We start from the raw sequence: 115343 nt of genomic DNA on the forward strand, positions 1-115343 counted from the left end.
ACGCAGACGCCTGCCTTGATTCTGTCGGCGCTGGGCGAGGTCGATGACAGGGTCAAGGGCCTGCGCGCCGGTGGCGATGACTATCTGCCCAAGCCCTATGCCTTCTCCGAGCTCCTGGCCCGTGTCGAGGTCCTGTCGCGCCGGCGTCCCGGCAAGGGTGAGGAAACGGTCTATCGGGTCGGCGATCTCGAGCTCGACCGCCTGTCGCATGTGGTCAAGCGGGCAGGGGAGGAGATCGACCTCCAGCCCCGCGAATTCCGGCTGCTCGAATATCTGATGAAGAATGCCGGCCAGGTGGTGACGCGTACCATGCTGCTCGAGCACGTCTGGGACTATCACTTCGATCCCGGCACCAATGTCATCGACGTCCACGTGTCGCGCCTGCGCTCCAAGCTCGACAAGGGCTTCGAGAAGCCATTGCTGCACACCATTCGCGGGGCGGGCTACATGATCCGCGACAGCGCGAAATAAGCGGTCCCGACAGAGTTTTACCTTGTGAGCATGAGGAATACTGCATCGGGGGCGGAATCGGAAAGACTGGCCGTGACCGGACTGCGGAAACTCATCCGAACCACGGCCTTCAAGCTGATGGCCGCCTATCTGCTGGTGTTCACGCTGTTCGCGGCTTCGCTGCTCGGCTATTTCTTCTGGAATGCCCAGCGTCTTCTCGGCTCGCAGATCAGCAACTCCATCAATGCCGAGATCAACAGCCTCAGCGACGAATATGCCCAGGGTGGCGTGATGCTGCTGGCCTCGACCATCGAGGCCCGCACCCGCCGGCCGGGGTCGCTGCTCTATCTGCTCACCACGCCGCAGGGCGAAGCGCTCGTCGGTAATGTCAGCGAACTGCCCGATGGCGTGCTCGACAAGCCGGGCCTCAGCAATATTCCCTATCGCCGTGATGATGGCGGCAAGGCCGGCCCGCGCACGGCGCTGGTGCGGGTTTTTGCCTTGCAGGACGGCTATAAGCTGCTGGTCGGCGTCGATCTCGACGAGCAGAGCCGCGTGCGCGCGATCATGTTCAACGCGGCGCTGTGGTCGGTCGGCTTGATCATGTTGCTTGGCGTGGCCGGCGGCTGGTTCGTGGCGCGGCGCGTGCTGCATCGCCTCGACGATATCAATGCCACCAGCCGCTCCATCATCGACGGGGACCTCACCCGCCGCCTCAAGGTTGCGGGGACGGATGACGAGTTCGACAGGCTGGCCTCGACGACCAATGCCATGCTGGATCGCATCCAGGAGCTGATGGCGGGCCTCAAGGAGGTCTCCGACAACATCGCCCATGATCTCAAGACCCCGCTGACGCGCCTGCGCAATCATGCTGAGGAGGCGTTGCGAACGGCGAAGGACGAGGATGCCTATCGCGCCGCTCTCGATCGCACCATCGAGGAGTCGGACGGGTTGATCGGCACCTTCAACGCTCTCCTGATGATCGCGCGGGCAGAGGGCGGCCGTATCGACGGGGCGCTCAGCGAGTTCGATGTCGCCGAGGCCGTGCATGCGGTGGCGGAGCTCTACGAACCCGTTGCCGAGGAGAGCGGCGCCAGGATCGTGGTGGCGGCGCAATCGCCCTTGGCGCTGCGCGGCAACCGCGAGCTCGTCAGCCAGGCGCTGGCCAACCTTATCGACAATGCCCTCAAATACAGCCCCAAGGAGGAGGGTGGTGCGGCCGGCGACGTGACGATTGCGGCCGAGAAGCGCGAGGGGCGCGTCATTCTCAGCGTGGCCGACCATGGCGCCGGTATTCCGCAGGCCGACCGGCAGAGGGTGCTGGAACGCTTCGTCCGGCTGGAATCGAGCCGCACGCGCCCGGGCTCCGGCCTTGGCCTGGCGCTCGTCTCCGCCATGGTGAAGCTGCATGGTGGTACGATTCGCCTGGAAGACAACCAGCCGGGTTTGCGCGTGGTGCTGGAATTACCCGACAAGCCCGCCGAGGAGCCTGCGCTGTCCAAGCTCGCCTTGCGCCGCCCCGGCCTGCGCGTTCGTTCCTGAACCGGACAGCCGCCCGAGAACAGGCTACGTCGTAATGATGGCATTCGAAGCCAGCCATTTGCGCATGCGAATTGTTTGAACCAATGCTATCGCCAAGGAACGACAAGAAGAGCGTGAAAGCAGGGTGAGGCGGCGGCATGATTCCCATTGAAGACAAACGTCGTGTCAAATCCCGCTTCGCCGATCTGGCGGAAGTGCTGGATCCGGCCGCACAACCGACCGTTGCAGCGGCGCTGGAGGGCGGACAGGGCCACGCCGTGCTGGCCGGGCTTGCCACCGCCTCACCCTTCCTGTGGAGGCTGGCCCTGGCCGATCCCGCCCGCCTGGAGCGCATCCTGGCAGGAGCGCCAGGGGCGGTGCTCGAAGAGGCGATCGTGCGGGCCAAGGCCCAATGCACTGCCGCGGCCGATATCGCCGAGGCCATGCGGGCACTACGCCTGCTCAAGCAGGAAGCGGCCTTGCTGATCGGCATCGCCGATCTCGGCTGCGTCTGGCGGCTTGCCGAGGTTACGGCCGCCCTGACGCGCGTGGCCGACGAAAGTGCGACCCTGGCCTTGCGTTTCCTGCTGCGGGAGGCGGCCGCAGCGGGCCGTTTCCTGCCGATCGACCCTGAAAATCCCGACCGGGATTGCGGCCTGGTGGCATTGGCGATGGGCAAGCAGGGAGCGTTCGAGCTCAATTATTCGTCCGATATCGACCTTATCGTCCTCTACGATCCGGAAACGGCGCCCTTGCGCGAAGGGCTGGAGCCGGCACCTTTCTTCGTGCGGCTGACGCAGGGGCTGGTCAAATTGTTGTCCGAGCGCACGGCCGACGACTATGTCTTCCGGGTCGACCTGCGTCTGCGCCCCGATCCCGGCGCTACCGCGATCGCGATCTCGCTTCCCGCGGCCTATGGCTATTATGAAAGCGTCGGGCAGAACTGGGAACGAGCCGCGATGATCAAGGCGCGGCCTTGCGCCGGCGATATCGCGCTGGGCGAGCGTTTCCTCGCCGGGCTGGTGCCCTTCATCTGGCGCCGTCATCTCGACTATGCCGCCATCGCGGACGTCCATGCCATGAAGCGGCAGATTCATGCCCATAAGGGCCATGAGGCCATCGCCGTCGCCGGACACAATCTCAAGCTCGGGCGCGGCGGCATCCGCGAGATCGAGTTCTTCGTGCAGACCCAGCAATTGATCGCCGGTGGCCGCAATCCCGATCTGCGCGGGCGCGGTACCGTGGCCATGCTCGCCGCCCTGCAGGAGGCCAACTGGATCACGCCGGAGGCGCGCGATGAATTGACCGAAGCCTATGATTTCCTGCGCGGGCTGGAGCATCGCCTACAGATGATGGCGGACGAGCAGACCCATAGCCTGCCGGCGGAGAAGCAGGCTCTCCTGGAGTTTGCGCGCTTTGCCGGTTACGCAGATGTGGAGGCCCTGTCCAGGGCGCTGATCGCCCGACTGGAGACCGTGCAGCAGCATTATGCCCGCCTGTTCGAGGCCTCGGCTCCGCTCGCCAGCGACGTCGGCAGCCTGGTCTTTACCGGCAAGGAGAACGATCCGGAGACCCTGAAGACCTTGGAGCGCCTGGGCTATGCCTCGCCTTCTCAGGTGGCGGAGATGATACGCGGCTGGCATCATGGACGCTACCCCGCCATGCGCTCGGCCAAGGCACGCGAGGATCTCACCGAACTCACGCCTGCTCTATTGCAGGCGCTGGCCAAGGAGGGGCGTCCCGACAAGGCCCTGTTCGTGTTCGACGGGCTGCTCGCCCGCATGCCCTCGGGCTACCAGCTCTTTTCAATCCTGCGCAACAACGCCAAGCTCTTCTCCGTGCTCGCACGCGTGCTCGGTGTAGCGCCACGCCTGGCCGAGGTGCTGGTGCGGCGGCCTCATGCACTTGACGGCCTGCTCGACCATGGCGCCGAGGGCGGCGATGCCCAGGCCTGGATCGATTCGCGCCTCGCCGGCGCACTCGCGACGGGTGAGAGCTATGAGGACAAGCTCGACCTGGTGCGTATCTTCGTGCGCGAGCGCATTTTCGTGCTCGGAGCTCGCCTGTTGTCCGGGGAACTCGATCCCTTGCTGGTCGGCGAGCAGATCACGGCCCTGGCGCAGGCCGTGATCAGGGCCTTGCTCGATCTCGTCATCGCCGAGCTGAGGCAAGCCCATGGCAGTCCGCCCGGTGCCCGCGTCGGGATCCTCGCCATGGGCAAGTTCGGCGGGCGGGAACTGACCTCTTCCTCCGATCTCGATCTGATCGTGATCTACGACCATGATCCGGATGCCATCGAAACGGATGGACCCCGTGCGATCGCGCCGTCCGTCTGGTTCGCTCGGCTGACGCAAAGGTTGATCGCCGCCCTCTCGGCCCCGACAGGGGAGGGTACGGCCTTTTCCGTCGACATGCGGCTGCGCCCCTCCGGACAGAAGGGGCCGGTGGCCATCCATATCGACGGGTTCAGGGAATATCAGCTCAAGGAAGCCTGGACCTGGGAGCATATGGCGATGACGCGGGCACGCATCGTCGCGGGTGACGCCGAATTCGGGCGACTGATCGAGGAGACCATCGCCGGGATCCTCGCCGTCGAACGCGAGCCGCGCAAAATTCTCAAGGACGTCGCTGACATGCGGGCCCTGCTCGAAAGCGAGAAGGGTGGGCGCGGGCCTTGGGATCTCAAGAATTCCCGGGGCGGGCTGATTGATATCGAATTCATCGCCCAGACCCTGCAACTGCTGCACGCGGCCGAGCATCCGGCCATGCTCGATGCCAATACCGGCGGGGCTCTCGACAAGGCCCTGGAAGCCGGCGTGCTGGCCAAGACGGCGCATAGGCGTCTCATCGAGGCCTGGCGGCTCTACACCGCACTCTCCCAGGTGATCCGCTTTTGCGTCGGCGGCAATCTCGATCCCGACAAGACATCCGAAACGGGCAAGATCCTGCTCAGCCGCGTGTCCGCATGCAGTGATTTCGACGAATTGAACGCCGTCATCGGCGTGACGCAGACGCGGGTGCGGGACATTTTCAAGCAGGTCGTCGGCGGGAAGTAGGCCCGCGCGGCGATGCGGCCCATTCGTCCCCGGCACCCCTTCGAGCGGGCTCGATTTTGCCGCTCGGACGTGGAAGAATGGTGCCGATCTTCGCTTCCCGACGGGAGGCTTCATTGGGAGATTTCTGCCAATGAGTGACACCGACCTTCGCCCTCGCAACAAGACCAGAACCAGGACCCAGCGGCCGCGGCTGCACAAGGTCATCCTGGTCAATGACGACTACACGCCCCGGGACTTCGTGGTGGCCGTGCTCAAGGCCGAATTCCGCATGAACGAGTCACAGGCCTACCGCGTTATGCTTACCGCCCATCAAAGAGGCGTCTGCGTGGTGGCCGTGTTCGCGCGCGACATTGCCGAGACGAAGGCGACCCGGGCCACGGATATGGCGCGCAGCCAGGGCTATCCCCTGTTATTCACGACGGAGCCGGAAGAATGAATACGCCCCGCACCACACAGTCCTACGATGCCGAGATCGCGATCATCCGCGAGAACATCCGTCAATTGATGGAGCAGGCGGCGGCATCTTCCGGGGCCGCGAACGAGGACCTCCTGGCCGATCGCATCGCGGCCCAGGAGGCGCGGTTGGCGGCGCTGCAGCAGCAGATGGATGGGGGGCGTGGAGCCGATGAAGGAGGCAAGAGCCGAACCTGATCTCCTCGCCAGGCCGAAGCGGCGGGTTCCATCGCGCGGCGGTGTCAGTGCAGCAGCGCTGCCGATGCCGCCCGTCTCGGTGCGGACCGCATCAGGACTGGCGTGGTCGGTTGAACCGGCGAACGCGTGGCTTCGACCGGCAGCACCACCATGACGACGGTGCCGACGCCCACCGCGGAGCGGATGCGGATCGAGCCGCCATGCAGCTCCGCCAGGGATTTGGCGATGGAAAGGCCGAGGCCCGATCCCTTGTGCGTCTTGGTGAACTGGGTCTGGACCTGCTCGAAGGGGCGGCCGAGCTTGCCGATCGCTTCCGCCGGAATGCCGATGCCCGAATCCTCGACATAGAGGGCGACCTGGTTGCCGTGCCGGCGGATGCGAACGCCGATCCTGCCACCTTCCGGCGTGAACTTGATGGCGTTGGACAGAAGATTGTTCATGATCAGGCGCAGGGCGCGGCGATCGGCCTGCAGGTTCACGCCACTGCTCCAGGAAGGGTGGAGGCTGAGCCTCTTGGCGTCCGTCTCCGGCCGGAGCGAGCGCAGGAGGTCCCCGAGCAGGCGGTCGACCGCCACGAGCTCGCGCTGCAGCGTGACCTCGCCCGCCTCGATCTTCGACATTTCAAGGATGTCGTCCACGAAGTTCAGGAGATAGCGCCCGCTGTCGTTGATGTCCTTGCAATAGCCGACATAGCGAGGCTGGCCGAGCGCACCGAAAGTGCCGTTCTCCATCAATTCGGAGAAGCCGATGATGGCGTTGAGCGGGGTGCGCAGCTCATGGCTCATATTGGCGAGGAATTCCGACTTGGCCCGGTTGGCGGACTCGGCCTTGATCTTTTCCTCGGCATATTTTTCAGCCAGCTCGGCCAATTCCTGGGTCTGGCGCTCGAGCACCTGCCGGGAGCGCTTGAGGTCGGCGATCATGCCGATCAGGCTGCGCTCGCTGTCCATCAGCCGGGTCTGCTGTTCCTTTAGCGAGGTGATGTCGGTACCGACGGAGACATAGCCGCCATCCTTGGTGCGTCGCTCGTTGATGGTGAGCCAGCGACCGTCCTGGAGCTGGGCCTCGAAGGTGCGTGCGCCCCGCTCGATCGGAGCGTTGGGGGACATGTTGGTGCGCACCACCGGTTGGGAGCCGGCCTCGACGATGGCGCTGTAATGGGTGCCGGGACGGACCAGGCCGTCCGGCAGATTGTGCAGGGCCTGGAACTTGGAATTGCAGATGACCAGCCGGTTGCCGGCGTCCCACAGGACGAAGGCTTCCGAGATGGTCTCGACGGCGTCGCGCAGGCGCAGATCCGCCCGCTTTGTGTGCTCGGCGAAGCGCCGCTCCTCGGTTTCGTCGACGACGATGCCGATCAACCGCTTGTTGCCCTGCGGGCCATAGACCAGCTCGCCGCGCACGCGCACGAAAATCCATTCGCCATTGGCGCAACGCATGCGGAAGCGCCGGTCGATCGCGAGTGGCGGGTCTTTGGCCAGCAGCTCGGCGGAAAGGGTGCGCAAGCCGCCATCGTCGATATGAATGAGCCGATCGATGTCGCTATGAACCAGAAGATCATCCTGCGGCTCATAGCCGAGCAGGTGGAACATCGAATCCGACCAGAACACCCGCCCGGCTTCGAGGTCCCAGTCCCACAGGCCGGAGCGCCCGCGGCTGAGCGCGGTTTCCAGCCGGTTGCGGACGTTGTTGTAGATGTCGTCGGCCCGGCGTGCGCGGGAGGCCTGCCAGTAATAGGCAAAGCCGAGGATCAGCAGCACGCCGCCGGTGGTTGTGGTGAAGACGAGCAGGCGGCCGCTCAGCGCATACCAGCCCTCCAGGATGTCGTCGATCGGCTTGGCGGCGACGATGCGCAGGCTTTCGCTGGTGCCGATGGAAGCGAGCATGGCGGTGCCGCCGACCGTGACGGTCAACTGGCCGCTTACGCGGTCGCCGATCGCGCCGATCAGGCCGGCGGCATCGCCATTATCGTTGAGCAGGCGACCCTGCGGCGTGATCACCGCAAGCAGGGTGTGCTCGGGCGCCGTGATCGCGGCCCGGGTCGGCACCCGCCCGCTCTGGGCGACAATCGCGCTCAATTGCGCCGCTGCGGCCGAGACGATGAGGTCGAGGTTGCGCCCGGCATCCTGCATGGCCTGCTGGCGGCTGTCCCGGGCCTGGATGAAGGCGGCGAGGGCGATGACGGCAAGAAAGGCGATGATCAGCACAGGCACGGCCTTGCGCAGGATCGGTTCGAGCCCGATCAGTCGCCGATAGGTTGGGCAGACCAGTGTCTTGGCAAGGCCCCGGATGCCCGGCGCGCGCAAAGACGCATGTGTCGCGTTTGCACGCGCCATTGCTTAGCCCTTCCAGCCTTATCTGAGAATTTGCGATAGGGCAGGTGGTCATCACCGCCCCCGAATCGATAAGGCTATAAGAATCAACCTTCACGTGATTTGTCTAGAGTCGCCGTGAACACTTTTTTAATTATTTGTGTCCGTTTGCGGCCGAAAAGCGAAGAATTCGCGCCCGATTCAAGACAAAATCTTGATACTTCGGCTACATCTATGGGGCTGAAAACTCGCCACCACAAGATGTGGTGGGATGCGGCTGCTTTCCGTCAGATGCAGCCTATGAATGCTTCCCTAGAGGCACCAGTACTCTCGATTGCAACGGACAGCCGTAGCCGAGCTGACCGCATAGTTTCAATGATTGCTTCATGCAAGCGATCTTTGCGCGATGTCAGCAACGTCGCGGGATAATCCCGGGCGCCTTGCGATGTCGCGCAATGTTGCCGCCGCCAAGGTACGCCTGCCCTGTTCGAGGGAACGCCAGGTCTTGAACGCGACCAGGAGCCGGGCTGCCAATTGCGGGTTCTTCGGGTCGATGGCCAGGATGATGTCGGCAACGAAGCGATAGCCTTCTCCGTCGGGACGATTGAACTGCGTCTGGTTGGCGGAACAGAACGTGCCGATCAAGGCCCTGACCCGGTTGGGGTTTTGCAGGGAGAAAGCGGGATCGCGCATGAGTTCCTTGACGCGGTCCAGCGTGGCTTCGAGCGGCAGCATCGCCTGCACGCCCATCCATTTGTCGATGACCAAGGGATCGCTGTCGTAGCGCTCGCGGAAATTGTGCAGGGCGCGTTCGCCGGCCGGCGTGGCGGACAAGGCCAGCGTAGCCAGCGCCGCCATTTCGTCGGTCATGTTGTCGGCCTTGTCGAACTGCGCCACGGCGGCGGCGAGCGCCTGGGAGGTGCCGCCAGCACAGACCAAATCGAGTGCGCCGTTGCGCAGGGAACGTCGCCCTGCATCGGCGGCCTGGGGTGAGTAAGGGCCCGCTACTGTCATGTTCTCTATGGTGCGCAGCAATTCGGCCTGCAGTTCCCGGGCCAGGGTCTGCCGCAGGATCAAACGGGCCTGATAGACCGCCTGGGGATCCACGTCATTGCCGATCTCGCGGGCGATGTCGGTCTCGCTGGGCAGAGCGAGGGAGAGCGCGGTGAAGGCGGGATCGGTGGTCCCCCCGGCAAGGAGGCCACGGACAGCCGCGATGAAGCGCGGATCGACCGGTGTCGCCGGGTCCTTCACCAGCCGCAGCAGCAGTTTGAGCGCGTAGCTCTGGGAGGCCTGCCAGCGATTGAAGGGGTCGCTGTCGGCCTTGAGCAGGGTCAGCAGGGCTTCCTCGTCGAGTGCGACCGTGAGCTTGACCGGTGCCGAGAAGCCGCGCAGCAGCGAGAGGACGGGAGCCTGGCGCACATTGCCGAACACGTAATTGCGCTCGGATTCGGCCAGAGCCACCAGACCGTCGAAAGGCTTGCCGTCGAGCGTGACGGGAAGATCGCCTTCCGCACCGACCAGGCCGAGGCGGATCGGGAACAGCATTGGCTGCTTGTTGGGCTGGCCCGGCGTCGGCGGCAGGATCTGCTTCAGGCTGAGGTGGTAGGTGCCGGCCTCCTCGTTCCACCGCCCCTCGGCGCGGATCTCCGGCGTGCCCGACTGCTTGTACCAGAGCATGAACTGGCCGAGGTCGCGCCGGCTTGCCTCGGCGAAGCAGGTCAGGAAATCCTCGATGGTGACCGCTTCCCCGTCATGGCGCTGGAAATAGAGTTCCATACCCGCGGCGAAGGCCTCGTCGCCGATCAGGGTTTTGAGCATGCGCACGACCTCGGCGCCCTTCTCATAGACCGTGGCGGTGTAGAAGTTATTGATCTCGTTGTAGATTTCAGGTCGGACGGGATGGGCGAGCGGTCCGCCGTCCTCGGAGAATTGCTGGCTGCGCAGGAGCTTGACGTCATTGATGCGCTTGACGGGGCGCGAGCGCTGGTCGGACGAGAATTCCTGGTCGCGGAAGACCGTCAGGCCCTCCTTCAGGCAGAGCTGGAACCAGTCGCGGCAGGTGATGCGGTTGCCGGTCCAGTTGTGGAAATATTCATGCGCGATGATCGCCTCGACGGCGGCGAAGTCGCTGTCCGTGGCCGTCTGGGGCAGGGCCAGCACATATTTGTCGTTGAAGATGTTGAGGCCCTTGTTCTCCATGGCGCCCATGTTGAAATCGGACACGGCGACGATCATGAAGATGTCGAGATCATATTCGCGGCCAAAGGCTTCCTCGTCCCAGCGCATCGAGCGCTTGAGGGCGTCCATCGCATAGGCGCAGCGATCTTCCTTGCCGTGCTCGACATAGATCTCCAGACGCACCTGCCGCCCCGAGCGAGTGGTGAAGCTGTCGGCCACCATGGCGAGATCGCCCGCAACCATGGCGAAGAGGTAGGAGGGCTTGGGGAAGGGATCCTGCCAGACGGCATAGTGGCGGCCGTCGGCCAGGGATCCGTGCTCGATCCGGTTGCCGTTGGCGAGCAGCACCGGCGCCTCCTGGAACGAAGCCTCGATCCTCGTGGTGTAGACCGACAATACGTCCGGCCTGTCGAGGAAATACGTGATGCGCCGGAAGCCTTCGGCCTCGCATTGAGTGCAATAGGCCGAGTTGGAGCGGTAGAGCCCCATCAGTTGCGTGTTGGCCGACGGATCAAGCCGTGTCTCGATCGCCAGCGTGAAGGGCTCGGCGGGCGGCTGGTGCAGGCTGAAACCATTGGGCGAGACCGAATAGGCTTCCGATGGCAGCGATACGCCGTCGAGCCAGGCCTCGACGAAGACGAGGCTGTCGCCGTGGAGCTTCAGGGCCTCCTGGTCCGCACTGTGGGGATTGCGCCGTAGAGTGAGGGTGGAAACGATGCGGGTCTGCGTCCGTTCGAGCCGGATGTCGAGATGCACCGTGTCGATCAGGAAGGCGGGGACCCGGTAGTCGGCGAGGCGAACGGGTTCCAGGGCAGCTTCGGTCATAGGGGCTTCATTCCGGCAGGGACAATCTGAAACGTCTGGTGCCTGCCATCATGGCGGATGTCCGGCCCGCGCCGCAACCCGGGCATTTTCCAATGGCGCGATATGATCCCTCGCGTTGCCGGCTCAATGCCGTACCGGCATATTCTCTCGTTCGCAGGATCGATCGACTTTTCTCGAAATTGCCCTAACCGACCAGTGCCAGGATGGCCTTTGCCAGGTCCGGAGCGCGATGACGCAATGGACCCTGGAGCCGGCCATAGAGGGTGAAGATCGCAGGTTGGGCAACGATGCCCAGCGCCATCGCGGTCAGGAGGTCGGCGTCGTGGTCGCGGATCTCCCGCCTTTGCATGGCCCCTGCAAAAATCGAGCGCACAGCCTCCACCACGTTCTTGCCGGCGTCGTCGGGAACCTCGGCCAGGTGGGCGTGCTGGGAGAGCAGCAGGAAGGTGAACAGGGCCCGGTCTTCGTCGAAGAGATCGCAGAAGACTTCGACGATCCGGGTGATCTTGGTATCGAATTCGGCATGGGCCTGGTCCGCCGCCAGGATGTCACCGGCAAGCCTGGCATAGCCGTCGAGGAAGAGGGAGCGCGACAGGGCATCCTTGGACGGGAAGTGGCGGTAGAGGGCAGCCTCCGCCACGCCGACCGCACCGGCGATGTCGCGGATCGATGTCCCTGCCACGCCTTTCCGGGCGAACAGGCGCAAGGCCTCCGTCACGATCTTGGCACGGGTCTTGGATCCGTCACGCATGATTCCCGCCCGTTTCGTCGTGGGCAGCCTGGGCCGGAGGCGGTGCTTCCGCCTCGCCTGCCTTTTCGGCGGGCGGCCGGGGCTCGCCGGCAGGGCGCCCCGGTGCGGCGAGCGGGGCAGGCGGCGGGCGATGGGCTTCCGGTTCGGCGCCATTGCCCTGCGCAGGCGCAGAGGGCTTGGACGGATCGGGCAAGCCCGGCAGCGGGGCTGGTGGGCTGGCCTTGGCGTCGGCAGCGCCGGCATTGGCCTGACGCTCCTTCAGCATCTTGTTGAGGCCGACATAGTCGGTCTTGCCGGTGCCCATCACCGGCATGGCGTCGATGATCATGATCTCGGAAGGGATCATCAGCTCGGCAGCATGCTTGTAGCGCAGATGCGCGATCACGTCGGCGCGGTTGGCCTGCTTGTGCGGCGTGATCAGCACCAGGCGCTCGCCCTTGCGCGGGTCGGGGGTGGCAAGCACGGCGACCGGGCTTTCCGGCCAGAGGTCGGCAAGCATGGACTCGACCGCGGCGAGCGACACCATCTCGCCGCCGATCTTGGCGAAGCGCTTGGCCCGGCCCTTGATGGCGATGAAGCCCTGCGGATCGATGGTGACGATGTCGCCGGTATCATACCAGCCTTCCTCGGGCGCGGTGATCTCGCCGGGATGATCGGCCTTGAGATAACCCAGCATCACATTGGGGCCGCGCACGTGCAGGCGCCCGCCTTCCTCGATGCCGGGAATGTCCTCCAGCCGCGTCTCCATATCCGGCAGCGCCCGGCCGACGGTGCCGTTCTTGTTGAACATCGGCGTGTTCAGCGCCAGCACCGGCGAGGTCTCGGTGACGCCGTAACCTTCCAGGATGCGCAGGCCGAACTTCTCGTTATAGGCCCGCCGCGTCTCCACCTTCACCGGCTCGGCCCCGGCCACGACATAGCGCAGCGAGCGGAAGTCGTAGGGATTGGCCATCTTGGCATAGCCGGCAAGGAAGGTGTCGGTACCGAACAAAGCGGTGGCATTGGTGCCGTAGATCAGTTCGGGAATGATGCGGTAGTGCAGCGGCGTCGGGTAGAGGTAGAGCCTGACGCCGTTGACCAGCGGCAGGATCATGCCGCCGGTCAGGCCGAAGGAATGGAACACCGGCAGCACGTTGAAGACGATGTCGCCGGGGCCGAAATCGATGCGGGCACCGACCTGCGAGATATTGGCGAGGATGTTGCGGTGCGACAGCACCACGCCCTTCGGTGCCCCTTCCGAGCCCGAGGTGAACAGGACTGCCGCCGGGGAGTCCGGCGCAGGCTTGGCATGGGCGCGCCCGGCTCCGAGCAGGCCCCTCAGCTTGTCGGCGGTACCGACCTCGGCGCGCACATCCTCCAGCCAGACGAAGCGGACATGGGCCTCCATCGCCGCCACGACATCGCCGAGCCGGCCTTTTTCGACGAAGGCACGGGATGACAGTACCGTCTTCACCTGCGCGGTCTCGCAGGCCGAGATCAGGTTGGCCTGGCCGGCCGAGAAGTTCAGCATGGCCGGGATGCGGCCTGTCGACTGCAGGGCGAAGAAGGTGACGGCGACGGCATTGGCGTTGGGCAGGAGCACGCCGACATGCTCGCCCGGAGCCGTGAAGTCCGTGAATTTGCGCCCGAGTACGCTGATGCCGATCAAGAGGCGCTTATAGGTGAGGGTGCCGCTGACCGGATCCTCCAGCACCACGCGCTTGCGGCCATATTTGTCGGCGGCCGCGACCAGGGCACGGAAGAGATCGGTGTCGACGGAACTCGTCTTGTAAATGAGATCGGACATCACGTCGTAGAGGGCGGCGCCGGCGGCCTGGCGGCGCTTCTTGCCGCGCAGATCCTCGTCGATGGTGAGGCGCGTCGGTTCGGTGAAGGTCACGGTCACCTTTGGGAACCAGCGGCGTGAAACCTTGTTGGCGTCGAGCCTGGTGAAGGGCGTCCGCTCCAGGCCGTCGATGCGCATCGGCACGATGTCCGCATGCGACTTGTCGGCGATCAGGCCGGCGCCGTCATAGACCTTCATCAGCGCGCCAGTGACGGTGAGGCGCCCCTCGGGGAAGATCACCAGGGTCTCGCCGGCCTTCACCGCATTGATCAGCCCGCGCGTCGCCATCGGCTTGGTGGGGTCGAGCGGATAGGCGCGGCAGATCTTGAGGAAGGGCTTGACCCACCATGCCTTGGCGATGGTGTGGTCGATGGCGAACACCGGATCCTTGTCGAGCAGGGCCAGGACCAGGCCGGCATCGAGGAAGCTGACATGGTTGATCGCGATGATGCGATGGGGCGTGGGCGTCTCCAGGTTCTCGATGCCCTTGACCTCGAGGCGGTAGAGCAGCCGGTAGAGCAGCAGGATGAAGTCACGGAACCGGCTCATCGGCAGCACATAGAGCAGCACAACGCCGGCGATGATGTCGAGGATGGCGATGCCGAGCAGGGCGATCGGGGTGGTGAGGCCCAATTGGCCCTGCAGCAGGGAGAGGCCGCCAGCGCCGACCGTCATGAACAGGGCCGTGATGACATTGCCGCCGGCGATGACGCGGGCGCGTTCGTCCTTGGGGGCCCAATGCTGGACCGCCGCATAGATCGGCACGATGAACAGGCCCGCAGCCAACGCCACCAGCACGAGCGCGATGGTCATGTGTAGGCCGGTGCCGGTGGCGAGATAATCAAGGAAGTAGAGCGGCGTTTCCGAGCGCTCGGTACCGAAGGCGATCCAGGCCACGTCGAGGCAGAACAGCCCCATCAGGATACAGCCGATCGGCGAGAGCAGCACGATGATCCGTCCCGTGGCCAGGCGTGCGGCCAGGATCGAACCGATGGCGATGCCGATCGAGAAGGCGGTGGTGAACCAGGTATTGAGCGTGCCGTCGCCGCCGATCACGCTGTGGGCGAGGGAGGGGGTCAGCGAGAGGATGACGATGCCGCTCATCCAGAACCAGGCCACCGCCAGCGAGCCGATCAGGAGCTTGCGGTCGGAGGCTACCAGTTGCACGAGCTGGTAGCTCGAGCGGATGATGTTCCAGTCGATCTTGAGATCCGGTGCTGCTTCACCCGTGGGTGGAATGAGGCGGGCAAACCACCAGCAGGCCACGGCGACCGCCACCATGATGGCGGCCACGATCCAACTGGGCAGATGGGGGGCGACGAAGCCGGCCCCGATGATGCCGATCAGGATCGACAGGAAGGTGCCCGCCTCGATGAGACCGTTACCGGCGGGCAGTTCTTCAGGCGCCAGATGATCCGGCAGGATGCCGTATTTCACTGGCGTGAACAGCGTGCCCATGATGCCGAGCGTGAGCATGCTGACCAAGAGGATCGGCATGGAATGCAGGGCAAAGCCGACCGCGGCGACGACGACGATGGCGATTTCAGCCAGTTTGATCTGCCGGGCGACCCGGGCCTTGTCGTAGCGGTCGGCCAATTGCCCCGCCAGGCCCGACAGCAGCAGGCCGGGCAGCACGATCAAGGCACCGGCGATCGAGACCATGCTGTCGCCGCCTTCCATCGCAGCGGTTTCGGCAATGCCGTAGACCGCCAGGATGGTCAGGGCCTGCTTGATGAAATTGTCGTTGAAGGCGCTGAAGAACTGGCTCCAGAACAGGGGCCAGAAGCGGCGGGCGGACATCAGCGATGCGAGCATCGGTGTGGTTCCTGGATGGGCGCGTACCGGGCGCGGGAGAATCGCATTTTAAGTTAGCGTTCGTTCGCTAACTTAAAATGTATGGTAAACGGCGTCAAGGAGGGGAGGGCTGGCTCATGTCCGGCCTGTGCGCCGCCGCACAGTGGCGTGAACCACCGGTCTCGAGCCGTCATCCTAGCCTTCGCGCCTGACGACTTCCAGGAAGACTTCGCCATAGCGCTCCAGCTTGGCCTGCCCGACGCCGGGCAGTGCCAGAAATTCGGACAGGCTGGCGGGGCGTTCGCTCGCCATGGCGCGTAGTGTGGTGTCGGCGAAGATCATGTAGGGCGGTACGCTCTGTTCGCGCGCGAGCCGGCTGCGTTCGGCGCGCAAAGCGGTGAACAGGGCGCCGTCGCGTTCCGACATCTCGATCTCGCCGTGCCGGGCGCGTTTGGCCTCGGTACTCTTGCGCGGCCGGTCGCGGCGGAAGATGATCTGCCGTTCGCCCTTGAACACGGCCCGCGTTTCCTCGGCCAGGATCAGGGCGCCATGGGCTTCATGGTCGACATTGACCAGGCCGGCCGCCGTGAGTTGGCGCAGCACCGATTGCCAGGTGCGGGCCTCGATATCCTTGCCGGCCCCGAAGACGGGCTGGTTGTCGTGGCCGAAACGCTGGACCTTCTCGGTGACCTTGCCGGTGAGCACGTCGATGATATGGGCGGCGCCGAACATCTGACCGGTGCGGTAGATCGCGGCCATCGCCTTGACCGCGGCATCGGTGCCGTCCCAGCTCTCGACCGGCGAAAGGCAAGTATCGCAATTGCCGCAGCGGCCGGGATGGATCTCGCCGAAATGGGCGAGGATGGCCTTGCGCCGGCACTCCGCGGTTTCGCAGATGCCGAGCAGGGCGTTGAGCTTGCCGAGTTCGACCCGCTTTACCGTCTCAGGCGCATTGCCCTCCTGGATCATGCGGCGGCGCTGCACCACATCGGCCATGCCGTAGCTCATCCAGGCATCCGAGGGCAGGCCGTCGCGCCCGGCTCGGCCCGTCTCCTGGTAATAGGCTTCCACCGAAGCGGGAATGTCGAGATGGGCTACATAGCGTACGTCCGGCTTGTCGATGCCCATGCCGAAGGCGACGGTGGCAACCAGGCAGAGGCCCTCTTCCTCCAGGAAGGCGTCCTGATTGGCGCTGCGTGTCGCCGCTTCCAGGCCGGCATGATAGGGCAAGGCGCGGATGCCCTGTTCGTTCAGCCACTGCGCCGTCTCCTCCACTTTGGCACGCGACAGGCAATAGACGATGCCGCTATTGCCCTTGTGCCCGGCCAGGAAGGCGAGCAATTGCCGGCGGGCATTGTCGCGCTCGACGATGGCGTAGCTGATATTGGGCCGGTCGAAGCTGGTGGCGAAGACTTCGGCCGCGTTGAGGCCGAGCCGCTCGATGATGTCGGCGCGGGTGACCGGATCGGCCGTAGCGGTGAGCGCGATGCGCGGGACGCCCGGGAAGGAAGCGGCGAGGCTGCCGAGTTCGCGATATTCGGGCCGGAAGTCATGGCCCCACTGGCTGACGCAATGGGCTTCGTCGATGGCGAAGAGCGCGATGTCGGCATCGGCGATCAGGGCCTGGAAGCCTTGCGTTGCCACGCGTTCGGGGGCGACATAAAGCAGGTCGAGCTTGCCGTCCATCAGGGAGCGGCGGACCTTGTAGGCCTCCTCGCGCGACAGGGAGGAATTGAGCGCCGCCGCGCTCACGCCAGCCTGCTTGAGCGCCTCGACCTGGTCGCGCATCAGGGCGATCAGGGGCGAGACGACGATGCCGACGCCGCGCCGGCATAGGGCCGGGATCTGGTAGCACAGCGACTTGCCCGCTCCGGTCGGGAACAGCACCACCGCATCGCCACCCCCGGTGACATGGCGCACCACCGCCTCCTGCTGGCCGCGAAAGGCGGCGTAGCCGAATACGCTATTGAGAACGGCGAGAGGATCTCGGGGAGATGAGAGGGTCATGCCTGCAGGATGCGCCTTCGGTGCCTGATTCCATTCCGGGGAGATGGAGGAGGCTTACCCGACACAGGTCGTGATTCGAAAATCTCTCGCGTTGAATTCCTCCGCCGGCAGGCAATTCCAGTGGAATAATCCCGCTTGCCAGGGCCGCTTCCACTTCTCCGCCAGGATGCCGGCTGCTCCTGCGATGGCATTGGAGGACCTGCTTGCGATCCATAAAGTTATGTTATAACGTTTCATTCAAGTGGAGGCTCAATCGAGCGCCTACGGCATCGACATGCCCGTTTTCGCAATGGATCAAGGAATTCCGACATCATGCAGCCCCTGCCGCAGACCCCCGTCACTGTCCTCACCGGCTATCTCGGGGCAGGCAAGACCACGCTTCTCAACCGGATCCTGACCGAGAGCCATGGCAGGAAATATGCCGTCATCGTCAATGAGTTCGGTGAAGTCGGCATCGACAACGATCTCGTCGTCGATACCGACGAGGAAATCTTCGAGATGAACAATGGCTGCATCTGCTGCACGGTGCGCGGCGATCTGATCCGCATCATCGAGGGCCTGATGCGCCGGCGCGACCGCTTCGATGCCATCCTGATCGAGACGACCGGGCTGGCCGATCCCGCGCCGGTCGCCCAGACCTTCTTCGTCGACGATGACGTGCGCGCCAGGGTCCGGCTCGATTCGATCGTCACCGTGGTCGACGCCCGGCATTTGCTCGGCGAAATCGAGACCGCGCATGAGGCCCAGGAGCAGCTCGCCTTCGCCGATACGATCCTGCTCAACAAGATTGATCTGGTCACGGCGGAGGAACTCGACCGGGTGGTGAAGCGGATCCGTCGCATCAATCCCACAGCCACCCTCCACCAGACCCGCCGTTGCGACATCGCGCTCGACAAGGTGCTCGGCCGCGGCGCCTTTGACCTCGACCGCATCCTCGAAGCCGAGCCCGATTTCCTCGAGGGCTTCCACGAGCACGAGCATGACGATCATGTCGGCAGCTTCGCCCTGGTGTCCCGCGAGCCGCTCGACCCCGGCAGGTTCATGCCCTGGCTCGACATGATCGTGCAGCAATTCGGCACCGACATGCTGCGCATGAAGGGGATTGTCGCCTTTGACGGCGATCCCCAGCGCTTCGTTGTCCAGAGCGTGCACATGCTGCTCGAAGGCGACCATCAGCGCCCCTGGAAGCCCGAGGAGGAGCGCCGGAGCCGCCTGGTCTTCATCGGCCGCAATCTGCCCAGGGACGTGATTGAACAGGGGTTCCTGGCCTGCCGCGTACAGGCGGCGACAGACGCGGGCTGAAGCAGGAAGGCAGCGCCCGGCATCGGCCGATGCATGCTTTGCATATTCGCTTGACCGCGCTGGCGACACCCCGGTAACTGTGGCGTTGACGGTTCCCGTCGGATGCAAGTCCGTCGGGAGTAATAGGGAACACGGTTCGGCTTCCTTAAAAGCCCATGCCGTGGCTGCCCCCGCAACTGTAGGCGGATTGCCGAGCATCCTCCTGGCGCGAAAGGCGCCATGCCACTGTGGGTCTCCCATGGGAAGGCAGATGCAAGGTCGACGTCCGCGAGCCAGGAAACCTGCCGTCATCTCGATCAATCCCATGTCACGGGCGGGGATGCCCGGAACAGGAGACATTGTGACCTATCTTCCCGCACGTCCGGGCTGTCGCCCGCCTGTTCCCTCCGCTTCGCGTCGTCGAACCCTCTGCCACGCCCTGGCCTGAGGCCGTTTACCCGTCTTCGGCCGCGCCGAAGACGGTCATTTCCATCGCGAACGAGAGAACATCATGACCTTTTCAAGGAATAAGGCCCGCTGGTTCGGCTTTGCCGTCGCGCTTGCCGCCGGCTTCAGCCTGACGCCGGGTATCGATCCGGCGGCGGCGCAGGCAACGAAATATCCCCTCAAGCTCGCCAATTGCGGCCGCACCGTCACCTTCGATCATGCGCCGCGCCGCGTCGTTTCCGTGGGGCAGAGCAGCACGGAGGTCCTCTATCTGCTCGGTCTTGCCGACAAGGTGGCCGGGACGGCGGTCTGGTTCGGCCCCGTACTGCCCGGATACGAGGAGGCCAATGCCAAGATTCCGCGCCTGGCCGACAATGATCCGAGCTTCGAAAGCGTGATCGGCAAGAAGCCGGAGCTCGTGACGGCCCAGTTCCAATGGCATGTCGGGCCCAGCGGCATCGTCGGCAAGCCAGAGCAGTTCGAGGAACTGGGTATCCAGACCTATGTTTCGCCCGCCGATTGCGTCGGCAAGGACAATTCCGGCGGTGGCGACGGCACGCGCGGTACCCTCTTCACCATGGATCTGGTCTATCAGGAGATCAGGGAACTCGCCGAGATCTTCGACGTGCAGGAGCGCGGGGCGAAGGTCGTCGCGGACCTCAAGGCACGCGAGGAAGCCGCCCGCCGCAAGATCGCTGCCGGCGACGGCAAGGTCTCCGCTGCCTTCTGGTTCTCGAGCGCCAAGGTCGATGTCGATCCGTACATGGCCGGCAAGAACAGCGTGCCGGGCTATATCATGTCCGTGCTCGGTGTCCGGAACGTCGTGGAGAGCGAGGAGGAGTGGCCGAGCGTCGGCTGGGAGACCATCGCCAAGGCCGACCCCACCATCATCGTCGCCGGCCGGATGGATCGTCGCCGCTATCCGGCCGACGACATCGCCGTCAAGCTCAATTTCCTCAAGACCGATCCGGTGGTGAGCCTGATGCCGGCGGTCAAGCAGGGCCATGTCGTGGAAATGGACGTCCAGGCCATGCAGCCGAGCGTACGCGTCGTCGACGGCATCGAGATGCTCGCCGATGCCGTCCAGCGTTTTGGCCTGAAGCGCTGAGATGAATCGCCCCGTCACACGATTGCTGGCGATCGGGCTGCTGGCCCTGGCCGTGCTCGTCCTGGCGCTCTGGCTGGGCGCCGCCATCGGCGAGACGGCCATTCCGATGGACGTGGTGGCCAAGACGGCGGCCAACCGTCTGTGGGGCGCCGGCTACGCCCTCGATCGCATTGATGAAGGCATCGTGTGGAACTACAGGCTGAGCCGCGCGGTCGTCGCGGCCTGCTGCGGCGCGGCCCTGGCGCTGTCGGGCGTCGTGCTGCAGTCCCTGCTGCGCAATGTCCTGGCCGATCCCTATGTGCTCGGCATCTCGGCCGGCGCCTCGACGGGCGCGGTCGGGGTCGCCATTCTCGGCATCGGTGCAGGATTTCTAAGCATGCCGCTCGGTGCTTTTCTGGGCGCGTTGGTGGCCTTCGGTTTCGTCGCCCTGCTGGCAATGCGCTCGGGCCGCGGCACCGGCGCGGTGATCCTGGCCGGCGTCGCCGGGTCCCAGCTCTTCAACGCCCTGACCTCCTTCATCGTCACCAAGGCGGCCAATGCCGAACAGGCGCGGGGCATCATGTTCTGGCTGCTCGGCAATCTTTCGGGGGTGCGCTGGCCGGATGTCTGGCTTGCCCTGCCGGTCACGGCCATGGGGCTGCTGGTCTGCCTCTGGCATGCGCGCGCGCTCGATGCCTTCACCTTCGGCACGGAGTCGGCAGCATCCCTCGGCATCTCCGTCCGGCGTGCCTATGTCGTACTCGTCGGCATCGCGGCGATGATGACGGCAGTAATGGTCAGCATCGTCGGATCGATCGGCTTCGTCGGCCTGGTGATTCCCCATGCGGCGCGAATGGTGGTCGGCGTGCGCCATGGGCGCCTGCTGCCGGCCTGCGCCCTGATCGGTGCCGTCTTCATGATCGTCGCCGACATTCTGTCCCGCATCATCATTCCCGGCCAGGTCCTGCCGATCGGCGTCATCACGGCCCTGGTCGGAGCGCCGGCCTTTGCCCTCATCCTCAGCCAGAGAAAGGCGACGGCATGAGCCTGTCGGCGCGCAACCTGTCCTGGTCGGCAGGCGGGGCCTCGATCCTGCACGGGGTGTCGCTGGAGGTCCAGCCCGGCGAATTGCTGGGCATTATCGGCCCGAACGGTTCGGGCAAGACCAGCCTGATGTCTCTGCTGGCCGGTATTCGCCGGCCACAGGGCGGCGAGGTGTTGCTGTCGGGCCGCCCGCTCCACGGTCTTGCTCGACGCGAAGTCGCGCGCCGCATCGCCCTGGTCGAGCAACAGGCGGAGACGGCCGAGCGCATTACCGCCCGCCAGGCTGTGGAGCTTGGGCGAACGCCGCATCTGGGAGCTTTCACGCCCTTGTCGAGCCGGGATGACGCCATCGTCGATCTCGCGCTCGAGGAGGTTGCCATGACCGGCCTTGCCGGTCGCCTGTGGCACACGCTCTCCGGTGGGGAACGCCAGCGCCTGCACATCGCCCGCGCCCTGGCGCAGCAGCCCGAGATCCTGCTTCTCGACGAGCCCACCAATCATCTCGACATCGGCCACCAGATCGGCCTGCTGCATCTGGTGCATCGCCAGAATCTCACCGTCGTGGCGGCCCTGCACGACCTCAACCATGCGGCGATGTTCTGCGACAGGGTCGCGCTGATGCAGGCAGGACGGATCGAGGCGATCGGTCCGCCGGCGGAGGTGCTGACGGCAGTGCGCATCCAGTCGGTCTTCGGTGTCGCCGCCGAGGTCATCCGCGACGGTGCGGGAGGATGCTTCATCCGCTATCGGCATCCGGATCTTCCGGTACCGCGACCGGGCTGGATCGCGGCGGTGTCATGACACGCAGCCGACAACAGATGGAGAGAGCCATCAGATGACGAGCGCCAGCCCTGCGAACTATGATCTCAAGGAAGAGATTCGCGATTATTGGTCAAAGCGTTCGGAAACCTTCGACCGCGCCTTCGGGCACCACATTCCCGAGGGCCCCGAATTCGAAGCCTGGGCGGGGGCGATCCGAGATCATCTCGGGACCGAACCGCTCCGGGTGCTCGATCTCGCCTGCGGGACGGGCGAGATCACCAAGCTGCTGCTGGCGCTCGGCCATGACGTGACCGCGCTGGACTTCTCCGAGGCGATGTTGGCGGTTGCGCGACGCAAGCATGCCGGTCGCCAGCGCCTGCGCTTTCGTCTGGGCGATGCAGAAAACACCATGGAGCCGGAAAACGCCTATGACGCCATCGTCTGCCGGCATCTGGTCTGGACATTGACCGAGCCGCAGAAGGCCTTTGCCGATTGGCATCGCGTGCTGAAACCGGGCGGCAGATTGCTGTTCTTCGACGGGGATTGGGCAAGACCAACCAGGACCGGCCGGTTGGCGTCCGGGCTCATCGCCTTGATCGATCGCCTTGGCGGCGCCGATCCCTTCTATGATGGTGCAATGGGCGAGCGCCATGCCCGCATCATGGAGCGGCTGCCTTTTGGCAGGGGGCTGCGGAGTACCGATCTGCTGCCGCTCCTGGAACAGGCCGGCTTCAGGGATGTGGTGGTCTCCTCGCATCGGCCGATCGCCGCGGCCCAGAGGCGCCGGGCGGATCTGCGCAACCGGCTGCGCACCTATCTCTATCGGCGCTTCATCATCTGCTGCCGCAAGTGATCCGCGAACCGGAGCAGCCTTGCATCTCCCGCCAACGGAACCATATCTTTGGAGGCGGCCTGCAGGGTCATGAGAGGCGTGTTCGAGGTAGCCAATGTCTGCCGCACCGTGCCGCTTTGGCCGCTCCGGTGGCGGGCCAGAAAAACAAGCATGATAACTGATGACGTCGCCGGGGCTGGGGTCTATGGTCCGTGACGGGACGCTATCAAGCTCTGTGAACAAGGACGTAACATATGGCTTCGAAACTCGAACAATTGCGCGCCATGACGGTCGTCGTCGCCGATACCGGCGATATCGATTCGATCAAGGCGCTCAAGCCGGTCGATTGCACCACCAATCCCAGCCTGCTGCTCAAGGCAGCCGAGATGCCAGCCTATGACCATTTGATCGCGGAAGCCGTGAGCTGGGGCAGCAAGCAGGGCGGCGGCAAGGATGGCGTCGTCGCCGCCATTGCCGATCGTCTCGCCGTTTCCTTCGGCGCGGAACTCACCAAGCTCGTTCCCGGCCGCGTTTCGACCGAAGTCGACGCCGACCTCTCCTTCGATACGCAGGCGAGCATCGCCAAGGCGCATGCCATCATCGCCGACTACAAGTCGCGCGGCATCGAGCGTGACCGCATCCTGATCAAGATCGCCTCGACCTGGGAAGGCATCCGCGCCGCCGAGGTGCTGCAGAAGGAAGGCATCGACTGCAACCTGACCCTGCTGTTCTCCAAGGCGCAGGCGGTGGCCTGTGGCGATGCCGGCGTGTTCCTGATTTCGCCCTTCGTCGGCCGCATCCTCGACTGGCATGTGAAGAATGACGGCCGCACCTTCACCCCGGAAGAGGATCCGGGCGTGCTCTCGGTGCGCGGCATCTATGCCGACTACAAGTCCCGCGGTGTCAAGACGGTGGTGATGGGGGCTTCGTTCCGCTCCACCGGCGAGATCGAGGCGCTGGCCGGCTGCGACCGCCTTACCATCGCGCCGAACCTGCTGCAGGCGCTGGAAGCCGACCAGGGCACGCTGGAGCGCCAGCTCTCGCCCGACAACTACGCCGCTGCGCCGACCACCGGCAAGATCGACGAGCGCGCCTTCCGCTGGGAGATGAACGAGGATGCCATGGCGACCGAGAAGCTCGCCGAAGGCATTCGCGGCTTCGCCAAGGATCTCGGCAAGCTGCGCACGCTGATTGCCAAGCGTGTCGAAGGCACGGCTCAAGCCGCATGATCAAGCCACATGATCTTGGCGGCATGACCTTGGCCGCCTGATCGTCGCATCATGAGCCGAGCCTTTACCCAGGACGGCCAGGAAGGGGAGGACGCCCATGTCCTTCCCGAGCGGCCGATTTCGATCGAGCGCAATCTCGTCACCGCGCGCGGCCTTGCCATGATCGAGGCCGAGCTCAGGCAGGCGCGTTTGCTTTTCGCCACGGCCGAAGCTGCCGGGGATCGCATCGCCATGGGCAATGCCTCGCGCGACATTCGCTACTGGGCTGCCCGGCGAGCCTCGGCGGAACTGGTGGTCCCCTCTGCCGCCGATGCCGGCATTCGCTTCGGCATGGCCGTCACGTTGCACTATCCGGACGGGCGCGAAAAGATCTGGCGCATCGTCGGCGAAGACGAGGCCGACGCCGCCCATGGCCGGATCAGCCATGTCTCGCCACTAGCGAAGGCGTTGTTCGGCAAGGATGTCGGGGATGTCGTTCGCGTCGGGCCGCAGGAGGGCGAGGTCGTCGAGGTCGACATCATGCCGGAACCGAACTGAACCGCGCCAGTCCTGCAGGAGCAGTTCAAGGATCGACATGCGACCGTGACACCAGACTCGAACTTCTTGATGCCGTGCTGTAATTCCTCGCCACCGATGCCGCTCAGATTCCTGCGAGAATTTGTTGGATGTGCAGGGCGCTCACATCAAGGAAAGGAAAATTAGGCTCGCTATCCGCATAGAAGGACGATAGGTCCGTTCCGGCCAGCATGATGGCCTGGGCGCCCCTCCGGTCGAGCAGTTCGCCGGCCAGATCGTCGAAATAGGCGACCTCGGCCTTGGTGCCGCGCTTACCGGCGAGGGCAATGTCGGTGTAGGTCTCGTGTACGCGCGCAATCTCGTGTGGATCGAGCTTGACGACCATATGTTCCGGCACGGCGCCGAAAATAGCCGAGGTCATCACGGCCCGGTTGCCGAAAATCGCGACACGTTCGAAACCCCCGGATTTCAGGGCGCCCGGGATGGTTGCCAGGACGTCGATGATGGGGCCCTTCGATCGTCTCTTGATTTCGTCGATGGCAAGATGCGGCGCGACGGCGGTGATGGACACCGTGTCCATGCCGGCGTCGAACAGTTCATTGGCGAGCGAGCCCAAATACTGGCCGAGTCCGTCCCTGTCCCCCGATCCGACATAGTGCAGCACGGTGGCGACGTCGGCATGCCTCAACGTCAGGTCGAGCGCGATCTTTGCCTCCTGATATTTCTGCAGGATCCGCTCGTAGTAGAAGATCCCGGCCCTGGCCGCTAAGCCGCCGATCAGGCCGATCCTGGTTGGGTTGATGTCTGTCGTCGATCTTCTCGGCATGGGGTCCTCGTCGGCTACGAAAGCGTGGCAATTGTCGCTGCGGTTACCGTACAGACACCTGTCATCGCTGCAGGCCGGTGCCACCAAGAAAAAGGCGGTCAAAACGACCGCCTTGTCCGATAGGTCTGAAGAACGGCTTATTCTTCCGCAAAGCCGCCGAGATGGCTCTGTGAATAGTTCTGGATGCCGAGGCGTTCGACCAGGTCGAGTTGGGTTTCCAGGAAGTCGATATGGCCTTCCTCGTCGGTCATCAATTCCTTGAACAAGTTCTCGGAGACGAAATCCTTGACGGTGCGGCAATATTCCGCAGCTTCCTGATAAAGGGAGCGAGCCTCACGCTCCGCGGCGAGATCGCATTCGAGAACTTCCTTCACCGTCTGGCCGATCCGCAGCGGATCGAGCGTCTGCATGTTCGGGAAGCCCTCCAGGAAGAGGATGCGGGAGGTCAGCTTGTCGGCGTGCTGCATCTCCTCGATCGATTCGGCGCGCCACTTCTTGGCGAGGCCCAGCAGGCCCCAATTGTCGAAGATCCGGTAATGCAGCCAATATTGATTGATCGCTGTCAGTTCGCTCCGCAACGCCTTGTTGAGATAATCGATGACCTTCTTGTCGCCCTTCATGGACGTTTCTCCGTACTTGGTGGACTGAAATCACATTAGAAGAATTCTAAATTAAGGCAAGCCCTGATGGCGGCAAATTTGTCCGGAGGATTTTGCCGGGGGAGGGGAAGCCGCAAATCTGCCGACCGCAGCCGGGCTAACTCCCAGTTTATTCTCATTCTAAACTACTGATTTATAACGATTCTATTGTTGTGCCTAACCATTGACAAGGCGCTCGTGTCCGTCCACATCACTCGCGTCACTGCCTTTGCTCGAACCCAAGATCGCTGCGAATGATCGTCTGTTCCTGCCGTGTTTTGACCGATGAGGATTTCACCAGCACGCTCGCGACCGAGCAGCCTGGCTGTCCGCGTTCGGCCGCGGATGCCTATCGTTGCCTGGGCTGCGGGCCGGAATGCGGCCGCTGCCTGATCACCGTACGGCAGATTCTCGCCGATGCGCGCGCAGCAGCACGCTGCCACGACTGCACCGAGGATTGCGCCCTGCGTGATATGGTCGAGGCGGCGAACACCGACGAAATCCTGCTCGACGCCGCCGAATAGGCATTACACCAAGCGATTGTAAACAACGCACGGGCAAAGCAGCCTCCAGCAGCGTTTGGCCGCCGAAAATCCCGCTCCTATCTCACGGTTGCGTTTCCTGCCCGCCGCGCCACAATTATGCCGCTCCCTATCGGCATAGGCGATTCATGCCCCAATCAGGTGACCAGGACGTTCGAACCGGCCTCGCCGCGCATCTCGTGGCCTTGTGGCGGTTCGGACTCGTGCTGTCGGGTAGTGGACAGTCTGCCGAGGAATTGGTGCAAGCCACCTGTCTCAGGGCGCTGGAGCGCTCGCACCAATTCATGCCGGGGACCCGGCTCGATCGCTGGCTGTTCGCCATTGAACGCTCGATCTGGCTCAACGAAATCCGGGCCAACAAGATACGCAACCCCGTCGAGCTCGAGCAGGCCGAGAGTGTGCTGTCTTTTGACGGCGAGCGGCAGTTCGAAACGAATATTCTGGCTGCTCAAGTGTTGAGGCAGGTACAGGCCATGCCTGCAGCGCTGCGTGAAACCGTCTTTCTGGTCTATGCGGAGGGGCTCAGCTATGCCGAGGCGGCGGACATGCTGGCCGTGCCGATCGGAACCATCATGAGCCGCCTGGCTTCGGCCAGGCTCAGGCTCGCTCATCTCAACAAGGATACGCCGGAGGGCGCTGCGGGGGAGTCATCATGAGTGCGCAAGAGATGGGACCCGATGACGCCAATCTCGTTGCCTTTCTGGATGGAGCCCTTCCTCCCGAAGAGCATGCGGGGCTGGAGGTTCGCCTTGCCCGGGAGCCGGCCCTGAAGGCGAGGCTGGACGCGCTTGCGGCCGGCTCGCTTCCGTTCAAGCAGAGTTACGAGGCCCTGAGCGCATATGCGCCACGGCAGCGTCTGGAGGCGCTCCTGGCCGAAAGCCAGGCCGCGGTTCCGGCAGCGGTGGTCAACGACAATGCACCGCGTTCGCGCTGGCGCATCCCGCCTGCCGCGGTTGCGGCGGCGCTCGCCTTGTTCGTCGTGGGAACCAGCGTCGGCCATTACATGCCGCCCGGCCTCTGGCCGTTGCCTGCGGCGCAGCGCAGCGATCATGAAGGAGCGGATGCCTGGCGTTCCACCGTTGCCGACTATTGGGGGCTGACCACGTCGCAGACGCTCGACTGGATGCCGAACGACGTCTCCACGGCGCAGCGCGATCTTGCCGCGGCGACGCGCCGGCTCGGCTTCCCGCTGACGCCCGAAAAGATCAGCCTGCCGGCCCAGGAGCTCAAGCGCGTCGAACTCTTCCACTACGACAATGCGCCCCTGGTCGAGATCGCCTATCTCGACGAACTGACGGGCCCGCTTGCCTTCTGCATCTATGGCAACAGCCCCGGGGCGGTGACGCCGCCGACGCTCGAACAGCGCAATGGCTTCAACGTCGTCTACTGGTCGGATGCCGAACGTTCCTACATGCTGATCGGCCACGGGCCGGACGAGATCATGCAAAAGCTCGCAGCCATCCTGGCAAAGCAGATCTCGGCGTAGATCTCGACAGGCGCCCTCGGCTTGCCCGGCTTTCCTGTCCAGCAGTTCCGGGACAGGCCCGGGCCTCGCCTTGATGAATCCGCTTGCCAAGCCGGCGGGCCAGGCGGATTCTCACTCTGGAGCCGTTCAAAAGTGTGATTGACAGCGACTCTTTCTTTTGATCAACTGGTAAAAAATAAAGAGCCAAATACCAGAGGTTCAGATGACTGCACGATCCGACATTGCGCGGGGCCGTCTCGATTCCCCCACGCTCGCCAGCAATTTTTCAGACCTTCATCCGGCCTTCGGCAGGCATGAGGCGCGGGTTGCCGCCGAGCGCTGCCTGTTCTGCTATGACGCGCCCTGCGTGAAGGCGTGCCCCACCTCCATCGACATTCCGATGTTCATCCGCGAGATCATGACCGGCAACACGGTCGGCGCGGCCCGGACCATCCTGGAATCCAACATCATGGGCGGCATGTGCGCCCGTGTTTGCCCCACCGAGACGCTGTGCGAGGAAGCCTGCGTCAAGGAGACCTCGGAGGGCAGGGCGGTCGAGATCGGCAACCTGCAGCGCTATGCCACCGACGAACTCTTCGCCAAGGGCCGGCAGTTGTTCAAGCGTGGCGCGCCCACCGGCAAGCGCGTCGCCGTGGTCGGCGCCGGTCCGGCGGGCCTGTCCTGCGCCCACAAGCTGGCAACGCTCGGGCATGAGGTCGTGGTGTTCGAGGCGCGCGAAAAGGCGGGCGGCCTCAACGAATACGGCATTGCCGCCTACAAGAGCACCGGCGGCTTTGCCCAGGCCGAGGTCGACTACATCACGGCGATCGGCGGCATCACCATCGACTATGGCAAGCGGCTTGGCCGCGACGTCGAACTGGCGAGCCTCGCTCGTGAGTATGATGCGGTTTTCCTCGGCATGGGACTGGGCGACACCAACGATCTTGGCCTGGAAGAGGGTATCGAGGGCGTGATCGACGCCGTCGACTACATCGCGGAACTCCGTCAGGCCACCAATCTTGCCGACCTGCCGGTCGGGCGTCGCATCGTGGTGATCGGCGGCGGCATGACCGCCATCGACATCGCCTCGCAGACCAAGCGCCTGGGGGCGGAAAGCGTCACCATCGCCTATCGCCGCGGCCAGCCGCAGATGAATGCCTCCGACTACGAGCAGGAGGTCGCTCAGACCGACGGCGTGCTGATCCGTCATTGGCTCAAGCCGGCGCGGCTGCATGCCGAGGACGGCAGGCTGGTCGCCGTCGAACTCGAATACACCGTGGAGCAGGGCGGGCGCCTCACGGGCACCGGCGAGACCGTCAGGCTCGAATGCGACCAGCTTTTCACGGCGATCGGGCAGTCCTTCCTGCCCGAGGAAGTGAACGGCATAGCGCTCGCACTCGAAAAGGGGCGGATTGCAGTCGATGCCGAGCAACGCACCTCGGTGCCCGGCATATGGGCCGGTGGTGACTGTGTCGCTGGCGGCAAGGACCTGACCGTGGCGGCGGTCGAGGACGGCAAGCAGGCCGCCCTCTCGATCGATCAAGCCCTTAAGTCCCAAGCAAAGGCTGCGTGAGGAGAAACGATATGGCCGATCTCAGCACCAACTTCCTGGGCATCAAGTCTCCCAATCCGTTCTGGCTGGCCTCCGCGCCGCCGACCGACAAGGAATACAATGTCGTCCGCGCCTTCCAGGCGGGCTGGGGCGGCGTAGTCTGGAAGACACTCGGCGAGCAGGGCCCGCCGGTGGTCAACGTCAACGGGCCGCGCTACGGCGCCTGGCACAGCCAGGATCGCCGGGTCATGGGCTTCAACAATATCGAGCTGATCACCGATCGCCCTCTCGAGGTCAATCTGCGCGAGATCAAGCAGGTCAAGCGCGACTGGAAGGACCGGGCGCTGATCGTCTCGCTGATGGTGCCTTGCGAAGAGAATGCCTGGAAGTCGATCCTGCCCTTCGTCGAGGACACCGAGGCTGATGGCATCGAGCTGAATTTCGGCTGCCCGCACGGCATGTCCGAACGCGGTATGGGCTCGGCCGTCGGACAGGTGCCCGAATATGTCGAGATGGTCGCGCGCTGGTGCAAGCAATATACCCGCATGCCGGTGATCGTGAAGCTGACGCCCAACATCACCGACGTGCGCAAGCCGGCCGAAGCGGCCAAGCGCGGCGGCGCCGACGCGGTATCGCTGATCAACACCATCAACTCCATCGTCTCGGTCGACATCGACAATATGCGCCCCTGGCCGAACACCGACGGCTTCGGCACCCATGGCGGCTATTGTGGTCCGGCCGTGAAGCCGATCGCCCTCAGCATGGTCTCGGAGATCGCAAGGGCAGAGGCGACCCGCGGGCTTCCCATTTCTGGGATCGGCGGCGTCGAGACCTGGCGTGACGCCGTGGAATATATGGCGCTCGGCTGCGGCACCGTGCAGGTCTGTACGGCTGCCATGGTCTATGGCTTCAAGGTGGTGCAGGAGATGATCTCCGGCCTATCCGACTGGATGGACGAGAAGGGCTATACCTCCGTCGACCAGTTCGTCGGCAAGGCCATCCCCCAGGTGACCGACTGGCAGCATCTCAACCTCGAATATGTGGTCAAGGCCCATATCGACCAGGATGCCTGCATCAAATGCGGCCGCTGCCACATCGCCTGCGAGGACACCTCCCACCAGGCCATCACCAACATGGTCGCCGGCGAGCGCAAGTTCGAGGTGATCGAGGAGGAGTGCGTGGGCTGCAATCTGTGCGCCGTGGTCTGCCCGATCGAGGACTGCATCACGCTCGAACCGGTGATGTCCGGGGTCGACAAGCGCACCGGCAGGCCGGTGGGCGGGCATCGCACCTGGAAGGAGCATCCCAACAATCCGGCCGTGCATGCCAAGGCGGCTGCGGAATAGGTCGAGAGGACGGGTATCCCGGCTGCATGTTGGGATCCCCGTTCCGGTTCCCGGCAGTCGCGGCCTGTCCCGCGGCGGACAGCACGGTTGTGGCGATGGTCCATGGTGCCGAAATCTGGATGCACTTGACGAGTCGATGACCTAGAAAGGCCCCTCGAATGCTCGGAGAAGCGTTCAGGCAGGAGCCCCACCATGATCAAGATGAGTGTCTACTATCGGGCCGATGGCGGCTCGAAGTTCGATCACGACTACTACCGCACCCGCCACATGCCACTGATCCAGGAACGGCTCGGCGATGCCTGCCTGCGCTACGAGATCGATAGGGGCCTTGTGGGTCCCGAACCCGGAAGCGCGCCGGAATTCGTCGCGGCGTGCCATGTCTACTCGCCAACCCTGGCGGTATTCCAGGAGGCTCTCGGTCCCCACCGCGCGGAGATCGTCGCTGATGTCGCCAACTATACGGACATCACGCCCATCGTGCAGATCAGCGAAATCGTTGAAGCGTAGGGGGCTTCGTGCGTCAGGCGTAGCCGTTGAACTTTCTGGGATCGGCGTTGTGATGGCGCACCGATCCGATGCGCTTTATAGGTCCGTGACCTCGCCAGGCCAGGCACCTGAAGCAGGGTGTGCCGATCCCCGGACCGGCATCCCTGGAAAATGTGATGTTGGCTGGTGGAGGACGCCGATCTGGAGGTCGGCGCAACGATCCTGTATCTATCCCGTTGGGTCGACATGGGCGAGATGCCCGTCAATTCGGGCAATCCGCGTGAAGCTAGCCGATCTCTGCCGCCATGTCGAAACCGCCGGTCTCTCGCTGCGGGGTGCCTTCCATGTCCGGCCCGAGGATGGCATGCCCGCTATCGGCGGCTGTCCCGTGGCGACCCTCGTCTTGCTGGGCTGGGCGGATGGCCGGCAGTGGCCGCATTTTGCTGTCGCGCCGGAGGCTGCCGATGGCTTGCCCCACCCGCTCGACCGGTGGTCGAAGCGGGTTGTCGATGCCATGGCGGGCGAGTTCGGCGCGCTGGCGCTCTATCCCTTCGGCGGCCCGCCCTATTGGCCCTTCCAGCGCTGGGCGCAACGCGGGGATACCGTCTTCGCCTCACCGCTCGGGATCTATGTGCACCCCGCCCACGGCTTATGGCACAGCTATCGCGGCGCACTCGCCTTCACCGAAAGGCTCGATCTGCCACCGCGCCGAGAAGCGGCCAATCCCTGCCAGGCCTGCGCGAACAAGCCCTGCCTTGGCACCTGTCCTGTCGGTGCCTTCACGCAGGCGGGCTATGATGTCGAGCGCTGCGTCCGGCATGTGCGCTCGCCCGAGGGGAGCGCCTGCCGGCAGGGCGGATGCCTTGCCCGCCGGGCCTGCCCGGTTGCGCCTGACAAAGCCTATGGCCCGGAGGAGGCCGGCTTCTACATGAAGGCTTTCCTGGCCGCGCGTTGAAAATGGGCGGGTCAGCAGACCCGCCCATCTCACTTGCCATTGCCTGGCGCCAGATCCCGCAGCTTGACGAGATCGTTCATCAGGCCGCCGACACCGTTATGCACCGTCAGGCGCTCGACCTTGCCGGCGATCGCCTCCAGGGCTTCCAGCTCCTTGAGTCGCAGCATCACCGGATTCTCCGCCATCACCTTGGCCGTGTTGAGCAGCGAACGGGTGGCGTTCGTCTCCTCGCGGCGACGGATGACATTGGCCTCGGCCTGCTTCTCGGCGGCCACGACCTGGTTGAGGATCTCGCGCATTTCGCCCGGCAGGATCACGTCCTTCAGGGCGATTTCGCCGACCTCGATGCCGATGGCGGCCATGTCGACGCGCACCTTCTCGGCAGCTTCGGCATCGACCACGGTCTTGCGCTCCAGGAGCTGGTCGAGCGTCAAGGTGCCGAGCGCCTTGCGGAAGGCATATTGCAGCGCGCGGTAGAAGGCATCCTCGCAATCCTTGACGGCGGTGACCGCCTTCACCGGGTCGGCGACGCGGAACTCGGCCGCGATGTTGACGCGGATGGTCACCCGGTCGCGCGTCAGCACTTCCTGGCCGTTGACGTCGAGCGAACGCTGGCGCACGTCGATCGCCTTGACCTGAACCGGCTTGCCGATGTTCCAGAAGCCATGCACGCCCGGCGGCAGGGTGCGGATGAAGGCGCCATCGACATAGAGCAGGCCGACCTGGCCGTCCTGCACGGCGTGCAGCAGCACGAGCTCGGCCTTGCGGGCCTGCACCAGGCGCGGGATCAGGCCTGGCTCGACGGCAAGATCGGCCGGCGGCTCGATCGGCGTGAAGGCCCAGGGCCCGGCCGCGTTCCACACGGTGAGCTTGCGATCGGGGCCGAGCACTGCGTGGACGACACCATCGCGCTCGACGAGCGCGACCGTGCCCGGCGCGGTACGCAAACGCCGCAGATGCTGCTCGGCGACGGCCGGAAGCTTGTCGAACAAGGCCTTCTCGAGAGGGGAGCTGAACGATCCGGCTTCGATGTCGTGGTGCAGGACCTCGATCTCGTCGCTCCGGCCGGCGAGCATGTGCTCGCCCGGCCCCAGAATGGCGCGCACCTCGCCCTTGCCTAGCACGATGGCGCGCTCGGTTTCCTTCACCACGACACGCTGGCGCCGCAAAATCAGGTCGAGAAAAGTCATGTCGTCTCCTTTCGGCGAGCTCAGCTCATCTGCCGATTGTCCTTTCGTGATTGAGGATTGGTCCCGGCAAAGATCCGGGAACCGGTGACGTCTGCCCGTGCGGGCCGGCGGCAGCGGGGCGCAAGGCCGGGCGGCGAGCACGGAGCCCGAAGGCTTCGTCGCCGGTCGCCGGGCGTCTTGCCCTTATCCGCAGGCCAGGCCGCGGGCGAACGGCTTCGGGTACTCCGATCGAAGCAGCACCCCGCGGGTGCGGCCTCTGCGGAGGACCGTCGGCATGCCAGTTCCCGGACCGTCAAGGGTGAAGCGTTTTTCAGGCGCTTGGAGAAGGAGTCGAACCTTCGACACGTAGATTATGAGTCTACTGCTCTACCCACTGAGCTATCCGAGGGTGAGTTGGCAGGAATCGAACCCGCGACCTCCGGCTGTGTGGCCGGTGCTCTACCACTGAGCTACATCCCAATCCGGTCCCGAAACGATATCCGTACACAGGACGACAAAGCCACCTGCGCGGGCGGAGGTTTCGAGCTCCGGCCGCTGACATCGTTCCGGCTGGTTGACCGGGGCGCGGCTTGTAGCCGCATCCCCGTGGCCATGCAAGAGGGATTTCGGAAATATTTTATTTGAGCTTGGGTTTGGTGACGGGAAACTCGCGCCAATACTCGGCACTCCCCCCGCGTAGCACATTGTCTTCCGGCAGGATCTCGAAGGGGGAGAGCGTCGACTTCTTTCGGAGGTCGCCGAAAAGAGCAGGCCCGTCCAGGCCTTCGAGCAGGTCGAAGAGCTGCTCGAAGCGGTCGATCACGAAATAGCTCGCCTGGAAGTCGTCGATGTAATAGCCGGTGCGCATCACGCGCTCGAAATCGAAGGCGAGATGGTGGGCGGAAGCATCTTCCACGGCGTATTTCGCTTCGCCGAAGGAAGAGACGATGCCCGCGCCATAAATGCGGATGCCTTCAGGCTTGCGGATGAGGCCGAATTCGATGGTGTACCAGTTGAGGCGGGCGAGGAATTTCACGCCCTTGTTATCGATGGCCTCGAGGCCGAGCCGGCCATATTCGTTCATATAGTCGGCATAGGCGGGGTTGGTGAGCAGCGGCACATGGCCGAAGACATCGTGGAAGATGTCGGGCTCTTCCAGATAGTCGAGCTGCGCGCGCGTCCGGATAAAGGTGCCGGCCGGAAAGCGCCGGCTCGCCAGCATCTCAAAAAAGGGACGCGAGGCGATCAGGCCGGGCACCGCCACCACTTCCCAGCCGGTAGCCTTCCGCAGCCTTTCATTCATGCGTTCGAAATTGGGTATGCCCGTTTCGTCGATACCCAGCGTCGCGAGGCCATCCAGATATTCCTGCGCGACATGGCCCTTCAGGGCCGCGACCTGGCGCTGGAACAGGATAGACCAGGTCTCGTGATCCTCGGTGCTGTAGCGATGCCAATCTTGCGGGATGATGCATTGCTCGATGGTTTGAGCACTCAGTACCGCGTGTCCCATCATGTCCTCCCAAAAGCGTTTTGTGATTTCTTGGAATCACCAAGAATCGCAAAGACGCGTCGGAACGAGGAGTTAGAGCAAACGCGCCTGAACGTGCTTTGCTCTAGGGGGTGACCCCTCCGTCCATATGGGGTGATGATAGCATGCCTGCCAGGGCAAAATGCGATTTCTCTGGGTTGTATTTCGTCTCTAACGCCCTGTTTTGGCAGATTTTATTAGGACGGAAGCCGGTTGGCCTTTCTGAAAATTACCCTCGTGATTGTCGCGGTCGCATCACGGCGACGGCGCCAATGATGTCAGGTAAACACAGCGATTCTCGAGACCGGCGAGGGCTTGCGCCGTGAGTTCGGCCGGTTCGGCCGACTTGCCGATCGCACCGAAGCCGATAGGAGGCGCGAAGACGTCGAACCGAGCCTGGCCGTCGCCACGTGGTACCTGCCGGAAGTGGAGGCCGAAATCGCCGCATGCCGCGGCCATCACGGCGCTGGCGGCTTGTTCGGGCGTTGGCCGGCTCGCCGCATAGCGCTCGTCCAGATAGAGCCGGCTGTCATACAGCAGGGCCGGGGAGCCGGGCTCCACCAGCAGGAAGCGGCAGGGATCCCGGTCGATATTGCGCAAGGTCTCGCCGGTTTCCTGCATCATCGGGCCAAGGGCGGATTTGAACTGGTTCCATTCCTCGCGATTGCGTTGCTTGAACGCCTCGCCCTCGCCGCGTTGTGCGGCATCGAAGCCATTGCGGAAGCCGCGCAGAAACCCCTTCACGAAACTGCGTGTGCCCGAACCGGCTTCCTTGGCGATCCAGCGAGCCTGTCGCCATCGCCGCCTGAGCAGTTTCATCGGCTCTCCTGCTCTTAGCGCTCCGCCAGCACGCCGCGCAGGATGGTCTCAGTTAGCGTCTTCAGCGTTTCCTCGTAGAAGGCATCGTCGGTGAGGTCCTTGCCGGTGAGGACGCTGATCTGCGTGGCGAAATCGGCATAATGCTGGGTGGTCGCCCAGATCATGAAGAGGAGATGGTAGGGTTCGATAGGGCGCAGCTTCCCATCGGCGATCCAGCCCTGGATGATGACCGACTTCTGCCGGACGGTGTTGGTGAGGTCCGTCGCCAGCACCTTCTTGAGATGCGGTGCCCCTTGCATGATCTCCATGGCGAAGAGACGGGAGGATTCCGGATAGAGCCGTGAGCATTTGAGCTTGTGCTCGATATAAGACGTCAGGGCCGCGACAGGCCCGCGCGTGGCATCGAGCTGCTTGAGCGGCGTGACCCAGACCTCCAGCGTGCGCGTGAGTACCGCCTCGTAGAGGGCATCCTTGGTGCGGAAATAATAGAGGAGATTGGTCTTCGACATGCCGGCGGCTTCGGCGACCTGGTCGATACGGGTGCCGCGCAGGCCGTGTTTCGAGAAGGCCGAAAGGGCGCTGTCGAGGATCTTGTCGATATTGGCCAGGCCGAGCTTGGTCTTGTTGCGTTGCCGGCCGGCCTCTCCCCCCTCTGCCATGAGCGCTTCCTGTTTCGTTGTTCCCATTCCTTCATGGCTCAGAAGCTTGGCGGTGTGCAAGCCGATATCAGCTCGCAGGGCGTGTCACCGACATTGCGGAAGCGGTGAGGCTCGCGGCTGTCGAAATAATATGCATCCCCGGGGCCGAGCACGGCCACATCCTCGCCCACGGTGACTTCGAGCTGGCCGCGAATGATGATGCCGCATTCCTCGCCCTGGTGGTGCAGCAGCACTTTGCCGGAATCGGCGCCAGGCTGGTAACGTTCGGAGATCATCTGCAGGGCGCGCCCGCGCAGATCCGAACCGACCTGACGGTAGGAGACGCGTCCCCGGCCGATCTCCATCATCTCGTCCGAGCGGTAGAACACCTTGCGGCCGGGATTGGCGTCGAGGGCGAAGAATTCGGCCAGGCCGATCGGCAGGGCGTCGAGCACCCGCTTCAGGGCGCCGACCGAAGGGTTCACCGCATTCGATTCCATCAGCGAGATGGTGGCGTTGGAGATGCCGGCGCGCTTGGCAAGCTGGCGCTGCGACAATCCGCGCGCCTCGCGTACCCGCCGCAGCAGCGAGCCCAAATCGACGTTCTGCATGGTGGCGTCCTTTGTCTGCCCTGTTTAGGGTGTTAAATATCATGAACGCTGCCGGCAATTCCACTTTGCATTCAAGGGAGTTGATTTTGGGAACCTAACGCTTGTTGTTGATCGTTCGTTCCGGAATAAAAACTGCGGTAGAAACTGTGGCTGAAATAGGAATGATGCTGCGACAACAAAGAGTTGGCATAATTTTCAAATTCAAGGCAAAGCTATTGCCAGCTTAACGAGCCGGGCCTCCCGCCAGCCTTCGGGACCCCGGCAGCTTCCGGAGAGAGCCCGATGAATGCCCCGATCCGCGTGACCAACAACCTCGAAGCGTTCTGGATGCCGTTTACGGCTAACAGACAGTTCAAGTCCAATCCGCGCATGTTCGTCGCGGCCAAGGACATGCACTACACCACGGCCGATGGCCGCCAGGTGCTCGACGGTACGGCGGGTCTGTGGTGCTGCAATGCAGGTCATGGCCGGCCCAAGATCACGGAGGCAATCCAGAAGCAGGCGGCCGAACTCGATTACGCGCCGGCCTTCCAGATGGGCCATCCAGCCGCCTTCGAGCTCGCGTCGCGCCTGGTCCAGCTCACGCCCCAGGGCATCGATCATGTCTTCTTCGCCAATTCCGGCTCGGAAGCCGTCGACAGCGCGCTCAAGATCGCACTCGCCTATCACCGCGCCCGCGGCGAAGGGCAACGCTTCCGCCTGATCGGCCGCGAGCGCGGCTATCACGGCGTCGGCTTCGGCGGCATTTCGGTAGGCGGCATCGTCTCCAACCGCAAGATGTTCGGCACGCTGCTCACCGGTGTCGACCATATCCGCCACACCCATGATCTCAGCCGCAACGCCTTCTCCCGCGGCCTGCCCGAGCATGGCGCCGAATATGCCGAGGATCTGGAAAGGGTGATCGCCCTGCATGATCCCTCCACCATCGCAGCCGTGATCATCGAGCCGATCGCCGGCTCCACCGGCGTGCTGCTGCCGCCCAAGGGCTATCTCGAGCGCATCCGCGCCATCTGCGACAAGCACGGCATCCTCTTGATCTTCGACGAGGTCATCACCGGTTTCGGCCGTCTCGGCGCGCCCTTCGCTGCCGATTATTTCGGCGTGACCCCTGATATGATGACGGTGGCCAAGGGCATCACCTCCGGCGTGATCCCGATGGGCGCGGTGTTCGCCAAGAAGGAGATCTACGATGCCTTCATGACGGGGCCGGAGCATCTGATCGAGCTCTTCCACGGCTACACTTATTCGGCCAATCCGGTGGCCTGCGCCGCGGCGCTCGGCACGCTCGACACCTATGCCGAGGAAGGCCTGCTCACCCGTGCCGCCGATCTCGCCTCCTACTGGGAAGACGCGGTGCATTCGCTCAAGGGCCTGCCTCATGTCATCGACATCCGCAATCTCGGCCTGATCGGTGCGGTCGAACTCGAGCCGATCGCCGGCCAGCCGACCAAGCGGGCCTTCTCCGCCTTCCTGAAGGCCTATGAGAAGGGCCTCCTGATCCGCACCACCGGCGACATCATCGCCTTGTCGCCGCCGCTGATCATTTCCAAGGCGCAGATCGACGAACTGATCACCACGCTCGGCGACGTCTTGAAGACGCTGGATTGATATGCGTCGTCCCGTGCGCGATGCAGCATCCAATGCTGCGTCGCAGACACGGGACCGCCTTCCGAAAAGAGCACACCGTCAACACGGTCCCGGATCTGCACTGCGTCACTGCGTGCCGCAATGCGTCCGGGATGACCCATTTTTACAGAGGAAATCCCATGGCCCGTATCGACAACCTGATCGGCGGCAAGCAGACCGCCACCACCAGCGGACGCTTCGCGCCCGTGTTCAATCCCGCCACCGGCGAGCAGAGCGGCGAACTCGGCCTGTCCTCGACCGCGGATGTCGATGCCGCCGTCCAGGCAGCCAAGAAGGCTTTCCCGGCCTGGTCGACCACGGCGCCGCTCAAGCGCGCCCGCTACATGTTCAAGTTCAAGGAATTGCTGGAAGCCAATGCCGACAAGATCGCCCAGGCGATCTCGGCCGAGCACGGCAAGACCCATTCCGACGCGCTCGGCGAGGTGCAGCGCGGTATCGAGGTCGTGGAATTCGCCTGCGGCATTCCGCACCTTTTGGCCGGCGAGTTCAGCCGCAATGTCGGCCCCGCCATCGACACCCACAATGACCGCCAGCCCCTCGGCGTCGTCGCCGGCATCACCCCGTTCAACTTCCCGGCCATGGTGCCGCTGTGGATGTATCCGGTGGCGATCGCGGCCGGCAACACCTTCATCCTCAAGCCGTCCGAGCGCGACCCCTCCGCTGCACTGCTGGTGGCGCAGCTTCTCCTCGACACCGGCCTGCCGGAAGGCGTGCTCAACGTCGTCAACGGCGACAAGGAAGCGGTCGACGCGCTGCTGCACCATCCCGACGTCAAGGCCATCTCTTTCGTCGGCTCGACCCCGATCGCCCAGTACATCTATGCGACGGCTGCCGCCAACGGCAAGCGCTGCCAGGCTCTCGGCGGCGCCAAGAACCACATGGTGGTGATGCCGGATGCCGACATGGACCAGGCCGCCGACGCGCTGGTCTCCGCCGCCTATGGCTCGGCCGGCGAGCGCTGCATGGCCATCTCGGTGGCCGTGCCGATCGGTGATGCGACCGCCGACACGCTGGTCGAGCATCTCTTGCCGCGCATCAACAAGCTCAAGGTCGGCCCCGCCGCCGATCCGCAGGCCGAGATGGGCCCTGTCGTCACCAGGCAGCACCAGCAAAAGGTACTCGGCTATATCGATGCCGGCGTGAAGGAAGGTGCCAAGCTGGTGGTCGACGGCCGTGGCCTCAAGCTCCAGGGCTATGAAAACGGCTATTTCGTCGGCGCTACCCTGTTCGACCACGTCACCGAAGAGATGTCGATCTACAAGGAGGAGATCTTCGGGCCGGTGCTCTCCATGGTGCGCGCACGCGACTACGCCCATGCCACCAAGATGATCAATGACCACGAATATGGCAACGGCACCGCCATCTTCACCCGTGACGGCGATGCGGCGCGCACCTTCGCCGATAGCATCGAGGTCGGCATGGTCGGCGTCAACGTGCCGCTGCCCGTGCCGGTGGCCTACCACTCCTTCGGCGGCTGGAAGCGTTCGCTGTTCGGCGATCACTCGATCTACGGCATGGAGGGCGTGCGCTTCTACACCCGCCTGAAGACCGTGACCGCCCGCTGGCCGACCGGCATCCGCTCGGGCGTGAACCTGAACTTCCCCTCGACGAACTGAGGGGAGGCATATTCCCGGGTGCGCGGGCATCCTGCCCGCTCTTCCCATCCGCAAATATTACGTTTGGGGTTTAGGAAGATGCGGGCAGGATGCCCGCGCACCCGGGAGATTACCCCCGGTTGAATTGCGCCGGGCGCTTCTCCACGAAGGCAGCCATGCCTTCCTTCTGGTCTTCGGTCGAGAACAGGGCCTGGAAGACGCGGCGCTCGAAGGTGAGGCCGCTGGCGAGCGGCAGCTCATAGGCCTGGTTGATCGCTTCCTTCATCACCATGCTGGCCGTCAGCGACATGTTTGCGATGGCATCAGCCGTCTTCACGGCCTCCTCGACGAGATCGGCGGCGGGAATGATGCGCGAGGCAAGGCCGCAGCGCTCGGCCTCGGCCGCATCCATCATGCGGCCGGTCAGGCACAGTTCCATCGCCTTGGATTTGCCGATCGAGCGCACCAGCCGCTGGCTGCCGCCCATGCCGGGGATCACCCCGAGCTTGATCTCGGGCTGGCCGAACTTGGCGGTATCGGCAGCCAGGATGAAGTCGCACATCAAAGCGAGCTCGCAACCCCCGCCCAAAGCATAGCCGGCTACGGCAGCGATCTTCGGCTTGCGGGAGGCGGCAAAATGGTTCCACTCCGAGAACCAGTCGCTGCTGTGCATGTCGACGAAACTCTGGGCCTGCATTTCCTTGATGTCGGCGCCGGCGGCGAAGGCCTTGGCGGAGCCGGTAATCACCAGGCAGCCGATGCCGGGATCGGCGTCCGCAGCCTGGGTCGCCGCCAGGAGTTCGCCGGCCAGCTTGCGGTTGAGAGCGTTGAGGGCCTCGGGGCGATTGAGCGTGATCAGCAATACGCGTCCGCGCTGTTCGGTGATGATGGTCTCATAAGTCATGTCTGATCCTCAATGCTTGCCGCGCAGCAACCGGATGATGGCGGAGAAATCCTCGGTACCGTGGCCGAGGCCGTCGAACAGGGAATAGAGCTGGGCCGCCTCGGCGCCAAGCGGCGTGTTGGCGCCGACCGAATTGGCCGCCGCCTGGGCAAGCTTGAGATCCTTGAGCATCAGGGCAGCTGCAAAGCCTGGCTTGTAGTCGTTGTTGGCGGGTGAGGTCGGCACCGGCCCGGGCACCGGACAATAGGTGGTGAGGGACCAGCACTGGCCAGAGGAGGTCGAGGCGACATCGTAAAGTGCCTGTTGCGACAGGCCGAGTTTTTCGCCGAGCGCGAAAGCCTCGCAAACGCCGATCATCGAAATGCCGAGGATCATGTTGTTGCAGATCTTGGCGGCCTGGCCGGCGCCGGCGGCGCCGCAATGCACCACGCGCTTGCCCATTACGGCGAGCAGGGGCTCGGCCCGCGCGAAGGCCTCGTCCGCGCCCCCGACCATGAAGGTCAGCGTGCCGGCCTTGGCGCCGCCCACGCCTCCGGAGACGGGGGCGTCGACGGCAGCGAGCTTTCGTCCGGCGGCGATCCCGTGGGCCTTGCGGGCGCTGTCGACATCGATGGTGGAACTGTCGATCAGCAACGCGCCATCCGGCACGAGGTTGGCGAGCTCGGACCACACCTTCAGCACATGGGTGCCGGCCGGCAGCATGGTGACCACGGCGTCAGCGTCCTCGACCGCTTGCGCGGCGGAAGCGGCGATGGTGATGCCGTCGCCGCGCGCAGTCTCGAGCGAGGCTGGGGACAGGTCGAAGCCGCGCACCGCGTGCCCGGCCTTGACCAGATTGGCGGCCATCGGTCCGCCCATATTTCCAAGGCCAATGAAACCTATCTTGCTGCTGGCCATTGGGAACTCCTTCTCGATAGAGCAATTATAGGTGCTTCCGGGTGCGCGCACGTCTCGTCCGCGTACCCGGGACCTGCCCCTGCCGTCGCCATTATGCAAACACCCGATCAGCAACCGGTTGGATCCAGGCCTCGATGTCGCGGTCATCGACCTCGGCGAGGCTCGGCGGCGACCAGCGCGGATTGCGATCCTTGTCGATGATGGCGGCCCGCACGCCCTCGTAGAAATCATGGCCTTGCGCCACCGCGACGGCGGCAGCGAATTCGCGCTCTAGCGCCTCCTCCAAGCCATCGGCCTGGCGGGCCAGCCGGATCAGGCGGAAGGTGAGCTTCAGGCTGGTCGGCGATTTGGAGGCGATGACGTCGCGCGTCTTCAAGGCGAATTGCGTGCCATCGGCTTCGAGAGCCTGCAGGATGGCCTCGACAGAGGAGCCGGCAAAGCATTGGTCGATCAGGGCGCGGTGCTCGGCAAGGCGCGCAGGTTCGGGCTGCACGGCGTGCCTGGCGAGCAAGGCACGGACTGCCTCATTGCCCGTTCCCGGCGTCAGCTGTGCTAGCTCGTCGATCAGCACGGGAATGCAGCCCTGCGGGATCTGGAGGTCGGCCAGGCCGGCATAAACAGCATCGGCGGGCCCGATCGTCTCGCCGGTGAGGGCGAGATAGGTGCCGATCTCGCCCGGCGCATGGGCGAGCAGCCAGGTGCCGCCGACATCAGGCACGAAGCCGATGCCGACTTCCGGCATGGCAATGCGGCTGCGCTCGGTGACGATGCGGTGGGTGCCATGCGCGGACAGGCCGATACCGCCGCCCATGGTGATGCCGTCCATCACGGCCAGATAGGGCTTGGGAAAGCGGGCAATGCGGGCATTGACGCGATATTCGTCGCGCCAGAATTTCGCGCCCGTGCCGTCGGGCGTGCGCTCGCCCTCATAGAGGGCCCGGATGTCGCCGCCGGCGCACAGGCCGCGTTCGCCTTCCCCCGTCAGCAGCACGGCGGTGATGGCGGCATCCTTCTCGAAGGCGTCGAGGGCCGGCGCGATCAGATGCACCATGTCGCGCGTGAGGCTGTTCATCGCCCTGGGACGATTGAGCCTGAGACGGCCGAGCGAGCCCGTGCGTTCGACGATGACGTCAGGAAGCGTTTCCTCTGCTGCCATCAGCGGTTTCCCAGCAGAGCACGGGCGATGATCACGCGCATGATTTCGTTCGTTCCTTCCAGAATTTGATGCACCCTGAGATCCCTGACGATCTTCTCGACGCCGTATTCGCTTAAGTAACCATAGCCACCGTGAAGCTGCAGCGCCTGATTGGCAACCTCGAAACCGGCATCGGTGACGAAGCGCTTGGCCATGGCGCAAAAGCGCGTCGCCTCGGGGCTCTTGGCATCGAGCGCACTGGCAGCCCGCCACAGGAAGGTGCGCGCCACCTCCAGCTCCGTCGCCATGTCGGCAAGGCGGAACTGCAGGGCCTGAAAATCGGAGATCTTCCGTCCGAAGGCTTTGCGCTCGCCCATATAGGCGATGGCCTTGTCGAGGGCCGCCTGCGCTCCGCCGAGCGAGCAGGCGGCAATGTTGAGGCGGCCGCCGTCGAGCGCCGCCATGGCGATGCGAAAGCCCTGGCCCTCTTCGGCGATCCGGTTGACGGCGGGAACCTGGACATTTTCGAACACCACCGCGCGGGTCGGCTGGGCATGCCAACCCATCTTCTTCTCACTCGCACCAAAGGAAAGGCCGGGCGTATCCTTGGGCACGATAAAGGTGGAGATGCCTTTGGGGCCTTCGCCCCCGGTGCGGGCCATCACGATGTAGAGATCGCTGGCACCGGCGCCGGAAATGAACTGCTTCTGGCCGTTGAGGACGTAGTGATCGCCATCGCGCACGGCCCTGGTAGCGAGGGAGCCGGCATCGGAGCCGACGCCGGGCTCGGTAAGGCAATAACTGGCAATCGTCTCCATCCGCGTCATCGCAGGCAGCCATTGGCTGCGCTGCTCGGGCGAGCCATAGGCATCGACGATCCAGGCGCACATGTTGTGGATCGACAGGAAGGAGGCGACGGCCGGGCAGCCCGTGGACAGCGCTTCGAAGATCAGCGTGGCGTCGAGCCGGGTGAGGCCGGAACCACCCACGTCCTCGCGCACATAGATCGCGGCCATGCCGAGCCCCGCCGCCGCCTTGAGCGTATCGACGGGAAAATGCTTGTTCTGGTCCCATTCGAGGGCATGCGGGGCGATCGCCTCCGCCGCGAAGCCGGCGGCCATCTCCTGGATGGCGGCCTGTTCGTCGCTGAGTTCGAAATCCATGGTGGTCGCCTTGTTTCCTACCCTCCCCTCGATGGGGACGGTCGACGCGCAGCGTCGGGGTGGGGTGATGGTCTTGACCGGTGTGGTTCCCACCCCACCCCGGCCTTTCAGGCCGACCCCTCGCTCGTCCGCAGGACGTGCGGACATCGAGGGGAGGGTAAAAACGACCTCACCGCATCGTCGGGATCGAGAAATCCGCGCCGGTCTTGATGCCGCTCGGCCAGCGCGAGGTCACCGTCTTGGTCTTGGTGTAGAAGCGGATCGAGTCAGGACCATGCTGGTTGAGGTCGCCGAAGCCCGAGCGCTTCCAGCCGCCGAAGGTGTGATAGGCGATCGGCACCGGGATCGGCACGTTGATGCCGACCATGCCGACATTGACCCTGGCGGCAAAGTCGCGGGCGGCATCGCCATCGCGTGTGAAGATTGCCACGCCGTTGCCGTAGGAATGTTTAGTCGGCAAAGCGAGCGCTTCCTCGTAGTTGTTAGCGCGCACCACCGAAAGCACCGGCCCGAAGATCTCCTCCTTGTAGATGGTCATCTCGGGCTTGACCTCGTCGAACAGGCAACCGCCCATGAAGAAGCCGTTCTCGTAGCCTTGCAGCCGGAAATTACGGCCGTCGACAGCCAGCTTCGCGCCCTCGTTGATGCCGATCTCGACATAGCGCTTGACGCGCTCCACCGCCTCGCGGGTGACGAGCGGCCCGTAATCGGCAGAACCGTCATTGGAGGGGCCGATCTTCAGCGACTCCACCCGCGGGATCAGCTTTTCCATCAGCGCGTCGCCCGTGGCCTTGGTGACGGGAACGGCGACGGAGATCGCCATGCAGCGCTCGCCTGCCGAACCGTAGCCGGCGCCGATCAGGGCATCGACGACCTGGTCCATGTCGGCATCGGGCATGATGATGGCGTGGTTCTTGGCCCCGCCGAAGCATTGGGCTCTCTTGCCGGTCTGGGCGGCGCGGACATAGATATATTCGGCGATCGGGGTCGAGCCGACGAAGCCGACGGCCCGGATGTCCTCGTCGTCGAGGATGGCGTCAACCGCTTCCTTGTCGCCGTTGACGACATTGAACACGCCTGCCGGCAGGCCGGCCTCGACGAAGAGCTCGGCGATACGGATCGGCACGGAGGGATCGCGCTCCGACGGCTTGAGGATGAAAGCATTGCCGCAGGCGAGCGCGGGCGCGCATTTCCACAAGGGAATCATGGCCGGGAAGTTGAAGGGCGTGATGCCGGCGACGACACCGAGCGGCTGGCGCAGGGAATAGACGTCGATGCCCGTGCCGGCGCTCTCGGTATATTCGCCCTTGAGCAGATGCGGGATGCCGATGGCGAATTCCACCACTTCGAGGCCGCGCTGGATGTCGCCCTTGGCATCCGGCACGGTCTTGCCATGCTCGCTCGCCAGAAGCTCGGCCAGACTGTCATGCTCGTCGCGCATCAGTTCGAGGAAGCGCATCAGCACGCGAGCGCGCCGTTGCGGGTTCCAGCCGGCCCAGACCACCTGGGCCTCACGGGCGTTCTCGACAGCCGCCCGAATTTCCGCTGCGCTGGCGAGCGCAACCTTGGCCTGCACGTCGCCGGTAGTGGGATTGAACACGTCGGCAAAACGGCCGCTGGTGCCCTCGACGCGCTTGCCGGCGATGAAATGTCCGATCTGTCGCATGGCTTGGTCCTTCATCGTGTTGTGAATTTCATTTTCCGGGTGCGCGGACGTCTCGTCCGCTCTTGGAAACACAGTGTCTGCCGAGAGCAAGAAGCGGACGGGACGTCCGCGCACCCGGAACGCCGCCGCCGCAACCCTATGCGCGCTTCCTCTCCGATGCCATCTCCGGGAAATCGGTCTCGGCGAATTCAATACCCCGGAACGCGCTTTGCGTATCGCCCTCCACCTCCAACCGGCGCAGTTGCACGCGGCGGATCTTGCCGGAAATGGTCTTGGGCAGTTCGGTGACGAATTCGATGCGGCGGATGCGCTTGAAGGGGGCAAGCCGCTCATTGGTGTAGCGGAAGATCGAGAGCGCGGTTTCGCGTGACGGCTTGGCCGCGCCGACCAGCAGCACATAGGCCTTGGGGATCGACAGGCGGATCGGGTCGGGCACCGGCACGATGGCGGCCTCGGCCACCGTCTCGTGTTCGATCAGCACGCTTTCGAGCTCGAAGGGGCTGATGCGGTAGTCGGAGGACTTGAAGACGTCGTCGGAGCGGCCGACGAAAGTGAGATAGCCGTCCTCGTCGACGAAGGCGACGTCGCCGGTGCGGTAGACCTCCTCCTCCAAACCCCTGAGCTTGCCGTCCGTCCCCTGATAGCCCTGCATCAGGCCGGCCGAGCTGTTGTCGCCGAGCGGCAGGCAGACTTCGCCTTCCGTGGCGGGTTTGCCATCGGCATCGAGGACGCGGATGTCGTAGCCGGGGAGGGGGCGGCCCATGGCGCCGATCTTGACCGGCTGTCCGGGCGAATTGGCGATCTGGGCCGTGGTCTCGGTTTGGCCGTAGCCGTCGCGGATGGTCAGCCCCCAGGCATCGCGGACCCGTTCGATCACTTCCGGATTGAGGGGCTCGCCGGCGCCGCACACTTCGCGCAGCGAAACCTTGGTGGCGGCGAGATCCTCCTGGATCAGCAGGCGCCAGACAGTCGGCGGCGAGCAGAGCGTGGTGACCTTACAGCGTTCGAGTTCCCGCAGCAGGACCTTGGCGCTGAATTGCGGTTGGTTGACCACCAGCACCGTGGCGCCGGCGTTCCAGGGCGCGAAGAACGAACTCCAGGCGTGCTTGGCCCAGCCGGGGGAGGAGACGTTGAGATGGACGTCGCCCGGCTGCAGGCCAAGCCAGTACATGGTCGAGAGCGCGCCGACGGGATAGCTGCGCTGGGAATGGCGTACCAGCTTGGGCTTGGCTGTGGTGCCGGAGGTGAAATAGAGCAGCAGCGGGTCGTAGGGATGGGTCGGACTATCGGGCGTGAAGGTGGCGGGCTGGTCGAAGGCTTCGGCGTAGGCGATCCAGCCTGCCTCGCCACCAGCGCCAACGACGATGCGCTTCACCTCCGGTGGCGCTACGCCTTCGCATTTGGCGAACTGGTCGCGCTCGGCGATGATGGCGCGGGCCTTGCCGCGGTCGAAACGATCGGCCAGTTCGTCAGGAGTAAGCAGCGTGGTGGCGGGAATGAGAATCAGGCCAAGCTTGATCGCCGCCAGCGTCGTCTCCCAGATTGCCGGCACGTTGCCGAGCAGCACCAGGACGTGGTCGCCGCGCTTCAGGCCCTGAGCGCGGAGGAAATTCGCCACTTGGTTGGAGCGCAGGCCGAGCTCGGAGAAGCTGAAACGGGTATCGGTTCCGGTGGCTGTGTCGACGATCCACAGGGCCGTGCGGTCCCGGCTTTCGGCGGCTGTGGCAAGCTCAGCGTCGAACCAATCGAGTGCCCAGTTGAAGCCGGCGCCATCGGGCCAGCGGAAGCCGGCGCGCGCGGTCTCATAATCGGTGCGATGCTTGAGCAGAAAGTCACGAGCCTGCCGAAAATCGGGCATGAAAGTTTCCTCGCTTGCCGAGCACAATGAATGTGCCCTTATCTTCGTTGATCGTTCGATCGTCATTGCGAGCGCAGCGAAACAATCCAGGAGCCACCAGACAAAAGTCTGGATTGCTTCGCTGCGCTCGCAATGACGAAGCTGTCTATTCCTCGTTCAAGCCAGCCGCTCCACCGCCATGGCGGTTGCCTCGCCGCCGCCGATGCACAGGCTGGCGACGCCGCGCTTCAGTCCATGGCTTTCGAGGGCGGCCAACAGCGTTACCAGCACGCGGGCACCCGAGGCGCCGATCGGATGGCCGAGGGCGCAGGCGCCGCCATGTACGTTGACCTTGTCTCCGGACAGGTCGAGATCGCGCATGGCCGCCATGGTCACCACCGCGAAGGCCTCGTTGATTTCGAAAAGGTCGACGTCTCCCGCCGACCATCCGGTGCGCTCGAACAATTTGCGCATGGCGCCGATCGGGGCGGTGGCGAAACGGTTCGGCTCCTGGGCGTGGCTGGCATGGCCGATGATCGCGGCGAGCGGCTTGAGGCCACGTTTTTCAGCCTGAGAGCGGCGCATCAGCACCAAGGCGGCGGCACCGTCGGAGATCGAGCTTGAATTGGCCGCCGTCACCGTGCCGCCCTCGCGGAAGGCCGGCTTCAGCGTCGGGATCTTGTCCGGGCGAGCCTTGCCGGGCTGCTCGTCGACGTCGATCACCTGCTCCGTCTTGCCCGAGCCGACGGTCACGGCCACGATCTCGTTGTCGAAGCGCCCGTCGCGGATGGCGGCCTGGGCTCGGCTCAGCGATCGCAGCGCGAATTCATCCTGTGCCTCACGGGTGAACTGATAGGCCTCAGCACAATCCTCGGCGAAGGTGCCCATCAGCCGTCCCTTCTCATAGGCATCCTCCAGCCCGTCCAGGAACATGTGATCCTTCACGCTGCCATGGCCCATGCGATAGCCGCTGCGAGCCCGGTCGAGCAGATAGGGTGCGTTGGTCATGCTCTCCATGCCGCCGGCTACCACCACGCCGGCTGTGCCGGCGGCGATCAGGTCATGGCCGAGCATGGCGGCCTGCATGCCCGAGCCGCACATCTTGTTGACGGTGGTGGCGGGCGTCGAAATCGGCAGGCCCGCGCCGAGGGCGGCCTGGCGGGCCGGGGCCTGGCCCTGGCCGGCGCTGAGTACGCAGCCGAACACGGTTTCTTCGACCACATCGGCAGGCAGCCCGGCCCTGGACACCGCGGCCGAGATGGCCGCCGCGCCGAGGCGTGCTGCCGGCAGGCTGGAAAGAGCCCCCTGGAAGCCACCGAGCGGGGTACGCGCGGAACCGACGATCACGACCGGATCATTCATCTCGAGGTCCCTTTCTGCGAAGCAGGATTTTACGCCGATTTCGGCGATATGTGTGGCCGATCAGCGCGGCGCCATGCGCAGGGCGCCGTCGAGCCGGATGATTTCGCCGTTGAGCATGCGGTTTTCGACGATATGGCAGACCAGGGCGGCGAATTCCTTGGGATGGCCGAGCCGGGGCGGGAAGGGCACTGTCGCCCCGAGCGACGTCCTGACTTCCTCCGGCATGGCCTGCATCATCGGAGTCTCGAACACGCCGGGCGCCACCGCGACGACGCGAATGCCGAAGCGGGCGAGTTCGCGGGCTGCCGGCAAAGTGAGGCTGGCGACGCCGCCCTTGGAGGCGGCATAGGCAGCCTGGCCGATCTGGCCGTCATAGGCCGCGATCGAGGCGGTATTGACGATGACGCCACGCTCGCCGTCCTCGCCGGGCGTATTGGTGGAGATCGCCCGGGCGGCGAGGCGCGTCATGTTGAAGGTACCGACGAGATTGATCTGGATGGTGCGGGCGAAACGCTCCAGGTCATGCGGGCCGTCACGCCCGACGATACGTTCGCTCGGGGCGACGCCGGCGCAGTTGACGAGGCCATCGAGCCTGCCGAAGGCTTCGAGGGCGACCTGCACGGCAGCTTGGCCATCCTCCGCGTTGGCAACATCGGTGCGCTGGAAGCGGGCCGTGAGTCCCAGCGCCGCGGCGGCTTTCTCGCCGGCTTCGGCATTGAGATCGCAGAGCAGGACGCATCCGCCGCGGTGGACGAATTCGGCGGCCACCGCATGACCGAGCCCGGATGCTCCACCAGTCACGAGGAAGACGCGGTCTTGGATCTGCATGGCGCGGAACTCTCCCCGTTCGGTCCTTTGAGGACCGTTGTCTTTGCCGATGATATTACGCGCGTGGGCGGTGGCATTCGATGACCCTACATGCTTAAAAGCGTGATCGGTTTTGCCATATCGGGAGGGTCATAGCCGTGGAGGCACTAGCCCGCCGACACAACTCGCGACTCAACGGACTGTCATCCCCGGCCGAGCGCAGCGAGGGGAAGGGGATCCAGGAGTTGTGCGACTCAAGTTGGGGCTCCTGGATCCCCTTCCCGCCACCTAGGGTGGCGCCGGGGATGACGTCTCTCCGGCATTTTTGGCTGAGCTTGGGGCGAACTGCGTGATCGGCCTCGGCTTCATCCAGGATACGCTAGATCCTCTGCGGCGCGGCGGCTTCGATCTTGCGCCGGCGCTGGAGGCGGGCGGCTTCGGCGAGAGCGATCTCGACCTGCCGGGCTTTCGCCTCTCGGCCGAGCAATATGGCCGCCTCTGGCTCAGCATCGCGCAGATCATGCAATGCGAATATTTCGGCTTCGGTGCGCGCCCGATGGCGCCGGGCAGCTTTGCCATGCTCTGCCACGCCGTGATTTCCAGCCAGACGCTGGAGCACGCCGTCAGGCGCAGCCTGCGTTTTCTCAACCTGGTGCTCGCCGAACCCAAGGGGGAACTGGTTATCGAGGAGACGCGCGCCAGCGTGATCCTGCGCGAGACCTCGGCACCCCGGCCGGCCTTTGCCTATCGCACCTATTTCCTGCTGCTGCACGGCGTCGCCTGCTGGCTGGTCAAGCGCCAGCTCGAGATCCGCGAGTTGCATTATCGCGGGCCCCTGCCGGTCGGACGAGAGGAGCATCGCGATTTCTTCGGCACCCCCGTCAGCTTCGAGCGGCCCGAAACCATGCTGGTCTTCGACCGCGACATGCTGGCGCTCAAGGTCCGCCAGACCGAAAAGACGCTGCAGGGCTTTATCACCGGGGCACCGGCCAACATACTGGGGCGCTATCGCTATGACCGCGGTGCCGCTGCCGCCACGCGGCGCTTGCTGCGCGAGCTTCCCCCGGCCGAATGGCCTTCCTTTGCGCAGATGGCTGTGAGGCTGAACCTGTCCGAACCGACCTTGCGCCGCCATCTGGCCAGCGATGGCGAGAGCTTCTCCGCGATCAAGGAGGAGATCCGCCGCAAGCTGGCTCTCGACTGGCTGCTTCGCACGGTCAAGCCGGTCGGCCAGGTTGCTGCCGATCTCGGCTATACCGAGCCGAGCGCCTTCCACCGCGCCTTCCAAAAATGGGCCGGCATGAGCCCGGGCGAGTTCCGCCGCTCGCGCGGAAAATGACGGATGATCCGAAAGAGTTTTCTATTGCCAGCCAGGATTCTCTTCGTGGAAAGAGAAAGCGGCGGCTCGCCTGAGCCGCCGCTTTGATTGTCATCGCCGTTTTTTCAGGCCGAAAACCGGGATCCGTTTTTCGGCCTGACGAGCTTATACCAAGTCCCGAAATCTTTGACCCGTCATCCCCGGCTGAGCCGCTCGCGAGCGCAGCGAGAGAGGGCGAGGGGAAGGGGATCCAGGGCTATGGGGTGCGTTCATAGCCTCTGGATCCCCTTCCCGGGGTCTTCGACCCCGCCGGGGATGACAGAACGCATCGCGCAAACAGGTCAGTCATCTGGCGAGCTGATATTAGGCGCCGAGCGCGGCGCTCATGGTCGTCTCGTCGGCTGCCACGTCGAACTGCTTGAAGTTCTCGGTGAACATGCCCACCAGCCTGCGGGCCTGGTTCTCATAGGCCGCCTTGTCGGCCCAGGACTTGAAGGGATCGAGCACATGGCTCGGTACGCCTTCCACTGCGGTCGGCACCTGGAAGCCGAAATGGCGGTCGGTGCGGAACTTGGCCCTTTCGAGGCTGCCGTCGAGGGCGGCGTTGAGCAAAGTGCGGGTCCATTTGATCGGCATGCGGCGCCCGGTGCCATAGGCCCCACCGGTCCAGCCGGTGTTGACGAGCCAGCAGGAGACCTGATGCCTGTCGATCAGTTCCTTCAGCAGGCGGGCATATTCGACCGGATGGCGCGGCATGAAGGGGGCGCCGAAGCAGGTCGAGAAGGTCGGCTGCGGCTCGGTCACGCCACGCTCGGTGCCGGCGAGCTTGGCCGTGAAGCCGGAGAGGAAGTGGTAGATGGCCTGCTCTGGCGTGAGGCGGGCGATGGGCGGCATCACGCCGAAAGCGTCCGCCGTCAGCATCACCACCGTGCCGGGATGGCCGGCAGCACTCGTCGCCTTGGCATTCTCGATGAAATGCAGCGGATAGGCAGCCCGGGTGTTTTCCGTCTTGCGGCCGTCGGTGAAGTCGAGCTTGCGCGTGATCGGGTTCATCGCAACATTCTCGAGCACCGCGCCGAAGCGCTGGGAGGCGGCAAAGATCTGCGGCTCGGCCTGCTTGTCGAGGTTGATGGTCTTGGCGTAGCAGCCGCCCTCGAAGTTGAAGATGCCGTCCGGGCCCCAGCCATGCTCGTCATCGCCGATGAGCGAACGGTCGGGGGAGGCGGACAAAGTGGTCTTGCCGGTGCCGGAGAGCCCGAAGAACAGGGCCGAGACACTGCTGGGGCCGACATTGGCCGAGCAATGCATCGGCATCACGCCGCGTGCGGGCAGGATGTAGTTGAGATAGGAGAACACCGACTTCTTCATCTCACCGGCATAGGCCGTGCCGCCGATCAGGACGACGCCGCGCGTGAAGTCGCAGGCGATCACCGTCTCTGAGCGCAGGCCGTATTTGGCGGGTTCGGCCTTGAAGCTCGGCATGTCGATGATGGTGAGGTCGGGATAGAAACCGGCCAGGTCATCGGCGGACGGACGGATCAGCAGATTGCGGATGAACAGGCTGTGCCAGGCAAGCTCGGTGTAGACCTTGACCTTGATGCTGTTGTTCTCGTCGGCGCCGGCGTGCAGGTCCTGTACGAAGAGCTGCTTTTCCGTCGCATGCCAGAGCATGTCGGCCAGCAGGGTGTCGAAGGCGCCGCGCGAGATCGCGTTGTTGTTGGCCCACCAGATGCTGTCCTCGGTCTCGCGTTCGCGGACGATGTACTTGTCCTTCGGGGAGCGGCCGGTATGGCTGCCGGTATCGACGACCAGGGCGCCGCCGGGGCTGAGCAGGCCCTCGCCGCGGCGAATCGCGACTTCGATGAGCGCGGGTTCGTCGAGATTGGCGTGGAGCGCGCCGAGATTGTTAAACTGGATCGGCTCGATCTCGTCCTTGGCTCCGCCTTCCACAACATGAAGTTTCATATCACGCTTCCTCATATTTGCCGGTCTCCAGGCTTCATGGCCCGGCCCTGTTCTCACGGGCAGTACCGCAACAATCATTCATCGCCGCGTCGAGAGGCGGCGGGAGGGCGGCTGCTTCCCATTCAAATGCGACCTTAGCACGGCAGACCCGTGGACGTGTCAGCGAATGTTGCGACGGAATGCATCGACGGAAAAGTCGCGGGCGGTATCGGTATTGTTATGACAAATGGCAGGAAATGGCGCTCGCGGAAAGTTCCGCGAACGCCTCGAGGCTGCCCAATACTTGGAGAGATCGTTGTGATTTCCGGCTGCGCCCGCGCACGAGGCCGAAAAAACCTGTCCAGCCCTAGCCTTCGCGCTTCAGGCGCTCGCGACGTTTGAGTTCCGCCGGGCTCGGCTCAGCCAGCTCGAAGGTGCCTGTTGGCACTGGGCCGGCCGGCTCATAGGTGGCGATCATGACCCCCGTGCTCGACACGTCATGGCTGGTCAGTTTCAGGGCGCCGGACGGCGTGCCGGTGCCGAACAGGCGCTTGCCCTTGCCGAGCACCACCGGGAAGGTCATCACGAAGAGCCGATCGATCAGGCCGGCAGCCAGCAATTGGGGGTAGAGCGTCGTGCTGCCCTGGATCAGGATGTCGGGGCCGTCGCCTTCCTTCACCTTGCCGACGGCGGCGATGTCGGTGAGACGATGGCTGTTGCGCCATTCGAAAGGCTCGCTGCCGCGCGTGACCACATATTTGTTGGCGTTGGTGAAGGCCGGTCCGATCGGGTCCTCCGGCCCGACGAAAGGCCAATGGGCCGCGAAAATCTCATAGGTCTTGCGCCCGAGCAGCAGGTCGAAAGGGCCGCCAAACAGGCCACCCATTGCGGCACCCATCTTGTCGTCCCAGAAGGTCGCGGACCAGCCGCCGAACTCGAAGCCGCCGGTCGGATCCTCCGGCGGGCCACCCGGGGCCTGCATCACGCCGTCGAGGGATTGGAATATGCCGCCGATGATCTTGCGCATGAGAAGATGTCCTCTGATTGCCGTGGTATGGATGGAGGCCGCAATGCCGGGGGCGGCATCGCGTGCTGCCCCAAGGACGGTCGGGTAAGGCCTCCGCCGACAAGGAGCGACATATTTTGCTCTTCACGCGTAAGCTCCCTCGCAATCAAGAAGCGGGCGGTCGGCCTCGTTGGGAAAGCGGCGCGGCGATGTGGATGATGGCTTCCTTAAATCTCTTCCAAATGGGGTTGCCTATTTTTTGTCCATAAGGTCAATATTGCTGCCAGCCGCACGGGCAATCCGGGGTTGCCCTCGGGAGCGGTGAAGAGCAGGAGACGATCCCGCTTTTTTGCTCGCAAGTGGCAATCGGTTCGGTTTGAAATATTCCAACCAGGGCGATGAGCCGGTAACGTGATAAAATAGAGACTCCCGTCGCAGTGGCACGATCATTGCTGTGACATGGGGGCTGACAGGGCGGAGCGGTTTGCCGTATCCGCCGGGGACGAACCAGAGGTAGGGCCGGCATGCAGGTTGAGGGCGTGGATCGGAAGCTTGGTGCCGTAAGGGAACGAACGGCCGCCGGCGAGCCCGTGATTGCGGTCGAGGATCTTTCTTTGACCTTCGACACCGGCGACGGGCCGGTCTATGCGCTCTCCAAGGTCAATCTTACTGTCAATGAAGGCGATTTCGTCTCCTTCATCGGCCCCTCCGGCTGCGGCAAGACCACCTTGCTGCGGGTCATCGCGGATCTCGAACGCCAGACCTCCGGCTCGATCAAGGTCAATGGCCTGACTCCTGAGCAGGCTCGGCTGGGACGGCATTACGGCTATGTCTTCCAGGCGCCGGCGCTCTATCCCTGGCGCACCATCGAGCGCAACGTCATGCTGCCGCTCGAAGTCATGGGTTTTCCGGCTGCCGAGCGCAAGGAGAGGGCGGCCCGCAATCTCGAACTGGTCAATCTCAAGGGTTTCGAGAAGAAGTTTCCCTGGCAATTGTCCGGCGGCATGCAGCAGCGCGCCTCGATCGCCAGGGCTCTGTGCTTCGATCCCAAGCTGATGCTGATGGACGAGCCGTTCGGGGCGCTCGACGAGATCGTCCGCGACAAACTCAACGACCAGCTCCTGCATTTGTGGCGCACCACCAGGAAGACGGTGGTGTTCGTCACCCATTCCATCCCCGAGGCCGTCTACCTCTCCACCAAGATCGTGGTGATGTCGCCGCGGCCCGGCCGCATCATCGACATCATCGACTGCAACTTCCCGCGCGACCGCACGCTCGACATTCGCGAGACGCCTGAATTCCTCGAAGTGGCGCATCGTGTGCGCGACGGCCTCAGGGCGGGGCACTCCTATGACGACTGACGTGCTTGCCGCCCGTACCGTGCCCTCGCTGGGGAGCCGGCTGATGGCCGGCAAGGCCGGGCCGGTGACGGTGGTCGTGCTGGCGATCTTCGCTTTGTGGTATCTCGCCTGCCTGCCGATGAATGGCACGGCATTGCTGCGCGCCATGCCCGATGCCGCCAGCCGCCCGCTGATCGAACAGTTCATCGCCGCGATCAACCTGCCGGACGGCAATCTCGCCGCGCCGCACCAGATCGTCATGGCGATGGTGCAGGGCCTGTTCTTCGAGCCGCCTTTGGGGCGCCGCAGCCTGGTCTATCATGGCCTGATCACGCTCTCCTCGGCGCTGTCGGGTTTCGTGCTCGGCGCCGTGCTCGGTATCGTCTTGGCGGTGCTGATCGTGCATTACCGCTCGATGCGCCAGAGCCTGATGCCCTGGGTGATCGTCTCCCAGACCATCCCGATCCTGGCGCTGGTGCCGCTATTGACCGCGATCACCGGCCGGCTCGGCGCGCCGATCCTGGTGCCGAAGGCCCTGATCGCCACTTATCTGTGCTTCTTCCCAGTGACGGTCGGCATGGTGAAGGGGCTGATGTCGCCGGACCTGATGCAGCTCGACCTGATGCGCACCTATGACGCCTCGAAATGGCAGACCTTCTGGAAGCTGCGCTGGCCGGCTGCGACGCCCTATCTGTTCGCCAGCCTGAAGATCGCCATCGCCGGCTGCATCGTCGGTGCCATCGTCGCCGAGATGCCGACGGGCGCCCAGGGCGGCCTCGGCTCGCGCCTGCTGGCGGGCTATCAGTACAACAATTTGCGCTTGGTGCTGTGGGCGGCTCTGTTCACCGCAGCATTGCTCTCGGCCGTCCTTATCGGGCTGATCGGCCTGATAGAACGGCGCACGCTGGCGAGGATGGGCGTGAAGGGAGAGCAGGCATGACGGCTTTCCAATCACGTGGCTTCATCCTTGCCGGCCTGCTGATCTTCGTCGCAGCCCTCTCTAGCTTGAAATGGGACGGGCTCACGTCCGTTACTGGTCCTCTGTTCTGGATGGTTGTTGCACTTTCTATGGCAATAGAGAGCTGGCGGCGGCGGAGATCCGGTCAGCCCATGGCGAACAAATGGCTGTTGTTGATCGCCGGCATGGCCTTTTTTCAGACGCTCGAAGTTCATCAGCCGGACGTAGCGGGCAATGTCGGTTGGGTTTTTTGGTTGAGAACGATCGGCCTATGGCTCGCCGCGTGGATGATGGTCGATGTGATCGCCAATACCGGTGATGGCCGCCGCACCTCGCGCTGGCGGAATCTGGCGCCGATGATCCTGTTTGGCGCCACGTTGCTCCTTCTTTGGGAGTGGCTGGTCGTCGGTTTCGGCATCTCGCCCATCATCCTGCTGCCGCCTTCGGCCATCGGCCAGGCGGTGGTGGCACAGGCCAATACGCTCGCCACCGATTTTGTCTGGACCTTCCTGCACGAGGTCCTGCTCGGCTGGCTGATCGGCTCTGGCTCGGGGTTCCTGGTGGCGCTGGTGGCCGACCGCGTCCCCTTCCTGCGCCGCGGTCTCCTGCCGCTCGGCAATGTCGTTTCGGCCCTGCCCATCGTCGGCATCGCGCCGATCATGATCTGGTGGTTCACCTATGACTGGCCCTCCAAGACGGCCGTCGTGGTGGCGATGACCTTCTTCCCCATGCTGGTCAACACGGTGGCGGGCCTGGCAGCCAGCGGCACGCTGGAGCGCGACCTCATGCGTTCCTACGGTGCCAGCTATTGGTCGACGCTGATCAGCCTGCGGCTTCCCGCCGCGATGCCCTTCATCTTCAACGGCTTGAAGATCAATTCGACCCTGGCGATGATCGGCGCCATCGTGGCCGAATATTTCGACGGCCCCACCATCGGCATGGGCTTTCGCATCAACACCCAGGCGGCCTTGTCACAGACCGATATCGTCTGGGCGGAGATCGCGGTGGCCATGGTGGCCGGTTCCCTATTCTACGGCCTCATCGCCCTCGTCGAGCGGGCGGTGACGTTTTGGCATCCCTCTTACCGGCGCGCGTGACGCAGGACGAGGTTAACAGAGGAGTGGACGGAATGAAGAAGGCACTACTGGCCGGCGTCGCTTTCGCGCTCGGGCTTGGGGCGATCAGCGCGGCACAGGCAGCCGACAAGGTCACGCTGCAGCTCAAATGGGTGGTCCAGGGGCAGTTCGCAGGCTATCTCGTCGCCAAGGACAAGGGTTTCTACAAGGAGGCCGACCTCGACGTCACCGTGGCCCCCGGCGGTCCCGACATCGCGCCGGAAACTGTGATCGCCAACAAGCAGGCCGACGTGATCGTCGACTGGATGCCGGCGGCCCTCGCCGCCCGCGAGAAGGGCGTCGGTCTCGTCAACATCGCCCAGCCCTTCAAGCGCTCCGGCCTGCAGCTGACCTGCCGCAAGGAGTCCGGCGTCAAGACGCCGGCCGATTTCAAGGGCAAGACGCTGGGCGTATGGTTCTACGGCAACGAATATCCGTTCAACGCCTTCATGGGCAAGCTCGGCCTCAAGCTCGACGGCTCGGCCGACGGCGTCAAGGTGATTAAGCAGGGCTTCAACGTCGATCCGCTCCTGCAGAAGCAGGCCGACTGCATCTCCACCATGACCTATAACGAATATTGGCAGGTGATCGAGGCCGGCGTGAAGGCCGAGGACCTGACCGTCTTCAACTATACCGACCAGGGTGTGGCGGTGCTGGAGGACGGGCTCTATGTCATGGAGGATCGCCTCAAGGATCCGAAGTTCGTGGAGACGATGGCCAAGTTCGTCAAGGCCTCGATGAAGGGCTGGGAGTATGCCAGGGCCCATCCCGACGAGGCGGTGAAGATCGTGCTGGACAACGATGCCTCCGGTGCGCAGACCGAGGTGCACCAGACCCACATGATCGCCGAGGTCAACAAGCTGACCGAAGGCTCCGACGGCACGCTCGACCCGGCCGCTGCGGAGGGCACCGTCAAGACGCTGCTCGGCGCCGGTGGCGACAGCCCGGCCATCACCAAGGCTCCCGTGGGCGGCTGGAGTTCGGCAGTCACCGACGCGATGAAGAAGCTGTGAGGGGTAGCGCCCTTTCCCTGAGGGGAGGGGCGACCTGAAAGGCTGGGGCGGATGACATTGCGCTGCCCCGGCCGCGATAATTTTCCTGGGAGCGCGGACGTCCTCGTCCCCTCTTGGAAACGAGGCGCTTGCAGGAAAGGAAGAGCGGACGAGGGCGTCCGCGCTCCCAGGTTTATTGGAGGACTATTATGCCGATCCTGATCCGTGGCGGTGTCGTGGTGAACCACGATCATTCCAGGCAAGCCGATGTGCTGATCGACGGCGAAACCATTTTGGCGATCGGTCCGAAGCTGTCGGCGCCGGCGGGGACCGAAATCATCGATGCCGATGGCTGCTTCGTTTTGCCGGGTGGCATCGATCCGCATACGCATCTCGAAATGCCGTTCATGGGCACCGTGTCGGCTGATGATTTCGAATCCGGCACCAGCGCTGCTCTCTCCGGTGGCACCACCATGGTGGTGGATTTCTGCCTGCCCGCGCCCGGCCAGTCGCTGCTGGCTGCTTATCAGGAATGGCGCCACAAGGCCGAGAAGGCGGTCGCCGACCACTCCTTCCACATGGCGATCACCTGGTGGGACAAACAGGTCTTCGACGAGATGGACACCGTGGTGAAGACCTACGGCATCAATACCTTCAAGCACTTCCTCGCCTATAAGGGCGCGCTGATGGTGAACGACGACGAGCTGTTCCACTCCTTCAGCCGCTGCGCCGGCCTCGGTGCCTTGCCGTTGGTCCACGCAGAGAATGGCGACATCGTCTTCCGCCTGCAGCAGCATTATATCGACCAGGGCGTTACCGGGCCGGAGGGCCACGCCTATTCGCGTCCGCCGGAAGTGGAAGGCGAGGCGACCAACCGCGCCATCATGATCGCCGACATGGCGGGCAGCCAGCTCTATGTCGTGCACACCTCCTGCCGAGACAGTCATGAGGCGATCGCACGGGCCCGGGCCGCCGGCAAGCGCGTCTATGGCGAGCCTTTGATTCAGCATCTGGTGCTGGACGACAGCGAATACCAGAACAAGGACTGGGACTACGCCGCCCGCCGGGTGATGTCGCCGCCCTTCCGCAACAAGTCCCACCAGGATTCGCTGTGGGCGGGCCTCGCCTCGGGCTCGCTCCAGGTGGTGGCGACCGACCATTGTGCCTTCACCGCCGAGCAGAAGCGCATGGGCGTGGGGGATTTTCGCAAGATCCCCAACGGCACGGGCGGGCTCGAAGACCGGATGCCGGTGCTATGGACGGCGGGCGTCAAGACCGGGCGCCTGACCAAGGAGGAATTCGTGGCGGTGACCTCCACCAACATCGCCCGCATCCTCAACATCTATCCCCGCAAGGGGGCGATTGCCGTGGGCTCGGATGCCGACCTCACCATCTGGGATCCGGCGGCCACCAAGACGATCAAGGCCAAGTCCCAGCTCAGCCGTGTCGAATACAATGTGTTCGAGGGTTATGAGTGCACGGGCCTGCCCATCGTCACCCTGTCGCGCGGACGCGTCGCCTGGAAGGACAAGCAGATCCAGCTCCAGAAGGGCGATGGCGCCTTCATCCAGCGCGATCCGTTCCCGGCCGCTGCGGTGGCGAACGCCACCTGGAAGGAGCTCAGCAAGCCCAGGCCGGTCTCGCGCATCGAGGTCACGCCGTAAGGAGCGCGATGGGTGCATAAAGCCTTCCCCACTTCGTGGAGAAGGCTTTCGTTCTGCGTTGCCGGAGATCGATCTTGAATTTGACGCATCCCACTTCCTTCCAGTACGGGAGCTGGCTCAACGAGCCGCCGTCCTGGTCGCTGGCCGGCGATCGCCTGGAGGTCGTCACCGGCGAGGCCACTGATTTCTGGCGCAAGACCCATTACGGCTTCATCCGTCATAGCGGCCATTTCTTCTATCTCGACAGCGGCGGCGATTTCACTGCGGAATTGCGCGTTCGGGCCCGTTTCGAGACGCTCTACGACCAGGCCGGCCTGATGGTCCGGCTCGATGACGAGACCTGGCTGAAGGCCGGTATCGAATATAATGACGACGCGCCCATGCTCGGCAGCGTGCTGACGGTGGGACAATCGGATTGGGCCACCGGGCCTTTCCCAGGCGACGCCCAGGATTTCCGCCTGCGCCTCACCGTCGCAGACGGGGTATTGAGGCTGCAATATTCGACGGACGGGATAGTCTGGCCGCTGGTTCGGCTGGCGCCGTTTCCGAAGGCCGCTTCCTACCAGGTCGGCCCGATGTGCTGTACGCCGGAAAGGGCCGGTCTTGCCGTTTCCTTCTCTGATTTCCGCCTGTCTCAGCCCAACGGTAAGGCGCTGCACGATCTCTCATGATCACCCGGAAAGGAGAGAACGGTGTCTTGGGCCACCCGATATATTGAGCGACTACAGGCTGGCGAGACGGTTCAATTTCGTCCGCGCGGTGCTTCGATGAAAGGCAAAATCGCTAGCGGTCAACTCTGCACCGTGGTTCCGATTGACGACCATGCCCTGCTCGTCGAGGGGGATATTGTCCTGTGTCGTGTGCGTGGTGCGCAATACCTGCACCTCATAAAGGCCGTTAGAGACGGTCAATTCCAGATCGGCAACAACCAAGGGGGTATCAATGGTTGGATCACGGCTGGAGGGATCTTTGGCCGTTTGGTCGCCGTCTCGGACTAAGCATCGAACAACTGCCCGTTTTCTTCAGAAAGGCCTCACCATGCTCACCAATCTCAACATCAATCCGCAGCGCTTGTGGGACAGCCTGATGGAAACCGCCAAGTTCGGCGGCACGGCCAAGGGCGGCATCAAGCGCCTGACCCTGTCGGACGAGGACAGGCAAGTTCGCGACTGGTTCAAGGCGCAATGCGAGGCGCTCGGCTGCACGGTGAGCGTCGACGAAGTCGGCAACATGTTCGCGGTGCGCCCCGGCAGGAACAACGAACTGCCGCCGATCGCCATGGGCTCCCATCTCGACACCCAGCCGACCGGCGGCAAGTTCGATGGCGTGCTTGGTGTGCTCGGTGCGCTGGAGGCGATGCGCACTTTGCACGAGCAGGGCTATGAGACCAATGCCCCCGTCGAGATCATCAACTGGACCAATGAGGAAGGCTCCCGCTTTGCCCCGGCCATGCTGGCTTCGGGCGTGTTTGCCGGCGTGTTCACGCCCGACTACGCCTATGAGCGCCTCGACCGCGACGGCATCAGCTTCAAGGACGAATTGGAGCGCATCGGCTATCGCGGCACCGAGAAGGCCGGCGCCCACAAGTTCCAGGCGATGTTCGAGCTCCATATCGAGCAGGGCCCGATCCTCGAGGACGAGAAGACGATGATCGGCGTGGTCACCGGCGTGCAGGGCATGCGCTGGTACGAGGTCACGGTGACCGGGCAGGATGCCCATACCGGCGCCACGCCGATGTATCTGCGCAAGAATGCCCTGCTGGGCGCTGCCCGCATCATCGAGGCGGTCGATGCCATCGGCCAGAAGCACCAGCCGGGCGTCGCCACCGTCGGCTTGATCGAGAACAAGCCCAACAGCCGCAATGTCGTGCCGGGCGAGGTCTTCTTCACCGTCGACCTGCGCCATCCCGACGAAGAGGTGCTGGAAGTGATGGAGCGGGAATTCCGGGCTGCCCTGGAGGCCGCGCTGCCGCCGATGAAGCTCGCCTATGAGGAAAAGCGCATCTGGAACTCGCCCGCAGTGAAATTCGCGCCCGAGCTGATCGAATGCGTCGAGCACGGCGCCGACAAGGCGGGCTTTGCCATGCGCCGTATGGTGTCCGGCGCCGGCCATGACGCGGCCTACATTGCGCGCGTCGCGCCGACCACCATGATCTTCGTGCCCTGCGAGGGCGGCCTCAGCCATAACGAGGCCGAGTCGACCTCCTTCGACGAATGCGCGGCCGGGGCGCAAGTGCTGCTCAATGCCGTGATCGAGCACGACCGGCGGCTGGCGGGCTGACGGAGCGCGGACATCCCAGCGACATGCTTGCATGTCGCGACGTCCGCTCCTTTCTTTTCAAAGCGTCGTGTTTTCAGGGGCGGACTGGAAGTCCGCGCTCCGGGTTGCGCTGGGTGACCCTTATTGAGGAGGCCGTCTTGCTGCCCGCCGAGCTTGAAGCCGATCTTCATGGCAATATTCCGCTGACACAGGCCATGCAGGTCCGGGTTCTCGAGATCAGACCGGATTCCGTGCGGCTTGGCGCCCCGCTTTCCGCCAATATCAACCATCACCGCACGGCTTTCGGCGGCAGCCTCGCGACCCTGGCCACGCTCGCCGCTTGGTCGCTGGCCTTCCTCAAGCTCAAGGGCGCGGGGCTCGACTGCAGCCTCGTCGTCGGCTCCGTGCACATGGATTATCTGGCTCCGGTGGAGGGGGATTTCTCGGCCCGTTCCGTTTTGGCGGAACCCGAGAAGTGGGAGCATGTGCTGGAGGCCTTCGCGCGCAGGGGCAAGGCGCGCATTCCGGTCCTTGCCGAGATCGACTATGGCGGCCGTTGCGCCGCCCGTTTCAAAGGCGATTTCGCGGCGCTCGCCCGTTGAAACAGCCCGGAGCGCAGCAGGCCGTCAATTGGTACTGACCGCCAGGAAGGCGGCGGGCTGTACCGAGATCTGCCCCATGAACGGTCGGTCATGCGCGAGGATGACAAAATAGGCCGATGTCACCACCACAACGAAGATATGGGTGGCGAGGATCTGCATGCAAGGGACATGGTTGTTGCAGATGGCGATGGCCACGACGGTCGTCGTCGAAATGATCCAGATCGCGATCCATTGGGCCCAGCTCATGCCGGTGTTGGAAGCCGACAGCCGGAGCAGCCGCGCATGGCGCACGGCCAGCAGTTGATTGACCAAAGGCTGATAGGTGGCCGGCTGCGCATTCGTTCCGGTCTGGCGCGAGACGAGGCCGATCGTATTGATGAGGATGTCGCCGGAGCGATCGAACACCGGGCTTTCGAGGCGCTCGCCATTGGCCATGGCCGGCCAATCGCCGGAGACGACCTGCGCCACATAGGCCTTGAGGCCGTCGCGCACGCTGGTCTGGAGATCGGCCGGAAGTCCGGAGGAAAGCACCAGGACGTTTTCGACCGCGTCGGCTTCCTGCTGGACGGCGCTGCGGGCGGCGAGGGAATCAGCCCACAGGCCCGCGGCTGAGAAGGCCACCATCAGGCCGAAGATGGTGGCGCAGACACCGACGATCGACTCACGGATTGGAAGTGGCTCGTCCGAGGCGTAACCGCCTCTGGCAATGGCGAGGCGGACGAGGCCGATGACGATCCAGGTGATCGCCAGGCAGATCACCAGCACCGTTGCGAACATGACGGGCAGCGACAGCTGGTGCAGCAGAATGAACATGAGCGCTCCCAGGGAGAACGTGTCTATTGAAAATCGACGACCTGGTCGTTCAGCGGGAGCTGATTGACGTGGTCTCCACGCCAGCGTGGTTCGATCCTGGCGACCGCGCCTTGCTCGAGCTCCTCCTCGTTCCCTGGCGCCAGCACGCCCTGCCCGGAGAAGCGCGTGAGCACGAAGGGCAGGCTGTTGGCATTGAGCGGTGAGGGGCCGTCCATCAACTGGAAGTGCAGATGGGGCGCGGTGGAATTGCCGGTATTGCCTACCAGGCCGATGACCTGGCCAGCTTTCACACGGTCGCCCAGCTTGACCCTGAGGCTGCCGCGCTGCAGGTGGGCGTAGAAAGCGTAGGCGCCATTGCCGATGTCTGTGACCAGCATGTTACCGCCGATATTGGCGGGTACGATGCCGCGGGCCGGCTGGCTCGGGATCTGCTCGTCGGCCTGGTCGTAAAGATTGACCACCACGCCGTCGGCCGCTGCGTGGACTTCAGCGCCGTAGAAGGAATAGCTGGCCAGATCCTCGGCATTGCCGGTGAACAGGCGGCTGTTGGCGTCGAGCCTGATCCAGTCGGTGGCGAAGCGTTCCGGCACGCGCAGGCGCCCGTTCACGGCCATGACGGCACCGCGATGGGCGGTGACGGTGTCGCAACAACCATCGGCTGCAACCCAGCCTGTGCCCCTCAAGGGTGGCTCGACCACCGCGGCCGGCTTGCCGATCGCCGTCGCGCCACCGGTGAAGCTGTAGCTTGCGGTGACGGGCGCATCCGCCGGCAGCGGCGTCGGCTTGCCGTCCGCGCCTGCGTTCTCGCGGAAGGCGTGGATGCGCGCGGAGACGCTCTGCGGCAGCTTGTCGTTCTCGGCAAAGCCGACATCCATGAAGACGATGGCGGTGCCGCCCGGCGGCAGCTGGCGATCCCTGCCGCTGTAGAGATGCATCATCTTGGCCAGCTCTTCGCCCTGGAGGGAGGACAGGCTCTTGCCGGCGTCGTCGACCGCCTCGACCTTGTCGAGCCGCACGAACACATTGCCCGGATTGTTGATCACCAGCTCATAGGCGAGATGCACGCGCCCATCGGCGCCGAGAACCGGATTGGGCTCGCTGATCGGCTGTACGGTGACCGAACTCAGGATCTCATCGGGTTTGAGAGACTGGGCGATGGCGCTCGAGGCTAGAACAAGGCCTGCAACCGCAACCAGAAGCGACTGAAAACGCATGGAAAATGCCCCGCCGGCTGCCCCGCACCGGAAGGCAGAACCTGTGGGTACAGTCCCGCATTTGCCTCAGCCCTTGTCAAGCGATGTCGGGGTGGTTTGGCGTGCGGCGAGGGTCGCGGCCGGGCGCCGTCGAACGGCGTCCGGCCGGGTCTTTTTCACCACAAATGGTGGACGAACCCGGCGATCTCACGCTGGTAAAGGTTCTTCAGTGTTTCGAGCGTTGCCTGCGGGAGAGCCGGCACGTCGCTGGCCGCGGCATTTGCAGTGGCCTGGGCCGCATTCTTGGCGCCGGGAATGACGGTGGTAATGGCGTCATTGGCCAGGATCCAGGCCAGCGCGAATTGCGACATGGTCATGCCATCGGGTACCAGCGGCCGGATCTCCTCCACGGCTGCCAAAGCGACATCATAGGGGACACCCGAGAAGGTCTCGCCCTTGTCGAAGGCTTCGCCATTGCGGTTATAGGCGCGGTGGTCGTCGGCTGCGAACTGGCTCGCGGCGTTCATCTTGCCGGTCAGCATGCCGGAGGCGAGCGGCACCCGGGCGATCACTGCGATATTGCGTGCCTTCGCCTCTCGGAAGAAGAGCTCGGCCGGGCGCTGGCGGAAGATGTTGTAGATGATCTGGACCGAGACGACGCCGGGATATTCGATCGCCTTCAGCGCCTCTTCCACTTTCTCGACGGAGACGCCGTAGTTGCGGATCTTGCCGGCGGCCACCAAATCGTCCAGCACGCCGAACACTTCAGGCCGGTAATAGACCTCGGTCGGCGGGCAATGGAGTTGGACGAGATCGAGGCAGTCGGTGGCGAGGTTCGTCAGCGAGCGCTCGATGAAGGCGGTGAGATTCTGCCTGTTATAGCCGTCGGCGGTGTGGGGCGAGAGGCGCCGCCCGGCCTTGGTCGCCACGAAGGGACGGGGACCGGAGCGCTCCTTCAGGACCTCGGCGATGAAACGCTCCGAGCGGCCGTCGCCATAGACATCGGCGGTATCGATGAAGGTAGTGCCGGCATCGAGAGCGGCATGGAGGGCGGCACGCGCATCGGTATCCGGCACATCACCCCAGGAGCCCCCGATGGCCCAGGCACCGAAGCCGATCTCCGACACGTTGCGTGCCGTCTTGCCGAACAGGCGTTCTTTCATGGTTCCATTCCTGCATTTCGCTGGCCCGCCAGGGATGGGTTGTGCCAGCGGTTTAACATCCTGGAACAGGATAGGACTTGAGCATGCCGGGCGCTCATAGTTTAGTGTGAATGGCAATCATAGAAGCAATGAAGAAATTTCATTTATGGCGACTTTCGAGCGGACGGATCTCGGCGATTTCAACGTCTTCCTGACCATCGTCCGCCGACGCAGCTTCACCACGGCCGCCATCGAGCTCGGCCTGACGCCGTCGGCGGCCAGCCATGCCATGCGGCGCCTCGAGGCCCGGCTCGGGGCCAAGCTGTTGAACCGCACCAGCCGGGCGGTTTCGCCGACCGATCTCGGCCTGAAATTCGCGCAGCGCCTCGAGGAAGGCTTCGATGTGATCGGCTCGGCCCTGGAGGTTTTGGAGGCGCCGGGAAACGCACGCTTCGGCGAGTTGCGCCTCAACGTCTTCCGCGATGCCGCCCATCTGTTGATCTCGCCGGCCCTGCCGGAATTCGCCCGCCAATGCCCCGATGTGCGCCTGACCGTTGCGGTAGACGACCGACCCATCGACATCGTCGCCGAAGGTTATGATGCCGGCATGCGCTATGGCCATCACGTGCCGGAAGACATGATTGCCGTGCCGCTCACCGGGCCCCAGCGCTGGGTGGTGGCCGGCTCTCCCGCCTATTTCAGGGAACACGGCCGGCCGCAGACGCCGGACGATCTCGCCGACCATGTCTGCCTGCAACTGCTCCTGGGCGACAATACCGCTTATCGCTGGGATCTGGGCAGCGGCGGGGAGGCATGCCGGCTGCGCGTGCCCGGCCTCATCACCCTCAACGATACCGCAACCACCATCACGGCCGCCAAAGCCGGGCTTGGCCTCGCCTATGTTCTGGAAGCGCGGATCGCCGAAGAGGTGGCGGAAGGCAGCCTGGAGGTCGTCCTCGACGACCAGGCTTCGGATGGCGATCCCTTCCACATGTATTATTCGAGCCGGCGCCACAATCACCCGGCCTTGCGCACCCTGATCAACATCATCCGGTTGCAGAACGGCATGACCCGGCTGGCGTGAGCCAAGAGCCAAGAGCCAAGAGCCGGCCTATTCCGCCAGCAATTCGCAGAAGCGCTCCAGATCGACATTGCCGCCGCTGATCAGTACGCCGACACGCTTGCCGGCGAGTTCCGACTTCATGGCACGCGCGGCGGCGAAGCCGAGGCAGCCCGTCGGCTCGATGACGAGCTTCATGCGGGTGGCGGCGAAGCGCATGCATTCGACGAGCTCCGCATCCGAGACGGTGAGGATATCGTCGACGTCGCGCTTGATGATCGGGAAGGTATGGGATCCCAGATATTGGGTCTGGGCACCGTCGGCGATGGTGCGGGGCGTATCGATCCTGACGATCCGGCCGGCGTGGAAGGATTGCTGGCCGTCATTGCCGGCCTTCGGCTCGACTCCGTAGAGCCGGCAGTTGGGCGAGAGGGCACGCGTTGCCAGCGCCGATCCGGCGAGCAGCCCGCCGCCGCCGAGACAGACGAAGAAGGCATCGAGTTCGCCGACTTCCTCGAAGAGTTCCTTGGCTGCGGTGCCCTGGCCGCAGAGTACGTCCGGGTGGTCGTAGGGCGGGATCAGCGTGAGGCCCTGCTCCTGCGACAGGTTTCGCCCGATCACCTCTCGGTCTTCGATATAGCGATCATAGAAGATGATCTTGCCGCCATACCCCTTGGTGGCCTCGGCCTTCGCCTTCGGCGCGTCATGCGGCATGATGATCGTGGCGGGAATGCCGAGGATGCGGGCTGCAAGGGCGATCGCCTGGGCATGGTTGCCGGAGGAAAATGTCACCACGCCCCTGCGCTTCTGCTCGTCGTCGAAGCGCGACAGGGCATTGAAGGCACCGCGGAATTTGAAGGCGCCCATGCGCTGCAGGTTCTCGCATTTGAAGAAGACCTGTGCGCCGAGTTCCTCGTCGAAGCTCCGGGAAGTCATCACCGGCGTGCGATGGGCCTGGCCGCGGATGCGCTCGGCCGCGGCGACGACGTCGGCATAGTCGGGCAGGACCGGGGCGCTCATATTTCACTCTCCCAGCCGATGGTATGGCGCAGAAAGGCATAGCCGAGGGCGATGAAGGAAGCGCGTTCCCGGCTGTCCTTGCCATAGCCGTGGCCGCCGGCCTCGGGCTCGTAGAAATGCACGCGATGGCCGAGTGCTTCCAGCTTGGCCGCCATCTTGCGGGCATGGGCAGGGTGAACCCTGTCGTCGCGGCGGGTGGTTGCCAGCAGGATGGGCGGGTAGGAGCCGGCGTCGGCGACGTGATAGGCCGAGATCTTCTGCAGGAAGGCCCAGTCCTCCGGCTTGTCCGGATCGCCGTATTCGTCGATCCAGCTCGCACCGGCCAGGAGCTTGGTGTAGCGCCGCATGTCGATCAAGGGGATGGTGCAGAACAGGGCGCCGAACTTTTCGGGATGGCGGGTGAGCATGTTGGCGATCAGGAGGCCGCCATTGGAACCGCCCTCCGCCGCGATCCGCCCTGGCTGGGTGATGCCGCGGCTGACCAGATCGGCGGCCACCGCCGCGAAATCCTCATGGGCGAGATGCTTGCCCTCGCGCCGGCCCGCCTCGTGCCAGCGGGCGCCGAACTCGCCGCCGCCTCGAATATTGGCGGTGACCGAGGTGCCGCCCCGTTCAAGCCAGAGCTTGCCGATCGAGGCGCTGTAGCTGGGCAGCACGGAAACGCCAAAGCCGCCATAGGCCGTGAGGTGAACCGGCGCTTCGCCGGTCTCGCCGGCAGGCCCGACCAGCGTATAGGGGATCTTCTCGCCGTCGATCGAGACGGCTTCGTGCTTGGCGACCTTCAGCCCCTTGCTGTCGAAGGCGTCGGGGCTGCGCTTGAGGAGGAGGGGACTTTGCACCGCCTCCGGCCTGCTCACGTCGAGCAGCTGCATTTGCGGTGGTGTGATGGGGTCCTGCAGCGATACCATCACTTCGCCATTGGTGTCGGCCTCTTCGGCGTCGAGCGACCAGACATGCACGACTCCCGTCGAGGGCAGCACGTCGATGGCGTGCTTTCGCCATCCTTCCAATGCGGGCGTTACGAGCTCGAAACGAGGCTGGAGATTGTCGAGGATCGACAGCACGAGCTGCCCCCGGTTCCAGAAAAACCCGTCCAGGGTGCGGCGCTCGGCAGGTTCGAACAGCACCTGGAAAGTGCGGTCGCCCGCCCGGAAGGCAGAGAGGGAGATACCCAGAAGGGTGTCGCCGGCAAAGCGGGTGTTGGCCGGGGTCCAGGCCGTGCGCAGCTTCACCGCCAGCCAGTCGCCGAACACGTCCCAGTGCGAGTCGGCCGGCAGGTCGATGGCCTCGCTCGGACCGTTCCTGTCGCCGAGCCAGCCACGCGTTTCGAAGAAGACGGGCTTTTCGAGAAACCAGATGCGTTCGCTGCCGTCGGTGCGGTCGATACCGGCCCAGACGGACATGGATTGGGGCTGGACCTCGAAGACGATCGCTGTCTTCAGGGGATCCTCGCCGCGCCGCCACAGGCGCACCGTGCGGGCATAGCCGGAGGTCGTCGCCATGCCCTCGCCAAGCGCGCTGGACAACAGCAGCGTGTCGGCATCGAGCCAGGCGATACCGCCCTTGGCCTCCGGTAGCGTGAAGCCGTCCGAGACGAAGCTGCGCGTCGCAAGGTCGAATTCGCGATGCACGGCCGCATCGGCGCCACCCCGAGAGAGACTGAGGATGGCGCGCTGCCGCCGATGGGGTTCGAGCGATGCCCCGGCCCAGACCCAGTCTTCGCCTTCTGCCGCGGCGAGGGCGTCGAGGTCGAGCAGGATATCCCAGGCCGGCTCCGCCTGCCGGTAGGAGGCGAGGGTGGTCCGACGCCACAGACCGCGCGGATTGGCGGCATCGGTCCAGAAATTATAGACGAACTCGCCGCGTCGGCCGATGCCGGGAATGCGGTCGGGGCGATCGAGGATCGCAGCCAGGGCATCGCGATCCCGCTCGAAGCTGGCCGTGCCGAAGCGGGCCAGTGTTCGCTGCGAGCGCTCGTTGACCCAGGCGAGGGCGTCCCTGCCTTCGATATCCTCCAGCCAGAGATAGGGGTCTTCGTCGGGCGCGGCCAGAGTCGGCCGGGAGACGCGATCGGACATGCAGGGCGTTTCCTTGAGATAGGGGGCCGGGGAAGAGCGAACTCAGCCGGCGAGCCGCGTTTGCGCCAGTTGCGTCCAGTAGCTGATTCCGGCGGGAATGATGGCATCGTTGAAATCGTAGGCGGCATTATGCAGCCCGGCGCTATCGCCATTGCCGATGAAGATGAAGGCGCCGGGGCGCGCCTCCAGCATGTAGGAGAAGTCCTCGGCCCCCATCATCGGCGGAGCGGCGGTGTCGACAGCGGCCGTACCAGCCACCATCCGGGCGATCTCGCCGCAATAATCAGTCTGGGTACCGTGATTGCGCGTCACGGGATATTGGTGGCGGTAGGTGACTTTGGCCTTGGCGCCGAAGGCCTGTGCAGTCAGTTCCGCGACCTCGGTCAGGCGTTTCTCCAGTAGAGCGCGCATGCCGGTGGTAAGGGCGCGGCAGGTGCCGTGCAGATGGGCGGTAGAGGGGATGACGTTGTAGGGCCCGCCGGTCTGGATCGTCGTCACCGAGATCACCGCACTGTCGAGCGGATCGGCATTGCGCGAGACGATGGCTTGCAGCGCCGTGACGATCTGGGCGGCGACCAGTACCGGATCGATGCTCTCATGCGGGCGGGCGGCATGGGCGCCCCGGCCGGTTATATCGATGTCGAACGTGTCGCTGGAGGCCATGATCGGGCCGTGGCACATGGCAAAATGCCCCGGCGCCAGACCCGGCAGATTGTGCATACCGTAGACTTCCTCGATGGCGAAGCGCTCCATCAGGCCGTCCTCCACCATGGCCTTGCCGCCGCCGCCGCCCTCTTCGGCCGGCTGGAAGATCACCACGGCGTTGCCGCTGAAATCGCGCGTGCTGGCCAGGTTCTTGGCGGCGCCCAGCAGCATGGCGGTATGGCCGTCATGCCCGCAGGCATGCATCTTGCCCGGCACGGTGGAGGCATATTGCACGCCGCTCTCTTCCAGGATCGGCAACGCATCCATGTCGGCCCGCATGCCGACCGTGCGCGAACCGGGGCGCCCCTTGATCACGCCGACCACGCCGGTACGGCCAATGCCCTCCACAACCTGGTCGCAGCCAAAATCACGCAACAGACCGGCGACCAACCCGGCCGTGCGCTCGACGTCATAGAGCAACTCCGGGTGGCGATGAATGTCACGGCGCCATTCGGTCGCCTCGGTTGCCAGAGCCTTGATGTTGTCTGAAATCGTCATATGCCTTCAGTTCCAATATTGATTTATGCCCCCGCTCCGGGCGACAAACACAGCCCGCAGTTTGGCACGCCTTCGGACAATGAGGAAGGGAACGGATATGGAGCATTCACAGGCCGCAAAGGTTTGGCAGGATCTCGAAGCCCACAAACAGAAACTGGCCTCGACGACGACGCGCGACCTTTTCGCCGCGGATCCCGACCGATTCGCCAAGTTCTCCTTCACCCTCGACGACGTGCTGGTGGATTTCTCCAAGAATCGCATCGCTGACGAGACGCTGTCCCTGCTGCTGCAACTGGCGCGGGCGCATTGCATCGAGACCCGCCGGGACGAGATGCTGAAGGGCGACAAGATCAACACCACCGAGGGGCGGGCGGTGCTGCATACGGCCCTGCGTGCGCCTGTTGATGCCGACATCCGGGTCGACGGCAAGAATGTCGTGCCCGACGTGCATGAGGAACTGGCGCGCTGCTACGCCTTCGCCGAGAAGATTCGCTCGGGTGAGCTGCGCGGCGCCACCGGCGACAAGTTTACCGACGTGGTCAATATCGGCATTGGCGGCTCCGATCTCGGCCCGGCCATGGGCGCCCGCGCCCTCTCGCCCTATGCCGACGGCCCGCGCGCCCATTTCGTCTCCAACGTCGACGGCGCCGACATGGCGGACACCCTGTCCCGGCTCGACCCTTCGCGCACCCTGTTCCTGGTTTCCTCGAAGACCTTCACCACCATCGAGACCATGACGAACGCCCAGTCGGCGCGGCAATGGATCGCCAAGTCGCTCGGCGAGACCGCCGTGGGCGATCATTTCGCGGCGATCTCCACCAATATCGTCGCGGTCGAGGCCTTCGGCATCAACAAGGACCGGATGTTCCGCTTCTGGGACTGGGTCGGTGGGCGCTATTCGATGTGGTCGGCTATCGGGCTCGGCCTGATGATCGCCGTCGGGCCGGAGAACTTCTCGGAATTCCTGGCCGGCGGCCATGAGGTCGACCACCATTTCGCCACCACGCCGCTGGAGAAGAACATCCCGGTGTTGATGGGCCTGATCGGCATCTGGCACCGCAATTTCATGGGCTATGCCGCCCATGCCGTGCTGCCCTACGACCAGCGCCTCGGGCGCTTCCCGGCCTATCTGCAGCAGCTCGACATGGAGTCGAACGGCAAGCGCGTGCATCTCGACGGCTCGCCGGTGACCTCGGAGACGGGTCCCCTGGTCTGGGGCGAGCCCGGCACCAACGGCCAGCACGCCTTCTACCAGCTCATTCACCAGGGCACCAATGTGATCCCGGCCGACTTCCTCATCGCGGCCGAGCCGCATGAAGCGGGCATGGGCGACCATCACGCCATCCTGATGGCGAACTGCCTGGCGCAGACCGAGGCGCTCATGCATGGCCGTTCGCAGGAGGAGGCGACGGCGGTGCTTAAGGCCCAAGGCCTCGACGACAAGAAGATCGCGCTTCTGGCCCCGCACAAGGAATTCCCCGGCAGCCGCCCCACCACCACCATCGCCTATCGCAAGCTCACTCCGCGCATGCTCGGCCGCCTCGTGGCGCTCTACGAGCACAAGGTGTTCACGCAGGGCGTGATCTGGGGCATCAATTCCTTCGACCAGTGGGGCGTGGAACTCGGCAAGGAACTCGCCTCCCGCCTCCTGCCGGTGGTCAAGGGCGCGACCGTCGACGGCCTCGATGCCTCGACCAAGGGACTGGTGGCGCATCTGAAGTCGCTGCGGGGCTAGAGAGAAGGGCGGGCCATCGGCCCGTCCGTCCATTTTAGAACAAATAGAGAACAAAATTTGACACAGCTGCCGCATTTTGATAAATTTCAGACAGGAGAAAATCTGATGATTTCGATCAAGAATATCTCGGTCTCAAGTTTGATTTTTTTCGTCGTTGCGGGCTGTGCGGTTCGTCCAATTCCTATAATTGGGAGTAGTATCGATGATCAAATTGAGGGATCATACGTTTTAATTGAAAACAAAACTAAAAATACATTTTATATAATTACTCTGAAATGCAAATTTTTTCTTTCTGATAGAAAAGAATTTAATAAAACTGTTCGTATCGAAAAACTTGAGCCAAATAAAATAATAAAAATTCGTTCTGGCATGGGAAAAGATATTAAAGCAGAGTGCAAACAGGCGAAATCTATTTTCGGATCGGAGCCGAGTGTTTACATCAATACATCTCCAAAGTGGTACGGAAAAGCTGAATAGCTTACATGCGGGGATCAGATGTTTTGGGAAAGTATTGCTCTGGATTCAAAGGGGATTATTAAGAATATTGAAAATAAATGCCTCTTAAAGGAGAGGGATTAGTAACTATATGCGCTTGATTATAGGAAGATATTGTAATTTAATTAGGAAATGAAAGTTCCAGATTGGCGTATTGCTTATAACGAGAGGCCGCTTGGTGTCGGCGTGCATGGCGTCATAGAGATTTATGACGATAAGGGAAAGCTTCAGCACTCATTCGAGGGGTTGTCCGCAGATTCGAGCGGCAAGAAAATGAAGCCTATAGGATCTGCAAAATTCGGCGATATCATCAAGAGTCAGGTGTTGGATTCGCGATTCAAGTCGGGAAATGCCCTGGAGAAGCCGGAAAATGCCACGACGGTCTATGTCGGTTCACAAACGGCCGTGGAGAGCGTTGTGCGAGCCATGACGGTCGCTTCCAAGGCAATCGACGAGAAGAAGATTCCCTATCAATTGCCGCTGGTCGACTCAGGCTTTTCTGCTCCGACCAACAGCAACTCCTGTATCGCAACCATGTTCGCGGTCATGGGTTTGAAAAAGCCGCCCCCGATCACTGGCACTGCGATGGGGCAGGTCGGTGCCGGCAAGCTGCTGCTGGACCCTGACGAGATTGCCGGATTCCACGGCATGATCGGTCAGGCGGAGAACCGGAATGTTCCCCTGCCGCCGATCCGCCCATCGGCCGAGATCGATGGCATCGGCAAGCAGAGCATGAATGAAACGGCTCCCGCCAACGTGCCTTCACAGCCGTTTTATCTGCGCATGCCGGAGATGGCGCGTAAGCTCTATCCCTAGAGCAAATCCGTTTTGGTGAAAGCGCACTTTATTCCAATTCTTTGGTTCTACGTCTCTTTGCGGCTTGGAACGATGTGCCCGGTTACAAAACGTCATGCCTTGCTGAGGAGCGTTTGAAGTGACAGTCTGATCCGGCGCGGCGACTCGGTCGAAGTTTTCCGGTCGCCGCTTGCCTGGAAGGACATCCCCCGTGATTTCGACCGCCGAACCGTCAGCCATCGTTCCTGTCTTCGATGGCCATAATGACACGCTGCTGCATCTGGCCTCCGGCAAGGCGAAACAGGCCGAGATTGCCTTTGGCGAGGGGGACGGTTCGGGCCATATCGATCTGCCCCGGGCGCGTGCCGGCGGTTTTGCCGGCGGTTTCTTCGCCATGTTCCCACCGCCCCAGGCCTCGACGACCAATATGGACGAGGAGATGAGGGGGGCGGGCTATGATCTGCCGCTGCCGCCCTTGCTGCCTTGGGAGAAGGCGCAGGCCTCGACCGTCGGCATGCTGTCGATCATGTTGCGGCTGGAGCGGGCCTTTCCCGACGATGTCGCCATCTGCCGCAGCGCCGCCGAGATCCGCGCCGCCATGGCGGCCGGCAAGATCGCGGCCGTCCTGCATATCGAGGGGGCGGAAGCGATCGATGCCGATTTCGCCAGCCTCGACGTACTTTTCGCCGCCGGCCTGCGCTCGATCGGGCCGGTGTGGAGCCGCCCCAACATCTTCGCCCATGGCGTGCCCTTCCGCTTTCCGGCCTCGCCCGATACCGGTCCCGGCCTGACCGAGATCGGGCGCGAATTGGTGAGGCAGTGCAACCAGCGCGGCATCATGATCGACCTCTCGCATCTCAATGAGAAGGGCTTCTGGGACGTTGCCGGGTTGAGCACGGCGCCGCTCGTCGCCACCCATTCCAACGTCCATGCCCTGTGCCAATCCACGCGCAATCTCACCGACAGGCAGCTCGATGCCATCAGGGAGAGCCGCGGTGTCGTCGGCCTCAATTTCGCAACCTGCTTCCTGCGGCCGGACGGCGCCATGCGTGGGGATACCGATCTCGACGTCATGGTGCGCCATCTCGATTACCTGGTCGAACGCCTGGGCGAGGACGGCGTTGCCTTCGGATCGGACTTCGACGGCGCGGTGATCCCCGCCGCCATCGGCAGCGTCGCCGGCCTGCCGCGCCTGATCGAGAGAATGCGCGGCGCGGGATATTCGTCGGCCCTGCTGCACAAGATCGGCCATGAGAACTGGCTGTCCCTGCTGGAGCGGACGCAGGGGGCGGCTTGAGATCGAGCCGAGACCAAGAGAAAGCGCAAGAATCCTTCCCCGACTTCGGGGAAGGTGGCCGAACGCAGTGAGGTCGGATGGGGTCGAGTGGCGCTTTTCAGGTCCAAATTGGTATTGTCGCGTCACTCTCCCCCTTCCGTCATTTCTACGAAATGACACCTTCCCCGAAGTCGGGGAAGGATTCCCACGCTATGCGCGACGATGCCCTAACGCATCGGAACCCGCGGCATTGACGTGGATCCATGCCGGCATAGAGCCGCTATCTCGCACCGTGGACAAAGCGGTCTTTGGCTGGTGCAGACCTCCTGGCCGAAGCGTTTGATCAGCCAGTGCAGCTCATAGAGATCGTCGGCATCCCAGCTCGCCGGCATCAGGCGCAGCATGATCTGATGGGCCTTGGTGAAGCTGGCATTGTCGGGCAGCAAGCCGAAGCGCTCGCCGAAACGCCTGATGTGCCGATCAACCACGAAGACACGCCGCCGGAGCGTCGAGAAATTGAGGACTGCCGCCGCGCATTTGGGGCCGATGCCATCGTAGCGCTGGAGCAACTCCATGCCAGCTTCGACCGAAAGCGCGACGAGATGGGAGAGATCGAATCGTCCCCGCTGCGCGACGATTTGACCGACCGAAGCAACCAACTGGCTGGCTTTCTTCTCGGGATGCGTAACGTTGGCCAGTTGCTGAAGCACCTCGCGGGGATCGCTCTGCCCCAGCCTGTCGAGAGGACGGAAATGCTCGCACAGGGCTTGGAAGGCTTTTTCGGAAGCGGAATCATAGGTTTCCGAGCTGATCAGCGCCTTGACGAATTGCTCGGGCGGCGTGTGGCGCCGAGCATCGCGCCGCGGGCCATAGGCCGCCAGCAGGCGTTGGCGCAGCACGACGATAGGCTCCTCCCGGCCGAAATCGAGCCCGAGCTGGATCTGCTCCCTGATGGCAGGCATACCCAATTCCTCAATGGAAATCCCGGCTCTTGAACAGGCTCAGTTCGAGCTGGGCCGGCGGCGGCGGTGAAGCGCCATCCGCCATGTCGCGCAAGCGGCCGAGTTCGGCGGAGAGGTCGAGTACCTCCTCGGCGATGACATGCACGACATCGCTGGCCCGCTGCAGCCGCCCGCGTATGGCGACGAAACGGGCATTCATTACCGCGCGGCGATTCCTCTCGAAGGTCCGCGACCACACGATGATGTTGGCGATGCCGGTCTCGTCCTCGATGGTCATGAAGACGACGCCGCTGGCCGTGCCGGGGCGCTGGCGCGTTACCACCAGACCGGCGACGGTGACGAGGCTGTCCTGCTTGAACTTACCCTCGCGATGCGCCTCGTTGGTGATGGCGCCGAGATGCTGCAATTGCGGGCGCAAGAAGGAGCAGGGATGGGCCTTGAGCGACAGGCCCGTCGACTGATAGTCCTCCAGCACGTGCTCGCTCTGCGACATCACGGGCAGGGCGACGGCGGGCTCGGGGAACAGGGCATCGTCGAAATCGGCGGCCAGCAGCGGCATGTCCCGGCTCGTCCTGGTGGCGCCGATGCCGATGGTCTCGAAACGACGCACCGCCCAGAGAGCCTCGCGCCTGTCCAGGCCGAGTGAGCGGAAGGCATCGGCCTCGGCCAGTTTCTGCATCGCCGCCAGCGGCAGGCCGCTCGCCGTGCCGAAGCGCTCCAGGCTGGAAAAGCCGTTGCCGCGCCGGCCGGCCATTACCGTGATCTCGTCCTTGTTCAGCCCTGAGACCAGCCGCATGCCCAGACGCACGGCGAAACGGTGCCTGGTGGGATCGCTGGCCGGTTCCAGCGTGCAGTCCCATTCGCTGTAATTGACGTCGACGGGCCGGATCTCGACGCCATGCTTCTCGGCGTCCCGCACCAGCTGCGCCGGCTGGTAGAAGCCCATGGGCTGGCTGTTGAGGATGGCGGCGCAGAAGACGTCGGGATAGTGGCACTTGATATAGGCGGAGACATAGACCAGCACGGCAAAGCTGGCGGCATGGCTCTCGGGAAAGCCATATTCGCCGAAGCCCTCGATCTGGCTGAAGCAGCGCTCGGCGAAGGCCTGTTCATAGCCGCGGCGCACCATGCCGTCGATGAACATTTCCTTGTAGTTGCCGATTGTGCCGGTGTGTCGGAAGGTCGCCATGGCCCGCCTCAAACCATCGGCCTCGTCCGGCGTGAAGCCGGCGGCCTTGATGGCGATCTCCATCGCCTGTTCCTGGAAGAGGGGAACGCCAAGCGTGCGGCCGAGGACTTCGGCAAGCTCATTCTTGTCACCGCCGCGCCGCATCGGAAGATCAGGCTTTTCGAGATTGTCGCGTCGACGCAGATAGGGGTGAACCATGCCACCCTGGATCGGGCCGGGGCGGACGATCGCCACCTCGACGACGAGGTCGTAGAATTTCCGGGGCCTCAGCCGCGGCAGCATCGACATTTGCGCCCGGCTCTCGACCTGGAAGACGCCGACGGAATCGGCCTTGCAGAGCATGTCATAGGTGGCCCCGTCGTTGCGGGGCAGGGCCGCGATCGCGCCGAGATTGCGGTCGTAATGGCGTTCGAGCAGGTCGAGCCCGCGCCGGATGCAGCTCAGCATGCCAAGCGCCAGTACATCGACCTTCATCATCCCCAATTCGTCGATGTCGTCCTTGTCCCACTCGACGAAGGTGCGGTCTTCCATGGTGGCATGACAGACGGGCACGGTGTCGTCGAGCCTCTCGCGGGTGAGCACGAAACCGCCGACATGCTGTGACAGATGGCGGGGAAAGCCGGTGAGGGCGGCGGTGAAATGGAGCGCCTGGCGGATCACCGGATTGTCGGGATCGAGGCCGGCTTGGCGCACGCGGCTGGGCGTCCAGGTCTGCATGCCCATGCCCCAGACCGTCTTCGACAGCGCCGCCGTCACGTCCGGCGTCAGCCCCAGCACCTTGCCGACTTCACCCACCGCCCGCCGGGAGCGGTAATGGATCACGGTCGAGCAGATCGCGGCGCGATGGCGGCCATAACGTCGATAGACATATTGGATGACCTCTTCGCGCCGCTCATGCTCGAAATCGACGTCGATGTCCGGCGGCTCGCCCCGTTTTTCGGAGATGAAACGGGAGAACAAAAGCTCCGTTTCGGTCGGATTGACCTCGGTGATGCCCAGGCAATAGCACACGGCGCTGTTTGCCGCCGAACCGCGCCCCTGGCAGAGGATATCGAGGACATTGCGGGCATGATCGACGACATCGTGCACGGTGAGGAAGTAGGGGGCGAATTTCAGCTTGGCGATCAAGGCAAGCTCTGCGCGGATTGCATTGACGACTTTCTCCGGCACCCCGCGGGCAAAGCGTCGTCTGGCACCGGCCCAGGCCAGGTCTTCCAGATGCTGCTGGGCGGTCTTGCCCAGGGGAATGGGCTCGTCCGGATATTCGTATTGCAGGTCCCGTAGATTGAACGTGCAGGCCTCGACGATTTCGAGCGTGCGTGCCAGGGCATCGGGATGATCCGCGAAGAGAACGGCCATCTCGGGGGGCGACTTGATATGGCGTTCCTCGTTGATTTCGAGCCGCAAGCCGGCCTCGGCCAAGGTGCATTTTTCGCGGATGCAGGTGAGGATGTCGGCAAGCGGCCGCTGGGCCGGCGCGTGGTAGAGCACGTCGTTGACGGCGACCATCGGCGCGCCGATCCTCTCGCCCAGCTCGGCGATCAGGCCGAGGCGGCGGGCCTCGTCTCCTCTGAGGCGGTGGCAACCGGCGAGATAGACGGAGCCCGGCGCTGCCTCGGCGAGCCGGCTTGCCCGTTCGACGAAGAGGGGATCGGGCGTGTCGGGCGGCAGCACGATCAGTCTCTGCCCCTCGCAGGCGGCGAGAATGGCTTCGAAGCCGAACTGGCATTCGCCTTTCGCGCGCACCATGCGCTTGTTGTTGTCGCTGAGCAGGCGGCAGAGCCGGCCATAGGCCTCGCGGTCGGTGGGATAGGCGATGACCTCGAAGCCATCCATGGTGACGAGGCGCACGCCGGGCAAATAGCGCAGGGACGGATGTTTCCTGGCCTCGCGCAGGGCCCGGACCACGCCGGCGAAGGAGTTGCGGTCGGCGATGCCGATGCCGGCCAGGCCGAGCCTCTGGGCCTGCCTCACCATGTCCTGCGGGAAGGAGGCGCCGCGCAGGAAGGAGAAATTGGTGGTGACGGCGAGCTCCGCATAGGCCGGCGGGACAGGCGCCGGCAAACCCGCAGGGAGCGCTTGGTCCTTCACCCTGCCGGACATGGCGGCATAGCCGCTGCCGGCTTCCCTCTCATATCTCATGCCAGCAGCCCTCGCAGAGACCAGCTCTGCCGGCCGTCATGGCAGAGCCAGAAGCGCTGGCCGGTCTGCGTCTCGGCGACGTAATAGTCCTGGTAGGTCGGCGCGGGCAGCAGGACGCTGCGCTCACGCGTGGCTTCGGTGTCCTCGAAACGGTTGCGTTTCTGACTCCTAGGGCTCTCGCTGTCGGGGAGGGAAGGCGCTTCCTCCCCCAGCTTGCCCCAGCCATATTCCTCCTTGCCCGGTTTGTCGGGCAAGGTCGGGGCCGCCGCCTCCCACCAGGGGCCGGCGATGCGCTCCGGTCCCTGCAATGCGGTGATGTGGTGGGAAGAGCCGCGCCAGCGGACATGATCGGGCAGGCCGTCCGGACGCGTGGCGAGGATCTGCAAGGGCTCGGGCTGATCCAGGAACAAGGGCGGTCGCTGATGCGAGCCATCGGCTGTCGACCAAGCCGGTTCGGGATCGGCGGCATCGCGCGCCTCCTCGGCAAAGGCCGGATCGTGCCGGGCGACGGGGTGAAGCCGCCGCACGCTGCCGGGGCCAAGGCGCTGGCGAAGGGCGTCGATCAACTCGGCCCGGCGTTCGGCGGCATCGGCCGGCGGTACATCCCGGCGTCCTTCCTTGAGGGACAGGCGGTTCTGACGCTGGCCGAATTTCTCGGTGACGGTCGCGGTCAGGCTGATGGTCTCGAAGCCGAAGCCGGCATCGATGGTCTCGCCCAGCCGTTCCAGATCGAGCTCGACCAGCCTGGCGACATGGGCTGGATCGCGGGTGGCGGCGGCGAGACCGATATGGATGGTGCGCACCTCCCCATCGACCCGGAACAGGCGTAGCTGCAAGGCGCGTGCCGCCACGCCGCCGGTGACGAGGGCGGGAACCAGGTCCTGCATCAGGCGGGTGACGACATGCACCACGGCTGCCTGGCTCACCACCGGCTCGAGGAGCTGGCGGCTGCGATGATAGAGCGGCGGCGGCTCGATCAGGGCAAGAGCTTCCTCGCGCCGCCCCATGGCCTGGTCGAAGCGCTTGAGCAGGATCGCATCGAAACGCGCGGCGAAGGGCGCGCGCGGCTTGCCGATGAGATCGCCGATGCGGGTGAAGCCGAGACGGCGCAGGGTCTGGACTGTTATGTCGCCGAGGCGAAGGGCGGCCAGGGGCAGATCGGCAAGAGCCGGGCCGGGATCGCTGCCCTCGGCCAGAAGGGTGCCATTCTGGGCATGGAAGCGGGAGAGAGCCCAGGCGGCGCCCGGCGTGTCGGCCAGCGCCACGCGCGCGCCGAGGCGAAGGTGGCGCAGGCGCTTGACGATGTCGGCGAGGAGTGCCTGTTCGCCGCCCGCCAGATGGCTGGCGCCGGTGATGTCGAGGAACAGGCCGTCGGCCCCGTCGGCCTCGCGATAGAGGGCCACGGAGGGCGTATAGCGCATGGCCCACAGGCCGAGCCGGTGCAGGGCCCTGCCATCGGCCTCCGGCATGGCCGGCCGCGTCTGCAGCCCCGGTACCTTGGCTCTCGCATCGGCGACCAGCCCGCCCGCCGCCAGGCCTTCGGTCTCGGCCGGCTTGCTGGCGGCTGAAATGCGCGGGCCGCCGGCGGCATCGACCGTCAGGACGAAGGGATAATGGCCGTCGATCGTATCAGGCGACCTTGGCGTGTTGCTCTGGGCGACGAGAAAGCGCTGGATCGGCCAGCGTGGCAGATAGATCGAGACGATGCGAGGCATGGTCATACTCCATGAGCCAGGATCCGCTTTGCCCGTTGCGGCTGCGTTCGAGCCGAACATGCCAGCGCCAAGCGGTGAGAAGGCCGAAACGATCGCGCGGACCTGCGGCCGCGCCGATGCGCCAGCGGGTGATCGCGGCCAGGGAAGGCGCTGCGAGGGGCGGACGCAGAAGGAAGAGGGGGCAGGGGGCGGAAGCTGCCGCGAGCTGGAGGCGGCGGCTGGAGGCGGCGTCCATGCCGCCGCCTGTCACGGCTGCCACCGCCGCAGCGGCGCCGGAGCGCAGGATCTCCTCCATGGCCCAGGCAGCCTCGGTCTCGTCGCCGGCCGTGACCACGACCAGTCCGGTGGGATCGAGGCCGAGGGCGTTGAAGCCATGGCCGTAAAACCGTCCCAGGCCGGCCATGCCGCGCGGCGAGGTCACCAGCCAGATCGTCCCCTTGGCCTGTCGCAGGCACAGGCGGGAGGCGAGGAAACCCAGCGCGCTGCCATTGTCGAAAATGGTTTGCGGCGCGATTTCATGCAGGCCGTCCAAGGCGAGGCCGCCGCCCGGCAGGCGTGCGTCGATCTCCCCGATGCCGAAAGGCAGCACGCCGGCATCGGCATGCACATGATCGAGCCGGGGCAGCAGAGCACGTAATTCCGCCAGCTTCTCGGCCCGTTGGCCGGGGAGAGAACATCGCGATTCCGCGGGATCGCGATTTCTCTCCAGCCCCCTGTTCTGACACATTTTCTCAGCCGAAAAGGCTGTCGGCTTTTCTGGAAAATGCTTTGGAATGAGGGGAGGAGGAACGCGTATCGTCATGGCTATGATCCGTTTCGCTCAGACTAGAACAAAACAAGAACATTTCAAGCAGAGTCTTTGATCGCGCTCCATTGGACCGGGAAAGAGCCCGGCATGGTAAAGGGACTCTTCCGTCACGAGATGGCAGAGTCCATTGATTTTGAAGGCCTTGCGAAGCGCGCCTCAATGCGAGGGCAGGGAGCGGGCCTGGCTTTCCTTGTCGTGCACGGCGAAGCGCTCCACCAGGGTGGCGCTGGCCTCGTTGAGGCCGACGATCTCGACCTCGCGGCCGTGGCGGCGCGCCTTGAGAACGATGCGGTCGAGTGCGCCGACCGCCGAGATGTCCCAGAAATGCGCCGCGCCGACGTCGATGACGATCCGCTCGACGGGTTCCTGCACGTCGACGGCATCGCTGAAGGTGCCCGCCGAGGCGAAGAAGATCTGCCCTTCGACCCGATAGACGCGTTCCTTGCCGTCGGGCGAGAGGGTCGAGCGCACGCGGCTGAGGCGTGAGACCTTGCCGGCGAAGAACACGCCCGACAGGAGCACGCCCACCAGCACGCCTTTGGCGAGGTCCGCCGTCGCCACCACGGTGCCGACGGTTGCCAGCATCACCACGGAGGAGGGCATGGGGTTGCTGCGCAATTGCAGGAGCGAGCGCCAGGAGAAGGTATTGATCGAGACCATGATCATCACCGCCGTCAGGGCGGCGACCGGCACGACGGCGAGCAGGTCCTGCAGTGCCACCAGCAGGATCAGCAGGAAGCCGCCGGCCACCAGCGAAGACAGGCGACCGCGGGCGCCGGAGGAGACGTTGATCACCGACTGGCCGATCATGGCGCAGCCGCCCATGCCGCCGAACAGGGCCGAGGCCATGTTGGCGATGCCCTGGCCGGCGCATTCGCGGTTCTTGTTGCTCGGCGTATCCGTCATGTCGTCGACGATCTGCGCGGTAAGCAGGGATTCGAGCAGGCCCACCGCCGCCAGGGTGAGCGCCATCGGTGTCAGGATCCGCAGCGTCTCCAGCGTCAGCGGCACTTCAGGCAGGCCGAAGCTCGGCAAGGCGGAGGGAAGCTCGCCCAGATGGGCCACCGTGCGCACATCAAGCCCGAACCCCCAGGCGATGGCGGTGAGCACGGCGATCGCGACCAAGGGCGCCGGAATGGCCTTGGTCAGATAGGGAAACAGATAGATGATGGCGAGGCCGAGGGCGATCAGGCCATAGGTCGCCACCGGCACATGCACGAGCTCGGGCAGCTGGGCCAGGAAGATCAGGATCGCCAGGGCGTTGACGAAGCCCGTCATCACCGACTGGGAGACGAAGCGCATCAGCCGGCCGAGCTTGAGAAAGCCGGCGATGATCTGGAAGACGCCCATCAGGATGGTGGCCGCGAAGAGATATTGCACGCCGTGGTCGCGCACGAGGCCGGTCATCAGCACGGCGGTGGAGGCGGTTGCCGCCGAGATCATGGCCGGGCGCCCGCCGGTGAAGGCGATCACGCAGGCAATCACCACGGAGGCGTAGAGGCCGACCTTGGGGTCGACCCCCGCGATCACCGAAAAGCCGATGGCCTCAGGGATCAGGGCGAGGGCGACGACGATGCCGGAAAGCACGTCGCCGCGCGGATTGGAAAACCATTCCCGGGAATAGGCAGACAATCTGTTCATGAGAAAATTCGCAAGGGACATGCGTCCATACCCGATGAAGCGGGTTGGATGATGCTGTCACGACATTTGCGTTATCCGGCGGATCGGCGGCCGGAAGAGCCACCCGGAATTTCACCGGGTCCTTCTGAATGGCCATCTTCTAGCGGCAAGGCGCAGGCCGAGGCAAGGCGAAAGGTAGCACTGGCCGCAATTTTGTTGCGAATAGCAGCAAAACATAAGCTTGCTCACACAGAAACTATTCGCGAAAAACAACTGTCGCGAAAGATGGCTGCTAGGGCTTGTCAGAAGGACGCCGTTTGAGCTTCCCCAGCATCCAGATAGCGAACACCACCCCGATCATCCCCGCCGCCAATAGCCAATGCCCTTGTGCGGAAGTCACTCCAACTAAAGCGCCAATACCCCCTCCCCAATAAAGTGGCCGCTTAGTTGCGTTAGCCGCATCTGAAGCGGGCAGGCCTCTGCCCGTCCAATTCCCGGAGACGATCTCTTTCTCGTCATCGTTCATAGCTTGCATTCCGCTGTTGGGAAAAGCCGCTCACACTGGGGAATGATCGAGGTCTTCGAATTTTATGCCGATGCGCTCTCGCATGCGGGCAAATACCTGGTCGCCATCCGTTGCTGGGCCGCTTGCAATACCGACATCCCAAATACGGCGCAGCTCCTCGGTGGCTTGCTCGCGCTGAGTTCGACGGAACTTCCAATCGCGCAGTGCCTCACGCACGACCTCGCTGGCGGAGGCATATTCGCCTGCCTTGACCACCTGGCGCATCATGGCGGCATATTCAGGCGTCAAAGAAACACTCACTTTTTCGACATTGGCCATCGTGCATCTCCTTCCTTGTAAGGTAGGAAAGTTTACTACCGCTACGAGCCTTCCGATAAATCCTTGCTGTTCTCAGCGCTCCTCCTTGCGGAAGGGCTTGAGCAGGGCCGCCGGTGCCACCGCGTTGCGCGACATCATCGCCATGGCCACGATGGTGAGCAGGAAGGGCAGCATCAGGAAGATCTGATAGGGGATGTGTCCCAGGCCCACCGCCTGCAGGCGCAGCTGCAGCGCGTCGACGCAGGCAAAAAGCAGGGCGGCGCCGGTGGCGCGCAGGGGATCCCAGCGCCCGAATACCACCAAAGCGATGCAGATCCAGCCGCGTCCCGAGATCACGCCGAAGGTGAAGGCGTTGAACTGGGCCATGGTGAGGAAGGCACCGCCAAGGCCCATCAGGGCGCCGCCCAGGATGACGGCCTCGAAGCGGCGGGCGGTGACGCTGATGCCGGCTGAGTCGGCGGCGCGCGGATTTTCGCCGACCATGCGCAGGCCGAGGCCCCAGGGCGTGCGATAGATCAGGAAGGCGGTCAGGGCGACCCCGATCAGCGCGAGATAGACCAGGGCGTATTGCTGGAACAGGATCGGCCCCAGGATCGGTATCTCGGCGAGACCGGGGATTGGCACCGGCTGGAAGGCGGCGATGGTCGGCGGCGAGGCCTGCTGGCCGAACACCAGGCGATAGAAGAAATAGGCAAGGCCGGAGGCGAACAGGGTGATGCCGATGCCGGAGACATGCTGGCTGAGGCCGAGCGCCACCGTCAGCACGGCATGCAGCGCCCCGAGCAGGGCTCCGGTCGCGATGGCGGCTGCAACGCCGAGCCAGGGGCTGCCGGTAAAGTAGGCGGCGGTGAAGCCGGTCATGGCCGAGAGCAGCATGATGCCCTCGATGCCGAGATTGAGCACGCCCGCGCGTTCGGAGATCAGTTCGCCGAGCGTGGCGAAGATCAGAGGGGTGGCGATACGCAAGGTTGCCGCAAAGAAGCCGACCTGGAAGATCTGTTCGAGGACCAGGTTCATGCCGCAGCCCTCTGATAGCGCAGGCGATACGAGGTGAACAGGAGCGCGACCAGCATGGTGAGCAGCGAGGTGCCCTGGATGACGTCGGCCAGGAAAACCGGCACGCCGGTGGCGCGCGACATCGCTTCCGCGCCGGTCATCGCCGCGGCGAAGAACAGGGCAGCCGGCACCACGCCGAGCGGGTTGAGCCGTGCCAGCATGGCGATCACGATGCCGCTATAGCCATAGCCCGGCGACAGATCCCCCATCACCTGGAAATGCACGCCGCCGACCTCGCCGACGCCGGCAAGGCCTGCCAGCCCGCCGGACAGCAAGGCGGTGGCGACTAGGATGGCATTGACCTTGATGCCGCCATAAGCGGCCGCCTCGGCATTCTCGCCGGTGACGCGGATGGCGAAACCCAGCGTGGTGCGTGTGATCAGGAACCAGACGGCCGGTGCTGCCAGGAGGGCAGCCAGCACGCCCAGATGCAATCGCGTGCCCTCGAAGAAAACCGGGAAATTGGCGCTGTCCTCGATTGGCGGCGAGATCGGATAGCCCGAGAGCGAATCCTTCCAGGGCCCCTCGATCAAAGCGAGCACGCCGAGCAGGATCACCGAATTGAGGAGAAGCGAGGAGACGACGTCGTCGACCTTGAGCTTCACCCTGAGGAGGGCCGGGATCAGCGCGGCGATGCCGCCAGCCAGCGCCCCTGTCAACGCCATGGCGACATAGGCGAGCGGCCCGGGCATCGGAAAGGCGCCGACGAAGCAGCTAGCCACCGCGCCGGCCATCAGCTGGCCCTCGGCACCGATATTCCAGAACTTGGCGCGGAAGGCGACCGCGACGGCGAGGCCGGTGAAGATCATCGGCGCGGCCTTCACCAGCGTCTCGGTGAAGGCATAGAAATCACCGAAAGCGCCCTTCAGCATCAGGCCATAGGCCTCGAACACATTGGCGCCTGCGAGCACGATCAGGCCGCTGCACAGGACGAGTGTGACCACCACGGCCAGCACGGGCAAGGTGAGATTCAGCCAGACCGGCGTGGATTGGCGGGGTTCCAGCCTCAACATCAGTGCTTGGCTCCGGTCATCAACAGGCCGAGTTTCTCGATCGTGGCTTCGCCGGCCGGCAGGATGCCGGCAACGCGCCCCTCATAGAGCACGGCGATGCGGTCGGAGAGGGTGAGCAATTCTTCCAGGTCCTCGCTGATCACGATCAGGCCACGGCGGCGGGCGCGCAGGTCGAGGAAGCGCTCATGCACGAAGCGGGCGGCGCCGACATCGAGGCCGCGGGTGGGCTGGGCCACGATCAGTACCTTCGGGTCGAAGGCGAGTTCCCGCGCCAGCAGGGCTTTCTGCATGTTGCCCCCGGAGAGCGAGCCGGCCCGCGCCATTGGCCCGGGGCAGCGTATGTCGAAGGCCCGGATCTGCTCCTCGGCGAAGGTCTGGATAGCGCCCGGCTTAAGCAGGCCGCGCGCCGAGAAGGCGGCGGTGCCGACGCGCGGCAGCACCATCGAGTCGGCCAGCGGCAGGGCGGTGACCATGCCCTGCGTCATGCGATCCTCGGGGATGCGGCCGAGCCCCATCTCCTGCACGCGGCGCGGGCCATAGGGCATGACCTCTGTGCCGGCGATCTTCAGCGTTCCGGCCGAAGGGGCGAGCATGCCGGCGACCACGTCCGCCAGGGCCCGTTGGCCATTGCCGGTCACACCGGCAATGCCGAGGATCTCGCCCTCACGCACGGAAAGGGAGACGCTGGCAAGCCGCATGCCGCCATGCCGGTCGGTCGAGACATCATCGAGCGACAGGACCACGGCGCCGGGCTCGGAGGCGGGACGCTGTGGCGGCACGATTTCCTGGCCGCACATCAGCCGCGCCATCTCGGCCGACGAGGTACCGGCGGGTTCGGCGATCGAGCCGACGACGCGGCCATGGCGCAGCACCACGCAGCGATCGGTGATGGCGCGCACCTCGGTGAGCTTGTGCGAGATGAAGATGATGCCGAGGCCCTCGGCCGTCATGGCGCGCAGCGCCTTGAACAGTCCTTCCGCTTCCTCTGGGGCGAGGACGGCGGTGGGTTCGTCGAGGATGAGGAGCCGCGCGCCGCGGAACAGGGCCTTGATCACTTCCAGCCGCTGCTGCTCGCCGACGGCGAGCGAAGATACCGGCCTGTCGGGATCGAGGCGGAGATTGAACTTGGCGGCGATCTCGCCGAGGCGGGCGAGGGCGCCTGCCCGGTCGAGGCGCCCGCCGCGCCCCGGCAGGCCGACCAGCAGATTTTCGAGCACGCTCAGGCGCGGGGCGAGATGGAAGTGCTGGTGCACCATGCCGATGCCGGCTGCGAGCGCGTCGGCGGAATTCTGGATGCGCCGTGCCTGACCGTCGATGAGGATCTCGCCTTCGTCCGCCGCATAGGCGCCGAACAGAATGTTCATCAGCGTGGTCTTGCCCGCCCCGTTTTCGCCGAGCAGGCCGACGATCTCGCCCGGGCGCACCAGGAGATCGACGTCCGCATTGGCCTGGACGGCGCCGAAGCGCTTGGAGATGCCGCGCATCTCGACGAGGGGAGGTGCCATGATGAAGATCACGTTGAGTTGATGCGCGGTCCCAGCCGCGGCGCCTCTTGTGGATAGGTCTCAGTCCGAGACCGGCGTGTTCTCGTCGACGTCGACGCGGAAGGTGCCGGCGAGGATCTCGGCCTTCTTCTTCTCGACCAGGTCTTTCACCTCGGCCGGCAGCAGCTTGTCGAACTTGTGATAGGGCGCGAGGGAAGAGCCGCCCTTGGCCATGCGCGAGAAGTCGCCATAATCCTGCGCGGTGAACACCCCGGCCCGTACCATCTTGATGGCCTGCTGCACGGTCGGATACATGTCCCAGACCGGGCCGGTGATCACGGTGTCCGGCCCCTGGTCCGACTGGTCGGACATGTTGGAGATCGCGTAGATCTTCTTTTCCTTGGCCGCGTCGATCACGCCGAAGCGCTCGGCATAAATGACGTCGACGCCGCCGTCGATCTGGGCGATCGCAGCTTCCTTGGCCTTGGGCGGGTCGAAGAAGGAGCCGATGAAGGTGACCTTCTTCTTCACCTGCGGATTGGCTTCCTTGGCGCCGGCGAAGAAGGCGTTCACCAGGCGGTTCACCTCGGGAATGCCCATGGCGGCCACGGCGCCGACGGTGTTGGACTTGGTCATCTTGCCGGCGATCAGGCCCGACAGATAGGCCGGCTCATGGATCCAGTTGTCGAACACGCCGAAATTGGGCTCGGCTGGGCCGGCACCGGAGCCGAACAGGAAGGCGGTCTTGGGGAACTGCTTGGCGGTGCGGCGGGATTCGCGCTCGGCGGCGAAGGCATCACCCATCACCAGCTCGTAGCCGCCCTGGGCATATTCGCGCATGACGCGGCCGAAATCGGCGGCCTGGACCTTCTCTGAGAACTTATAGTCGATGTCGAGTTCCTTCGCCGCCTTGGTGAGGGCGACATGGATCTGCTTGTCCCAGGGTTCCTCGATCGGGGTGGCGAAGATCGCGGCAACCTTGAGCTTCTTGTCGGAGGCGGCGAAAGCTGGCAGTGGTAGCCCGGCCGCGACCAGGCCGGCAGCGCCCAGCCCGATGAAATGGCGGCGCGACAGGCCTGTTTCCCCTTGAAGCAGGCTGCGATCTTTACGCGACATGTCATTCCCCTCTCTTGTCGGATGAAGTTTAAAACGGTTCGAAATACGGGATGGAACGTCTGGTTTGCCAAGCACTTGACGGCTCTTGCCGAAGCAATGTGCCCTCTAGCGCGACGCCTGTCCAGATGGTCAAATCAGGTTGGGCACCGGTCTGAAGACCGGCACACCACTCTTACCCCGCCGCCTTGGGCGCATAGCTCGCCGGATCGAGGCTGGCCGGTCGACCGGGCAGGTCGAGCCTGCTGCGCCGGGCCGGTGTCTGCGCAATCACTTTGCCGCGGCGAATGACGGACAGGCGGGTGGGACGCATGCGCACCGCTTCGATCGTATCGGCTGCCTGCAGGATGACGAAATCGGCGTGGCAGCCCTTGGCGAGGCCATAGTCTTCCAGCCCCATCACGGCGGCAGGCACCGAGGTCACCGCCTCGAAGGCCCAGCGTATCGCCTCGCGGCTGGTCATCGGCACGGCATGCACCGCCATATGCGCGACATCCAGCATGTCGGCGCCGCCGAGCCCGTACCAGGGATCCATCACGCAATCCTGGCCGAGCGCCACGGGGATGCCGAGAGCGCGCATCTCGGGAATGCGCATCAGGCCGCGGCGCTTGGGATAGCTGTCGTGGCGCCCCTGCAAGGTGATGTTGATCAGCGGATTGGCGATCGCGAAGATGCCTGCCTCCAGGATCAGCGGCAGCAGCTTGGAGACGTAGTAGGAATCCATCGAGTGCATGGAGGTGAGATGCGAGCCGGCGGCCCGCCGGCCCAGCCCGAGGCGATGGGCTTCCGCCGCCAGCGTCTCGATATGGCGCGAATGCGGGTCGTCGCTCTCGTCGCAATGCAGGTCGATCATCAGGCCGCGCTTGGCCGCGATGGCGCACAGGGCCTTCACCGAGGCGGTGCCGTCCTCCATCGTGCGCTCGAAATGGGGGATGCCGCCGACCACGTCGACACCCATGTCGAGCGCCCGCTCGAGATTTCTGGCGGCGGTGGGCGAACGGTAATAGCCGTCCTGCGGGAAGGCGACGAGCTGCAGGTCGAGATAGGGTTTCACCCGGGCCTTGACCTCGAGCAGTGCCTCGACCGCGAGCAGGCGGTCGTCGCAGATGTCGACATGGCTGCGCACGGCCAGCAGACCCTGGCTGACGGCAAGGTCGCAATAGCGTAGCGCCCGTTCGATCACCGCCTCATGGGTCAGCATCGGCTTGAGCTCGCCCCACAGCGCAATCCCTTCCAGAAGCGTACCCGACTGGTTGAGCCTGGGAAGGCCCAGCGACAATGTGGCGTCCATATGGAAGTGGCAGTCGACGAAGGGCGGCGCCACCAGATGTCCGCCGGCATCGATGCGCTGGGCTGCCTCGGCCGCGATGCCCGGCTCGATGGCGGTGATACGTCCGCCCGAAACCGCGATGTCCTGGCTGGTGCGTCCATCGGGCAGGGTGGCGTTGGTGACGATGAGGTCGAGCGACATCGGGGCGGTTCCGTTAAAAGTCGTTCAGGAAGGAAGGGCAATTGTCATCATGGGCGGTTTGACGGATTCGGCCAATGAGTCAATCGGTCTTGCCCTCACCCCGCCGGCCTGAACGGCTTGGCCAGCGAGGCCGGGAAGTGCAGGGCGAGCATCTGGCGGTTGCGCGAGATCAACACCAGCACCACGATGGTGGCGAGATAGGGCAGGGCCGAAAGCAACTCTGAGGGCACGGCAAGGCCGAGTGCCTGGCCCTGCAATTGCAGGATGGTCATGCCGCCGAACAGCCAGGCGCCGAGCAGGACGCGTAGTGGCCGCCAGGTGGCGAACACCACCAAAGCCAGCGAGATCCAGCCCTTGCCTGATGTCATGTTCTCGACCCAGAGCGGCGTGTAGGCGACCGAGAGATAGGCACCGGCAAGGCCCGCCATCAAGCCGCCGAACAGCACGGCCATGTAGCGGATACGCACGACGGGATAGCCGATCGCATGCGAGGTCTCCGGCGACTCGCCCATGGTGCGCAGGACCAGGCCGGCCTTGGTGCGATAGAGGAACCAGCTGATCGCCGCGAACAGCACAAGCGCGAAATAGACCATCGCGTCGAAGCGGAAGAACATCGGCCCGATCACCGGAAGCTGGGAAAGCACGGGGATGTCGAGCGGCTTCAGGGCCTCGATCGGGGCGCTGCCGAAATTACGGCCGACAAAGGCGGAGACGCCCGAGCCGAAAATGGCAAGCGCTAGGCCGGCGGCATATTGGTTGGTGAGGAAGGTGATGGCGAGCACGCCGAACAGCAGCGAGGCCGCGGCGCCGGCCAGCGCGCCGATCAGGATGGCGACGGGCATGGGCATACCAGCCATCACCGCCCAGAAGGCGAAGGCGGCGCCCATCAGCATCATGCCCTCGATGCCCAGATTGAGGACGCCGGATTTCTCCACCACCAATTCGCCGAGGGCGGCATAGATCAGCGGCGTGGCGGCGATGATGGTGCCGGTGAAGATCGCGATGGTGAGGTCCATCAGGCATGCTCCCGCACGGGGCTGAACCGATAGAAGATGAAGAAATCCGCAGCGAGCAGGAAGAACAGCAGGATGCCCTGGAAGATGCGGGTGAGCGAGGAGGACAGGCCGATGGTGAGTTGCACGCTTTCGCCGCCGAGGAAGAGCAGCGACATCAACAACCCGCCAAGCACGATGCCGAAGGCGTTGAGCCGGCCGATGAAGGCGACGATGATCGCTGCAAAGCCATAGCCGGGCGAGATTTGCGGGGATAATTGCCCGAGCGGCCCGGAAAGCTCGGCCATGCCGGAAATGCCTGCGGCCGCGCCGCCGGCGAGCAGGCCCGTCCACACCGCCGCGGATTCGCGGAAGCCGGCATAGTGGGCGGCGAGCGGGGCCGCGCCACTGACCGACATCTTGTAGCCGAGGAAGCTGCGGTCGGTGAACAGCCACATCGCCACCACGCCGATCACTGTAAGGATTACGGAGGTGTTGAGGCGATAGGCATCGTCGAAGACGGGAAACATCGCGGCCGGGGGCAGCAGCGCCGTCTGCGGATAGTTGAAGCCGGCGGGATCGCGCCAGGGGCCATGCACCAGCCAGGACAGCAGCAGGCCGGCGATATAGGTGAGCATCAACGTGACCAGGATCTCGTTGGTGTTCATCCGCGCCCGGAGGAAGGCGGGAATCGCGGCCCAGGCCATGCCCGCCAGCGCGCCCGCCAGGATCATCAGCGGCAGCAGCAGCCGGCTTTCCGGATCGGGATAGAACAGGCCGACGCCGCAGGCGGCGATCGCCCCGATGATCAATTGGCCCTCCGCGCCGATGTTCCAGACATTGGCGCGGAAGCCGACGGCGAGCCCGCAGGCGATCAGGATCAAGGGTGAGGCTTTCAGCAGCCATTCCGAGACGCCGTTCATCGAGTTCAGCGGCGCGATGAAGAAGGCCTGCAGGGTCTGGAGCGGATCCTGGCCCAGCGCTGCGAACAGAATGGAGCCGACCAGCAAAGTGAGCAGGGCCGCGACCAGGGGCGCGGCGAGGCGCATGGCGGCGGATGGTTCGGGTCTTTGTTCGATCTTAAAGCGCAACGGAACTGCTCCCACCATTCTGGCCCTGGCCACCGATCCTGGTCATGAGCAGGCCGACCTCCTCGCGATTGGTTTGGCTCCGGACGAGGGGAGGCGAGACGCGCCCCTGGCAGATCACCAGCAGCCGGTCGCAGATCTCGAAGAGCTCGTCGAGTTCCTCGGAAATCACCAGCACGGCCGCGCCCGCACGGCTGAGATCAATCAGCGTCTGGTGGATGAAGGCGGCCGCGCCGACATCGACCCCCCAGGTCGGCTGGGAGACCAGGAACAGGTTCGGCGCCAGCGCGATTTCCCGTCCCACGATGAATTTCTGCAGATTGCCGCCGGAAAGGCTGCGCGCGCTGGCGCGCGGGCCGTTCGCCTTCACCTTGAATGTCTCGATGACGCTGCCGGCAAAGCCCATCGCCCGCTTGCGGTCGACCAGGCCATGGCGCACCAGGTCCTTGCCATGGGCTGTGAGCACGGCGTTCTCCCACAGCGCATGCGGCGGCACGGCGCCACGGCCGAGTCTCTCCTCCGGCACGAAGGCGAAACCGCGCCGGCGCCTGGCGGCGGCATCGAACCGACCGACGGCCTGTCCGCCGAAACGGATGGCTTCATGATCGGCAACAGCCCGCTCGCCGCTGAGGGCGGCGATCAGCTCGGCCTGGCCATTGCCCGAGACGCCGGCGAGGCCAACGATCTCGCCGCCATGCACCTCGAAGCCGACATCGTGCAGGGCGACGCTCCCCTTGTCGGATGGCACCGACAGGCCGCGTACCTGGAGGACCGGCCCGGCGCTGCGTGTCGAGGGCGTGACCTTCATTTCCGGCAGGGTCGATCCGACCATCAGACGGGCCAGTTCCACCGATGTGCTCTGCTTGGGTTTGGCGGTGCCGGTCACCCGGCCATTGCGCAGTACGGTGGCGGAGTCGCAAAGCGCCTGCACTTCGTCGAGCTTGTGGCTGATATAGAGGATGCTGCAGCCCTCCGCCGCGAGTTGGCGCAGCGTCTCGAACAGTTTCACCACCGCCTGCGGCGTGAGCACCGAGGTCGGCTCGTCCAGGATCAGCAGCTTGGGCGTGCGCAGCAGGCAGCGCACGATTTCGACACGCTGGCGTTCGCCGACGGAGAGATCATGCACGCGGCGCCAGGGGTCGATCGGCATGCCGTAGCGCTCCGACAACGCGGTGATCTGCCCGGCCAGTTCCTCCAGCCGGAAAGGGCCGGGAGCGCTGAGGGCGATGTTCTCGACGACGGTGACGGACTCGAACAGGGCGAAATGCTGGTAGACCATCTCGATGCCGAGGGCGCGCGAACTGGCCGGGTCATGTGCCTCGATCAGCCCGCCATCACAAAGGATTTCGCCGGAATCGGCCTGGGCCGCGCCGTAAATGATCTTCATCAGCGTCGATTTGCCGGCGCCGTTCTCCCCCAGCACCGCATGGATTTCCCCGGGCATGATCGAGAGCGAGATGCCATCATTGGCAACGACGCCGGGATAGCTCTTGGTGATGTTGCGCAGTTCGAGGCGCGGGGTCATGGCCGGTCCTTGAATACGGGGTGGGGGAAGGTGAGCCTGGAGCGCGCACGCTACCCAGTGAGGCGCGACAAGCCTTCCCCACGAAGCTGGGGAAGGTGTCCAAACGGAGTTTGCGCGGATGGGGTGTGGCGGGCAGCGCAGAGTGCATCACAAGACGGCGCTACGGTTGCGCAAGCTTTTGATAGATTGCGACCCGGCTCGTCGCACCCCCTCCGACCCGACTTCGTCGGGCCACCTCCCCCAGCTTCGTGGGGGAGGCTTGGCGCGCCTTTCTCCGTTTGGTCAGAGCCTGGTCCACCCCTTATCCGAGCTTGCCGATCATGCCCTTGACGAACCAATTCATGCCGCGAATGTCCGCATCCGTCGCCACCGCGCCGGCCGCGACCTTGACGGTGCCTGCCTGGTCCTTGAGTTCGCCCGCATAGGGGTGGACCTTGCCCGAGCCGATGTCGGCCTCCAGCTGCTTGAGCTTGGCGACCACGTCGGAGGGGATGGCTTCGTTGTAAGGCGCCATCTTGACCACGCCGCCGGCGAGGCCATCCCAGCGTGCCTCTGGCTTCCAATTGCCATCGGCCACGCCTTTTGCCGCGCGCACATAGTCGCTCGACCAGTCCATCGTGAAGGCGGTGAGCTGCTTGCCGGCACCGAACTTCGACATGTCGCTGGCATAGCCGATCGACCAGGCGCCGCCTTCGCCGGCGACCTGCACGCCGGTCGCGGTATCGGTCATCGAGCAGATCACGTCGCAGCCTTGCGACAGCAGGGTCTTGGCGGCCTCCTTCTCCTTGCCGGGGTCGAACCAGGAATTGAGAAAGATCGCGTTGCAGGTGATCTCGGGCTTCACGCTCTGGGCGCCGAGCAGCAGCGCATTGGCGGGGCCGACGATGTCGGGGATCGGGAAGCCGCCGATGAAGCCGATCTTGCCGGATTTGCTCATATGGGCCCCGGCCGCGCCGGCGACGAAGGTGCCCTCGTAGTATTTGGCTTCGAAGGTGCCGAGATTGGCCAGGTGCACGATGCCCGAGCAATGCTCGAAGGCGATCTTGGGGAAGCGCGGCGCCACCTTCTGCAGCGGCGTGCCATGCGAGAAGCTGGTGCCGAAGATCAGCTTGTTGCCGGACGAAGCAAGTTCGCGGAAGACGCGTTCGGCATCCTGCGGCATGAAGATGTTGTCGATGACGGTGATCGCGACCTTGTCGCCGAATTCCTTCTTGATCGCTTCGACGCCGAGGCTGTGCTGCTTGGTCCAGCCGATATCGGCAATGGGCGAAACGTAGACGACGCCGATCTTGAGTGGCTCATCCGCATAGGCGCGGCTCGCGAAGCTCCCGGCTCCCAGGGCAGCGCCGGCCATGCCGGAATATTGCAGGAATTTGCGCCTCGTCAGGTCGATCATGATGGCAGTCCTCTGTTGGCTCGGTGAATGCCCGGCTTGTCGCCGAGTCTGTATGGAAGTGTCTATTTCGAAGTGTGGCTATGGCGATGCTTCGCCGCCTCACCATTGCTTTTCTGGGCGGTCTCTCGGCGGGTTCGCAAAGTTTCGCCGGCTTCCGGCTCCAGATAAGGCTCAAGGGCTTCGCGGGGCGACAGCTCCGGGAAGACCTGCCTATCCATGATATAGCCGCGCACCACGCTGCGATGATGGGTGTCGATCAGCTCCATCGCCTGTTTGAGGCGCCCCTTCTCGAGCAGGTCGATGACCCGCGAATGGTCGTCGATAAGGTTGCAATAGTCGAAATCGGCGGTGACCAGCGAGCGCAGCAGCGTGGTCCGGCGGACGAGCTGGGCATGGATGTCCTGCATCACCTTGTTGCGGCTCAGGCGGACGAAGATCGTGTGGAATTCCTGGCCGAGCACATCGGCCAGGGCATCGTTGCCGGCGGCGATGGCCTGGCGCTGGCGTTCGACATGCTGGCGCAATTCGGCCCAGCCGGCCGGACCGAGCCTGTCGCTCAGCTGCGCCGCCACGCCCTGTTCGACCAAGGTCAGCGCGTCGTAGATCTCCAGCGCCTCCTGCATGCCGGGGCGGGCGACGAAGGCGCCGCGATTGCGCTCGATCTGGGCGAGGCCGTCATCGGCGAGCCGGATCAGGGCCTGGCGCACCACGATGCGGCTGACGTCGAAGATCTCGGCGAGCTCCCGTTCGCCGAGCTTGCAGCCCGGCACCAGCCGGTGCTCGATGATGGCCCGGGTCAGGATGTCGGCTATCGCCTGCGAGCGGCTGCTCATGCCCAATACCTCCCGCGCCGACAGTACGGCATGTCCGAACTGCCTGCACCATATCGGTATTCAATCCTCTCGCCCTGTCAATCAAGAATCATTCTTTGTCGTGCAATTTTTAATTGATTGATATCCAATCCTGTGGTTCCAATGCCCGTAACGGAGCTAGGTTCATGGGGAAGAGCTAGCCGAGGGGAGGGTGCGATGAGCCAAGCAACCCTTTGTAGCGACCAAGTTCTTCTGAACGACTGGCATGTGATTGCCGACCTGGCGAACCTGATACCGGGCAAGCCCTTCCAAACCCGCCTGCTCGGTATGCCGCTGGATATTCGCAGGGACGACAGTACCGATTGGCACGTTGTCCGTCAGGGCGATGGGCGCGCTGTTGTCTCGACCAGCCGCTACGGTTTTCTGTGGGCCTGCCTGGGCGTGCCGGAGCGCGACATCCCCCTCGTGCCGGAAGCCGGAGAGGAGGATCGCTATCTGGTGACCGGTGGCTCGATCGCCGTCCGTGCCTCCGGGTTGCGGGCCGTCGAGAACTTCCTTGATCTGGGCCATCTTCCCTTCGTGCATTCGGGCACCCTGGGAGAGGAACCTCATACCGAAGTAGCGCCCTATAATGTGCGGGTGACCGAGGCCGACGAGATTCTGGCGACCGAATGCAAGTTCTTCCAGCCCTTTGCCTCGCCCTCCTCGCAGGGCGGCTTTCTGGTCGACTATGTCTACAAGGTGATCCGCCCCTATACGGTGGCGCTCTACAAGAGCAATTCCGTGTACAAGGAACGCTCCGACGTGATCGTGCTGTTTGTCCAGCCGGTCGACGAGGAGAATTGCGTCGCCCATCCCCTGCTTTGCTATGTGCGGGACGGCACCGGCGAGGCTGCCATTCGCGGCTTCATGCAGTTGATCTTCGCCCAGGACAAGCCGATCCTGGAGAACCAGCTGCCCAAGCGCCTGCCGCTCGATCCGCGCGCCGAAACGCCGATCCGGGCCGATGCCGTCGCCGTCCATTACCGACGCTGGCTCAGGGACCATGCGGTCTCCTATGGCGCCATTCCGGCGCGGCTTTGATGCCTAGCGCCCCTGTGATTCAAGAGGAAGAACGATGACGCAGACACGATGCAAGGATCCGGTGACCCTCAATCTGTGGCATCCGCTTGCGGCTGTGGCCGAAATTCCCGCCGGCAGGGTCGCGGAAACCGTGCTGCTGGAGGAGAGGCTCGGCTATGCCGTCGACGAGCACGGCGATGCCGCGGTCTGGCGGGCCCGGCCCGGCCTTCGTCACGGCGACAGCGTCGATATCGCGGGCCTGGAGGATACCCTTCCGGTCAAGCTTGCCTATGGCTATGTCTGGACGTCGCTCGGTACGCCGCCCGCGGAACTCTTCCCCATTCCGGAATTCGCCGAACCCGATCGCCGCCGCCTGAATGCCGCCAGCATCGGCGTGAATGTCTCGGCACCGCGTGCCATCGAGAACTTCCTCGACATGGGCCATTTTCCCTATGTCCACACCGATATCCTCGGCGCCGAGCCGCACACCGAGGTGAAGGAATATGATGTGGAGATCTCGGTCGAGCGCGACGAGATCCTGGCGACGCGCTGCCGCTTCTTCCAGCCGATGGCTTCCACCGTCTCGACCGGCGGGGCCGATGTCGACTATGTCTACCGCGTGCCCCATCCCTTCTGCTCGGTGCTCTACAAATCGAGCCCGGCCGACGAGAGCCGGCGCGACGTCATCGCTGTCTTCCTGCAGCCGATCGACCAGGAGCATGTCCGCGCCCACATGATGCTGTGTGTCCTCGACGAGGAGAACGAGGACAAGGTGATCAAGCGTTTCCAGCAGACCATCTTCGGGCAGGACAAGCCGATCCTGGAAAACCAGTTCCCCAAGCGCCTGCCGCTCGATCCCAGGGCCGAGACGCCGATACGCGCCGACAAGTCGGCGATCGCCTATCGTCGCTGGCTCAGCCAGAAGGGCGTGACCTATGGCGTCATCCCCGCCGCGACCTGACGACAAGAGCAAAGCGCGTTCAGGCGTGAACGTTTGTTTGCTCTCGCTTTTTGCTTCGACGCGTCTTTGCGGTTCGACGTGACGACGTCTCATCGCAAAACGCTTTGCCGAATTCCGGAGACCACCATGCTCGAGACCGCCAAGACCCGCTGGCATCCCATTGCCGCGTCTCATGACCTGCCATTCCGCCATGTCTTCCATGGCCAGTTGCTCGGCCGCGAATTCGCCGTCTGGCGCGCGGATGACGGCTACGTCAACATCTGGGAGAATCGCTGCCTGCATCGCGGCGTGCGCCTGTCGATCGGCATCAATGACGGGCGCGAGCTCAAATGTCAGTATCATGGCTGGCGCTATTCCAACCGCACCGCGGGCTGCACCTATATCCCGGCCCATCCGGCGGATGCCCCGGCGCGCACCATCACCAACCGGACCTTCGCCTCGATGGAGCGCTACGGCCTGATCTGGTCGGCCGAGGAGCCGCTCGGCGAGATGCCGGAGATAACAGGTCTTTCGGAAGGCAACCTCCTGGCCCTGCGCGGTATCCCGGTGAATGCGCCGCCCGAATTGGTGGTGGAGGGGCTCAAGGCCTATCGCTTCCAGCCAAGCGGCGCCTTGGCCGGCTCGTCTGCCGAGGCGGTGCTCGAGGCTGCCAACGACTTGAACATCGCGCTGCGCTCGAAGGAGGGCGAGCACTCGACCCTGGCGGTTTTCTTCGTGCAGCCGGTCGATTCCAACCGCTCCGTCATCCGCGGCGTGCTCGACGTCATTCCGGAAGGCGCCGCCCGGCTGGCGGTGCTGCGCCATCACAATGAACTTCTCTCCAAACTGCGCGACAGGCTGGAGCGCGAGGCGGCTGCCCGGCCGGCGCCGGCGCCGCTGGAAGCGGTAATCGAGCGCGTCTCGCCCGAGCTTGCCGAGATTCCCGAACTCACCGCCCATGGCCGCAAGGCCACCATCCGCGTCGAGGTGGCGCGCAAATGGCAGGCGGCTGACGGCATTGCCGGTTTCGAATTGCGCCCGGTTAAGGGCCTGCTGCCGACCTTCCAGCCCGGCGCCCACATCGACGTGCACCTGCCCAATGGACTGATCCGCCAATATTCCATCACCAATGGCCCCGGCGAGGCCGACCGCTATGTCATCGGCGTCAAGCTGGAGCGCGAATCCAAGGGGGGCTCGTCCTGCCTGCACGAGACAGTGCGCGAAGGAGACGTGCTGGCGATCTCCGATCCGCGCAACAATTTCCCACTGCGCCGGGATGCCTCGAAGACCCTCTTCATCGCCGGCGGCATCGGCGTGACCCCGATGCTGGCCATGGCCCAGGCCCTGCATCACCAGGGGCTGGCGCATGAGTTCCATTATTTCGCGCAGAACGAGGCACAGCTTGCCTTTCGCGATCGCCTGGATCTTCTGAAAGCGACGCTGGTGCCGCATCTCGGGCTCGGCCCGGAAGCGACGGCGGGCAAGCTTCGCGAAATTCTTGGCTCCTATGACGGTGACACGCATCTCTATCTCTGCGGCCCGGGCCCCATGCTGGAAGCGGCGCGCACCATCGCGTCCGAATGCGGCTGGCCGGAAGAGGCGGTGCATTTCGAGTATTTCAAGAATACCAAGGCGATCGACGACAGCTCCAGCTTCGAGATCGCCCTGGCGCGTTCGAACGTGACGCTGACAGTGTCGGCCGGCCGCACCATCCTCGAAGTCATGCGCGAGGCCGGCATCGACATGCCGTCTTCCTGCGAGCAGGGCGCCTGCGGCACCTGCCTGTGCTCGGTCATCGAGGGCGAGCCCGATCACCAGGATGTCTATCTCACCGAGGCCGAGAAGAAATCGGGCACCAAGATCATGACCTGCGTGTCGCGCGCCAAGTCGGCCCGCCTCATTCTCGACCTGTAGGATTGAAGCCGTGATCAAGCTCTACGACTACGAACTCTCGGGCAATTGCTACAAGCTTCGCCTGTTGATGGGGATCCTCGGCATCCCCTATGAAACCGTGCCGGTCGATTTCTATCCCGGCCGCGAGCACAAGTCGGACTGGTTCCTCAGGATCAATCCGCTCGGCCAATTGCCGGTGATCGACGATGACGGGCTGGTGCTGCGCGACGCCCAGGCCATCCTCGTCTATCTCGCTGCCAAATATGACGCAGGGGGCAGCTGGTATCCACAGGGCAACCCGGCTTTGCTCGGCGAGATCAGCCAATGGCTTGCCTTCGCCGACGGCATCACGGCCACGGCCTCGGCGGCGCGGCTGCATGACGGCCTGTTCTACGAGCTCGACGTCGAGGCGGCACGATCGGGCGCCCATCGCCTGTTCCGTATCCTCGACGAGCATCTGTGGTTCGGCGAGCAGGAAAAGCGCGACTGGCTCTGCAGCGCGCCCCAGCCGACCATCGCCGACATCGCCTGCTTTCCCTATGTGATGTTGTCGGAGGAGGGGGGCATTCCCCGCCAGGACTATCCGGCGATCCGCCGCTGGTCCGACAGGGTCAAGCGTATCAAGGGCTTTTCGGTGATGTCCGGCGTCTTCCCCGCCGGCCCGGCGAAAGCGGCGTGACCGGCACGCCGCTTTCGATTTGCGTCAGCCCGCCACCAGCACCGAGGTCTCGGCGAAGCGGGTGACGTCGATCAGGCCCTTGTCGGAGATGCGCAGCTCCGGGATGACCACCAGCGCCAGCAGGGAGTGCTGCATATAGGCGTTGTTGAGCGTGCAGCCGCAGTCACGCATCGCCTCGACCAACCGGCTCGCCTTCCCGGCCACGATCTCGGCCCGCTCGTCAGACATCAGTCCGGCCACGGGCAGTTCGATCAAAGCGAGTTCGCGGCCCTCGCTGATCATCACGATGCCGCCGCCGACCTCGCCCAGCCGGTTGGCGGCCAGCGCCATGTCGCTTTTGTTGGTGCCCACCACGATCATGTGGTGGCTGTCATGCGCCACGGTGGAGGCCATGGCGCAGTCCTTGCTATAGCCGAAGCCGGACACGAAGGCGTTGACCACTTCGCCGGTGGCGCGGTGGCGTTCGACCAGGGCGATCTGGCAGACATCGTTGGCCCTGTTCATGCCGACGATGCCGTCCTCGACTGGCAGCTTCCTTTCCAGCGCCTTGGTGGGGGCCTGGTTCTCGACCACGCCGATCACCCGGGCCGTGACCTCGGAGGCGCCGGGTGCGGCGATGTCGAAATCCCGGGCCTTCAGGCGCTTGCCGAGCCGCACCGTGTTGCAGGCGCTGTCCGGATATGCGTAGCGCGGGATGTCCGCCGTCAGAGCGCCATGCTCGGCCAACAGTTCTCCGCGGGCGAACACCATCTCGACCGGGAGCGCCGCGAGGTCCGAACTGATGATCAGGTCGGCGCGGCGGCCCGGCGCGATCGAGCCGAGCTCCCGTTCCAGGCCGAAATGCTGCGCGGTGTTGAGCGTCGCCATCTGGATGGCGGTGACGGGCTTCAGGCCCTGCGCGATGGCATGGCGCACCACCCGGTTCATGTGGCCGTCATTGACCAGCGTGCCGGAATGGCTGTCATCGGTGCACAGGATGAAGTTGCGCGGATCGAGGCCGCGTTCGGTGATGGCCTTTACCTGCGCCGCGACATCATACCAGGCCGAGCCGAGGCGCAGCATGGCGCGCATGCCCTGGCGCACGCGGGCGATGGCGTCGTCCAGCGTGGTACCCTCGTGATCATCCGCCGGGCCGCCCGCCGCATAGGCATGGAAGGCGCGTCCGAGATCGGGGGAGGCGTAGTGGCCGCCGACGGTGAGGCGGGCCGCCTGGGTGGCGGCGATCTCCGCCAGCATCTTGGCATCGTTCGAGGCGACGCCGGGGAAGTTCATCATCTCGCCGAGGCCGATGATATTGGGCCAGGACAGGGCCTGTTTGACGTCCTCCGCGCTGAGCTCGGCGCCGGCGCGTTCCAGGCCGGGCGCGCTCGGCACGCAGCTCGGCACCTGCACCAGGATGTTGATCGGCAGGCTCTGGGCCTCGTCGTTCATCAGCTTGACGCCCGGCAGGCCGAGCACATTGGCGATCTCGTGCGGATCGATGAACATGGTCGTGGTGCCATGCGGGATGACGGCGCGCGCGAACTCGGTCACCGTGACCAGGCCGCTTTCGACATGCATGTGGCCGTCGCACAGGCCCGGCACGAGATAGCGGCCGGTGGCGTCGACGATCCTGGTTTCGGGGCCGATGGTGTGGCCGGCATCCGGACCGACATAGGCAAAGCGCCCGGCCGAAACGGCGATGTCGGTTCCCGGCACGATCTCGCCGGAATAGACGTTCACCCAGCGCCCGTTGCGGATGACCAGATCGGCCGGCGTGCGACCCATGGCGACGTCGACCAGCCGGGGCGCGATTTCAGACCAGGGCTTCAGCATGTCCCGCTGTCCTTTCAATTCGGAGAAGTGACGGGCGGGCGTCGAGGCACCCGCCCGTGCGGATCGTCAGGCCTGCACCTGCAGGACCAGCATGGCCGCGAGCACCGCCACGAACCACATCACCGGCCTCACTTCGCCCGGCCTGCCTGCCAGGAGCTTGAGCAGCACATAGGCGATGACCGCGAGCGACAGGCCGAGCGTGATCGAGAAGGTGAGGGGGATCAGCACGATGGCCAGGAAGGCCGGGATGGCATCCTCCATGCTCGACCATCGGATGCGGCCCATCGGTTCGGACATGAACAGGCCGGTGAGGATCAGCACCGGCGCCGTGGCGATGGCCGGGACCAGGGAAAGCAGCGGCGACAGGAACAGGAAGGGCAGGAAGAGCAGGCCCGAGACCAGCGCGACCAGGCCGGTGCGGCCGCCCTGGGCGATGCCGGCGCCCGATTCCAGATAGACCGTGGCCGGGCTGGTGCCGAGCGGCGCCGAGATCAGGGCGGCGACGGCGTCGACATGCATCGACTGCTTGACGTTGCGCGGCATGCCGTTCTCGTCCTTGAGGTCGGCAGCTTCGGCCAGGCCCAGGAAGGTCGACAGCGCCTCGACGAAATTCGTGAACAGGAACACGAAGATGAAGGGCGCATAGGCAAATTGCAGGGCGCCGAAGAGATCGATCTTGCCGACGAAGCTGAAATCGGGGGCGGCGGTCAGCCCGCTCCAGTTGACCAGCGTGTGCAGGTCGGGCGTGCCGGCATTGAAGGCAGCGCCATCCCCCCACCAGCGCCCGATCGGGATGGCGAGAAGGGTGGTGGTGATCATGCCGAGCATCATGGCGCCGGGCAGCCGACGCACCACCAGCGCGACCGTGACGATGAAGCCGGCGATGAAGGTGAGCGTCACGGGCGAGAAATGCGTGAGCCCGACGATGGTATCGGCATTGGAGACGATGAACTTGGCGTTGACCAGGCCGATCAGCGCGATGAACAGGCCGATGCCGCAGGCAATGCCATAGCGAAGGTCGGCCGGTATCGCCTCGATCACAGCCGTGCGCAGGTCGAGGAGTGCCGTGATGGTGAAGAGTACGCCCGCCCACAGGACGCAGCCGAGCGCGATCTCCAGCGGCACCTTGGCGCCGAGCACCATCGTATAGGTGAACAGGGCGTTGATGCCCATGCCGGGCGCCACCAGGATCGGGCTGCGGGCATAGAGCCCCATGGCGCAGCTGCCAATGAAGCTGACCAGCACGGTGGCGGTGACGCCGGCCGAGAACGGGATGCCGGCCGGCAGCAGGATCGCGGGATTGACGACGATGACGTAGGATGCCGCCAGGAAGGTCGTCAGCCCGGCTAGGATCTCGGTGCGGACCGTCGATCCGAAGTGCGATATCCGGAAGTAGCGGTCGAGTGCGGCGGCGAGCCAGGATTGGTCCTGGCCCGTTCCCCTTGCCTCGACATCGGTTTGATAGCCCATTTTTCCTCCCCTCGGGATTATTGTCGTTATGGAGCTGGGCAGGGGCTGTCTATGCCGCTGCCCCGATGTCGCTACCCGCCGCTTGGATCAGCGGCGAGATCACCTTCAGGTTCACGCAATCGACCACGCCGAGATCGGTGATCGCATAATCGGGAATCGCAGTGATCTGCAGCACGAACATGTACATGAACGGCCAGGGCAGGTCGCAACCGAGGCTCCGCACCGCGTCGTCGAGCCGCAATTCCTTCTCGGCCATCGCCTGAGGCTCGATATCCGCCACGATGCCGCCGATCGGCAGATGCAGGAATTCGAGCACCTTGCCATCGCGCACCACCACCTGGCCGCCCTGGTTGGCGATGAGATGGTTGATGGCAACGGCCATGTCTTCGGCATCGGTGCCGATGCAGATGATGTTGTTGTCATCCGGGGCAGTGGAACTGGCCATGGCGCCGGCCTTCAGGCCGAAGCCGGAGGTGAAGGCGACGGGGCGGTTGCGCGTCTTGCCGTAGCGTTCGATCACGGTGATGTACTGCACGTTCTGGCCGATATCGGCTTGTACGCGCCCGTCCTTCACCGGCAGCGTCACGTCGCGCCGCGTGCGCACGAAGATCTTCTCCGGCGTTACCGCGATCGCCAGGACGTCGGCACTGTCGCCGGCGCCGGTGACGGGCACGGCGATTTCTTCAGGTTTGATCGGTTCGAGCTTGATCGAGTGCAGCAAGGCCTCGCTGCGTGGGGGAGGCGCGAGATCGACGGCCATCCTGCCGTCGCGCGCCGCCAGGGTGCCCTTGGCGATCACGGCCTCGATCTTGAAGTCGCGCAGGTCGTTGACCAGCAGGATGTCGGCAGCCCGCCCCGGCGAGATCGAGCCGACCTTGTCGTCGATCCTGAGGGCATCGGCGCCGTTGATCGTCGCCATCTGGATCGCCGCCATCGGCGAGATGCCCATGGCGATCGCCATGCGGACCATGTTGTCGAGATGGCCGCGGGCCAGGATATCGCTGGCGACGACGTCGTCGGTGCAGAAACTGATACGGCGCAGCGCTTTCACGCCCATTTCGGTGACGATGCGCAGATTGTCGGAAAGGAAGTGCGAGATCGAGGATTCGCGCACCACCACATGCATGCCGGCGCGCAGCTTCTCCAGCATCTCCTCGGGCGTGTAGCTCTCATGGTCGGCGCGCACGCGGGCCTGCTGATAGGCGTCGAGCCGGGCACCGCGCGTCATTGGGCAGCAGCCGAGCAGGGGCAGGCGGCTGGCCTCGGCGATCTCGATCGCCTTGAGCACGTCGGCATCCTCCTCCTGGATGAACTCGCGCACCGTCTCCCAGATGCCGACGCATTCGGGCCAGTGGTGGGTGGCGAGGTGATCCTGCGGGCCGAAATAATGCCCGACGGTCGAGCGGGGCATGGTGTATGGCGTCTTGCAGGGCGCGCCCCAGAACACTTTCAGCGGCGTCTGGCGGGCCTCGTCGAGGAATTCGCGGGCTGCGGCCGGGCCGCCCACCACGATGATCTGGTCGAGGCCGGTGACGATCGAGGTGGTGCCGAGCGGCACGACGGCCTTGGCGAAGCTGGTGATCGAGAGCTTGGAGCATTCGACATGCAGATGCCCGTCGATCATGCCCGGGCAGAGATATTTGCCGCTGGCATCGATGATCTCGGTCTGCGGCCCAATATGGTCGGCGATATCGCCCACGGCGATGATGCGGTCGCCGAGAATGGCGATGTCGGCCTTGTAGATCTCTTCCGACACCACATTGACCAGCCGCCCGCCGCGAACCGCCAGACTCGCCTTGGCGCCATGGCCCGACGCGGCGCGAATGAACTCCCGTATATCCGTCACTGAAACCTCCCTGGATTGAAAGGAAGTATTCCGGCCGCCGATCGTTTACACAACTGGTCGAATTAGGCTATCCGATGAACTGATCGTCCAATTCTTTGAACGAAATTGGGGCCGGCATGGATCTTTCCATCATCGATTGCTTCGTGAAGGTGGCGGATGCCCGCTCGATTTCAGCGGCCGCGCGGCTGCACCGGCTCCCCAAATCCACGCTCAGCCATCGCATCCGCCAACTCGAGGACGAGTTCGGCGTCGAACTCTTCGTGCGCGAAGGCCATCACCTCCACGTGACCGATGCCGGCTCCGAATTGCTGCGCCACGCCCGGCGCATCCAGGCAAGCTGCGAGGATGCGGCGACGGCCATGGCCGAGATGCGCCACGAGGTCGCCGGCACGCTGCGCGTCGGTTCCACCGGCGAGTTCGGCACCACCATCACCTCCGAACTGCTGTTCGCCTTCCGCCAGAATTATCCGCAGGTGGTGCTCGACGTGATGTTCCTCACTTCGCGCCAGCCCTTCTCGGATGTCACCGAACTCGCCCTCGACGGTATCTTCCACTGGGGAGAGCCGTCCGAGATCGACTATGTCAGCCGCCGCCTGGCGACGGCCTCCTACGGGCTCTATGCCAGCCCGGGCTATCTCGACCGCCACGGCCTGCCTGAAACGACCGACGATCTCGCCGGCCATCGCGGCCTGATCTTCCGCCAGCCCACCCGTCCGCAATCCTGGTATCTCGCCGATGCACAGGGCGCGGAGACCGACATCCTGCCGCCGGTGAGTTGCATGACCAACGACTACTGGACCCTCAAATATTTTGCGGTGGCCGGCGAAGGCATCGCCTATCTGCCCGGTTTCTTCGTCGAGACCGAATGCGAGCACGGCTTGCTCGCGCCGGTCCTGCCGCAATGGCGCTCGCCGGAGACTGCGATCAACCTGATCTATTCCCGGCGCCGGCACGTCTCGCGCCGCTTCCGGGCCTTCGCCGATTTCTGCGCCGATTTCTATCGCAACCGGGAAAAGGGAAGGGTGCCTCGCTATTATGTCGAGCGCGTCGACTGACGGCGGGCGATATCCTCGTGGTAGGCGCTAGAGGCGCATGAGCAGAGAAAGCGGTGTCCCGCAACCATACCAAGAACTTCTCTTTCGCCAACGTATGCAGAGCCTCTCCGTTCGACGAGGCAGGCGCCGTCGCCTGCGCTCAAAGATTGCCTTGGCCGTTGAGACCCATCCCCTCACAGCTTGAAGGCGGCACCGATGCGAACCTCATCCGTCCTGACGTCGATCATATGGCGGGGGCCACCGCGCGGAGTGACTTCTCCATAGGGGGTGTAGCGGTATTCCGCTCTGACGAGCAGATGATTGGTGAGTGCGTAGTCGACCCCGGCTCCGGCCGTCCAACGGGTGAAACGATGGTTGAACTTCCGCTGCTCGAAGGGGGTCTCAACGGTATGACTGAATTTGGCTCCGGCTACGCCTCCGGTAATGTAGGGAAGAAATCGACCGAAAGCGAAACCGAGCCGACCCCGAACCGACCAAGCATGATCCAGGGCAGACGCGACCTGGAAGTCTGGGTAGGGTGTACCATGGGCATCCCTCAGGACCCCGCGGGAGTTGATTTTCGATAGGAGAACGTCGCCTTCCCCACCCAGGACGATCCTTCCAACCTGCCAGTTATAGCCGGCGAAAATCCACGGGACGGTGGTCGACGTGTTCAACTGAACCCGTGACGATATTGCCGTGAGCGGATAATAGCTGGACCGTTCCCAGGCGAAGCCGGCCTGGGCGCCGGCGTAGGGGCCACTCCAATCAAAGGGCGGGAGTTTCGCCCAAGGAAGAGCTTGCTCGCCCCATCCAGACGGGGCTCCAAGTTTCCAGGCGATGCCGAGCCGGATCTCGTCGGTGGCGATTGAGGTTTGCGCCGGGCGATCGGCGGAACCATCGGGCATCGTTCGGAATACGTATTTCTTGCCAAAATCGGTATGGCGATACTCGGTGCGAAGGATCAGGTTCTCGGATAGCCCGTATTCGATGCCTGCGCCGATGGTCCATCCGACATGCGACTGGTGGTCGTTGCGGGGTGCCTGCCCGCCATACAGGGCGGTCGGGAAATTGGCGTCGGCGAACGTCACTCCGCCGGTTATATAGGGCAGGAAGTTGCCGATCGCGTATCCCAGCCGCCCCCGAACGGAAACGCTCCAATCGATCTGCGAACCGACGGACATGGCATTGAGCGGTACGACGAAGCGATCCCCGCGAATCCATGTCTTTGCGAAGTCAGCCTCCATGCCGGCCACCAATGGGCCCGACTGAAAATTATATCCCGCATAGACCCCGGCCAAACCACCGGCCATGTCGATTGGTTGAGCCGGTCGCCTTCGGGTGGCGGGGCCCAGGCTGTAATGAGCACGCGCCCATCCGCCGCCGGTTTGCGCCCCGAAATAGGCCCCGGCCCAAGAATAGGATGGCGAATAGGACAGGGAGAGAGCAGTTGATTCCTGCGCCTGTCCGTCTATTGGGATGGCTAGAAGTCCTGTTGCCGCCAATAATACTTGATAGGCTATCTTTGATCGAGAATGTTTGGCATCACGATTCGGGCGCATGAAACTCTCCAGCGGCGCATTGCCGGAGAATTATGGCATCGCGCACTGCTAAACGCAAAGTCTATTATTCCAAAACGGCCGAAAAACATAGCAGTTTCAAGGTTACATTCCATTCGGCTTAGTCAGATTGGCCTTTTAAACTGTTTATAAAACAAGCAACGCTCAGGCGGTTGCTGGCACCAGATCGCTTCAGGTTTCGTTGCCGACCTTCTCCCCTGGGTTCTTCATGTTGCCAACCAGAACGCGCGTACCGATCTGGTCGAGGTGGCTTCAGCGAATGGTCATGATTTCCTTCCGATGCGGCTACGTCTCGCGCTGCTTCCGGACCTTCGCCACTTTCCAAGCTATTATGTCGGGCACGTCGGCTGACGGAGGGCCGATCAACTCTTTGAAAAAAACGGGAAAATGCGGTAAGAGCCTGCGGCGCTTGGCGGCCCGACGCCCTCAGGATGGGTGCCGCGAGTGTGAAAGAGTAACGAAAGCAGCATGTTGGAACGAGACTTCTCCATCGCCCCGATGATGGACTGGACGGATCGTCATTGCCGGTTCTTCCACCGCATCCTCTCGGCGAAGGCCTTGCTTTACACCGAGATGGTGACCACCGGTGCCGTGATTCACGGCGACCGGCAGCGTCTGCTCGGCTTTTCGGGCGAGGAACATCCCATCGCCGTGCAGCTCGGCGGTTCCAATCCGAAGGACCTGGCCACCTCGGCCCGTATCTGCACCGATTTCGGCTATGACGAGATCAATCTCAATGTCGGCTGCCCGTCCGACCGCGTGCAGGAAGGGCGGTTCGGCGCCTGCCTGATGGCGGAGCCCGAATTGGTGGGCGAGTGCGTCGCCGCCATGAAGGCCGCCGTCGACCTACCCGTCACCGTCAAATGCCGCATCGGCATCGACGAGCAGGATCCCGAGGCTGCACTCGATCGTATCACCGCGACCGTCCGGGCCGCCGGCGTCGACGCCCTGATCGTGCATGCGCGCAAGGCCTGGCTGAAGGGCCTGAGCCCGAAGGAGAACCGCGACGTGCCGCCGCTCGACTATGGCCGCGTCTACAGGCTGAAGGAAGCCAACCCTGACCTCAACATCTCCATCAATGGCGGCATCAAGGCCGTCGAGGAGTGGGGCACGCATCGGGCCTGTCTCGATGGCGTCATGGTCGGGCGCGAGGCCTATCAGAATCCCGAGATCTTGCTGGCTGTCGATCCCACCCTGTTCGGCGTGGCCGCGCCGGTTGCCGACGGCTTCGAAGCCATCGAGGCGATGGCGCCCTATATCGAGGCACAGCTGACACAGGGCGTGCGGCTGAGCTCGATCACCCGCCACATGATCGGCCTCTTCCCGGGTCGGCCGGGTGCGCGGCTCTATCGGCGCCATCTCGCCACCGAGGCGGTCAAGCCCGGGGCCGGGCTCGAGGTGCTGTTCGAGGCGGCGGCGCATGTCCGCCGCGCCATCGAGGCCAAGGCCGCCTGATCGGGCTGATCGCACGCCGCTCCCGCCAAAGTGAATCGCCTCGTCCTGCCGGAGCGCTATGCTGCCTCATCGGGGGACGCCGTTGCGTCGTGGGGGCGCGGAGTTTGCATCATGACGAAACCCTATCGGCTTGCCGGCCTGCTGGCGCTTGGCTTCATCCTGCCGGCCCAGGCGCAGGAGGCCCCGCGCAAGATCTTCCGCGGCACGATCGAAGCGATGGACAGCAAGGGGCTCAGCCTCAAGACCAAGGACGGCCAGAGCGTCTCGATCCATCTCACGCCGGACTGGAAGGCCCGGCTGGTGGCGCCGATCGGCGTGGAGGCCATCCATGCCGGCAGCTTCATCGGCACGGCGCAGATCCCCCAGGCGGACGGCTCCGGAAAATCGCTGGAGGTCCATGTCTTTCCGCCCGGCGTCAAGAGCGGCGAGGGCGAGCGGGACTGGGATTCCCAGCCGGGCGCCCGCATGACCAACGGCACGGTGGGTGGCGCGGTCGTCTCGACGGACAAGGGCAGGGAGGTCACGCTCAGCTTCCCTGGTGGCAGCCGCAAGATCGTGATCCCGCCGCAGGTTCCCGTGGTGCAATTCAATGCGGCCGAGCGGACGATCATCAAGCCGGGGATTGCCGTTTTCGTGGTGGCCCAGCCCGACGGCAAGGACTGGCGGACCAACAGCGTGGCCACCGGCCAGAACGGCGCCGCGCCACCGATGTGACCACAGTAGGAGCGCGGACATCTCAGCGACATGCTGCATGTCGCGATGTCCGCTCTGCTTACCAACCGACAATGTCTTTACAAGAGCGGACAAGATGTCCGCGCTCCAGGGAGGAGCCGCTAAACGTCGATCACCATGCCGTCCTCGGCAAGGTCGAACAGGGTGCGGTCGACCTTGTCGCGATAGGCCAGCATGGTCGGGCCCATATGGGTGAGCACCACGCGTTTGGCGTTGAAATCGCCGCGGCGGGCCAGCAGGCGATTATAGTCGAGATGGGGCGGGGTCTCCTCGATGGCGAAGCATTCGAGGAAGAGCAGGTCCGCGCCGTCGGCGATCTGAGGCAAGACCTCGGTCCATTCGGTATCGCCGGAATGGACGAAGACCTTGCCGCCACCTTCGAGCCGTACGGCCGTGGCCGGCGCGCCGCAGGGATGCACCACCTCGACGGTACGGATCGTAAAGCCCTGGGCGTCGCGCTGCGTGCCCGGCGCCATTTCCTCCACGCTCCAGGCGAAGCTCCAGGGCGTCTCCATGGTAGCGCCGGCAAACAGCGCCTCGATGGTGGTGGACAGGCGCTCGATCGTGCCGGGAGGGCCGATGATGCGCAGCGAGCGGGTGCGCTTGCGGACCCATTGGGCATCGAGCAGCAGGAAAGGAATGCCGCCGAAATGATCGCCATGCAGGTGGGTCAGCATGATCAGGTCGACCTGGTCGGGATCGATGCCCATGGCGCTGAGCGCCGTCATCGTGGTCGCGCCGCAATCGAGCAGGCAGATGGTGCGCCCCTCCTGCGGATCCTCGATCTCGACCAGGCTGGCGGTGTTGAACCGTCCGCCTGATCCGAAGGCATCGCCACAGCCGACCACCGTCACGCGCATGGCAGGACCTCCTGCCGCCGGGGCGCCGCGAATTGGAGGGAGCGGAAAAGGATCTGCCTCATGCCGAAGTCTGTTCTATTTCGATGACAAGCCTCGCAGGATCGGCGAGGCCTTAACCGGGTGATGCGCGTCAAGTCACCCACCGGTATGAACCGAAAAGTCCAAGGACTTCAACTTAAAGAAAGCAGGCAAAACCAGCGAGAATGAGCCAGGAGCGGCCAGCCCACGAAATGCTGAAACTGTCTGTGCGAAAACGCACAAAGCGAACGGCTTCAAACGCCGCAAGCATTTGAGATCTTACGGATTCCTTCCGATCGAGGCTCGGGGTTCGGCCGGGAAGAATCTGCCCGGGTCAGAATTTGCGGGCAGTGGGCTCGACCACGATGCGGAAGGGCCCGAGATCACTGTTGCCGCGCGCATCGACATGGCCCTTGACGGTGGAGCCAAAGCCGCTCTGTTGGCCGAGGCCGCTCTGCTTCCTGAAACCGTAATCGGCACGGAACTCGCCGCCGACCCTGATGCACATGCCGGTATCGGCCGAATAGACGAAGCCTTCGCCATATTGGCTGCAGCGGGGATCCGTTTTCTCGCCGGCAAAGCCAGGCGCCGTGAAGGCAAGCACGGCAATGGCAGCACTGATCGTCCTGAACATGAATAGGCTCCTAAAGCGTTTTGCGATTGGAGGCATTCCCCGGAAATCGCAAAGACGCGTCGAAACGAAAATTGGAGCAAAGCAGGTATTTTTGTCGAAACATACCCGACTCTAGCAGCGACTCAGGCCTAGCGCCCGATCGTGACCACTTCGCGGCAAAGCTTTTCGGGCTAGAACACGAGATGTAACGGTTTGTTACATCCAGCCGTCCCGCGGCCCCGTCTGTACCATGGAGAGCAGCTCACGCCTTGTCGGTAACGCCCGCCTGCGCGAAGGTCGCCATGCCGGTATGGCAGGCAAGCGCCGCTTTGATAAGAGATACCGCCAAGGCCGCGCCGGATGCTTCGCCGAGTCGCATATTGAGATCAAGCAGCGGCTTCTTGCCGAGCCGAGCCAGAACATCGCCATGGGCGCCCTCGGCAGAGACATGTCCCGCGATGCAATGGTCCAGCAGGGCGGGATCCATCGCGTGGAGGATCGCGGCGGCGGCGCAGACGACATAGCCGTCCAGCACCACGGGCACGCGCTGGCTTCGAGCCGCCAGGATGGCGCCGGCCATCGCGGCGATTTCACGGCCGCCCAGGCGCCGCAGCACTTCGAGGGGGTCCTTGAGATGACTGCGGTGGAATTCGACCGCGGCCGAGACAGCCGCGATCTTGCGGGCGAGGCCGGCATCGTCGACACCCGTGCCGCGACCGACCCAATGAGCGGCTTCTCCGCCATAGAGGGCGTGATAGATGGCGGCGGCGATGGTGGTGTTGCCAATGCCCATCTCACCCAGGACCAGCAGGTCGATGCCGCCGGAGACCGCCTCCATGCCGAAGGCCATGGTGGCAGCACAGGCCTTCTCGTCGAGCGCTGCCTCGCAGGTTATGTCGCCGGTGGGGATGTCCAGGGCGAGATCGAAAACCTTGAGGCCGATGTCGAAGGTCGAGCAGATCTGGTTGATCGCGGCACCCCCTGCCGCGAAATTCTCCAGCATCTGGCGTGTGACTTCCTGCGGATAGGGCGAAACGCCGCGGGCGACCACGCCGTGATTGCCGGCGAAGATCGCCACCAGGGGGCGCGAGACGGTGGGGGAGGGCGTGGCCTGAACGGCAGCGAGCCATTCGACGATGGTCTCCAGCCGGCCGAGGCTGCCCGGCGGCTTGGTCAGTTGACCGTCACGCTGCTTCACACCCGCCACGGCGTTGGCGTCGAGGGCGGGCATGCTACGGGCGAGCTCGCGGATGTCGTCGAAGGGCAGGGCGGTGCCGGCAAAAGCCATTGGGATGTTTCCAATGTGGGAGAGATGATTTGCCGCGCTTATAGACCGACGACCGCGCGGCGGAAAGGTCGCGTGACGACGGTTGATGCCCCGGTCTCGACACGGGGGAGCAGGCAGGAGCCGGGCTGTGCGAGCCCGTCGCACCGTTGATTTGATGGGTGTCAGCATGGCATGCAGGTTGTCGCCATGATGCATTCCCCCTTTCTCGCCAGCGTTCCGCAGGCTCTGCGCTTCTGGTCGCGCTTGCCGTTGCCCGTCCTGTCCTTCGAGGCCGATCCGCATGGCCGGCCCGACATGGAGCGGCTGGCGCCGGTGACGCCGCTGGCCGGGGCCGTGCTCGGCCTGGCGGCCGCCATCGTACTGATTATCGCCCATCTCGCCGGCTTGCCTGCAACGGTTGCCGCCATCTTCGCGGTCGCTGCCCTGGCGGTGATGACCGGTGCCATGCATGAGGACGGGCTTGCCGATGTCGCCGATGGTTTCGGCGGTGGCGGCACGCTCGAGCGCAAGCTGGAGATCATGCGTGATTCGCGCATCGGTGCGTATGGAGCGACCGCCCTGATGCTGGCTCTCGCCGCCCGGGTGTCACTGCTTGCTGCGTTGCTGACGACGACAGGCGATGTCTGGCGCACGGGCATGGTCCTGGCCGCTGCCGTCGGCA

95 protein-coding genes, 2 tRNA genes, 1 riboswitch and 1 other annotated feature (2 of these 99 cut by a window edge) are annotated in these 115343 nt (G+C 64.3%); of the genes, 43 read left to right on the forward strand and 54 right to left on the reverse strand.

From position 1 onward, the window contains the following. The 5 genes from U1R88_RS10115 to U1R88_RS10135 all read left to right on the forward strand — a co-directional run. A protein-coding gene (locus U1R88_RS10115; protein ID WP_068296804.1) for a response regulator transcription factor crosses the window boundary here: on the forward strand, positions 1-471 show its 3' portion. The gene continues 210 nt to the left of window position 1, outside the view; 471 of the gene's 681 nt are visible here — the last part of the coding sequence; the start codon falls outside the window, past its left edge; it ends in the stop codon at positions 469-471. A 72-nt stretch (positions 472-543) separates the two neighbouring features. Next, on the forward strand, positions 544-1992 hold the full coding sequence (locus U1R88_RS10120; RefSeq protein ID WP_068296806.1) for a sensor histidine kinase: 1449 nt from the start codon (positions 544-546) through the stop codon (positions 1990-1992). A 137-nt stretch (positions 1993-2129) separates the two neighbouring features. Beyond that, complete coding sequence (locus tag U1R88_RS10125; protein WP_322431105.1) at positions 2130-5027, forward strand: bifunctional [glutamine synthetase] adenylyltransferase/[glutamine synthetase]-adenylyl-L-tyrosine phosphorylase; 2898 nt, start codon at positions 2130-2132, stop codon at positions 5025-5027. A gap of 130 nt (positions 5028-5157) precedes the next feature. Beyond that, on the forward strand, positions 5158-5463 hold the full coding sequence (gene clpS / locus U1R88_RS10130; RefSeq protein WP_322431106.1) for an ATP-dependent Clp protease adapter ClpS: 306 nt from the start codon (positions 5158-5160) through the stop codon (positions 5461-5463). Continuing rightward, complete coding sequence (locus tag U1R88_RS10135; RefSeq protein WP_068296814.1) at positions 5460-5678, forward strand: hypothetical protein; 219 nt, start codon at positions 5460-5462, stop codon at positions 5676-5678. Before clpS ends, U1R88_RS10135 begins: the two co-directional genes overlap by 4 nt. Before the next feature lie 44 nt (positions 5679-5722). Here U1R88_RS10135 and U1R88_RS10140 read toward each other — a convergent pair whose 3' ends face one another. From U1R88_RS10140 to recQ, 5 genes are all read right to left on the reverse strand, one after another. Then, positions 5723-8014, reverse strand: coding sequence for a sensor histidine kinase (locus tag U1R88_RS10140; protein WP_322431107.1), 2292 nt, complete (start codon positions 8012-8014; stop codon positions 5723-5725). Positions 8015-8374: 360 nt separating this feature from the next. Next, a complete protein-coding gene (pepN, locus tag U1R88_RS10145; protein ID WP_322431108.1) occupies positions 8375-10996 on the reverse strand; it encodes an aminopeptidase N in 2622 nt (873 codons plus the stop codon). 184 nt (positions 10997-11180) lie between these two features. Next, a complete protein-coding gene (locus U1R88_RS10150; protein WP_322431109.1) occupies positions 11181-11747 on the reverse strand; it encodes a TetR/AcrR family transcriptional regulator in 567 nt (188 codons plus the stop codon). Beyond that, on the reverse strand, positions 11740-15387 hold the full coding sequence (locus U1R88_RS10155) for an acyl-[ACP]--phospholipid O-acyltransferase (RefSeq protein ID WP_322431110.1): 3648 nt from the start codon (positions 15385-15387) through the stop codon (positions 11740-11742). Before U1R88_RS10155 ends, U1R88_RS10150 begins: the two co-directional genes overlap by 8 nt. A 174-nt stretch (positions 15388-15561) precedes the next feature. Further along, positions 15562-17373, reverse strand: a complete 1812-nt coding sequence (gene recQ / locus U1R88_RS10160; protein WP_322431111.1) for a DNA helicase RecQ — start codon at positions 17371-17373, stop codon at positions 15562-15564. Positions 17374-17685: 312 nt separating this feature from the next. Here recQ and U1R88_RS10165 point away from each other — a divergent pair, with 312 nt between their 5' ends. The 7 genes from U1R88_RS10165 to greA all read left to right on the forward strand — a co-directional run bounded on the left by U1R88_RS10165 (position 17686) and on the right by greA (position 24592). Then, complete coding sequence (locus U1R88_RS10165) at positions 17686-18675, forward strand: CobW family GTP-binding protein (protein ID WP_322431112.1); 990 nt, start codon at positions 17686-17688, stop codon at positions 18673-18675. Positions 18676-18747: 72 nt separating this feature from the next. After that, positions 18748-18978, forward strand: a riboswitch (cobalamin riboswitch). 187 nt (positions 18979-19165) lie between these two features. After that, positions 19166-20209 (forward strand): ABC transporter substrate-binding protein, encoded by a 1044-nt coding sequence (locus U1R88_RS10170; RefSeq protein ID WP_322431113.1) that lies wholly within the window; start codon positions 19166-19168, stop codon positions 20207-20209. Between the two features lies 1 nt (position 20210). Next, positions 20211-21233, forward strand: coding sequence for a FecCD family ABC transporter permease (locus tag U1R88_RS10175; protein ID WP_322431114.1), 1023 nt, complete (start codon positions 20211-20213; stop codon positions 21231-21233). Beyond that, complete coding sequence (locus U1R88_RS10180; protein WP_322431115.1) at positions 21230-22033, forward strand: ABC transporter ATP-binding protein; 804 nt, start codon at positions 21230-21232, stop codon at positions 22031-22033. The genes U1R88_RS10175 and U1R88_RS10180 overlap by 4 nt, the downstream gene beginning before the upstream one ends. 34 nt (positions 22034-22067) lie before the next feature. After that, positions 22068-22847: a class I SAM-dependent methyltransferase gene (locus U1R88_RS10185; RefSeq protein ID WP_322431116.1), complete on the forward strand. Its 780-nt coding sequence runs from the start codon at positions 22068-22070 to the stop codon at positions 22845-22847. A 233-nt stretch (positions 22848-23080) separates the two neighbouring features. Further along, positions 23081-24055 (forward strand): transaldolase, encoded by a 975-nt coding sequence (gene tal / locus U1R88_RS10190; RefSeq protein ID WP_322431117.1) that lies wholly within the window; start codon positions 23081-23083, stop codon positions 24053-24055. A gap of 51 nt (positions 24056-24106) precedes the next feature. Next, on the forward strand, positions 24107-24592 hold the full coding sequence (gene greA / locus U1R88_RS10195) for a transcription elongation factor GreA (protein WP_322431118.1): 486 nt from the start codon (positions 24107-24109) through the stop codon (positions 24590-24592). A 103-nt stretch (positions 24593-24695) separates the two neighbouring features. Here the strand turns inward: greA and U1R88_RS10200 are convergent, their stop codons facing one another. Both U1R88_RS10200 and bfr read right to left on the reverse strand, forming a co-directional pair. Further along, positions 24696-25397, reverse strand: coding sequence for an aspartate/glutamate racemase family protein (locus tag U1R88_RS10200; RefSeq protein ID WP_322431119.1), 702 nt, complete (start codon positions 25395-25397; stop codon positions 24696-24698). A gap of 137 nt (positions 25398-25534) precedes the next feature. Then, positions 25535-26017, reverse strand: coding sequence for a bacterioferritin (gene bfr, locus U1R88_RS10205; RefSeq protein ID WP_322431120.1), 483 nt, complete (start codon positions 26015-26017; stop codon positions 25535-25537). 272 nt (positions 26018-26289) lie between these two features. On the opposite strand from bfr, the gene U1R88_RS10210 reads away from it, so the two are divergent. The 7 genes from U1R88_RS10210 to U1R88_RS10240 all read left to right on the forward strand — a co-directional run bounded on the left by U1R88_RS10210 (position 26290) and on the right by U1R88_RS10240 (position 32381). Next, entirely contained in the window at positions 26290-26559 is a 270-nt protein-coding gene (locus tag U1R88_RS10210) for a (2Fe-2S)-binding protein (RefSeq protein WP_149254391.1), read from the forward strand. A gap of 146 nt (positions 26560-26705) precedes the next feature. Continuing rightward, on the forward strand, positions 26706-27233 hold the full coding sequence (locus U1R88_RS10215; protein WP_068296864.1) for an RNA polymerase sigma factor: 528 nt from the start codon (positions 26706-26708) through the stop codon (positions 27231-27233). Beyond that, the gene (locus U1R88_RS10220; protein ID WP_322431121.1) at positions 27230-28063 is read left to right on the forward strand and encodes an anti-sigma factor family protein; all 834 of its coding nucleotides are present in this window, start codon (positions 27230-27232) and stop codon (positions 28061-28063) included. The genes U1R88_RS10215 and U1R88_RS10220 overlap by 4 nt, the downstream gene beginning before the upstream one ends. A 202-nt stretch (positions 28064-28265) precedes the next feature. After that, entirely contained in the window at positions 28266-29615 is a 1350-nt protein-coding gene (locus tag U1R88_RS10225) for an NAD(P)-dependent oxidoreductase (RefSeq protein WP_322431122.1), read from the forward strand. A gap of 11 nt (positions 29616-29626) precedes the next feature. Further along, positions 29627-30940, forward strand: a complete 1314-nt coding sequence (gene preA / locus U1R88_RS10230) for an NAD-dependent dihydropyrimidine dehydrogenase subunit PreA (protein WP_322431123.1) — start codon at positions 29627-29629, stop codon at positions 30938-30940. A 192-nt stretch (positions 30941-31132) separates the two neighbouring features. Further along, positions 31133-31447: an EthD family reductase gene (locus tag U1R88_RS10235; RefSeq protein WP_068296876.1), complete on the forward strand. Its 315-nt coding sequence runs from the start codon at positions 31133-31135 to the stop codon at positions 31445-31447. Positions 31448-31706: 259 nt separating this feature from the next. Then, positions 31707-32381 carry a hypothetical protein gene (locus U1R88_RS10240; RefSeq protein ID WP_322431124.1) on the forward strand — a complete coding sequence of 225 codons (675 nt, stop codon included), beginning with the start codon at positions 31707-31709 and terminating at the stop codon, positions 32379-32381. 29 nt (positions 32382-32410) lie between these two features. On the opposite strand, the gene U1R88_RS10245 is transcribed toward U1R88_RS10240, so the two are convergent. The 7 genes from U1R88_RS10245 to U1R88_RS10275 form a co-directional block, all read right to left on the reverse strand. Further along, positions 32411-33571 (reverse strand): slipin family protein, encoded by a 1161-nt coding sequence (locus tag U1R88_RS10245; RefSeq protein ID WP_322431125.1) that lies wholly within the window; start codon positions 33569-33571, stop codon positions 32411-32413. A 318-nt stretch (positions 33572-33889) separates the two neighbouring features. Beyond that, positions 33890-33956 (reverse strand) — tRNA-Met (locus tag U1R88_RS10250). Between the two features lie 3 nt (positions 33957-33959). Then, positions 33960-34030, reverse strand: a tRNA-Cys gene (locus tag U1R88_RS10255). 157 nt (positions 34031-34187) lie between these two features. Further along, a complete protein-coding gene (gene phhA, locus U1R88_RS10260) occupies positions 34188-35063 on the reverse strand; it encodes a phenylalanine 4-monooxygenase (protein WP_322431126.1) in 876 nt (291 codons plus the stop codon). A gap of 270 nt (positions 35064-35333) precedes the next feature. After that, positions 35334-35897 carry a hypothetical protein gene (locus tag U1R88_RS10265; protein WP_322431127.1) on the reverse strand — a complete coding sequence of 188 codons (564 nt, stop codon included), beginning with the start codon at positions 35895-35897 and terminating at the stop codon, positions 35334-35336. A gap of 14 nt (positions 35898-35911) precedes the next feature. Beyond that, on the reverse strand, positions 35912-36556 hold the full coding sequence (rutR, locus tag U1R88_RS10270; RefSeq protein WP_322431128.1) for an HTH-type transcriptional regulator RutR: 645 nt from the start codon (positions 36554-36556) through the stop codon (positions 35912-35914). A 38-nt stretch (positions 36557-36594) separates the two neighbouring features. Further along, complete coding sequence (locus U1R88_RS10275; protein ID WP_068296893.1) at positions 36595-37146, reverse strand: cupin domain-containing protein; 552 nt, start codon at positions 37144-37146, stop codon at positions 36595-36597. Positions 37147-37428: 282 nt separating this feature from the next. On the opposite strand from U1R88_RS10275, the gene aptA reads away from it, so the two are divergent. Together aptA and U1R88_RS10285 are read left to right on the forward strand one after the other, a co-directional pair. Continuing rightward, positions 37429-38754: an omega-aminotransferase AptA gene (gene aptA / locus U1R88_RS10280; RefSeq protein ID WP_322431129.1), complete on the forward strand. Its 1326-nt coding sequence runs from the start codon at positions 37429-37431 to the stop codon at positions 38752-38754. A 158-nt stretch (positions 38755-38912) separates the two neighbouring features. After that, a complete protein-coding gene (locus U1R88_RS10285) occupies positions 38913-40409 on the forward strand; it encodes a CoA-acylating methylmalonate-semialdehyde dehydrogenase (RefSeq protein WP_322431130.1) in 1497 nt (498 codons plus the stop codon). Positions 40410-40518: 109 nt separating this feature from the next. Here U1R88_RS10285 and U1R88_RS10290 read toward each other — a convergent pair whose 3' ends face one another. The 8 genes from U1R88_RS10290 to U1R88_RS10325 form a co-directional block, all read right to left on the reverse strand. Next, positions 40519-41292: an enoyl-CoA hydratase gene (locus U1R88_RS10290; protein WP_322431131.1), complete on the reverse strand. Its 774-nt coding sequence runs from the start codon at positions 41290-41292 to the stop codon at positions 40519-40521. Between the two features lie 9 nt (positions 41293-41301). Continuing rightward, positions 41302-42189: a 3-hydroxyisobutyrate dehydrogenase gene (gene mmsB / locus U1R88_RS10295; protein WP_322431132.1), complete on the reverse strand. Its 888-nt coding sequence runs from the start codon at positions 42187-42189 to the stop codon at positions 41302-41304. A 91-nt stretch (positions 42190-42280) separates the two neighbouring features. Then, on the reverse strand, positions 42281-43345 hold the full coding sequence (locus tag U1R88_RS10300) for an enoyl-CoA hydratase/isomerase family protein (RefSeq protein ID WP_322431133.1): 1065 nt from the start codon (positions 43343-43345) through the stop codon (positions 42281-42283). Beyond that, positions 43345-44487, reverse strand: a complete 1143-nt coding sequence (locus U1R88_RS10305) for an isobutyryl-CoA dehydrogenase (RefSeq protein ID WP_322431134.1) — start codon at positions 44485-44487, stop codon at positions 43345-43347. The genes U1R88_RS10300 and U1R88_RS10305 overlap by 1 nt, the downstream gene beginning before the upstream one ends. Before the next feature lie 169 nt (positions 44488-44656). Further along, positions 44657-46153 (reverse strand): CoA-acylating methylmalonate-semialdehyde dehydrogenase, encoded by a 1497-nt coding sequence (locus U1R88_RS10310; protein WP_322431135.1) that lies wholly within the window; start codon positions 46151-46153, stop codon positions 44657-44659. A 136-nt stretch (positions 46154-46289) separates the two neighbouring features. After that, on the reverse strand, positions 46290-48011 hold the full coding sequence (locus U1R88_RS10315; RefSeq protein WP_322431136.1) for an AMP-binding protein: 1722 nt from the start codon (positions 48009-48011) through the stop codon (positions 46290-46292). 156 nt (positions 48012-48167) lie between these two features. Continuing rightward, on the reverse strand, positions 48168-49352 hold the full coding sequence (locus tag U1R88_RS10320) for an acetyl-CoA C-acyltransferase (RefSeq protein ID WP_322431137.1): 1185 nt from the start codon (positions 49350-49352) through the stop codon (positions 48168-48170). Between the two features lie 60 nt (positions 49353-49412). Further along, the gene (locus tag U1R88_RS10325) at positions 49413-50180 is read right to left on the reverse strand and encodes a 3-hydroxyacyl-CoA dehydrogenase (RefSeq protein WP_322431138.1); all 768 of its coding nucleotides are present in this window, start codon (positions 50178-50180) and stop codon (positions 49413-49415) included. Positions 50181-50508: 328 nt separating this feature from the next. On the opposite strand from U1R88_RS10325, the gene U1R88_RS10330 reads away from it, so the two are divergent. Then, positions 50509-51498, forward strand: coding sequence for an AraC family transcriptional regulator (locus U1R88_RS10330; RefSeq protein WP_322431139.1), 990 nt, complete (start codon positions 50509-50511; stop codon positions 51496-51498). A gap of 342 nt (positions 51499-51840) precedes the next feature. Here the strand turns inward: U1R88_RS10330 and U1R88_RS10335 are convergent, their stop codons facing one another. Both U1R88_RS10335 and U1R88_RS10340 read right to left on the reverse strand, forming a co-directional pair. Next, the gene (locus U1R88_RS10335; protein ID WP_425545404.1) at positions 51841-53442 is read right to left on the reverse strand and encodes a phosphoenolpyruvate carboxykinase; all 1602 of its coding nucleotides are present in this window, start codon (positions 53440-53442) and stop codon (positions 51841-51843) included. 346 nt (positions 53443-53788) lie between these two features. Further along, positions 53789-54448, reverse strand: a complete 660-nt coding sequence (locus U1R88_RS10340; RefSeq protein WP_322431141.1) for a dihydrofolate reductase family protein — start codon at positions 54446-54448, stop codon at positions 53789-53791. A 569-nt stretch (positions 54449-55017) separates the two neighbouring features. Between U1R88_RS10340 and U1R88_RS10345 the strand changes: the two genes are divergently transcribed. The 6 genes from U1R88_RS10345 (at position 55018) to U1R88_RS10370 (ending at position 61167) form a co-directional block, all read left to right on the forward strand. Continuing rightward, a complete protein-coding gene (locus U1R88_RS10345; protein ID WP_068296971.1) occupies positions 55018-55788 on the forward strand; it encodes an ABC transporter ATP-binding protein in 771 nt (256 codons plus the stop codon). Then, positions 55778-56707: an ABC transporter permease gene (locus U1R88_RS10350; RefSeq protein ID WP_322431142.1), complete on the forward strand. Its 930-nt coding sequence runs from the start codon at positions 55778-55780 to the stop codon at positions 56705-56707. The genes U1R88_RS10345 and U1R88_RS10350 overlap by 11 nt, the downstream gene beginning before the upstream one ends. Next, the gene (locus U1R88_RS10355) at positions 56704-57822 is read left to right on the forward strand and encodes an ABC transporter permease (RefSeq protein ID WP_425545405.1); all 1119 of its coding nucleotides are present in this window, start codon (positions 56704-56706) and stop codon (positions 57820-57822) included. Before U1R88_RS10350 ends, U1R88_RS10355 begins: the two co-directional genes overlap by 4 nt. Before the next feature lie 32 nt (positions 57823-57854). After that, complete coding sequence (locus U1R88_RS10360) at positions 57855-58853, forward strand: ABC transporter substrate-binding protein (protein ID WP_322431144.1); 999 nt, start codon at positions 57855-57857, stop codon at positions 58851-58853. A 188-nt stretch (positions 58854-59041) separates the two neighbouring features. Beyond that, positions 59042-60496: a dihydropyrimidinase gene (gene hydA, locus U1R88_RS10365; RefSeq protein WP_322431145.1), complete on the forward strand. Its 1455-nt coding sequence runs from the start codon at positions 59042-59044 to the stop codon at positions 60494-60496. 74 nt (positions 60497-60570) lie between these two features. After that, on the forward strand, positions 60571-61167 hold the full coding sequence (locus U1R88_RS10370; RefSeq protein WP_322431146.1) for a DUF1349 domain-containing protein: 597 nt from the start codon (positions 60571-60573) through the stop codon (positions 61165-61167). A gap of 51 nt (positions 61168-61218) precedes the next feature. Here U1R88_RS10370 and U1R88_RS10375 read toward each other — a convergent pair whose 3' ends face one another. Next, positions 61219-61428, reverse strand: a complete 210-nt coding sequence (locus U1R88_RS10375) for a hypothetical protein (RefSeq protein ID WP_322431147.1) — start codon at positions 61426-61428, stop codon at positions 61219-61221. A gap of 106 nt (positions 61429-61534) precedes the next feature. Here U1R88_RS10375 and U1R88_RS10380 point away from each other — a divergent pair, with 106 nt between their 5' ends. Together U1R88_RS10380 and U1R88_RS10385 are read left to right on the forward strand one after the other, a co-directional pair. Then, positions 61535-62776 carry a Zn-dependent hydrolase gene (locus U1R88_RS10380; RefSeq protein WP_322431148.1) on the forward strand — a complete coding sequence of 414 codons (1242 nt, stop codon included), beginning with the start codon at positions 61535-61537 and terminating at the stop codon, positions 62774-62776. Positions 62777-62913: 137 nt separating this feature from the next. After that, positions 62914-63357 (forward strand): YiiD C-terminal domain-containing protein, encoded by a 444-nt coding sequence (locus U1R88_RS10385; RefSeq protein ID WP_322431149.1) that lies wholly within the window; start codon positions 62914-62916, stop codon positions 63355-63357. 24 nt (positions 63358-63381) lie between these two features. On the opposite strand, the gene U1R88_RS10390 is transcribed toward U1R88_RS10385, so the two are convergent. The 3 genes from U1R88_RS10390 to U1R88_RS10400 form a co-directional block, all read right to left on the reverse strand. Beyond that, on the reverse strand, positions 63382-64170 hold the full coding sequence (locus tag U1R88_RS10390; RefSeq protein ID WP_322431150.1) for a bestrophin-like domain: 789 nt from the start codon (positions 64168-64170) through the stop codon (positions 63382-63384). A 23-nt stretch (positions 64171-64193) separates the two neighbouring features. Further along, a complete protein-coding gene (locus U1R88_RS10395; RefSeq protein WP_322431151.1) occupies positions 64194-65384 on the reverse strand; it encodes a M23 family metallopeptidase in 1191 nt (396 codons plus the stop codon). A 155-nt stretch (positions 65385-65539) separates the two neighbouring features. Then, positions 65540-66526 (reverse strand): aldo/keto reductase, encoded by a 987-nt coding sequence (locus tag U1R88_RS10400; RefSeq protein ID WP_322431152.1) that lies wholly within the window; start codon positions 66524-66526, stop codon positions 65540-65542. Between the two features lie 145 nt (positions 66527-66671). On the opposite strand from U1R88_RS10400, the gene U1R88_RS10405 reads away from it, so the two are divergent. Continuing rightward, on the forward strand, positions 66672-67589 hold the full coding sequence (locus tag U1R88_RS10405; protein WP_322431153.1) for a LysR family transcriptional regulator: 918 nt from the start codon (positions 66672-66674) through the stop codon (positions 67587-67589). A gap of 27 nt (positions 67590-67616) precedes the next feature. Here U1R88_RS10405 and U1R88_RS10410 read toward each other — a convergent pair whose 3' ends face one another. The 3 genes from U1R88_RS10410 to U1R88_RS10420 are packed head-to-tail and all read right to left on the reverse strand — an operon-like array spanning position 67617 to position 71866. Then, a complete protein-coding gene (locus tag U1R88_RS10410; RefSeq protein ID WP_322431154.1) occupies positions 67617-68585 on the reverse strand; it encodes a threo-3-hydroxy-L-aspartate ammonia-lyase in 969 nt (322 codons plus the stop codon). Beyond that, positions 68582-70663, reverse strand: a complete 2082-nt coding sequence (locus tag U1R88_RS10415) for a prolyl oligopeptidase family serine peptidase (protein ID WP_322431155.1) — start codon at positions 70661-70663, stop codon at positions 68582-68584. The genes U1R88_RS10410 and U1R88_RS10415 overlap by 4 nt, the downstream gene beginning before the upstream one ends. Positions 70664-70705: 42 nt before the next feature. Beyond that, positions 70706-71866: a M20 aminoacylase family protein gene (locus U1R88_RS10420; RefSeq protein WP_322431156.1), complete on the reverse strand. Its 1161-nt coding sequence runs from the start codon at positions 71864-71866 to the stop codon at positions 70706-70708. A 97-nt stretch (positions 71867-71963) separates the two neighbouring features. On the opposite strand from U1R88_RS10420, the gene pgi reads away from it, so the two are divergent. The 4 genes from pgi (at position 71964) to U1R88_RS10440 (ending at position 76188) form a co-directional block, all read left to right on the forward strand. Further along, positions 71964-73601, forward strand: coding sequence for a glucose-6-phosphate isomerase (gene pgi, locus U1R88_RS10425; RefSeq protein WP_322431157.1), 1638 nt, complete (start codon positions 71964-71966; stop codon positions 73599-73601). Between the two features lie 105 nt (positions 73602-73706). Next, on the forward strand, positions 73707-74078 hold the full coding sequence (locus U1R88_RS10430; protein ID WP_322431158.1) for a hypothetical protein: 372 nt from the start codon (positions 73707-73709) through the stop codon (positions 74076-74078). A gap of 150 nt (positions 74079-74228) precedes the next feature. Next, positions 74229-74912 carry a hypothetical protein gene (locus U1R88_RS10435; protein WP_322431159.1) on the forward strand — a complete coding sequence of 228 codons (684 nt, stop codon included), beginning with the start codon at positions 74229-74231 and terminating at the stop codon, positions 74910-74912. Between the two features lie 190 nt (positions 74913-75102). Beyond that, complete coding sequence (locus tag U1R88_RS10440) at positions 75103-76188, forward strand: dipeptidase (RefSeq protein WP_322431160.1); 1086 nt, start codon at positions 75103-75105, stop codon at positions 76186-76188. A gap of 206 nt (positions 76189-76394) precedes the next feature. Here the strand turns inward: U1R88_RS10440 and U1R88_RS10445 are convergent, their stop codons facing one another. The 16 genes from U1R88_RS10445 to U1R88_RS10520 all read right to left on the reverse strand — a co-directional run bounded on the left by U1R88_RS10445 (position 76395) and on the right by U1R88_RS10520 (position 97418). Next, a complete protein-coding gene (locus tag U1R88_RS10445) occupies positions 76395-77129 on the reverse strand; it encodes an endonuclease III domain-containing protein (RefSeq protein WP_322431161.1) in 735 nt (244 codons plus the stop codon). A 10-nt stretch (positions 77130-77139) separates the two neighbouring features. After that, a complete protein-coding gene (locus U1R88_RS10450; RefSeq protein ID WP_425545410.1) occupies positions 77140-80421 on the reverse strand; it encodes an error-prone DNA polymerase in 3282 nt (1093 codons plus the stop codon). 35 nt (positions 80422-80456) lie between these two features. Next, the gene (locus tag U1R88_RS10455; RefSeq protein WP_322431163.1) at positions 80457-82175 is read right to left on the reverse strand and encodes a Y-family DNA polymerase; all 1719 of its coding nucleotides are present in this window, start codon (positions 82173-82175) and stop codon (positions 80457-80459) included. Beyond that, positions 82090-82902 carry an ImuA family protein gene (locus U1R88_RS10460; RefSeq protein ID WP_322431164.1) on the reverse strand — a complete coding sequence of 271 codons (813 nt, stop codon included), beginning with the start codon at positions 82900-82902 and terminating at the stop codon, positions 82090-82092. The genes U1R88_RS10455 and U1R88_RS10460 overlap by 86 nt, the downstream gene beginning before the upstream one ends. 237 nt (positions 82903-83139) lie before the next feature. Further along, positions 83140-84624, reverse strand: coding sequence for a SulP family inorganic anion transporter (locus U1R88_RS10465; RefSeq protein WP_322431165.1), 1485 nt, complete (start codon positions 84622-84624; stop codon positions 83140-83142). 69 nt (positions 84625-84693) lie between these two features. Then, positions 84694-84749: a sequence feature (sul1 is cis-regulatory element that is thought to sense ions involved in sulfur or methionine metabolism; They are found in Alphaproteobacteria), on the reverse strand. 410 nt (positions 84750-85159) lie between these two features. Continuing rightward, positions 85160-85447: a type II toxin-antitoxin system ParD family antitoxin gene (locus U1R88_RS10470; RefSeq protein ID WP_322431166.1), complete on the reverse strand. Its 288-nt coding sequence runs from the start codon at positions 85445-85447 to the stop codon at positions 85160-85162. Between the two features lie 72 nt (positions 85448-85519). Then, entirely contained in the window at positions 85520-86464 is a 945-nt protein-coding gene (locus tag U1R88_RS10475) for an ABC transporter permease (RefSeq protein WP_322431167.1), read from the reverse strand. Further along, positions 86461-87516: an ABC transporter permease gene (locus tag U1R88_RS10480; RefSeq protein ID WP_322431168.1), complete on the reverse strand. Its 1056-nt coding sequence runs from the start codon at positions 87514-87516 to the stop codon at positions 86461-86463. The genes U1R88_RS10475 and U1R88_RS10480 overlap by 4 nt, the downstream gene beginning before the upstream one ends. Then, positions 87516-89021, reverse strand: a complete 1506-nt coding sequence (locus U1R88_RS10485) for an ABC transporter ATP-binding protein (RefSeq protein WP_322431169.1) — start codon at positions 89019-89021, stop codon at positions 87516-87518. Before U1R88_RS10485 ends, U1R88_RS10480 begins: the two co-directional genes overlap by 1 nt. 60 nt (positions 89022-89081) lie before the next feature. Beyond that, positions 89082-90116: a BMP family protein gene (locus U1R88_RS10490; protein ID WP_322431170.1), complete on the reverse strand. Its 1035-nt coding sequence runs from the start codon at positions 90114-90116 to the stop codon at positions 89082-89084. A gap of 172 nt (positions 90117-90288) precedes the next feature. Beyond that, entirely contained in the window at positions 90289-91584 is a 1296-nt protein-coding gene (locus U1R88_RS10495) for an amidohydrolase family protein (RefSeq protein WP_322431171.1), read from the reverse strand. A 95-nt stretch (positions 91585-91679) separates the two neighbouring features. Next, positions 91680-92600: an ABC transporter permease gene (locus U1R88_RS10500; protein ID WP_322431172.1), complete on the reverse strand. Its 921-nt coding sequence runs from the start codon at positions 92598-92600 to the stop codon at positions 91680-91682. Beyond that, positions 92600-93667 carry an ABC transporter permease gene (locus U1R88_RS10505; protein WP_322431173.1) on the reverse strand — a complete coding sequence of 356 codons (1068 nt, stop codon included), beginning with the start codon at positions 93665-93667 and terminating at the stop codon, positions 92600-92602. The genes U1R88_RS10500 and U1R88_RS10505 overlap by 1 nt, the downstream gene beginning before the upstream one ends. After that, positions 93657-95189 (reverse strand): ABC transporter ATP-binding protein, encoded by a 1533-nt coding sequence (locus U1R88_RS10510; protein WP_322431174.1) that lies wholly within the window; start codon positions 95187-95189, stop codon positions 93657-93659. Before U1R88_RS10510 ends, U1R88_RS10505 begins: the two co-directional genes overlap by 11 nt. Positions 95190-95490: 301 nt before the next feature. Further along, positions 95491-96585, reverse strand: coding sequence for a BMP family ABC transporter substrate-binding protein (locus U1R88_RS10515; RefSeq protein ID WP_322431175.1), 1095 nt, complete (start codon positions 96583-96585; stop codon positions 95491-95493). A gap of 62 nt (positions 96586-96647) precedes the next feature. After that, positions 96648-97418 carry a GntR family transcriptional regulator gene (locus U1R88_RS10520; protein WP_322431176.1) on the reverse strand — a complete coding sequence of 257 codons (771 nt, stop codon included), beginning with the start codon at positions 97416-97418 and terminating at the stop codon, positions 96648-96650. Positions 97419-97613: 195 nt separating this feature from the next. Between U1R88_RS10520 and U1R88_RS10525 the strand changes: the two genes are divergently transcribed. The 4 genes from U1R88_RS10525 to U1R88_RS10540 all read left to right on the forward strand — a co-directional run bounded on the left by U1R88_RS10525 (position 97614) and on the right by U1R88_RS10540 (position 101971). After that, a complete protein-coding gene (locus U1R88_RS10525; RefSeq protein WP_322431177.1) occupies positions 97614-98480 on the forward strand; it encodes an aromatic ring-hydroxylating dioxygenase subunit alpha in 867 nt (288 codons plus the stop codon). A gap of 34 nt (positions 98481-98514) precedes the next feature. After that, the gene (locus U1R88_RS10530) at positions 98515-99420 is read left to right on the forward strand and encodes an aromatic ring-hydroxylating dioxygenase subunit alpha (RefSeq protein ID WP_322431178.1); all 906 of its coding nucleotides are present in this window, start codon (positions 98515-98517) and stop codon (positions 99418-99420) included. A gap of 126 nt (positions 99421-99546) precedes the next feature. Next, a complete protein-coding gene (locus U1R88_RS10535; protein WP_322431179.1) occupies positions 99547-101313 on the forward strand; it encodes a Rieske 2Fe-2S domain-containing protein in 1767 nt (588 codons plus the stop codon). 10 nt (positions 101314-101323) lie between these two features. After that, the gene (locus U1R88_RS10540) at positions 101324-101971 is read left to right on the forward strand and encodes a glutathione S-transferase family protein (protein ID WP_322431180.1); all 648 of its coding nucleotides are present in this window, start codon (positions 101324-101326) and stop codon (positions 101969-101971) included. Positions 101972-101995: 24 nt separating this feature from the next. On the opposite strand, the gene ade is transcribed toward U1R88_RS10540, so the two are convergent. The 3 genes from ade to U1R88_RS10555 form a co-directional block, all read right to left on the reverse strand. Beyond that, entirely contained in the window at positions 101996-103786 is a 1791-nt protein-coding gene (gene ade / locus U1R88_RS10545) for an adenine deaminase (protein ID WP_322431181.1), read from the reverse strand. Between the two features lie 66 nt (positions 103787-103852). Continuing rightward, complete coding sequence (locus U1R88_RS10550) at positions 103853-105256, reverse strand: NCS2 family permease (RefSeq protein WP_322431182.1); 1404 nt, start codon at positions 105254-105256, stop codon at positions 103853-103855. A 49-nt stretch (positions 105257-105305) separates the two neighbouring features. Further along, complete coding sequence (locus U1R88_RS10555) at positions 105306-107102, reverse strand: adenine deaminase (RefSeq protein ID WP_322431183.1); 1797 nt, start codon at positions 107100-107102, stop codon at positions 105306-105308. Positions 107103-107218: 116 nt separating this feature from the next. On the opposite strand from U1R88_RS10555, the gene U1R88_RS10560 reads away from it, so the two are divergent. Next, on the forward strand, positions 107219-108157 hold the full coding sequence (locus U1R88_RS10560; RefSeq protein ID WP_322431184.1) for a LysR family transcriptional regulator: 939 nt from the start codon (positions 107219-107221) through the stop codon (positions 108155-108157). A gap of 173 nt (positions 108158-108330) precedes the next feature. Here U1R88_RS10560 and U1R88_RS10565 read toward each other — a convergent pair whose 3' ends face one another. Further along, positions 108331-109698 carry an outer membrane protein gene (locus tag U1R88_RS10565; RefSeq protein WP_322431185.1) on the reverse strand — a complete coding sequence of 456 codons (1368 nt, stop codon included), beginning with the start codon at positions 109696-109698 and terminating at the stop codon, positions 108331-108333. Positions 109699-110184: 486 nt separating this feature from the next. Between U1R88_RS10565 and dusA the strand changes: the two genes are divergently transcribed. Further along, the gene (dusA, locus tag U1R88_RS10570; protein ID WP_322431186.1) at positions 110185-111171 is read left to right on the forward strand and encodes a tRNA dihydrouridine(20/20a) synthase DusA; all 987 of its coding nucleotides are present in this window, start codon (positions 110185-110187) and stop codon (positions 111169-111171) included. A gap of 111 nt (positions 111172-111282) precedes the next feature. After that, positions 111283-111885 carry a hypothetical protein gene (locus U1R88_RS10575; protein WP_322431187.1) on the forward strand — a complete coding sequence of 201 codons (603 nt, stop codon included), beginning with the start codon at positions 111283-111285 and terminating at the stop codon, positions 111883-111885. 119 nt (positions 111886-112004) lie between these two features. On the opposite strand, the gene U1R88_RS10580 is transcribed toward U1R88_RS10575, so the two are convergent. The 3 genes from U1R88_RS10580 to cobT all read right to left on the reverse strand — a co-directional run bounded on the left by U1R88_RS10580 (position 112005) and on the right by cobT (position 114682). Further along, on the reverse strand, positions 112005-112763 hold the full coding sequence (locus U1R88_RS10580) for an MBL fold metallo-hydrolase (protein ID WP_322431188.1): 759 nt from the start codon (positions 112761-112763) through the stop codon (positions 112005-112007). A gap of 352 nt (positions 112764-113115) precedes the next feature. Next, positions 113116-113415, reverse strand: a complete 300-nt coding sequence (locus tag U1R88_RS10585; protein ID WP_322431189.1) for a porin — start codon at positions 113413-113415, stop codon at positions 113116-113118. 241 nt (positions 113416-113656) lie between these two features. After that, the gene (cobT, locus tag U1R88_RS10590; RefSeq protein WP_322431190.1) at positions 113657-114682 is read right to left on the reverse strand and encodes a nicotinate-nucleotide--dimethylbenzimidazole phosphoribosyltransferase; all 1026 of its coding nucleotides are present in this window, start codon (positions 114680-114682) and stop codon (positions 113657-113659) included. Between the two features lie 186 nt (positions 114683-114868). Between cobT and cobS the strand changes: the two genes are divergently transcribed. Then, on the forward strand, positions 114869-115343 hold the 5' portion of the coding sequence (gene cobS, locus U1R88_RS10595) for an adenosylcobinamide-GDP ribazoletransferase (protein ID WP_322431191.1). The gene runs 332 nt beyond the window's last position; only the first 475 of its 807 coding nucleotides appear in the window; it begins with the start codon at positions 114869-114871; its stop codon lies beyond the right edge, outside the window.

Origin of the sequence: Labrys sedimenti (genome assembly GCF_034424805.1) — a bacterium.
Lineage (GTDB): Bacteria > Pseudomonadota > Alphaproteobacteria > Rhizobiales > Labraceae > Labrys > Labrys sedimenti.

Bases quoted from the DNA above. Each gene is read 5' to 3' on its own strand.
- pepN (WP_322431108.1), bottom strand. From the start codon at position 10,996: ATGACCGAAGCTGCCCTGGAACCCGTTCGCCTCGCCGACTACCGGGTC.
- U1R88_RS10360 (WP_322431144.1), top strand. From the start codon at position 57,855: ATGAAGAAGGCACTACTGGCCGGCGTCGCTTTCGCGCTCGGGCTTGGG.
- U1R88_RS10565 (WP_322431185.1), bottom strand. From the start codon at position 109,698: ATGCGCCCGAATCGTGATGCCAAACATTCTCGATCAAAGATAGCCTAT.
- U1R88_RS10530 (WP_322431178.1), top strand. From the start codon at position 98,515: ATGACGCAGACACGATGCAAGGATCCGGTGACCCTCAATCTGTGGCAT.
- U1R88_RS10520 (WP_322431176.1), bottom strand. From the start codon at position 97,418: ATGAGCAGCCGCTCGCAGGCGATAGCCGACATCCTGACCCGGGCCATC.
- U1R88_RS10500 (WP_322431172.1), bottom strand. From the start codon at position 92,600: ATGGACCTCACCATCGCGATCTTCACCGGCACCATCATCGCCGCCACG.
- U1R88_RS10265 (WP_322431127.1), bottom strand. From the start codon at position 35,897: ATGAAACTGCTCAGGCGGCGATGGCGACAGGCTCGCTGGATCGCCAAG.
- U1R88_RS10175 (WP_322431114.1), top strand. From the start codon at position 20,211: ATGAATCGCCCCGTCACACGATTGCTGGCGATCGGGCTGCTGGCCCTG.
- U1R88_RS10210 (WP_149254391.1), top strand. From the start codon at position 26,290: ATGATCGTCTGTTCCTGCCGTGTTTTGACCGATGAGGATTTCACCAGC.
- U1R88_RS10535 (WP_322431179.1), top strand. From the start codon at position 99,547: ATGCTCGAGACCGCCAAGACCCGCTGGCATCCCATTGCCGCGTCTCAT.
- U1R88_RS10380 (WP_322431148.1), top strand. From the start codon at position 61,535: ATGCTCACCAATCTCAACATCAATCCGCAGCGCTTGTGGGACAGCCTG.
- U1R88_RS10415 (WP_322431155.1), bottom strand. From the start codon at position 70,663: ATGTCCGATCGCGTCTCCCGGCCGACTCTGGCCGCGCCCGACGAAGAC.
- U1R88_RS10485 (WP_322431169.1), bottom strand. From the start codon at position 89,021: ATGGCACCTCCCCTCGTCGAGATGCGCGGCATCTCCAAGCGCTTCGGC.
- U1R88_RS10235 (WP_068296876.1), top strand. From the start codon at position 31,133: ATGATCAAGATGAGTGTCTACTATCGGGCCGATGGCGGCTCGAAGTTC.
- U1R88_RS10335 (WP_425545404.1), bottom strand. From the start codon at position 53,442: ATGAAACTTCATGTTGTGGAAGGCGGAGCCAAGGACGAGATCGAGCCG.
- U1R88_RS10125 (WP_322431105.1), top strand. From the start codon at position 2,130: ATGATTCCCATTGAAGACAAACGTCGTGTCAAATCCCGCTTCGCCGAT.
- U1R88_RS10410 (WP_322431154.1), bottom strand. From the start codon at position 68,585: ATGAGCGCCCCGGTCCTGCCCGACTATGCCGACGTCGTCGCCGCGGCC.
- tal (WP_322431117.1), top strand. From the start codon at position 23,081: ATGGCTTCGAAACTCGAACAATTGCGCGCCATGACGGTCGTCGTCGCC.
- U1R88_RS10285 (WP_322431130.1), top strand. From the start codon at position 38,913: ATGGCCCGTATCGACAACCTGATCGGCGGCAAGCAGACCGCCACCACC.
- bfr (WP_322431120.1), bottom strand. From the start codon at position 26,017: ATGAAGGGCGACAAGAAGGTCATCGATTATCTCAACAAGGCGTTGCGG.
- U1R88_RS10140 (WP_322431107.1), bottom strand. From the start codon at position 8,014: ATGGCGCGTGCAAACGCGACACATGCGTCTTTGCGCGCGCCGGGCATC.
- pgi (WP_322431157.1), top strand. From the start codon at position 71,964: ATGGAGCATTCACAGGCCGCAAAGGTTTGGCAGGATCTCGAAGCCCAC.
- U1R88_RS10390 (WP_322431150.1), bottom strand. From the start codon at position 64,170: ATGTTCATTCTGCTGCACCAGCTGTCGCTGCCCGTCATGTTCGCAACG.
- U1R88_RS10405 (WP_322431153.1), top strand. From the start codon at position 66,672: ATGGCGACTTTCGAGCGGACGGATCTCGGCGATTTCAACGTCTTCCTG.
- clpS (WP_322431106.1), top strand. From the start codon at position 5,158: ATGAGTGACACCGACCTTCGCCCTCGCAACAAGACCAGAACCAGGACC.
- U1R88_RS10170 (WP_322431113.1), top strand. From the start codon at position 19,166: ATGACCTTTTCAAGGAATAAGGCCCGCTGGTTCGGCTTTGCCGTCGCG.
- U1R88_RS10455 (WP_322431163.1), bottom strand. From the start codon at position 82,175: ATGCCTCGCATCGTCTCGATCTATCTGCCACGCTGGCCGATCCAGCGC.
- hydA (WP_322431145.1), top strand. From the start codon at position 59,042: ATGCCGATCCTGATCCGTGGCGGTGTCGTGGTGAACCACGATCATTCC.
- U1R88_RS10185 (WP_322431116.1), top strand. From the start codon at position 22,068: ATGACGAGCGCCAGCCCTGCGAACTATGATCTCAAGGAAGAGATTCGC.
- U1R88_RS10460 (WP_322431164.1), bottom strand. From the start codon at position 82,902: ATGTGTCAGAACAGGGGGCTGGAGAGAAATCGCGATCCCGCGGAATCG.
- U1R88_RS10465 (WP_322431165.1), bottom strand. From the start codon at position 84,624: ATGAACAGATTGTCTGCCTATTCCCGGGAATGGTTTTCCAATCCGCGC.
- U1R88_RS10435 (WP_322431159.1), top strand. From the start codon at position 74,229: ATGAAAGTTCCAGATTGGCGTATTGCTTATAACGAGAGGCCGCTTGGT.
- U1R88_RS10515 (WP_322431175.1), bottom strand. From the start codon at position 96,585: ATGATCGACCTGACGAGGCGCAAATTCCTGCAATATTCCGGCATGGCC.
- preA (WP_322431123.1), top strand. From the start codon at position 29,627: ATGGCCGATCTCAGCACCAACTTCCTGGGCATCAAGTCTCCCAATCCG.
- U1R88_RS10180 (WP_322431115.1), top strand. From the start codon at position 21,230: ATGAGCCTGTCGGCGCGCAACCTGTCCTGGTCGGCAGGCGGGGCCTCG.
- U1R88_RS10510 (WP_322431174.1), bottom strand. From the start codon at position 95,189: ATGACCCCGCGCCTCGAACTGCGCAACATCACCAAGAGCTATCCCGGC.
- U1R88_RS10430 (WP_322431158.1), top strand. From the start codon at position 73,707: ATGATTTCGATCAAGAATATCTCGGTCTCAAGTTTGATTTTTTTCGTC.
- U1R88_RS10245 (WP_322431125.1), bottom strand. From the start codon at position 33,571: ATGACTTTTCTCGACCTGATTTTGCGGCGCCAGCGTGTCGTGGTGAAG.
- U1R88_RS10420 (WP_322431156.1), bottom strand. From the start codon at position 71,866: ATGACGATTTCAGACAACATCAAGGCTCTGGCAACCGAGGCGACCGAA.
- U1R88_RS10315 (WP_322431136.1), bottom strand. From the start codon at position 48,011: ATGCCCGATTTTCGGCAGGCTCGTGACTTTCTGCTCAAGCATCGCACC.
- dusA (WP_322431186.1), top strand. From the start codon at position 110,185: ATGTTGGAACGAGACTTCTCCATCGCCCCGATGATGGACTGGACGGAT.
- U1R88_RS10350 (WP_322431142.1), top strand. From the start codon at position 55,778: ATGACGACTGACGTGCTTGCCGCCCGTACCGTGCCCTCGCTGGGGAGC.
- U1R88_RS10560 (WP_322431184.1), top strand. From the start codon at position 107,219: ATGGATCTTTCCATCATCGATTGCTTCGTGAAGGTGGCGGATGCCCGC.
- U1R88_RS10165 (WP_322431112.1), top strand. From the start codon at position 17,686: ATGCAGCCCCTGCCGCAGACCCCCGTCACTGTCCTCACCGGCTATCTC.
- rutR (WP_322431128.1), bottom strand. From the start codon at position 36,556: ATGGCAGAGGGGGGAGAGGCCGGCCGGCAACGCAACAAGACCAAGCTC.
- U1R88_RS10475 (WP_322431167.1), bottom strand. From the start codon at position 86,464: ATGAACCTGGTCCTCGAACAGATCTTCCAGGTCGGCTTCTTTGCGGCA.
- U1R88_RS10220 (WP_322431121.1), top strand. From the start codon at position 27,230: ATGAGTGCGCAAGAGATGGGACCCGATGACGCCAATCTCGTTGCCTTT.
- U1R88_RS10400 (WP_322431152.1), bottom strand. From the start codon at position 66,526: ATGAAAGAACGCCTGTTCGGCAAGACGGCACGCAACGTGTCGGAGATC.
- U1R88_RS10550 (WP_322431182.1), bottom strand. From the start codon at position 105,256: ATGGGCTATCAAACCGATGTCGAGGCAAGGGGAACGGGCCAGGACCAA.
- U1R88_RS10340 (WP_322431141.1), bottom strand. From the start codon at position 54,448: ATGCGCAAGATCATCGGCGGCATATTCCAATCCCTCGACGGCGTGATG.
- U1R88_RS10580 (WP_322431188.1), bottom strand. From the start codon at position 112,763: ATGCGCGTGACGGTGGTCGGCTGTGGCGATGCCTTCGGATCAGGCGGA.
- U1R88_RS10480 (WP_322431168.1), bottom strand. From the start codon at position 87,516: ATGTTGAGGCTGGAACCCCGCCAATCCACGCCGGTCTGGCTGAATCTC.
- ade (WP_322431181.1), bottom strand. From the start codon at position 103,786: ATGCTGAAGCCCTGGTCTGAAATCGCGCCCCGGCTGGTCGACGTCGCC.
- U1R88_RS10310 (WP_322431135.1), bottom strand. From the start codon at position 46,153: ATGCGACAGATCGGACATTTCATCGCCGGCAAGCGCGTCGAGGGCACC.
- U1R88_RS10470 (WP_322431166.1), bottom strand. From the start codon at position 85,447: ATGGCCAATGTCGAAAAAGTGAGTGTTTCTTTGACGCCTGAATATGCC.
- U1R88_RS10300 (WP_322431133.1), bottom strand. From the start codon at position 43,345: ATGGCAGCAGAGGAAACGCTTCCTGACGTCATCGTCGAACGCACGGGC.
- recQ (WP_322431111.1), bottom strand. From the start codon at position 17,373: ATGACCCTCTCATCTCCCCGAGATCCTCTCGCCGTTCTCAATAGCGTA.
- mmsB (WP_322431132.1), bottom strand. From the start codon at position 42,189: ATGGCCAGCAGCAAGATAGGTTTCATTGGCCTTGGAAATATGGGCGGA.
- U1R88_RS10525 (WP_322431177.1), top strand. From the start codon at position 97,614: ATGAGCCAAGCAACCCTTTGTAGCGACCAAGTTCTTCTGAACGACTGG.
- U1R88_RS10490 (WP_322431170.1), bottom strand. From the start codon at position 90,116: ATGTCGCGTAAAGATCGCAGCCTGCTTCAAGGGGAAACAGGCCTGTCG.
- aptA (WP_322431129.1), top strand. From the start codon at position 37,429: ATGAATGCCCCGATCCGCGTGACCAACAACCTCGAAGCGTTCTGGATG.
- greA (WP_322431118.1), top strand. From the start codon at position 24,107: ATGAGCCGAGCCTTTACCCAGGACGGCCAGGAAGGGGAGGACGCCCAT.
- cobT (WP_322431190.1), bottom strand. From the start codon at position 114,682: ATGGCTTTTGCCGGCACCGCCCTGCCCTTCGACGACATCCGCGAGCTC.
- U1R88_RS10325 (WP_322431138.1), bottom strand. From the start codon at position 50,180: ATGCAGATCCAAGACCGCGTCTTCCTCGTGACTGGTGGAGCATCCGGG.
- U1R88_RS10200 (WP_322431119.1), bottom strand. From the start codon at position 25,397: ATGCCGAGAAGATCGACGACAGACATCAACCCAACCAGGATCGGCCTG.
- U1R88_RS10585 (WP_322431189.1), bottom strand. From the start codon at position 113,415: ATGTTCAGGACGATCAGTGCTGCCATTGCCGTGCTTGCCTTCACGGCG.
- U1R88_RS10225 (WP_322431122.1), top strand. From the start codon at position 28,266: ATGACTGCACGATCCGACATTGCGCGGGGCCGTCTCGATTCCCCCACG.
- U1R88_RS10215 (WP_068296864.1), top strand. From the start codon at position 26,706: ATGCCCCAATCAGGTGACCAGGACGTTCGAACCGGCCTCGCCGCGCAT.
- U1R88_RS10355 (WP_425545405.1), top strand. From the start codon at position 56,704: ATGACGGCTTTCCAATCACGTGGCTTCATCCTTGCCGGCCTGCTGATC.
- U1R88_RS10150 (WP_322431109.1), bottom strand. From the start codon at position 11,747: ATGCGTGACGGATCCAAGACCCGTGCCAAGATCGTGACGGAGGCCTTG.
- U1R88_RS10575 (WP_322431187.1), top strand. From the start codon at position 111,283: ATGACGAAACCCTATCGGCTTGCCGGCCTGCTGGCGCTTGGCTTCATC.
- U1R88_RS10135 (WP_068296814.1), top strand. From the start codon at position 5,460: ATGAATACGCCCCGCACCACACAGTCCTACGATGCCGAGATCGCGATC.
- U1R88_RS10395 (WP_322431151.1), bottom strand. From the start codon at position 65,384: ATGCGTTTTCAGTCGCTTCTGGTTGCGGTTGCAGGCCTTGTTCTAGCC.
- U1R88_RS10450 (WP_425545410.1), bottom strand. From the start codon at position 80,421: ATGTCCGGCAGGGTGAAGGACCAAGCGCTCCCTGCGGGTTTGCCGGCG.
- U1R88_RS10495 (WP_322431171.1), bottom strand. From the start codon at position 91,584: ATGTCGCTCGACCTCATCGTCACCAACGCCACCCTGCCCGATGGACGC.
- U1R88_RS10155 (WP_322431110.1), bottom strand. From the start codon at position 15,387: ATGCTCGCATCGCTGATGTCCGCCCGCCGCTTCTGGCCCCTGTTCTGG.
- U1R88_RS10290 (WP_322431131.1), bottom strand. From the start codon at position 41,292: ATGACTTATGAGACCATCATCACCGAACAGCGCGGACGCGTATTGCTG.
- U1R88_RS10305 (WP_322431134.1), bottom strand. From the start codon at position 44,487: ATGGATTTCGAACTCAGCGACGAACAGGCCGCCATCCAGGAGATGGCC.
- U1R88_RS10320 (WP_322431137.1), bottom strand. From the start codon at position 49,352: ATGAATGATCCGGTCGTGATCGTCGGTTCCGCGCGTACCCCGCTCGGT.
- U1R88_RS10275 (WP_068296893.1), bottom strand. From the start codon at position 37,146: ATGCAGAACGTCGATTTGGGCTCGCTGCTGCGGCGGGTACGCGAGGCG.
- phhA (WP_322431126.1), bottom strand. From the start codon at position 35,063: ATGATGGGACACGCGGTACTGAGTGCTCAAACCATCGAGCAATGCATC.
- U1R88_RS10445 (WP_322431161.1), bottom strand. From the start codon at position 77,129: ATGCCTGCCATCAGGGAGCAGATCCAGCTCGGGCTCGATTTCGGCCGG.